Origin of the sequence: Paenibacillus sinensis, from assembly GCF_019904155.1 — a bacterium.
Classification (GTDB): Bacteria; Bacillota; Bacilli; order Paenibacillales; family Paenibacillaceae; genus Paenibacillus_AQ; species Paenibacillus_AQ sinensis.
Genome location: NZ_JAHCMB010000226.1, coordinates 1 through 100,729, shown reverse-complemented (window position 1 = coordinate 100,729; position 100,729 = coordinate 1). Strand labels below are relative to the sequence as shown.

The 100,729-nt window shown below is 54.8% G+C and carries 74 protein-coding genes and 2 riboswitches; of the genes, 51 read left to right on the top strand and 23 right to left on the bottom strand.

The window, feature by feature from the left end; all coding sequences use genetic code 11:
* Nucleotides 1–34: 34 nt before the first annotated feature.
* The 16 genes from KIH86_RS29925 to argH all read left to right on the top strand — a co-directional run bounded on the left by KIH86_RS29925 (nucleotide 35) and on the right by argH (nucleotide 18,594).
* The gene (locus tag KIH86_RS29925; protein WP_456094031.1) at nucleotides 35–202 is read left to right on the top strand and encodes an N-acetylneuraminate synthase family protein; all 168 of its coding nucleotides are present in this window, start codon (nucleotides 35–37) and stop codon (nucleotides 200–202) included.
* A complete protein-coding gene (locus tag KIH86_RS29920) occupies nucleotides 180–560 on the top strand; it encodes an N-acetylneuraminate synthase family protein (RefSeq protein WP_223110765.1) in 381 nt (126 codons plus the stop codon). Before KIH86_RS29925 ends, KIH86_RS29920 begins: the two co-directional genes overlap by 23 nt.
* Nucleotides 523–1,728: an acylneuraminate cytidylyltransferase gene (locus KIH86_RS27275; RefSeq protein ID WP_223081223.1), complete on the top strand. Its 1,206-nt coding sequence runs from the start codon at nucleotides 523–525 to the stop codon at nucleotides 1,726–1,728. Before KIH86_RS29920 ends, KIH86_RS27275 begins: the two co-directional genes overlap by 38 nt.
* Nucleotides 1,729–1,898: 170 nt before the next feature.
* Nucleotides 1,899–2,966 carry a glycosyltransferase family 2 protein gene (locus KIH86_RS27270; protein ID WP_235775630.1) on the top strand — a complete coding sequence of 356 codons (1,068 nt, stop codon included), beginning with the start codon at nucleotides 1,899–1,901 and terminating at the stop codon, nucleotides 2,964–2,966.
* Between the two features lie 386 nt (nucleotides 2,967–3,352).
* A complete protein-coding gene (locus tag KIH86_RS27265) occupies nucleotides 3,353–3,550 on the top strand; it encodes a cold shock domain-containing protein (RefSeq protein WP_038699258.1) in 198 nt (65 codons plus the stop codon).
* 317 nt (nucleotides 3,551–3,867) lie between these two features.
* A complete protein-coding gene (hpf, locus tag KIH86_RS27260; protein WP_223081222.1) occupies nucleotides 3,868–4,419 on the top strand; it encodes a ribosome hibernation-promoting factor, HPF/YfiA family in 552 nt (183 codons plus the stop codon).
* 235 nt (nucleotides 4,420–4,654) lie between these two features.
* A complete protein-coding gene (secA, locus tag KIH86_RS27255; protein WP_223081221.1) occupies nucleotides 4,655–7,162 on the top strand; it encodes a preprotein translocase subunit SecA in 2,508 nt (835 codons plus the stop codon).
* A gap of 104 nt (nucleotides 7,163–7,266) precedes the next feature.
* Nucleotides 7,267–8,380 (top strand): peptide chain release factor 2 gene (prfB, locus tag KIH86_RS27250; protein ID WP_223081220.1). Its coding sequence is split into 2 segments (ribosomal slippage): nucleotides 7,267–7,338 and nucleotides 7,340–8,380, totalling 1,113 coding nucleotides; the frame shifts between segments, so codons are not numbered across the junction.
* A gap of 3 nt (nucleotides 8,381–8,383) precedes the next feature.
* Nucleotides 8,384–9,268, top strand: a complete 885-nt coding sequence (locus KIH86_RS27245) for a YitT family protein (RefSeq protein ID WP_223081219.1) — start codon at nucleotides 8,384–8,386, stop codon at nucleotides 9,266–9,268.
* 354 nt (nucleotides 9,269–9,622) lie between these two features.
* On the top strand, nucleotides 9,623–10,678 hold the full coding sequence (gene argC / locus KIH86_RS27240) for an N-acetyl-gamma-glutamyl-phosphate reductase (RefSeq protein WP_223081218.1): 1,056 nt from the start codon (nucleotides 9,623–9,625) through the stop codon (nucleotides 10,676–10,678).
* Between the two features lie 19 nt (nucleotides 10,679–10,697).
* The gene (gene argJ, locus KIH86_RS27235; RefSeq protein WP_223081217.1) at nucleotides 10,698–11,924 is read left to right on the top strand and encodes a bifunctional glutamate N-acetyltransferase/amino-acid acetyltransferase ArgJ; all 1,227 of its coding nucleotides are present in this window, start codon (nucleotides 10,698–10,700) and stop codon (nucleotides 11,922–11,924) included.
* Between the two features lie 87 nt (nucleotides 11,925–12,011).
* Nucleotides 12,012–12,851, top strand: a complete 840-nt coding sequence (argB, locus tag KIH86_RS27230) for an acetylglutamate kinase (RefSeq protein ID WP_223081216.1) — start codon at nucleotides 12,012–12,014, stop codon at nucleotides 12,849–12,851.
* A 349-nt stretch (nucleotides 12,852–13,200) separates the two neighbouring features.
* Nucleotides 13,201–14,502: an aspartate aminotransferase family protein gene (locus KIH86_RS27225; protein ID WP_235775628.1), complete on the top strand. Its 1,302-nt coding sequence runs from the start codon at nucleotides 13,201–13,203 to the stop codon at nucleotides 14,500–14,502.
* 117 nt (nucleotides 14,503–14,619) lie between these two features.
* Nucleotides 14,620–15,558 (top strand): ornithine carbamoyltransferase, encoded by a 939-nt coding sequence (gene argF / locus KIH86_RS27220; RefSeq protein WP_038699240.1) that lies wholly within the window; start codon nucleotides 14,620–14,622, stop codon nucleotides 15,556–15,558.
* Between the two features lie 116 nt (nucleotides 15,559–15,674).
* The gene (locus tag KIH86_RS27215; protein ID WP_223081215.1) at nucleotides 15,675–16,910 is read left to right on the top strand and encodes an argininosuccinate synthase; all 1,236 of its coding nucleotides are present in this window, start codon (nucleotides 15,675–15,677) and stop codon (nucleotides 16,908–16,910) included.
* A gap of 268 nt (nucleotides 16,911–17,178) precedes the next feature.
* Nucleotides 17,179–18,594 carry an argininosuccinate lyase gene (argH, locus tag KIH86_RS27210; protein ID WP_223081214.1) on the top strand — a complete coding sequence of 472 codons (1,416 nt, stop codon included), beginning with the start codon at nucleotides 17,179–17,181 and terminating at the stop codon, nucleotides 18,592–18,594.
* A gap of 219 nt (nucleotides 18,595–18,813) precedes the next feature.
* Here the strand turns inward: argH and KIH86_RS27205 are convergent, their stop codons facing one another.
* Entirely contained in the window at nucleotides 18,814–19,599 is a 786-nt protein-coding gene (locus KIH86_RS27205) for an alpha/beta hydrolase (protein WP_223081213.1), read from the bottom strand.
* 162 nt (nucleotides 19,600–19,761) lie between these two features.
* On the opposite strand from KIH86_RS27205, the gene KIH86_RS27200 reads away from it, so the two are divergent.
* From KIH86_RS27200 to KIH86_RS27190, 3 genes are read left to right on the top strand one after another with little or no spacing between them, the layout of a single operon-like run.
* Nucleotides 19,762–20,307, top strand: a complete 546-nt coding sequence (locus tag KIH86_RS27200) for a type IV pilus modification PilV family protein (RefSeq protein WP_223081212.1) — start codon at nucleotides 19,762–19,764, stop codon at nucleotides 20,305–20,307.
* Nucleotides 20,291–20,815: a PulJ/GspJ family protein gene (locus tag KIH86_RS27195; protein ID WP_223081211.1), complete on the top strand. Its 525-nt coding sequence runs from the start codon at nucleotides 20,291–20,293 to the stop codon at nucleotides 20,813–20,815. Before KIH86_RS27200 ends, KIH86_RS27195 begins: the two co-directional genes overlap by 17 nt.
* A gap of 12 nt (nucleotides 20,816–20,827) precedes the next feature.
* Nucleotides 20,828–22,693 (top strand): hypothetical protein, encoded by a 1,866-nt coding sequence (locus KIH86_RS27190; protein WP_223081210.1) that lies wholly within the window; start codon nucleotides 20,828–20,830, stop codon nucleotides 22,691–22,693.
* A 98-nt stretch (nucleotides 22,694–22,791) separates the two neighbouring features.
* Here KIH86_RS27190 and KIH86_RS27185 read toward each other — a convergent pair whose 3' ends face one another.
* Nucleotides 22,792–27,294 carry a DUF5057 domain-containing protein gene (locus tag KIH86_RS27185; RefSeq protein ID WP_223081209.1) on the bottom strand — a complete coding sequence of 1,501 codons (4,503 nt, stop codon included), beginning with the start codon at nucleotides 27,292–27,294 and terminating at the stop codon, nucleotides 22,792–22,794.
* A 371-nt stretch (nucleotides 27,295–27,665) separates the two neighbouring features.
* Here KIH86_RS27185 and KIH86_RS27180 point away from each other — a divergent pair, with 371 nt between their 5' ends.
* The 7 genes from KIH86_RS27180 (at nucleotide 27,666) to pilO (ending at nucleotide 35,514) form a co-directional block, all read left to right on the top strand.
* The gene (locus KIH86_RS27180; protein WP_223081208.1) at nucleotides 27,666–29,330 is read left to right on the top strand and encodes a GspE/PulE family protein; all 1,665 of its coding nucleotides are present in this window, start codon (nucleotides 27,666–27,668) and stop codon (nucleotides 29,328–29,330) included.
* A gap of 22 nt (nucleotides 29,331–29,352) precedes the next feature.
* Nucleotides 29,353–30,408: a type IV pilus twitching motility protein PilT gene (locus KIH86_RS27175; protein ID WP_223081585.1), complete on the top strand. Its 1,056-nt coding sequence runs from the start codon at nucleotides 29,353–29,355 to the stop codon at nucleotides 30,406–30,408.
* A complete protein-coding gene (locus KIH86_RS27170) occupies nucleotides 30,395–31,603 on the top strand; it encodes a type II secretion system F family protein (RefSeq protein ID WP_223081207.1) in 1,209 nt (402 codons plus the stop codon). The genes KIH86_RS27175 and KIH86_RS27170 overlap by 14 nt, the downstream gene beginning before the upstream one ends.
* The gene (locus tag KIH86_RS27165; RefSeq protein ID WP_322098673.1) at nucleotides 31,604–32,203 is read left to right on the top strand and encodes a prepilin-type N-terminal cleavage/methylation domain-containing protein; all 600 of its coding nucleotides are present in this window, start codon (nucleotides 31,604–31,606) and stop codon (nucleotides 32,201–32,203) included. It abuts the gene before it with no gap.
* Between the two features lie 249 nt (nucleotides 32,204–32,452).
* Complete coding sequence (locus KIH86_RS27160) at nucleotides 32,453–33,202, top strand: prepilin peptidase (protein WP_223081206.1); 750 nt, start codon at nucleotides 32,453–32,455, stop codon at nucleotides 33,200–33,202.
* Between the two features lie 16 nt (nucleotides 33,203–33,218).
* On the top strand, nucleotides 33,219–34,874 hold the full coding sequence (pilM, locus tag KIH86_RS27155) for a pilus assembly protein PilM (RefSeq protein ID WP_223081205.1): 1,656 nt from the start codon (nucleotides 33,219–33,221) through the stop codon (nucleotides 34,872–34,874).
* A complete protein-coding gene (pilO, locus tag KIH86_RS27150) occupies nucleotides 34,858–35,514 on the top strand; it encodes a type 4a pilus biogenesis protein PilO (RefSeq protein ID WP_223081204.1) in 657 nt (218 codons plus the stop codon). The genes pilM and pilO overlap by 17 nt, the downstream gene beginning before the upstream one ends.
* A 222-nt stretch (nucleotides 35,515–35,736) precedes the next feature.
* Here pilO and KIH86_RS27145 read toward each other — a convergent pair whose 3' ends face one another.
* The 3 genes from KIH86_RS27145 to KIH86_RS27135 form a co-directional block, all read right to left on the bottom strand.
* On the bottom strand, nucleotides 35,737–36,615 hold the full coding sequence (locus KIH86_RS27145; RefSeq protein WP_223081203.1) for a carbohydrate ABC transporter permease: 879 nt from the start codon (nucleotides 36,613–36,615) through the stop codon (nucleotides 35,737–35,739).
* Nucleotides 36,616–36,705: 90 nt separating this feature from the next.
* Nucleotides 36,706–37,590, bottom strand: a complete 885-nt coding sequence (locus KIH86_RS27140; protein WP_223081202.1) for a carbohydrate ABC transporter permease — start codon at nucleotides 37,588–37,590, stop codon at nucleotides 36,706–36,708.
* 86 nt (nucleotides 37,591–37,676) lie between these two features.
* A complete protein-coding gene (locus KIH86_RS27135) occupies nucleotides 37,677–38,981 on the bottom strand; it encodes an ABC transporter substrate-binding protein (RefSeq protein ID WP_223081201.1) in 1,305 nt (434 codons plus the stop codon).
* A 613-nt stretch (nucleotides 38,982–39,594) separates the two neighbouring features.
* On the opposite strand from KIH86_RS27135, the gene KIH86_RS27130 reads away from it, so the two are divergent.
* Nucleotides 39,595–41,478 carry an S-layer homology domain-containing protein gene (locus KIH86_RS27130; protein WP_223081200.1) on the top strand — a complete coding sequence of 628 codons (1,884 nt, stop codon included), beginning with the start codon at nucleotides 39,595–39,597 and terminating at the stop codon, nucleotides 41,476–41,478.
* 42 nt (nucleotides 41,479–41,520) lie between these two features.
* Nucleotides 41,521–44,064 carry a hypothetical protein gene (locus KIH86_RS27125; protein WP_223110764.1) on the top strand — a complete coding sequence of 848 codons (2,544 nt, stop codon included), beginning with the start codon at nucleotides 41,521–41,523 and terminating at the stop codon, nucleotides 44,062–44,064.
* 126 nt (nucleotides 44,065–44,190) lie between these two features.
* On the opposite strand, the gene KIH86_RS27120 is transcribed toward KIH86_RS27125, so the two are convergent.
* Nucleotides 44,191–44,904 (bottom strand): GntR family transcriptional regulator, encoded by a 714-nt coding sequence (locus tag KIH86_RS27120; protein WP_223081198.1) that lies wholly within the window; start codon nucleotides 44,902–44,904, stop codon nucleotides 44,191–44,193.
* A gap of 306 nt (nucleotides 44,905–45,210) precedes the next feature.
* Between KIH86_RS27120 and KIH86_RS27115 the strand changes: the two genes are divergently transcribed.
* The 3 genes from KIH86_RS27115 to KIH86_RS27105 all read left to right on the top strand — a co-directional run bounded on the left by KIH86_RS27115 (nucleotide 45,211) and on the right by KIH86_RS27105 (nucleotide 48,547).
* A complete protein-coding gene (locus KIH86_RS27115) occupies nucleotides 45,211–46,191 on the top strand; it encodes an N-acetylglucosamine kinase (protein WP_223081197.1) in 981 nt (326 codons plus the stop codon).
* The gene (locus KIH86_RS27110; protein WP_223081196.1) at nucleotides 46,188–47,525 is read left to right on the top strand and encodes a 6-phospho-beta-glucosidase; all 1,338 of its coding nucleotides are present in this window, start codon (nucleotides 46,188–46,190) and stop codon (nucleotides 47,523–47,525) included. Before KIH86_RS27115 ends, KIH86_RS27110 begins: the two co-directional genes overlap by 4 nt.
* A 401-nt stretch (nucleotides 47,526–47,926) precedes the next feature.
* The gene (locus tag KIH86_RS27105) at nucleotides 47,927–48,547 is read left to right on the top strand and encodes a DL-endopeptidase inhibitor IseA family protein (RefSeq protein WP_223081195.1); all 621 of its coding nucleotides are present in this window, start codon (nucleotides 47,927–47,929) and stop codon (nucleotides 48,545–48,547) included.
* 22 nt (nucleotides 48,548–48,569) lie between these two features.
* Here the strand turns inward: KIH86_RS27105 and KIH86_RS27100 are convergent, their stop codons facing one another.
* On the bottom strand, nucleotides 48,570–48,989 hold the full coding sequence (locus KIH86_RS27100; RefSeq protein ID WP_223081194.1) for a CBS domain-containing protein: 420 nt from the start codon (nucleotides 48,987–48,989) through the stop codon (nucleotides 48,570–48,572).
* A 171-nt stretch (nucleotides 48,990–49,160) separates the two neighbouring features.
* Entirely contained in the window at nucleotides 49,161–50,588 is a 1,428-nt protein-coding gene (locus KIH86_RS27095) for a VanW family protein (protein WP_223081193.1), read from the bottom strand.
* A gap of 299 nt (nucleotides 50,589–50,887) precedes the next feature.
* Between KIH86_RS27095 and ftsE the strand changes: the two genes are divergently transcribed.
* The 5 genes from ftsE (at nucleotide 50,888) to KIH86_RS27070 (ending at nucleotide 57,138) form a co-directional block, all read left to right on the top strand.
* Nucleotides 50,888–51,574, top strand: a complete 687-nt coding sequence (gene ftsE, locus KIH86_RS27090) for a cell division ATP-binding protein FtsE (protein WP_223081192.1) — start codon at nucleotides 50,888–50,890, stop codon at nucleotides 51,572–51,574.
* Complete coding sequence (gene ftsX, locus KIH86_RS27085; protein ID WP_223081191.1) at nucleotides 51,564–52,478, top strand: permease-like cell division protein FtsX; 915 nt, start codon at nucleotides 51,564–51,566, stop codon at nucleotides 52,476–52,478. The genes ftsE and ftsX overlap by 11 nt, the downstream gene beginning before the upstream one ends.
* Before the next feature lie 47 nt (nucleotides 52,479–52,525).
* Nucleotides 52,526–53,893, top strand: coding sequence for a murein hydrolase activator EnvC family protein (locus KIH86_RS27080; RefSeq protein ID WP_223081190.1), 1,368 nt, complete (start codon nucleotides 52,526–52,528; stop codon nucleotides 53,891–53,893).
* A 116-nt stretch (nucleotides 53,894–54,009) separates the two neighbouring features.
* A complete protein-coding gene (locus KIH86_RS27075; protein ID WP_223081189.1) occupies nucleotides 54,010–55,461 on the top strand; it encodes a S41 family peptidase in 1,452 nt (483 codons plus the stop codon).
* Between the two features lie 237 nt (nucleotides 55,462–55,698).
* Complete coding sequence (locus KIH86_RS27070) at nucleotides 55,699–57,138, top strand: PDZ domain-containing protein (RefSeq protein WP_235775627.1); 1,440 nt, start codon at nucleotides 55,699–55,701, stop codon at nucleotides 57,136–57,138.
* A gap of 391 nt (nucleotides 57,139–57,529) precedes the next feature.
* Here the strand turns inward: KIH86_RS27070 and KIH86_RS27065 are convergent, their stop codons facing one another.
* The gene (locus KIH86_RS27065) at nucleotides 57,530–58,513 is read right to left on the bottom strand and encodes an AraC family transcriptional regulator (RefSeq protein ID WP_235775626.1); all 984 of its coding nucleotides are present in this window, start codon (nucleotides 58,511–58,513) and stop codon (nucleotides 57,530–57,532) included.
* A gap of 174 nt (nucleotides 58,514–58,687) precedes the next feature.
* Between KIH86_RS27065 and KIH86_RS27060 the strand changes: the two genes are divergently transcribed.
* Both KIH86_RS27060 and KIH86_RS27055 read left to right on the top strand, forming a co-directional pair.
* Nucleotides 58,688–60,076: an MFS transporter gene (locus KIH86_RS27060; RefSeq protein WP_223081188.1), complete on the top strand. Its 1,389-nt coding sequence runs from the start codon at nucleotides 58,688–58,690 to the stop codon at nucleotides 60,074–60,076.
* 283 nt (nucleotides 60,077–60,359) lie between these two features.
* Complete coding sequence (locus KIH86_RS27055; protein WP_223081187.1) at nucleotides 60,360–62,618, top strand: CotH kinase family protein; 2,259 nt, start codon at nucleotides 60,360–60,362, stop codon at nucleotides 62,616–62,618.
* A gap of 120 nt (nucleotides 62,619–62,738) precedes the next feature.
* On the opposite strand, the gene KIH86_RS27050 is transcribed toward KIH86_RS27055, so the two are convergent.
* Nucleotides 62,739–63,386 carry a response regulator transcription factor gene (locus tag KIH86_RS27050; protein ID WP_223081186.1) on the bottom strand — a complete coding sequence of 216 codons (648 nt, stop codon included), beginning with the start codon at nucleotides 63,384–63,386 and terminating at the stop codon, nucleotides 62,739–62,741.
* Between the two features lie 36 nt (nucleotides 63,387–63,422).
* Nucleotides 63,423–64,580, bottom strand: coding sequence for a sensor histidine kinase (locus tag KIH86_RS27045; protein ID WP_223081185.1), 1,158 nt, complete (start codon nucleotides 64,578–64,580; stop codon nucleotides 63,423–63,425).
* A 255-nt stretch (nucleotides 64,581–64,835) separates the two neighbouring features.
* On the opposite strand from KIH86_RS27045, the gene KIH86_RS27040 reads away from it, so the two are divergent.
* The 5 genes from KIH86_RS27040 to KIH86_RS27020 all read left to right on the top strand — a co-directional run bounded on the left by KIH86_RS27040 (nucleotide 64,836) and on the right by KIH86_RS27020 (nucleotide 72,620).
* The gene (locus tag KIH86_RS27040; RefSeq protein WP_223081184.1) at nucleotides 64,836–65,771 is read left to right on the top strand and encodes an ABC transporter ATP-binding protein; all 936 of its coding nucleotides are present in this window, start codon (nucleotides 64,836–64,838) and stop codon (nucleotides 65,769–65,771) included.
* A gap of 13 nt (nucleotides 65,772–65,784) precedes the next feature.
* Nucleotides 65,785–66,954, top strand: coding sequence for an ABC transporter permease (locus tag KIH86_RS27035; RefSeq protein WP_223081183.1), 1,170 nt, complete (start codon nucleotides 65,785–65,787; stop codon nucleotides 66,952–66,954).
* Nucleotides 66,947–68,095, top strand: coding sequence for an ABC transporter permease (locus tag KIH86_RS27030; protein WP_223081182.1), 1,149 nt, complete (start codon nucleotides 66,947–66,949; stop codon nucleotides 68,093–68,095). The genes KIH86_RS27035 and KIH86_RS27030 overlap by 8 nt, the downstream gene beginning before the upstream one ends.
* A gap of 416 nt (nucleotides 68,096–68,511) precedes the next feature.
* Nucleotides 68,512–69,339 carry a LuxR C-terminal-related transcriptional regulator gene (locus tag KIH86_RS27025; RefSeq protein ID WP_223081181.1) on the top strand — a complete coding sequence of 276 codons (828 nt, stop codon included), beginning with the start codon at nucleotides 68,512–68,514 and terminating at the stop codon, nucleotides 69,337–69,339.
* A 281-nt stretch (nucleotides 69,340–69,620) separates the two neighbouring features.
* Nucleotides 69,621–72,620 (top strand): efflux RND transporter permease subunit, encoded by a 3,000-nt coding sequence (locus tag KIH86_RS27020; protein WP_223081180.1) that lies wholly within the window; start codon nucleotides 69,621–69,623, stop codon nucleotides 72,618–72,620.
* A 115-nt stretch (nucleotides 72,621–72,735) separates the two neighbouring features.
* Here KIH86_RS27020 and KIH86_RS27015 read toward each other — a convergent pair whose 3' ends face one another.
* Together KIH86_RS27015 and KIH86_RS27010 are read right to left on the bottom strand one after the other, a co-directional pair.
* Nucleotides 72,736–73,545, bottom strand: coding sequence for an alpha/beta fold hydrolase (locus tag KIH86_RS27015; protein WP_223081179.1), 810 nt, complete (start codon nucleotides 73,543–73,545; stop codon nucleotides 72,736–72,738).
* An 18-nt stretch (nucleotides 73,546–73,563) separates the two neighbouring features.
* Nucleotides 73,564–74,058, bottom strand: coding sequence for a DinB family protein (locus tag KIH86_RS27010; protein ID WP_223081178.1), 495 nt, complete (start codon nucleotides 74,056–74,058; stop codon nucleotides 73,564–73,566).
* Nucleotides 74,059–74,203: 145 nt separating this feature from the next.
* On the opposite strand from KIH86_RS27010, the gene KIH86_RS27005 reads away from it, so the two are divergent.
* A complete protein-coding gene (locus KIH86_RS27005) occupies nucleotides 74,204–75,157 on the top strand; it encodes a helix-turn-helix transcriptional regulator (protein WP_223081578.1) in 954 nt (317 codons plus the stop codon).
* 298 nt (nucleotides 75,158–75,455) lie between these two features.
* Here KIH86_RS27005 and gcvPB read toward each other — a convergent pair whose 3' ends face one another.
* The 3 genes from gcvPB to gcvT form a co-directional block, all read right to left on the bottom strand.
* Nucleotides 75,456–76,913 carry an aminomethyl-transferring glycine dehydrogenase subunit GcvPB gene (gene gcvPB, locus KIH86_RS27000; protein WP_223081177.1) on the bottom strand — a complete coding sequence of 486 codons (1,458 nt, stop codon included), beginning with the start codon at nucleotides 76,911–76,913 and terminating at the stop codon, nucleotides 75,456–75,458.
* Nucleotides 76,910–78,262, bottom strand: a complete 1,353-nt coding sequence (gene gcvPA, locus KIH86_RS26995; RefSeq protein WP_223081176.1) for an aminomethyl-transferring glycine dehydrogenase subunit GcvPA — start codon at nucleotides 78,260–78,262, stop codon at nucleotides 76,910–76,912. The genes gcvPB and gcvPA overlap by 4 nt, the downstream gene beginning before the upstream one ends.
* A 181-nt stretch (nucleotides 78,263–78,443) precedes the next feature.
* Entirely contained in the window at nucleotides 78,444–79,547 is a 1,104-nt protein-coding gene (gene gcvT, locus KIH86_RS26990) for a glycine cleavage system aminomethyltransferase GcvT (protein ID WP_223081175.1), read from the bottom strand.
* A 140-nt stretch (nucleotides 79,548–79,687) separates the two neighbouring features.
* Nucleotides 79,688–79,786: riboswitch (glycine riboswitch) on the bottom strand.
* 3 nt (nucleotides 79,787–79,789) lie between these two features.
* Nucleotides 79,790–79,895: riboswitch (glycine riboswitch) on the bottom strand.
* 67 nt (nucleotides 79,896–79,962) lie between these two features.
* On the opposite strand from gcvT, the gene KIH86_RS26985 reads away from it, so the two are divergent.
* Entirely contained in the window at nucleotides 79,963–80,211 is a 249-nt protein-coding gene (locus KIH86_RS26985) for a hypothetical protein (protein WP_223110763.1), read from the top strand.
* Nucleotides 80,208–80,600: a glycine cleavage system protein GcvH gene (gene gcvH, locus KIH86_RS26980; protein WP_223081174.1), complete on the top strand. Its 393-nt coding sequence runs from the start codon at nucleotides 80,208–80,210 to the stop codon at nucleotides 80,598–80,600. The genes KIH86_RS26985 and gcvH overlap by 4 nt, the downstream gene beginning before the upstream one ends.
* A gap of 320 nt (nucleotides 80,601–80,920) precedes the next feature.
* Here gcvH and KIH86_RS26975 read toward each other — a convergent pair whose 3' ends face one another.
* From KIH86_RS26975 to KIH86_RS26965, 3 genes are all read right to left on the bottom strand, one after another.
* A complete protein-coding gene (locus KIH86_RS26975; protein ID WP_223081173.1) occupies nucleotides 80,921–81,559 on the bottom strand; it encodes a hypothetical protein in 639 nt (212 codons plus the stop codon).
* A 213-nt stretch (nucleotides 81,560–81,772) separates the two neighbouring features.
* Entirely contained in the window at nucleotides 81,773–82,621 is an 849-nt protein-coding gene (locus KIH86_RS26970; RefSeq protein WP_223081172.1) for a flagellar motor protein MotB, read from the bottom strand.
* Complete coding sequence (locus tag KIH86_RS26965) at nucleotides 82,618–83,397, bottom strand: flagellar motor protein (protein ID WP_223081171.1); 780 nt, start codon at nucleotides 83,395–83,397, stop codon at nucleotides 82,618–82,620. The genes KIH86_RS26970 and KIH86_RS26965 overlap by 4 nt, the downstream gene beginning before the upstream one ends.
* A gap of 141 nt (nucleotides 83,398–83,538) precedes the next feature.
* On the opposite strand from KIH86_RS26965, the gene uvrB reads away from it, so the two are divergent.
* Both uvrB and uvrA read left to right on the top strand, forming a co-directional pair.
* Nucleotides 83,539–85,530 carry an excinuclease ABC subunit UvrB gene (uvrB, locus tag KIH86_RS26960; RefSeq protein ID WP_223081170.1) on the top strand — a complete coding sequence of 664 codons (1,992 nt, stop codon included), beginning with the start codon at nucleotides 83,539–83,541 and terminating at the stop codon, nucleotides 85,528–85,530.
* Between the two features lie 738 nt (nucleotides 85,531–86,268).
* Entirely contained in the window at nucleotides 86,269–89,142 is a 2,874-nt protein-coding gene (uvrA, locus tag KIH86_RS26955) for an excinuclease ABC subunit UvrA (protein WP_223081169.1), read from the top strand.
* Nucleotides 89,143–89,467: 325 nt separating this feature from the next.
* Here the strand turns inward: uvrA and KIH86_RS26950 are convergent, their stop codons facing one another.
* The 3 genes from KIH86_RS26950 to rfbA form a co-directional block, all read right to left on the bottom strand.
* The gene (locus KIH86_RS26950; RefSeq protein ID WP_223081168.1) at nucleotides 89,468–91,099 is read right to left on the bottom strand and encodes a nitrite/sulfite reductase; all 1,632 of its coding nucleotides are present in this window, start codon (nucleotides 91,097–91,099) and stop codon (nucleotides 89,468–89,470) included.
* A 233-nt stretch (nucleotides 91,100–91,332) separates the two neighbouring features.
* Nucleotides 91,333–91,893 carry a dTDP-4-dehydrorhamnose 3,5-epimerase gene (gene rfbC / locus KIH86_RS26945; protein WP_223081167.1) on the bottom strand — a complete coding sequence of 187 codons (561 nt, stop codon included), beginning with the start codon at nucleotides 91,891–91,893 and terminating at the stop codon, nucleotides 91,333–91,335.
* A 21-nt stretch (nucleotides 91,894–91,914) separates the two neighbouring features.
* On the bottom strand, nucleotides 91,915–92,793 hold the full coding sequence (gene rfbA / locus KIH86_RS26940) for a glucose-1-phosphate thymidylyltransferase RfbA (protein WP_223081166.1): 879 nt from the start codon (nucleotides 92,791–92,793) through the stop codon (nucleotides 91,915–91,917).
* 297 nt (nucleotides 92,794–93,090) lie between these two features.
* Here rfbA and KIH86_RS26935 point away from each other — a divergent pair, with 297 nt between their 5' ends.
* The 3 genes from KIH86_RS26935 to KIH86_RS26925 all read left to right on the top strand — a co-directional run bounded on the left by KIH86_RS26935 (nucleotide 93,091) and on the right by KIH86_RS26925 (nucleotide 98,127).
* A complete protein-coding gene (locus KIH86_RS26935) occupies nucleotides 93,091–95,640 on the top strand; it encodes a U32 family peptidase (RefSeq protein WP_223081165.1) in 2,550 nt (849 codons plus the stop codon).
* Between the two features lie 383 nt (nucleotides 95,641–96,023).
* Nucleotides 96,024–96,923: a UTP--glucose-1-phosphate uridylyltransferase GalU gene (gene galU, locus KIH86_RS26930; protein ID WP_223081164.1), complete on the top strand. Its 900-nt coding sequence runs from the start codon at nucleotides 96,024–96,026 to the stop codon at nucleotides 96,921–96,923.
* A 109-nt stretch (nucleotides 96,924–97,032) separates the two neighbouring features.
* On the top strand, nucleotides 97,033–98,127 hold the full coding sequence (locus KIH86_RS26925; protein ID WP_223081163.1) for a glycerol dehydrogenase: 1,095 nt from the start codon (nucleotides 97,033–97,035) through the stop codon (nucleotides 98,125–98,127).
* Nucleotides 98,128–98,216: 89 nt separating this feature from the next.
* Here the strand turns inward: KIH86_RS26925 and KIH86_RS26920 are convergent, their stop codons facing one another.
* Nucleotides 98,217–100,676: an O-antigen ligase family protein gene (locus KIH86_RS26920; RefSeq protein WP_223081162.1), complete on the bottom strand. Its 2,460-nt coding sequence runs from the start codon at nucleotides 100,674–100,676 to the stop codon at nucleotides 98,217–98,219.
* Nucleotides 100,677–100,729 lie beyond the last annotated feature (53 nt).

Below are 100,729 nucleotides of genomic sequence, written 5' to 3'. Positions count from 1 at the left end.
TTTGGAATTCACTGCAGCTCAACACGAAGAACTGATGTTTGAATGCAACAAACTTGGAGTTGATTACAGTACATCTGTATGGGATCTTACATCAACAAAAGAAATTGCAGCATTAAACCCAAAATTCATTAAAATCCCCTCGGCTAGTAATCTTCAATTTGAGATCCTGCAATATTTGATTGATAATTACAAANAGCGATAACTTAATTATTTACTCTTGCGTTTCAGGTTATCCAGTTCCATTCGAAGATCTTTCATTGCTAGATATAACCTCTCTGAGAGAGAAATATGAGGATCGGGTAAAAGGTATTGGTTTCTCAGGGCATCATCTTGGAATTGCTGCTGATGTGGCTGCGCTTACTTTAGGTGCTCAGTATATAGAAAGACATTTTACGCTGGATCGAACTTGGAAAGGCACAGACCATGCTGCAAGCTTGGAGCCTGAAGGAATGAGAAAGCTGGTTCGAGATGTAAAAAATGTTCAAAAGGCATTGACATATAAAAGAGAGGATATATTGGACATTGAAAAAGTACAGCGGAAAAAGCTCAAACGCAACTAGTGAGGATGTAGTAGCTTTTATTCCAGTCAGAGGAGGAAGTAAGGGCATTCCACTAAAAAATATCAAGTTATTTTGTGGAATGCCTCTCGTTTACTGGACTATAAAGGCTGCAGTTGAAAGTAATACTATCGATAAGGTGTATGTAGCAACTGAAAGTGAAGAAATTATGAGGGTTGTAGATTCATTCCAATTTGAAAAAGTGGAAATATTTTACAGAAGTGCCGAAAGTGCTACAGATGAAGCATCCACAGAGATGGTAATGTTAGAATTTGCCGAGCAAGTTATTTTTAAAGAGATTTTCTTAATCCAGGCTACCTCCCCATTACTAAAAGCTCATAATTTAACAGAGGCATTTGAGCAATATAAGAAACAAAAAGCGGATAGCCTTCTGTCTGTGGTTGTCCAGAAACGCTTTCAATGGAAAGAAGAGGGGGGGAGTTTTGTTCCGGTTAATTATAATCCCCAAGAAAGACCCCGAAGACAAGAATGGGATGGCTACTTGGTGGAAAATGGTTCGTTTTATTTGACAGAACGTTCTAAGTTAATTGAAAGCAAATGTAGAGTGTCGGGAAACATTTCCGCCTACATAATGGATGAGGATAGTTATTTTGAAATTGATGAGCCTTCTGATTGGATAATAATGGAATCCATTTTCAAGAAACAACAAATAATCAATAATGACATATTATCGAACATAAATCTATTAATCTGCGATGTTGACGGTGTTTTGACAGATGCCGGCATGTATTATTCAGAAAATGGCGATGAGCTGAAGAAGTTTAATACTAAGGATGGCAAAGGAATCGAATTGCTCAAAGCCTCAGGCGTTGAAGTTATGATACTCACATCAGAAGATCGAACATTAGTTCAAAGAAGAGCCGAGAAGCTTAAAGTAGATTATTTATATATGGGGATAAAAGATAAGAAGGTATTTTTAGATGCTTTTTTTCAGAACAATAAGAAGTTTAATTATCCAACCACTGCGTATATCGGAGATGATGTTAATGACTTGCAATGTTTAGAAGCAGTGGCATTTTCTTCAACCCCATCCGATGCAGTGCCAGAAGTATTAGCTAAAGTTAATTATATTTGTACAAAAAAAGGTGGTCACGGCTGTGTTCGTGAAATCTGTGACATCTTAATTCGAAAAGAAATTATTAAGAACTAAAACATTGTATTCAAGGGGACTTCTATTTCTGAATAATTCCTCCTGGGACCAATGTAGACAAGATCGTGATATAGAGGTAGAGGACCTTGTTCTCGGTTTCGACTACATCCTTTGTTTCTGATACCATTGGTTCGAATATCAAAGCTATGTCGAATTATTGAGAGGAAATTATGAAAACACTCGCATTGACTATGATTGCCCGGAATGAAGAGGCTGTATTGGGCCGTTGTCTCGAGAGTGCACGAAAATTGGTGGATGAGATCATACTTGTTGATACCGGCTCAACAGACAATACTAAGCAAATTGCCCGCTCTTTTGGAGCGAAGGTCTATGATTGGACGTGGAACCAAAACTTTGCAGACGCAAGAAATGCCGCACTTGAGCATTCATCATGCGACTGGAATCTAGTTCTTGATGCAGATGAATTTTTCCGTAATGATTGCGGAGATGCCCTTCGTCAGTTTATTAATCAGGGAGATCGCATCGGAAGAATCAAACAAGTGAATCAGTTTCTTGATGGTGATAGTAACACAGTATCCTTCTCCCAATGTTTTATATCGAGACTGTTTCCATCCGGGCTGCGGTATGAAGGAAGCATCCATGAACAAGTCATCTCGGATCTGCCCAGAGTCATAGTGCCGATTGAGGTTCAACATGATGGTTATATGAAGCCTAAGTCGGATCGCAATATACCCATTCTACAGTTGGAAATCGAAAGGTATCCGGAAGATTCCTATTATCATTACCAGATTGCTAAGGAGTATCGGGGGATAGATAATCACCTTAAGGCCTATCAGCATTTAAAAAAGGCTTATATGCTATTGACTAAACGTGAGAGCTATGCACCCAATATTATTGTGAATTTGTTATACGAGATCATTGCCATTGAACAATTAGAGGAAGGCTTGCCCATTATTCAAAAGGAACAGAGCTTTTTGCATGATTTTGCCGATTTTCAATTTGTCTGCGGTATTTTTTATATGAAACTGATTTTGAGCAATACGGCAAAGTATATAAATTTGTTCCCTTTAATTGAAGAGTCTTATCTAAAATGTCTGCAAATTGGGGAGACTGACCGCTACGATAACGTTATTGGAACGGGGAGCTTTACTGCGTTGCATAATCTAGGCAGCTTTTACGAGGTTACGGGGAAGTCGGACAAGGCGAAGCATTGTTATCAGGAAGCTGCCGTTTTGGGATATGAACCATCTAAAATGCGACTTCAACAGCTTAAGTAATTTTGGTTCGTTGACCGAACTCGCGTCCGCTTGATTTCGATCCCTTAAGGGACGGATCCAATTTGCTCGTGTACTTTACCAGGGAAGTCGCCATCGTTTAACTTGTTCGATTCGTTCTTCTAGGCCCTTTAGAAAAAATCTTTGGCGCCTGACAGGCACTGTGTTTCACCCCCTTCCATCGCGGGTAATCGTAAGTAACTGCGCTAACACTGATACCTTCACTTATCGGGGGGCATGAAATTGTGGCTGACAAATGAATTGGTGAATTCCATTTTTTTGAAGGTAAACATTTTCTATTCCAATTGACAATGGAGAAGTTACGGTGGTATAGTCAGACTTGTGAGCCAGACTCACGTTCATTTGATAATGAAGGGAATGTTCAAGCAATGGAAGGTAAAGTTAAATGGTTTAACGCAGAAAAAGGCTACGGGTTCATCGAAACTGCAGAAGGCGGCGACGTATTCGTTCACTTCTCCGCGATCCAATCCGAAGGCTTCAAAACGCTGGAAGAAGGACAATCCGTTGAGTTTGACATCGTGGAAGGCGCACGCGGACCACAAGCAGCTAACGTAATCAAATTATAATCATCCGGCTTAGCCGACCTACATATACGGTAGATGGTTAGCAAATTGAGACGACGCTAGCAATAAAGATCCTGGAATTTCCGGGATCTTTTTTTGATGTGATCAGGAAGTGTTCGTCCAAGATTGGGCATCCTGAAGGTGAAGAAAAACAACCGCTAAAGAGGGATTCGGCAACATTTTCAGTAGGATTTCGATTGGAGTTCTTCTTATGTTCACAAGCTGGATCAATTTGCACTTGAAAGCGGATTTACACAATTTTAAACTTTTTACACGGCGCTTACGTTATGGTAAAATGAAGGTGCAAAGGAGGAGTGCCCATGCAATTCAGCATTCGAGGTCAACAAATTGAAGTGACCGACGCTTTGAGAGAGTATGTTGATAAGAAGCTCAGCAGACTTGAGAAGTATTTCGATGCGCCCCCTACCCAGGAAGGTTTCGTAACACTTAGCGTAATACGAGGTCTTCACACGGTGGAAGTCACGATCCCGCTGGCCGGTGTCACGCTTCGCGCGGAGGTCCGCAGCGATGATATGTATGCCTCCATTGATGGTGTAGTGGACAAGCTGGAGCGACAAATCCGTAAGCACAAAACCAAACTCAACCGCAAATTCCGCCAGGAAGGCAGTCTGAAGACGCTCTTTGTGGAAGGTGGTTCGAGCAGCAATGTGGCCGTCGAGGAACAGGATGATGAATTGGAAGTCGTGCGCAACAAGCGGTTCACTCTGAAGCCGATGGATGTGGAAGAAGCCATTCTTCAGATGAATATGGTGGGACATAATTTCTTTGTGTTTTCCAATATCGACACCTCCGAAGTCAGCGTCGTGTATAAACGGAATGACGGCAAATACGGACTGATCGAACAGGGTTAAATGGAGTACGTAAGCTTCTAAAATGAAAAAAATGATCCCGAGCCCTTATTCGCATGAAGCGAATAGGGCTCTTGTGCGTATATATAGTTATGGGGATTTCCGCTTATATTGCGGCATCCCTTACAAACTGTTACAATTTATGAAGCAGCGGAATCGACGGTGTTTTGCGGCCCTTTCAACGTTGGGAGGATACGCTTTAGATTCCACCATCTGTGTTGCATGAAAGGGGTTAACCATGCTAGGACTTGTTAAAAAAATATTCGGCGACATGAATGAACGCGATGTCAAACGTCTAATGAAGACGGTCGAAATTATTAATGGATTGGAGCCGGAAATCGAGGCGCTCTCCGACGAGGCGCTGCAGGCCAAGACCGAAGAGTTCCGGGCCCGTATTGAGAAAGGCGAGACGCTGGAAGAGGTTCTTCCCGAAGCCTTCGCAACGGTGCGTGAAGCATCCAAACGTACGCTTGGAATGCGGCACTTTGATGTGCAGCTGATTGGCGGTATGGCGCTGCATGAAGGCAAGATCGCGGAGATGAAGACTGGTGAAGGTAAGACGCTGGTCGGAACGCTTCCGGTATACCTGAACGCTCTGCTTGGCAAAGGCGTTCACGTCGTTACAGTTAATGATTATCTGGCCCAGCGCGACAGCGCGCAAATGGGACAAATCTATAATTTCCTGGGCATGACGGTTGGAGTTAACCTGAACGGCATGGACCATGCGGATAAACAGTCAGCTTATGCCTGCGACATCACGTACGGCACTAACAATGAATTCGGCTTCGACTACCTGCGCGATAACATGGTGCTGTATAAAGAGCAGATGGTACAGCGTCCGCTCTATTTCTGCATTATTGACGAAGTCGACTCCATTCTGATCGACGAAGCCCGGACACCGCTTATTATTTCCGGACAAGCCGAGAAGTCGACGGAGCTCTATTACGCTGCCGATCGCTTCGTGAAGAAGCTCCAGCCGGAAGAGCACTATACGGTGGATATTAAGGTGAAGTCGGTTGCCCTTACGGAAAAAGGTGTTGCGCTTGCCGAGAAAGCCTTCGGCATCGAGAATCTGTATGACCACAGCCATGTCACACTGAACCATCATATCGTACAAGCCCTGAAGGCGAACGTCATTATGCGCCGCGACGTCGATTACGTCGTTACGGATGAAGAAGTTGTTATCGTCGACGAGTTCACGGGCCGACTCATGGCCGGCCGCCGATACAGTGACGGTCTGCATCAGGCGATTGAAGCTAAGGAAGAAATTCAGGTTCAGAATGAGAGCATGACACTCGCCACCATCACGTTCCAGAACTACTTCCGCATGTACCGCAAGCTGGCCGGCATGACCGGTACGGCGAAGACGGAGGAAGAGGAGTTCAAGAAGATCTACGGTCTGGAAGTTCTCCAGGTCCCGACGAATAAACCGAACTGCCGGGCGGACATGCCTGACATCGTCTATAAGAGCGAGAAAGGCAAGTTCACTGCCGTGGTTGAAGAGATCGTGGAGCGCCACAAGAAGAACCAGCCGGTGCTGGTCGGTACGGTCTCCATCGAGAATTCCGAGCTGGTATCGGAAATGCTGAAGCGCAAAGGCGTGAAGCACCAGGTGCTGAACGCGAAGCATCACGCAGCGGAAGCCGAAATCATTTCTCACGCCGGTCAGCCGGGAACAGTGACCATTGCGACCAACATGGCGGGACGCGGTACCGACATCATCCTCGGTGAAGGCGTGGCCGAGGTTGGCGGCCTGCATATTATCGGTACGGAGCGCCATGAATCGCGCCGGATCGATAACCAGCTGCGCGGACGCGCGGGACGTCAAGGCGACCCGGGTTCCACACAGTTCTATCTGTCGCTGGGCGACGAGCTGATGAAGCGCTTTGGCGCCGACAATGTGCTGAACATGATGGAACGTCTTGGCTTTGAAGAAGATCAGCCGATCGAGAGCCGTATGATTACCCGCGCTGTAGAATCGGCGCAGAAGCGGGTCGAAGGCAATAACTTCGACATCCGTAAAGTCGTCCTGCAGTATGACGACGTCATGAACCAGCAGCGCGAAATTATCTACAAGCAGCGCCGCGAAATTCTGGAGTCCGAGAACATCAAGGACATCGTCCTGGAAATGATCAAGCCGGTAATCGAGCGCGTCGTACTGGCTCATTGCAGCGACGACATTCCCGAGAACTGGGAGCTTCAGGAAGTGGCCGATTATGTCAACAGCAAGCTGCTTGACGAAGGCGTACTGACCCGTGACGATATGTGGGGCAAGGAAACGGAAGAGATTGTGGAATTTATCTTCGAGAAGGTGCTGGAGAAATACTCTGCCCGCGAAGAGCATCTCGGTTCGGAGCTTGTCCGCGAATTCGAGAAGGTTATCGTACTGCGCGCCGTTGACAGCAAGTGGATGGACCATATCGACGCCATGGATCAGCTTCGCCAGGGTATCCATCTTCGTGCTTATGGCGGAACGGACCCGCTCCGCGAATATCAGTTCGAAGGCTTCGAGATGTTCAATGCCATGACGGCAAGCATCCAGGAAGAAGTGGCCACATATATTATGAAGGCTCATATCGAGACCAATCAGCAGCGCCAGTCGGTTGTGGAAGAGAATAAAATCTCCACGAACGGCGAACCTGCCGAGAAGCGTCCCGTAGCCGTGGGCGCCACGGTCGGCCGGAATGATCCTTGTCCTTGCGGCAGCGGCAAGAAATTCAAGAACTGCCACGGACAGAACGCTTAAGTCTTTAGTGACCGGATTGACAAGAACGGCTGGGCCGGGGAGATTCCCGTTAGCGGCTCAGCCGTTTTCTAATGATTATAGTTAAAGAAAGGGTGCAGTGATCAATGATTGATCCAAGTGTGAAGCAGGATCTGCGCGAGATCGGCAAGAAATTAACCAACCTTAGGGGGTCTCTTTGACTTAGACCTCAAGCAGGAAATGATCGCGAACTTTGAGGAGAAAATGGCGGCTCCCGATTTCTGGGATGATAACGAGAAGGCCCAGAGTGTCATTGCCGAGATGAACGCTGTGAAATCCGGCGTGGATGAATATCAGAAGCTGCAGCAGGAATACGATGATGCCGTGCTGATGGCCGAGCTGGCTGACGAGGAAGGCGACGATGAACTCGCTGCCGAGGTAGGCGGCAGTGTCCGCGCTCTAGTGGACAAGCTGGAGGAGTTCGAGCTGCAGCTGCTGCTGAATCAGCCGTACGACAAGCTGAATGCCATTCTGGAGCTGCATCCCGGTGCCGGCGGGACCGAGTCCCAGGACTGGGGCCAAATGCTGCTCCGTATGTACACCCGCTGGGCGGAGAAGCGCGGCTTCAAGGTTGAGGTGCTGGATTATCTCCCTGGAGACGAAGCGGGGATCAAGAGCGTGACGCTGCTGATCAAGGGCTTCAATGCCTACGGCTACCTGAAGGCGGAGAAAGGCGTGCACCGTCTGGTCCGTATTTCCCCGTTTGACGCTTCGGGAAGACGCCATACGTCCTTTGTCTCCTGTGATGTCGTGCCGGAAATTAATGAAGATATCGATATCGAGATCCGTACCGAGGATCTGAAGGTGGACACCTACCGCGCGACGGGCGCCGGCGGTCAGCATATCAACACCACGGACTCGGCGGTCCGGATTACTCACATTCCAACCGGCGTCGTCGTGACTTGCCAGAACGAACGCTCGCAGATCAAGAACCGCGAACGCGCGATGACGATGCTCCGCTCCAAGCTCTATGAGCGCAAGCTCGAAGAGCAGCAGCGCGAACTGGATGAAATCCGCGGCGAGCAGTCCGATATCGCCTGGGGCAGTCAGATTCGCTCGTATGTCTTCCATCCGTACAGCATGGTTAAGGATCACCGGACTTCCGTGGAGACCGGTAACGTCGGGGCGGTTATGGACGGCGATCTGGATGCTTTTATCGACGGCTATCTGCGCGGCCAGATCAAAACTGAGGCTGAATAAGGGATGTCATCAATCAACGCACGAAATAAGCCGCCGCTTATTCCGCTGAACGGACCGGTCCGCCATCTGGTGGATACGGTCCTGATTGTTGTCGGTTCGCTGATTACAGCCCTCGCCTTTAATCTGTTCATGCTGCCCAACCGGATCGCCTCTGGCGGCGTATCGGGGTTGTCCGTACTGGCGCAGGCCTGGTTCGGGGCCGAGCCTGCTTTTACCCAGTGGGCTTTGAACATTCCGCTGTTTTTCCTAGGCGTGTTCATGCTGGGCCGCCAGTACGGACTGCGGTCGCTGCTGGGCAGCTTTGTGCTGCCGCTGTTCATTTACCTGACCAAGGACGGTCCTGTGCCGACGCACAACCCGCTGCTGGCATCCATCTACGGCGGCATCGGAGTGGGCCTGGGTTTGGGCCTGGTTTTTCGGGGCCGGGGCTCGACCGGGGGGCTGTCCATTCTGGCACAGGTGATTCAGAAGCTGACGGGCTTCAGCTTCTCGCTGTCCGTGGTGCTGCTGGACGGAACGGTCATCACATTGGCGGCCTTCGTACTGGGCATGGAGCAGGCGCTGTACGCGCTGATCGGACTGTTTGTCACAGGGAAGGTCATCGATGCGCTTGAGGTCGGCTTCAGCTATACGAAGGTTGCCTATATCATTTCCGATCATACAGAAGCGATCACGGAAGCGATTCTGCATGATCTGGACCGGGGGCTGACGAAGCTGGATGCCAAGGGCGGTTATACGGGAGACAGCCGGACCGTGCTGATGGTAGCCGTCGGCCAGAATGAAACGACCCGGCTGAAGGCCATTGTCCGGTCGGTGGACCCGGGCGCCTTTGTTATTATCAGTGACGCCCATGAAGTGCTGGGCGAAGGATTTAAACGAGAAGCGTAGCTGATCCGTAGAGGAGAAGCTGTGCTTCTTTTTTCGTGAAAAAGGAGAAGGAATAAGCTGCCGCGCGGGCCTATAAACAACGTCGTCAGGCATCAGAACCTTATGGAGCAGAATAGCATAGGGTGCGGAATATCCGTGCATGAACTGATTATGCTTCAAAGGCAGAGCCTGGCTCGGCGAGCAAACTGGGGCCGGAAAACGGCTGAGGGATAATGTTACATAACCTGTTGTATTTATATTAATGAGGACGTATAATAATACATATTTCAATGGACGGCATGCAAAAGCCATCGGCGGATAGGGAACATTATCCGATATAATAGGGAAGAGAAAAACGGCAGGGAGGAACCGGAGATGACGGTGGAAGGCAAGGTGAGAGCAGCGATCGTGGGATCGACTGGCTACGGGGGAGTAGAGCTGATCAGGCTGCTTCAGGGGCATCCGAAGGTGGAGATTACATCGGTGATTTCCTCATCATCGGCAGGGGCGCCGATTGAAGAAGGCTTCCCGCATTTGACTGGCGTGTTCACGCAAAATCTGGACGGTGTAGACGCCAGGGAAATGAAGGAAAGGGCCGACGTCGTATTCACGGCAACTCCATCGGGCGTCAGCGCCAAGCTCGTTCCGGAGCTGCTGGAGGCGGGGCTAAAAGTGGTGGATTTGTCGGGGGATTTCCGGCTGAAGGACGGCGCGGAATACGAACGCTGGTACAAACATCCGGCTCCGCAGGATGAAGTGCTGCAGCAGGCCGTCTACGGACTGTGCGAGGTATTCGGCGACCGCGTGGCCGGCGTTGACTTTATCTCGAACCCGGGGTGCTACCCGACGGCGACGCTGCTTGGTCTGATCCCGGCGCTTCAAGCAGGATGGATCAAGCCGGAGAGCATCATTGTCGATGCCAAATCCGGTGTATCGGGAGCAGGACGCGGAGTCAATCTCGGTGTGCATTACGCGGAAATTAATGAGAATTTTAAAGCTTATAAGGTTAACAAACATCAGCATATCCCGGAAATCGAGCAGACGCTGACGGAGATTGCCGGAGAGCCGGTAATCGTCACCTTCACTACGCATCTGGTTCCGATGACGCGGGGCATTATGGCCACTAGTTATGCAAGCTTGAACGATACGTACAGCGAACAGGATTTCATCGAGTTATACCGCAATTATTATAAGGGTAGATCTTTTGTGCGTGTGCGCAGCGCCGGTATTCTGCCGGCAACCAAAGAGGTCAGCGGCTCCAACTACTGCGATATCGGCTTTGCGGTTGATCCCCGCACCGGACGGGTTACCATTTTCTCGGTAATCGACAATCTGGTAAAGGGTGCGGCGGGGCAGGCGATTCAAAATCTAAATCTTATGATGGGATGGGAGGAAACCCTTGGGCTCGGCTACACGCCAGTGTATCCGTAACGCTAAAGGTAAATCAGACATGAGCGAGAAGCTGTACACCGTCGTCGAAGGCGGAAGCATTACGACACCGGCCGGATTCGTATCCGGAGGTCTGCACTGCGGCTTGAAAAAGACCGACCGCAACGATCTTGCGGCCATTCTATGCGAGGTTCCGGCCACTGCCGCGGCGGTCTATACGACGAACCTGTTCCAGGCGGCGCCGCTTAAAGTGACGCGGGAAAGCCTTGGCAACGGTGTCCTGCGTGCCGTAGTCGTGAACAGCGGCAACGCCAACGCCTGCACAGGCGCACAGGGCGAAGCCGATGCTTATGAGATGCGGGCCGCAGCTGCCAAGCATCTGGGCGTAAGCGAGGATGATGTGGCGGTCGCTTCGACCGGAGTCATCGGCGAGCTGCTGAAGATGGACTGCGTGCGCAGCGGTCTGGCCTCCCTTCCGGAGAAGCTGGACGGCGGAGCACCCGGAGCCGAGGAGTTCTGCCAGGCGATTCTGACGACTGACCTCGTGAAGAAAGAGTGCTGCGTCAAGGTTAATGTCGGCGGCAAAGAGGTTCTGATCGCCGGCGCGGCCAAAGGCTCCGGCATGATCCACCCGAACATGGCGACCATGCTCGGCTTCATGACGACGGACGCCGCCGTCGGCCAGGAAGAACTGCTGACGCTGCTTCGCCAGGCGACAGACACGACGTTCAACATGATTACCGTGGACGGCGACACGAGCACGAATGATATGCTGGTGGCAATGGCGAGCGGCCTGGCTGGCAATGAAGCGCTGGACCGGCAGCATCCGGACTGGGAAGCCTTCGCAGCGGCTTTCACGCATGTGTGCCGCCATCTGGCGCAGGCGATCGCCCGCGACGGAGAAGGTGCGAACCATCTGATTGAGGTCGTGGTGAACGGGGCGGAAGACGTAGCGGCGGCCCGTGCGATTGCCAAGACGGTCGTCGGCTCCAGTCTGGTCAAATCCGCCGTCTTCGGCGCAGATGCGAACTGGGGGCGGATAATCGCCGCCGTCGGCCGTGCGGGAGTTCCGGTGTCGGTGGACCGGGTTGACATCTCGCTGGGCGAGATTGAGGTGTTGTCCCAGTCGAGACCGGTGGCTTTTGACGAGGAGAAGGCTCTTGCTTACCTGCAGGGCGACACCGTTCTGATTACGGTGAACCTGGGAGACGGTGACGGCTCGGCTACAGCTTGGGGCTGCGATCTGACGTACGATTATGTGCGGATCAATGCGGCTTACCGAACCTGATGGATGTCAAATCAACGGCTGCCCTCGTGTTAGTGGCGGGATGGGCGGCTGCACACCTTATACCTATACAGTAAGTAAGGAAGGATAATGACACTCATGACGCAGAACGAGACTTTTGATACAAGTGGCGCGGACAATGGCAATATGTTCGTGATGAAGTGCGGTGGCAGCACGCTGACCGCACTGCCCGATTCGTTCTTTGATGATCTCAGGCAGCTTCAGGAGGACGGCGTGAGGCCGGTGATCGTCCACGGCGGGGGTCCGGCGATATCGGAGAATCTGAAGAAGCTCGGAATTGAGAGCAGCTTCGTTAACGGCCTGCGGGTCACAACCGAAGAGGTGCTCGACGTTGTGGAGATGACGCTGTCGGGCAGCATCAACAAGGCGATTGTCCGGCGAATTCAGAGCAGCGGCGGCAAGGCAATCGGCCTGTCCGGCGTGGACGGCAATCTGATCGAAGCGGTCCCGGTCTCGAACAGCGATGAGGTGGGACTAGTCGGCAATGTGACCGGCGTCAAGGCCGAGATCATTGCCGGCATTCAGTCGCTCGGCTATATCCCCGTTATCGCGCCGCTCGGAATCAACGGCAACGGACAGCGATATAACATTAACGCCGATACGGCGGCGGGGGCGGTCGCTTCCTTCATGCAGTCGCCGCAGATGATTGTGGTGACCGACGTCCCCGGCATTCTGACCACGCTGGAGGATGGAAGCAAGCAGGTGCTGCCTTCCGTGACGGTCGAGGAAATCGGGCGGATGATCGAGACGGGCGAAATCTACGGAGGCATGATCCCCAAGGTGAGGGCGGCCATTGACTGCATTCAGGGCAGCGTCTCCGAGGTGGTCATTGTGGACGGCAAGGAACCGGGTGTGCTCGGCCGGGTGTTGGCCGGTGAGACAATTGGCACACGAATTGTCCGGAAGTGAGGAGTAGCCGGAAGCAAAGCGATTATCCGGAAGTAAGGATATAGTCGGAAGCAAAGAAATTATTTGGGAGCAAGGCTCGAAGGCAGGATTGGGAAGCCTGAGGGCAAGAATGGGAGACTGGGGCGGATGATGCCAGTATTTCATTACTAATAAAGTTTCGGGATAAAGTTTCAGGAGTCCCGGCGGCATCTATGCAGTCTTTTTCCTCAAGGGCGTAAAGCTGTACAAGGGCTGCGACTCTTTAAAGAGCATTGGGTTTTTCGGGCAGATCTTTGGAATGCTAGAGTGAGTATCGTCAAAAAATTCGGCGGCCGCTTAAGGGGCGGCGTGCGGGGGAGAGTGAAGGATCATGAGCAAGCTTACGCATATGGATCAGCCTGATTTCGTGCAGAAGCACATTGCAGACACCGGAACACAGGCAGGCGCTGCCAGTAAGACGGAGGAAGGTGCTAAGACTGCGGGCTCCGGGAAGCTGGAGCATGTGTTTCCATCGTACGGCAGATACGACATCAGTCTGGTCAAAGGCAAAGGCAGCTGGGTGTGGGATGACAAAGGCAATAAATATCTCGATTTCACCTGCGGCCTCGCGGTAACGAGCCTCGGGCATGCGCCGGAGAAGGTCGGCGAGAAGCTGAAGCAGCAGATCGATACGCTGTGGCATGTATCCAATCTGTTCCACATTCCGGGCCAGGACCGCGTTGCGGAGCTCTTGACGGCCAATACTTGCGCCGACCAGGTATTCTTCTGCAACAGTGGTGCGGAATCGAACGAGGCCGCGATCAAGCTGGCCCGCCGCTATCATCAGAAGGTCAAGGGAACAGGACGCTATGAAGTCATTACGTTCCAGCAGTCCTTCCACGGACGCACGCTGGCTACGCTGACGGCTACGGGACAGCAGAAGGTCAAGGACGGCTTCCTGCCGCTGCCGGAAGGCTTCGTGACGGTTCCGCTGCATGATCTTCCGGCCCTTGAAGCGGCCATCGGCGAGCATACAGCCGCCATCATGCTGGAAATGGTGCTGGCCGAAGGCGGCATCCTAGAAGTGCAGCCGGATTTCCTGAACAGCGTTGTCGAGTTGTGCAAACGTCACGGCCTGCTGCTCATCGTCGATGAGGTGCAGACCGGCATGGGCCGCACCGGCAAGCTGTTCGCGCATCAGCACTACGGTATCGAGCCGGACATCTTCACCGTTGCCAAAGGCATCGCCAGCGGCTTCCCGGCCGGCCTCATGCTGGCCAAGGGCTATCTGCGCGAAGCGTTCCCGCCTGGAAGCCATGCTTCGACGTTCGGCGGCACGCCGCTTGCGACGGCGGCGATGAGCGCCACCATCGAGACGATGCTGGAGGATAACCTGCCGCAGCGCGCGGCGGAATCCGGCGAGTACCTGACGGCGCAGCTGAAAGAGAAGCTGGCGGATTGCCCGTTCGTCCTCGACATCCGCGGCAAGGGGCTGCTGATCGGCATCGAATGCAAAGAAGCTGTCGGCGACATTGTGCTGGCTGGACAGAAGCGCGGCCTGCTGTTCGTGACGGCGGGAACGCATGTAATCCGCCTGCTTCCGAACCTGTATGTAAGCCGGGAGGAAATCGACCAGGCTGTGGACATCCTGTCCGATCTCATTCATACTTATGCCAAGGAGCTTCAGGCTTAAAGACGTCTGCATTGACGGACATAACATAACGGCACCCCGCAATTCACAGACTAAGGGTGACCATGGGCTTCCCGGCTCGCCGGGAAGTCTGCTAACGCGACAAGGAGGAACAGATTCATGGTTCAGATTTCGCTCAAAGGGCGGGACCTTCTGGAGCTGGACGACTACACTACGGAAGAAATCCAGTATCTGATCGATCTGGCGATCGAGCTCAAGCGCAAGCAGAAGAGCGGTGAGGTCTATCAGCCGCTGAAAGGCAAGACGATCGGACTTATTTTTGAGAAATCCTCAACCCGTACCCGGGTATCCTTCGAGGTTGGGATGTACCAACTGGGCGGACACGCCCTGTTCCTCAGCCGGAACGACATTCAGCTGGGACGCGGCGAGACGGTTGCCGATACGGCGCAGGTTATGTCGCGGTATCTCGACGGCATCATGATCCGCACCTTCGGCCATGACAAGGTCGAGGATCTGGCGCGCTACGCTTCGGTTCCGGTCATCAATGGACTGAGCGATCTGGCGCATCCATGCCAGGTGCTGGCAGATCTCCAGACAGTATATGAGCATAAGGGCAAGCTGAAAGGGCTGAAAATGGCCTTTGTCGGCGACGGCAACAATATGGCGCATTCCCTGCTGATCGGCGGAGCGAAGGTGGGCATGCATGTCTCCATCGCAGGACCGGAAGGCTATGAGCCGGACGCCGCTGTTGTCGCCAAGGCGCGGGAAATCGCGCAGGAGACGGGTTCCGAAATCGTCATTACCCGCAGTCCGGAGGAAGCGGTCAAGGATGCCGATGTCATCTACACGGATGTATGGGCGAGCATGGGCTTTGAGGAAGAGCAGAAGGCGCGCGAAGCGGCGTTCAAGGACTATCAGGTGAACGGCGAACTGGTCGCGCTTGCGAAGAGCGACTTCATCTTCCTGCACTGCCTTCCGGCTCATCGCGGTGAAGAAGTGACGGAAGACGTGATCGACGGACCGAATTCCTTTATTTTTGACGAGGCGGAGAACCGGCTGCATGCGCAGAAAGCGCTGATGGCCGCCCTGATGGGCTAAAGGTTTAAGACGGCGCTCGTTGGTGCTCGCTTCGCTGCTTCGGGATGACAGGCCATCAGGCCTTCATCCTTTTCGCATGATCAACCCTCTATATCGGAAAGGAAGTTAGCTATCCCATGGCAAAAGAAAAAATCGTGCTCGCCTATTCTGGCGGCCTGGATACCTCGGTCATTCTGAAATGGCTGAAAGAAACGTATGACGCGGAGATTATCGCTTTTACAGCCGATATCGGCCAGAAGGAAGAGCTTGACGGTCTGGAGGAAAAAGCGCTCGCCACAGGCGCGTCGAAAGTTTACATCGACGACCTGCGCGACGAGTTCGCCAAGGACTTCATCTACCCGATGTTCCAGGCCGGCGCCTTGTATGAAGGCCAGTACCTGCTCGGCACGAGTATCGCCCGCCCGCTGATCGCGAAGCGGATGGTCGATATCGCCATCGCCGAAGGCGCAACCGCCATCGCGCACGGCGCGACCGGCAAGGGCAACGACCAGGTGCGCTTCGAGCTCGGCGCGGCCGGGCTGGCTCCGAACATCAAGGTTATCGCGCCTTGGCGTCTGGAAGAATTCCGCAACCAGTTCCCTGGACGCGCGGAAATGATCGCTTATGCCGAAGCGAACGGCATTCCGGTACAGGCTTCGGCGGCGAAGCCGTATTCCATGGACCGCAATCTGCTGCATATCAGCTATGAGAGCGGCGTGCTGGAGGACCCGTGGTTCGACGCCAGCGCTCCGGAGAACAAGGAAATGTTCCTGCTGACGAACGCGCCGGAAGACGCGCCGGACGAAGCGGAGTATCTGGAACTTGAATTTCTGAAAGGTGACTGCGTAGCGCTGAACGGCGAGACGTTGAATCCGCTTCAGGTGATGGAGAAGCTGAACGAGCTGGGCGGCAAGCATGGTATCGGCCGGGTCGACATGGTGGAGAACCGCTTCGTCGGCATGAAGAGCCGCGGCGTATACGAGACGCCGGGCGGCACGATCCTGTTCACCGCTCACCGCAAAATGGAATCCATCACGATGGACCGCGAAGTCATGAACGTGCGCGACAGCCTGATTACGCGTTACAGCACGCTGGTCTACAATGGCTTCTGGTTCGCGCCGGAACGCACAGCGATCCAGGCGCTCGTTACCGAGAGCCAGCAGAACGTAACCGGAACGGTTCGTCTGAAGCTGTACAAAGGCAACATTATCGCTGCGGGCGTCAAGAGCCCGGTCAGCCTGTACAACCCGAACATCGCGACGATGGAAGCCGACCCGACGCAGGCTTACGATCAGGGCGATGCGACCGGATTCATCCGTCTCAACGCGCTGCGCCTGAAGGTATCGGCCGGAGTGGCCGAATCGGCGAAGTAAGCACGCGGTAGTGGCTTGCGGCGGCTTCGTGGTCCGGGTCTTCCGATGAGGGAAGCATCGGCGGCCGGGACCGGAGAGCACGCGGGTTCATTCACCTCGGCGGCGCGATGGCGCTATAATGGCGACATGGCGACGATATGATGGCGGCACAAGGAAATGAAACACACCCGGGACCGGGGACGGCTTTCACGCCTCACGAGCCCGGGTTTTTCCATGAAATACAGGGATGGAATGGACAAGTATTTTTTTTACAAGGAGGAAGACAGCGGTGAGCAAGCTTTGGGGCGGACGTTTTACCAAAGGGACGAACAAGCTGGTGGAGGAATACACGGCTTCCATCGGGTTTGACAAGGCGCTGGCGGAAGAAGACGTGCAGGGCAGTCTGGCCCATGTGACGATGCTGGGCAAATGCGGGATTCTGCCGCAGGAAGACGTGGAGACGATCAAGCAGGGGCTTCAGAAGGTGCTGGAGAAGGTGCGCGCCGGAGAAGTGGAGTTCTCCGTTTCGGATGAAGACATCCATATGAACATCGAGAAGCATCTGATCCAGGAGATCGGGCCGGTTGGTGGCAAGCTGCATACGGGCCGCAGCCGCAACGACCAGGTGGCGACGGATATGCATCTGTATTTGCGGAACCGGGTCGTGGAACTGGTTGATCTGCTGCATAATCTTCAAGAGGCGCTGATCGGGCAGGCGAAGGATAATGTGGAGACGATCGTGCCGGGCTATACGCATCTGCAACGGGCGCAGCCGATTCTGTTCGCGCATCATCTGCTGGCTTATGTATCGATGTTCCGCCGGGACGCGGAGCGGCTGACCGACAGCTACAAGCGCATCAATGTGCTGCCGCTGGGCGCCGGGGCGCTGGCGGGAACGACGTTCCCGATCGACCGGCATTTTGTGGCGGAGCAGCTAGGCTTCGACAGCGTGTACGAGAACAGCCTGGATGCTGTCAGCGACCGCGATTTTATCGTGGAGTTCCTGGCGAGCGCCTCGCTGATCATGACGCATCTGTCGCGCCTGAGCGAGGAGCTGGTGCTGTGGAGCAGCACGGAATTCAGCTTCGTAGAGCTGGACGACGCATTCTGCACCGGCAGCAGCATTATGCCGCAGAAGAAGAATCCCGATGTGCCGGAGCTTGTGCGCGGCAAGACGGGCCGCGTCTACGGCAACCTCATGGGCCTGCTGACCGTGCTGAAATCCCTTCCGCTTGCCTACAACAAAGATATGCAGGAAGACAAGGAAGGCATGTTCGACACCGTGGCGACGCTGACCGGCGCGCTTCAGCTGTTCGCTCCGATGATCGCCACGATGAAGGTGAACAAGGGGCGGATGCGGGAAGCGGTGAACACCGACTTCTCCAACGCCACGGATATTGCGGATTTCCTGGTCGGCAAGGGGTTGCCGTTCCGTCAGGCGCATGAAGTCATCGGCAAAACGGTGCTCTACTGCATCAACGAAGGCAAATTCCTGCTGGATCTGACGCTGGATGAATTCAAGCAGTTCTCGCCGCTCTTCGACGAGCAGATCTATGCCGTGCTTCAGCCGGAGGCGGTGGTGAACGCCCGCAACGTATACGGCGGTACGGCGGCCGTACAGGTGCAGGCTGCGATTACACGGGCAGAAGAAAGCCTGAAGGAAGCGAAGCTGTGGGTGGAGGCGCGCGCGGCGGAAGCCAAGTAGCATAAGCCAATCACGTAAGCCAATCACATAAGTCCGGACCCCGAACATCAGTGAACCCGGATCATGAGTATAAAAAGAACAGCTGCTCCCTTTGCGGAACAGCTGTTTTTGTGTTTTCAGCTTTGCTGTTTTTGGCCTACCGTCGTATTCTGCCTAATGCCGTATCCAGCTTTTGCCGCGTTCTACCCATTGCCGTATTCAGCCAGCCATATGCCTGATTTATTTCAGCGGCAGCCACTTCAGCACATCCTGAATTTTGGCGTCCCAGTAGCCCCATTCATGGCTTCCCGGCCCTTCCTCGTATGTAAGCGAGAGAGATGTCGCCTTGCAGGCTTCGCGAAACCGCTGATTGTCCGCGTACAGGAAATCCTCCGTGCCGCAGCACTGGTACAGCAGCGGCTTCGGTCCGCCTGCGGCATCGACTTTGGTCAACAGCGAGAGCAGATCCTCGTCGGTCCCCGCAATATCTTCGGTTCCGAAAATCATTTCATACTCCTTCGTCTTGACGCTTGGGTCTTCCTCGTTTATATAGTTGTGCGCCATATCGAGCGCTCCAGATAGACTGGCTGCGGCGGCATAAGCGTCCGGTCTCCGCAGCCCCAGCTTCATGGCGCCATATCCGCCCATGGACAGTCCCGCCACGAAATTATCCTCGCGCTTAGGCGACAGCGGGAAGAAGGAACGGGCTAACGCTGGCAGCTCCTCGCTGATGAAGCTCCAGTAGCGGCCGCCCTGGGCCATATCCGTATAGAAGCTGCGGTGCACGTTCGGCATAACTACCGCCAGCCCTATATCGGCGACGTAACGTTCGATGGAGGTGCGGCGAAGCCAGATGGAATCGTCATCAGACAATCCGTGCAGAAGATACAGCGTTGGGTGGAGAACGCTTTCACGTACAGTGTTGCTCATTCCGATTTGAGTCGTGGTCTGCTGGGGCAAAATCACGGTCATGGATGTGCTCAATCCCAGCGTGTCCGAATAAAAGCGGCATTCGATTAGAGCCATAATCAAAATCCTCCCTTCAGTGCAAATCATACCACAAACTTTTGCCGATAAATAAGTAGAATTAGAGATTGTAGACTTCCATATCTGGGATTTATAATAGAAGAAATAGTCCAAAAGACATACAATTGTGAATATGGACATGCTTTCGGGAGGCAGAGAGGGATGCGGTTTGGCCTAAAAGAGGAGAAGGGCTTCACGCTGATAGAAGTGCTGGCGGCGATTGTCATTTTGGCGATCGTGTCTCTTGTGCTGACCTCATATTTTATCAACGCCATGTCCTATTCGAAATCGAACCAGAACAAGACGATTATGGTCAATCTGGCGCGGAACGCGCTTTTTTATATGCAGAAGCAGGACTTTGACGGTGTGAAAAAGATTTACTTGGATCAAGCCGCGAACGGAACAGCGTCAGGGGCCAATGCCATAACGGCAGATACGCCGTCTTCGGGCTTTACAGGTTCTCTGGCGAGTGTGCTGTATCCTACGGTGAACGGCATCGCCTATCAGATCAGGGTCGTGTACCAGCCGGAGATTTGGGATGAACAGTCGCAGCCGTCGTCTCCGGGCTGGACAGCGGACATCGACCAGACCTCATCCCGGGCCTATCTGCTTCCGGTCAAGGTGCAGGTGCGGCGCGAGGACGCGGGCGGTCAGCCTGACTATAACGTTGAGGTGGAGGGATATATCACGGATGAAAGAATTCGTTAAGCGCCTCTCCTCCCGTCAAGAGGGCTTCACCCTGATCGAGCTGATCGCTTCGCTCACGATTTTTGCCATGATTGCGGGTCTGATCTCCGGCGTGACCATGTTCGGCTTCCGCAGCTATCACAAGATTACGGTTCAAAATGAGCTGCGGGACGAAGCCGATCTGATCATGTCCTCAATTATTACGAAGCTGTATACGTACGGACCCGAACGGGTTCAAAATACCGCCGGTGGCATTGAGCTTCAGAGAAGCGACGCCCCGCCGGAGACGATTGTCGTCAGCGGCACCGAGATCGTCATATCGGGCAGCGGCACCGGTTCGGGTTCAGCCTCGCCGATAGCCGTAAATTCCGAGCTTGGGGATTCCGTGATCACCGCCTCCACGGCGGACGGGCGATCCTGTACGGTCGGGGCGCTGTGCGAATCGGGAACCATTCAGATCAAGCTGGTGCTGAAGTATGAGGGAAGCGAAGAGAACAGGCTGGAGCTGGAGAGCCAATTTGGATTTTAGGGGGAGCGGCACATGTCGAGTCGCAGAAGAGCCGGCAGCGGCGGCCGGGTTGCAAGGGTGCTGAGGCTGTGGGAACAGAGGGAACGCTTCGCCTCGCAGCGAGGCTCGGCGCTCGTGCTCGTCATGTTCATTGTCCTGCTGCTTACGATTCTGGGGGTAGGCGTGCTAAGCGCAACCTTAAGCGGGGCGCAGCGGACCGAGACGCGGGAGAATGATGTGCAGAGCCTGCATCTCGCGCAGAAGAAGATTGACGAAGTGATCGCCTATATTACCGCTGATTTGAACCGCCGACTGGAGAGCGGCTCCGAAATTCCGCAAGAAGAGCTGGACGGGCAGATTCACACGTTTCTGGCAGGGCTTCAGAGTAAAACGGCCGATTTTGCATCCAATACGAGCCTTCAGGGCGGCGCCAACGAGATCACTGGCATTACGCTGGACGATTCCGCATCCTCCGGCAGCCAGTATGTCGTCGTGATCCGGGCCAATGCGAACGTGAACGGTGTCTCGCGTACCCTGGAGCAGCGGGTGGAAATTACGACCTTCCCTGACTTCCTCAATTATTCGCTCGGATCGGAAGGAAATGTGATTCTGAACGGGGCTCCGTACACCCAGGGCAACGTATATGCCGGAAATCAGCTTAAGCTCAGTCCCATCGCTCAATACAAGCATGCCGGCGCCGATCTGGCCGAGAACTCGCTCTACCCCTTGATTGACGGTGAAGCGCATGTGCAATCGCTCGATTCGGTGCGGTACTGGAATGGAGCGGATTACAGCACGGTGCCGATCAATGATGAAGACCAGTATAACCGGGTGGACGAGCGGGTGAAGAAGACCTACGAAAACTCGCTTGTTAAGAAAAAGAACACCTTCGTGCAGATCGATGTCGAGGATTCGTTCCTGGACAAGGTGGCCGAGGCATCCGGTTCATCCGGCAACAAAGCGGCTTTGGCGAGTACGTATTACGGAGCCGAAGGCCCTGAAAGCGGGGAGAGCGCACTCAGCCGGGGCAGCCGGCTGGCCCAATCGTTTATTCGGCCGGACGGCTCGGGGGCAATCGGTTCGCAGCCGGTTCCTGTCTTAAGGATGCCGGAGAGATCGGATTTTAACGGATATGCGGATGACAGCTTGACTGAGGATGAATTGGCCGTGAAAAGAGAGCAGCTGTACAATGAAGCTGTGCAGGCCTTCAAATCCCAGCTGGCTCATTTGAACAGCAGCGCGATCTATAACGGCGATCTGAACCTTGACGGCGTAACCTTGAATGAGATCACCGACACCGCCAAGGCCGGCGGCAGCCAGACGGAAGCAACCTCGCATTGGCTGATCGTCAACGGCAATCTGAACATCGATAACTATAGCTCGGCAGCGCCGATTACGGTGCAGGCGAATCTGCTGGTGGTAGGCAACCTGAATATTAAAGGAGATGTCCGGTTCGACTCCACCCTCTACACGCTCGGAAGCACAAATATTGTGAACGCCAGCATCACCGGGAAGGACAACAAGGAGCTTGTTGTGATTTCCAAGGGGGCCGTGCTGGTGAACCGGGTGGATGAATTCAAGGATCAGGATAAAGTTACCGAGCTGCGGGCGTTCTTCTACACCGACAGTACCGCCGAGCTGTACGGCGTCGGTTCCGTCTTCTCGATTGACGGCGGCTTCTTCGCCAAAGGCGATCTTACGATCAATGCGGTCGTGGGCAAAGTATCGGCCGTACCCGGCCAATATGCCTTCAGCTTCGAGAATCAGGATCAAACCGCCCCTGCCGCGTCCCGGTTCCAGGTCCGTTACAACGAGCAGGTCTTCGAGGACCAGAAGGTGGGCCTGCCCCGAGTGAAGATGATCAGCATCCACGCCGGACCGGTTGAACTCAAGCCTTAATCCCTCCATGGAAAAATGCAAACTGCTTTACTATACAAAACGGCCCGCGCTACTCGTTGAAGTAGCGCGGGCCGTTTGCCTTGTGCGAGCATTCTGATTTAGTAGCGGTTCTCTCCAGTATCGTCAGGCTCCGTTACCTTAATCGTGTAGGTGGCGGTCACCGTGTTGCCGCTGGCGGTCTGGTAGGATACCCGAATCTGCTCCGATCCTTTATGAAGTCCCGTAAGCGTGCCGGTCTGCGTCAGAGACACCGCCGGGGAGCTTCCACCGTCTACAATGCTCCACTGCAGTCTGGGCAGGATGCTGTCCGGTACCGGGCCGTAAGGATCGGTATGCAGCAGCGGCAGCAATTCAAGCTTCTCTCCAATGGCGATGACGCCGGAGGTTGGATAGAACTGAAGGTTGGGCTCCTGCAATACTTTCATGGTAAAGACGCTGCTTGTAGTGCCGGCGGCCTTCACCACAATGCCGATGGCGTCCTTCACACCGGCTCCCTTGAACTGTACGGTCGTGCCCGTCGTCGTCAGCGAGGCGACGATTTGGCCCTGCTGGTCCACGAACCCGCCGTATTGAAGGTCGCCGCTGTCCACAAGGCTCCATTCGTACTGCTCTAGGGCAGCTGTAATCGGATCGGGCACTGCGGTCAAAGTGGCGCTGGTGCCGACATATACATTCGGCTCGCCGGATATGGTCAAGCCGTTAAGTCCGATGGTGACCGTCTTGGTTGCCGTCACGCCATCCGGGTTCTGGTCGGTCTTGACGACCACGGTAATCGTATAGCTGCCGGACTGTGCTGCGGTAAAATTAGCGACGGCTGGGTTGGCCTGCGATGCGGTGATTGTGACAGCCTGCCCGGTTGCGTTATTCACGGCCGACCAGATGTATTGGACACCGGTCTCGCGGGTATCCGTGTACTCCGCCGTCAGAGTCAGCGTCTCGTTGACCTTGGCCGAATCTTTCCCTGTAATGGTCAAATTCGGGCTCCGGACGGTAACCGTCGCTGTATCTGACTTCCCGCTTCCATCCGTGGCGGATGCCGTAATGACGGCGGTTCCCGCCTTCTTGCCGTATACGATGCCGTCAGAGCTTACCGTAACGGTGTCGGTGTCGCTTGAACTCCAGTTAAGTGGCTGCTGCGCTTGGCTGACTGGCTCAATGCTCCACGACAGCTTTTGTCGGTCACCGATCAGCAAGGTTGCGTCTTCCACGCTAAGGCTTGTGATTGGATCGATCGCCGTAATGGTCAGTCTCGGGAATTTGATGAAATTCCGCGAGTGGCTGTTTGACGCGGGCGGTGTAACCGGCAGTGGTCCCTTGTAGGGTAGAACGTCGATTAGCGATGATGCCTGGAGCGAAGCCGCAATGACGTTCCCGTGAATCTGTCCATTGGTGAAATGCACCGTTGCTCTTGGCGCCAGCACCGAGCCTCTCAAGTCAACGCCGGAAATATTGACTGCCGTGGCATCCGGGAAGTTATAAATGACATGGCTGCCGTCGGTTACCCCATTGGGAAGAGCGAATACTTTGTTGACCGTTACGGTAGAGCCGGTGATGGTATAGACCATATTTTGACCCGACAGATTATCGACATTCGCCCAGCCGGTCTGGTCAAAGAAGCCGGAGGTCATTTTAAAATTTACAAGTGAATTGGCGCCTGTTCCGGTCCCGTATAAATAAATACCGCCGTACATCAATTTCTGTGTACCATTCGGCGCCGCGCCCGCAAGCTGATCCGAAAGATTTTGATAGTAGGACCGGGCCTGTTCGAAGTCGATGAGCGATCCTTTGGCGTAGGTGCCGCCCACGATATTGCCGCTGTCAACCTTCGTGTAGCTTCCCTGGTGAAGAATGTTGCCATATACGGTTCCGTTATGGAAATCCAGGTCCCCGCCGGTAACGATGGCATAAGGGACGCTGCTGCCCAAGGATTGGTTCACATCCACCCCGCTAGTAGTCGTATTCCCTTCCGCTGCCAGATTGCCTTTAAGCGAGGCAGTTACATTAGCTGTCCCGAATACAAGAGCATTGTAATCTCCCGCGAACCCCAGTGCAGAACCTGAGGATGAAGCGCCCGGGTCGAAAGGCGAATGAAGTTCAACAAAGCTGACCTGTCCATTATCCAGATTGTACACCCCTGCCGCCGTCGCTTTGACCTGAATACTGAATGTAATAGGCTCTGCCGAATCCGGAACATAGGTTTGGACCCCGTCCACTGATTTCAAGCTATAGGTCACGTTGCCGAGCGGTTTGTTCAGCGTATATCCGGCGCCTGTATTCCCCGATGAAGTCATGCCGTCCGGCCAGCCCGATACCGGTTGAAGATTCGGAGGCAGCGTCTCCTGGAAGACGATATCGGAGATGAGCAGAGTGGCGGCATTCTGATCGGCTGTTCCCACCTGATCAAGCGGCACCGCCTTCGGTTTGACCAGGTAAGTGATGGTAAAGGCCTGATCCTTCGGAATTTCGCCGTTCGCATTCACATTGGAAGACAGTGTACGGGACAGATCCAGATTGGCATTTGCTTTTAATATCCGGATGGGAATCAGCTTGGTGTCGGCAAGCGCTCCCTGCTTGTCTCTGGCCGAAATCTCGATCGTCAGGTCTCCGCCTTCCGGCAGCGGATTACTGAAGGTCTGATGGACGGTATGTCCCGATAGAACCGCTGTCTCGGGCATTCCCGTGTTCGTTAAATATTTGCCGCCTGATTGAAAGCGGATTGTCGTATATAGGTCCCGATCGTACAGGTCGGGGTCTTCCACCCGGTAATCAACCGTAATTTCATTCTCATAGGTCGGGATCGTATCGTTCTCCTTCGGCGCGTTAACGGTGATCTCAGGCTTGTGATTGGAGCCGATATAAGCCCGGTACATCGTATTGACGAACAGCTTCTGCTCCCACACCGGGAACTTCTCCGTGCTGGAGGTTCCGAAAATATGCCCCGTCCCGGAGTAAGTCACATTGCCTTTGGAATAAGTGTAGTAATGATTCCAGCTGTCATTCACGTCTCTGCCGCCGCCTGTGATGTTATACCAGGGAATGATCGTCGGATCTTCCAGGTTAAGCGTGTAGTACTGGTTGTGCGTGGTCGCTACAGCCGGCGTGATGATATTGGTTGGCGTATTGCCCGTGTCCAGCGTGCTGAGATAGAAAGGGAACTGGGTGAGCAGACCGTCATTGACGGGCGTTACCGTCTTGGAAGTGTTGGGCGCATTGAGACCCAGATTGGTTAACGGCTCGATCTGACCCGTAATATCCTTGAAATAGCTGACCCAGGAGCTGTCTGACCGGTATACCGTATCATGCGTGAACATCACGCTCTGTTTCGTAACCTGGGTGAAATGCGCAACCGCCTGGGCCGCAAGATCGCTTATCGCTGCTTTCTCGTTATAGACATCCCGGAACCCGAAGATCAGCATGTCGTACACACCGTTCAGTCCGTAGGTTTTGTCAGCATTATATTGGGCGGCCACGTAATTGTTGAATTCGGTGATCGTCTTGACGCTGATGTTCAGCTGATAATCGTCCGTACTCAGGTAGCTCTGGTTCATGTTGTTCGAATCGAGCAGACTGCTTGACCGCTCCCCGCTGCCGGTGGTGGGCAGAATCTGGAGAATGTTGACGACGGTTTTTTTGCCGCGAAAACGGATCGTGCCGCTGTCATAATCCTTGAGCTTGGACGGATTCAGATGGTCTGTGATTTCAAGCTTCCAGTAGAGGAGACCGGACAGCGTGCCCGGCAGCGTATAGGTGATTTCTCCGTTCGGTCCGTCGCTTAAAGCCTTGATCTCCACCACCTGCGATTCCGTCATCTCAACGGCTTTGTCGGTGCTGACATACAGCTTGGCAAGGATCGGATGGGCGCCGAGATCCTCTACATTGGATACCGTGAACTTGAAATCAAGCGTATCTCCAGGCTGGTAAATATGGGTTTGATTGGTGCTGTAATCGACAATGCCGCTTCTGTTCGTTACAGTCAGACGGGGGCGCTGCTGCAGCATGGAGAGATAGGGCGAGCTTCCATCCTTCAAACCTTTGACGAGATTGGCGAGCTCCGCATTGTCCACGAAGAGCACATTCGACTTGGATGATGAGCTGCGGTACTTATTGAACATGTTGTATAAAATGCCCCGCTGGGCAGCTGTCTGCGTATCGAATGGCTGCTTGTTCAAAATGACGCAGAGTCCCTTGTCGATATAATCGTCGACGATTTCCTGCGCCTTCAAGGCCGTAATATCATTCATTACACCCGAGGTGGAATGGGCTGCGGCCCGTACGCTTGTGCTGTCGGTCGGCTTGCTGGCGACCCCGCTCGTGCTGTATGCGCCCTGCCCGATGTAGATCGCGTCGTACTTGCCGTCCAGTTCATCGCGAAGCGCGGCGAAGCGCTTCATGCTCATCGTATTCAGCTTCACATTGGTCATTCCGGAAGTGAGGGAGGACAGTTCGCTTGCACCGCTGTCTGTGATCTCGAGAATGCGGATTTGATACACGTAGTTGTCCGCAACGACGGAAGGAAGCCAATTTTTATATGAGAGGATAACCAGGAGCAGCACAATTAGGACCGAGCCCGTAACGATTCCTTTAGATTTGAGATTTCTCATCCCCATCTCTCCCCGACATTCAGATAAATATGACAATAGACTTATTTAAAGATTAAAGAGTCATTCCGATCATTATAAAGAACATCCATTTGCAACAGAATCTATTCTATGCTCTATATCATTCTAGGATAAATTTCACTGCCAGGCAATGATTTCATAAGTAAAATGTCCCTTAAAAACAAGACTATGGAACTATAGTCCCGAATCTGTTATGTTTTATAGTAAGGAATCAGAGATTTGCGCATACATAGGCTTTCATCGGTATTTCCGCCTTGAAATTGTAGCATTACGTTCGTAATAAAGTTGCTACATTTTGAGATATTTATGTCCGATAAACCATTTATACCACATGGCATGGAGATGATTTGGGGTTGGCGATCGTGAAGAAGAGACTTGGAGACTTGCTGGTAGAGAACGGGATTATCTCGCAGGAGCAGCTTCAGGAAGCGCTGGTCGAGCAGCGAAAAACCAAGCGGAAGTTGGGCGACCTGCTCATTTCGCAAGGCTATATTACCGAGCAGCAGCTGATCGAGGTGCTGGAATTCCAGCTGGGCATTCCGCATGTCAGCCTGTTCAAATATCAGATCGACCCGGCCATTACACAGATCATTCCCGAAAGCCTGGCGAAGCGTTATCAGGTGCTGCCCTTTTTGAAAGAGGGCGGGAAGCTGATGGTGGCTATGGCGGACCCGCTGGATTATTTCGCGATCGAGGATTTGCGGATGAGCACGGGCTTCCGGATCGAGCCGGCCATCTCCACGAGAGATGAGCTGCAGCGCGCCATTGCGCGGCATTACGGCATGCGCGATTCGATGAACCAGATGCTGGTCGAGCTGCCTACGCAGGAAGAGATTGAAGAGACGGAAATTACCGACGAAGATTCGCCAATCGTCCGGCTGGTCAACCAGATGATTCAGCAGGCCGTACAGCTTCGGGCATCGGATATTCATGTAGACCCCGGCGAGAACAATCTTGCCATAAGGTACCGCATCGACGGAACGCTCCGCACCGAGCGGCTCATTCCGAAGCAGATGCAGGGCTTCATTACAGCAAGACTGAAGATTATGGCCCGCCTCAACATCGCGGAACGCCGTCTGCCGCAGGACGGGCGGATCAAGATGCAGTTTGACTATAGAATGGTTGATATTCGCGTGTCCTCCCTGCCGACGATGCATGGGGAGAAAATCGTACTGCGGCTGCTGGACCTCAGCACGGGGGTCAAGTCCGTCGATACGCTCGGATTCAGCGAGAACAACGCCGCCGCCTTCAAGGAGATGATCGGCAGGCCTTACGGCATTCTGCTGATCACGGGGCCGACAGGTAGCGGAAAGACGACGACGCTGTACTCCGCGCTGAACCATCTGAACGAGGAGAGCGTCAATATCATCACCGTTGAGGACCCGGTGGAGTATCAGCTGGAGGGCATCAATCAGGTGCATGTGAATCCGGCGATCGGGCTGACCTTCGCGGCCGGGCTGCGCTCCATACTTCGGCAGGACCCCAACATCGTCATGGTCGGGGAAATCCGCGACACAGAGACGGCGGAAATCGCGGTAAGAGCTTCGCTGACCGGACATCTTGTCCTGTCCACGCTGCATACGAACGATGCTGTGAGCAGCATTACCCGTCTCCGCGACATGGGAGTCGAGCCTTACCTGATCGCCTCGTCGCTGATCGGCGTTGTCGCCCAGCGGCTGGTGCGCAAAATCTGCACCGACTGCCGGGAGACCTACACCCCTTCCACGCAGGAGAGCATTATGCTGGAGCGGTACGGACTGCGGACGGAAGTGCTGCACCGGGGCCGGGGCTGCGGCAGCTGCAACTCGACGGGCTACCGGGGCCGGTTCGCTATCCACGAAGTACTCAAGATCGATGACCGGCTTCGCCAGATGGTTGCGGACTCCGCTTCCGTCGAGGAGCTGCGAACTGCCGCCAGAGAGCGCGGACTTGTTCAATTGATGGAAGACGGGCTGCTTAAGGTTTCGCAAGGATTGACTACACTCCAGGAAGTGCTCCGGGAGACGGTCGCTCATTAAGGAAGGGGGAGAGAAAGTGCCGATACCGACAAGTTCCATTGTGCAGCTGCTGCATATGGCCTACTCCTCCAGAGCGTCGGACCTGCATATTTCCACAGGTTCTCCGCCTGTGCTGCGAATTGACGGGGCGCTTCATAACACGGAAGGCGGAATCGTAGGGCCGGCCGAAGCGGAGCAGATGGCGCTGGACCTGCTTGGACCGGAACGGGAGCAGGAATTCCGCGCAGCGGGCGAGCTCGACTTCTCTTATCCGCTGGAGGGCGGTGTGCGATTCCGCGTCAATGTATACCGCCAGCGGGGAGGCGTCAGCATAGCGGCCCGCAGCATCCCGGCAGAAATTCCGACGCTGGAGAGGCTGGCGCTGCCGCCGGTTCTCTCTTCGCTCGCGCTTAAACCACAGGGACTGATCCTCGTGACGGGACCGACGGGCAGCGGCAAATCCTCGACGCTCGCGGCGATGTTGAACCATATCAACCGCAGCGAGCGGAAGCATATCGTCACGCTGGAGGACCCGATTGAGTTCCTGCACAGCCATGGAACCTGCATTGTTGACCAGCGCGAGGTCGGCAGCGACACCACAAGCTTCGCAAGCGGGCTTCGGGCGGCGCTTCGCCAGGACCCGGATGTCATCCTCGTTGGCGAAATGCGCGATCTGGAGACGATCTCGGCCGCGGTTACGGCTGCGGAGACGGGCCATCTGGTCATGGCGACGCTGCATACCTCCGATGCGCCGCAGACGATCGACCGGATTATCGATGCTTTTCCGGGCCATCAGCAGAATCAGATCCGGCTACAGCTGGCTTCGGTGCTGCTGGCGGTCGTATCCCAGCGGCTGTTCCCCCGGGCTGAAGGCAAGGGGCGGCTGTGCGCGACGGAGATTCTGGTGAACTCGCCTGCGGTCGGCAACCTGATCCGGAGCGAGAAGACGCATCAGATCAAGAATGTTATGCAGACCAGCCGGTCGCTCGGCATGCACACGCTGGATATGAGCATTCGCGAATATTTGGCTCAGGGACTAATTCAGCCGGCGGCGGCCAAGGCTTATTTGGCGGAGGTGAGAGCCGATGCCGCAATTTGAGTACCTGGTCCGGACATCCGGCGGGAGGCAGCTGAAGGGCAAGCTGACCGCGCAGGACAAGCCATCCGCGATGGAGGAGCTTCGCAAGCGCGGACTTACCGTCTTCTCGCTGAATGAGCAGAAGAGTTCCGTTCTGTCGATGGAGATCTATATCGGCAATCCCGTCAAGACGATTCATTTCATCATTTACTGCCGGCAGTTCGCGACTCTGATCCGGGCGGGGGTCTCCATTGTCGACGCGACCCGCATTCTGGCGGAGCAGACGGACAGCAAGCCGCTGGCCAAAGCGCTGCAGGACGTCAATGCCAGCCTGCTGCGCGGGATCGCGTTCTCCCAGGCGGTGCAGGATCACAAGAAAATATTCCCTCCGCTCTTTGTCAGCATGATTCGAGCGGGCGAGGAATCCGGCGATCTGGAGGGGACGCTGGAGCGGCTCGCGATGTATTTCGAGAAGCAGCATACGACGACCGAGAAGATCAAGTCGGCGCTGACCTATCCCATTACCGTAGCCGTCATGGCCGTGGCTTCTGTCATCTATCTCCTGTGGGCGATTGTGCCGCAGTTCGTCACGATGTTCGAATCCATGAACGCCGAGCTTCCGGCTATTACGAAGGTGGTGCTGGCGCTCAGCAAGAGTATACAGGGGCAGTGGTACTTCTGGTTTCTCGGGATCATTCTCATTGTGGCGGCCTTTATGATTGCCAAACGCACGGAGAAAGGGTCCTATGCCCTCGATTACGCCAAACTGAAAATTCCCGTGTTCGGCAAACTGAATCAGAAGGGCTCGATCGCACAGTTCACGCGCACATTCTCCTCGCTGTATGCCAGCTCGGTTCCGATTTTGCAGTCGCTGGTTATCGTCGAGGAAATCGCGGGCAACAAGGTTATCGGCAAATACATCCGCAGCGCAGGCGATTCACTCAGACAGGGCAAGCCGCTGTCCGAGCCGCTGAAGAAGGCGTGGGTCTTCCCGCCGCTCGTCACGCAGATGATCGCTATCGGCGAGGAGACCGGCTCCCTCGACCAGATGCTGTCGAAGGTAGCGGATTTCTACGAGATGGACGTCGAGAACACCGTTGACCGGCTGAAGGCGCTCCTGGAGCCATTATTAATTGCTTTCCTGGCAGGTATTGTGGGTGTTATTGTGGCGGCCATTATGCTGCCGATGTTCAGCTTGTACAGCAATATGGGGTAGATGAGAGATTTTGAGAGGGGTGACGCCGGGCGGAAGAAGCTGTCTTTCGTGCTGACGATAGAGAGAAAATTAGCAATTCTTGTTCCCGGACGTTATCTGCTCATCAAAAACATTTTAGGAGGAAAACAAATGCTGGCGAATGCAATTAAAAAGAGATTGAGCAAGGAAGAGAATCAGAAGGGGTTTACGCTGATTGAGTTGTTGGCGGTTATTGTGATTATTGGTATTATTGCGGTTATTGCAATTCCGTTGATTGGTAATGTAATCTCCAATACAAAATCCGACTCTGATGTAGCTACTGCTCGACAGATTTATGATGCAGCGCGTCTCTATATTACTAGCACTGATGGAGACTTTACTGATCGGACGATTACGGTTAATGATGCTGATGCTAATAATTCTAATGATTTAGTGCATGCAGGATATTTGGACTCAAATCTTGTTTTACCAAGTACAAAAGGAGCAATTACTGGTGGGACTGTTACTTTTAATCCAAGTGGACAATTGAGTGGCCTTTCATTAACGGTCACTGGCATGGATTCGGCCAAAGAATTTGATCCAGCTGAAGTAATAGCTGCCAAACCTGCAAGTACTAAGTAATATACATCTTTGGCTTCTAGGAATCGGACCATTCCGATTCCTTTTTTAAACAACACCCATCTACAGGATGAGAAGCAACGCAGGAAATTTGGAACTGGAGGAGCGACAGCGACCGCCTTTGTGAGCGGATTTCAACCTTGAACTCTACTAAGATAAGAAATCCGCGAACAACAGCGGCCGGAAGTCCAAAGTTCCGAAGTTGCTCTCCCATCCTGGCCTACTCCCTCAGGAACAGGAAACAAACAAGCCATGACTACTATATTTGCCGTTTACATGACGCTGCTCGGACTGATTCTGGGCTCCTTCTATAATGTCGTCGCGCTGCGCGTGCCGGCCGGGGAATCGCTGCTCCATCCGCCGTCGCACTGCACCGGCTGCGGGACGCGCCTGAAGGCGAGGGACCTGATTCCGGTGTTCAGTTGGCTGGTCAGCGGAGGCAAGTGCCGTCACTGCGGCGCGAAGGTATCCCCGCTGTATCCGCTGGGCGAGCTGGCGACCGGACTGCTGTTCTTATGGTCCTATCTGGAATTCGGCCTGACCGTTCAGGGTATAACGGCGCTCGTGCTGTCCAGTCTGGCCGTCATCGTAACGGTGGCGGATCTGAAATATATGCTGATCCCGGATAAGGTGCTGCTCTTTTTTCTGCCGGTGCTGGCTGTGCTTACGCTGCTGCACTCGGAAGGGCCGGTCTGGCTTCATCTGCTGGGCGCGGTTGTCGGAGCGGCGCTGATTCTCCCCTTCGCCTGGTTCGGCGGAATGGGCATGGGTGATTTCAAGCTGTTCGCGCTGCTGGGGCTGGTGACCGGAGTTCCGGGCGTGCTGCTTGCTTTCTTCGCCGCCTGTCTGCTCGGTACGCTGGCAGGCGGATCGCTTCAACTGCTCGGAATCGTGAAGCGCGGACAGCCGGTTCCGTTCGGTCCATGGCTGGCAGCCGGTGCGCTGATCGCGTTCGGTTACGGCTCACAGATTATCGGCGGGTATCTCTCGCTAATCCGTTAGGAGGATTATGGCGCATATGCTGGGATTTATGTACCCTGCGGCCGGTCTTGCGATTGAGCAGACGGGAATCCGCTTCATCAGCTTAAAGAACAGAAAGACATGGGAAGTCCGCAAGAAGCGGTATCTCCCATTACCACCGGGCTTGATCGTGGAGAACCAGGTGGCGGATAGCGCCGCGCTGCTGGAACGGGTCAGGCAGTGGGTGAAATCGGAGGGACTTCGGGGCAGCAGGGTTGCCCTGTCGATCCCGCCTTCACAGATCATTATCCGGAAAATGAGCATTCCGAGCGCCAACCCCAAGCAGGTCGAGCAGCTGGTGAAGCTGGAGGTCGAGACAGGACTTCATTTGCCTTTTGAGAACCCTGTGTATGATTATGTCACGACCGATGTGGATGAAGAGAACAGCCATCTTCTGGTGTTCGCGGCGCCCCGTAAGCCGATCCAGGATTATATCGATGTGTTGGAAGGCGCAGGACTGCGGATCAGCAGTGTGGAAATTGCGGCAACGGCACTTGCCCGAAGCCTGACGCTTGGGCAGCAGGTGGTGTTCGAGGAGACTATGCTGATCAATATGGAGCATGCGGTGCTGGATGTCTATATGTTCCGCAGCGGCAATCCGGTGTTCATCCGGACGATTAATCAGGTTGATCTGAATGGCGGCTACACGTCTGAAACGTCTGAAGCGTCTGAATCCGAACCTGAAATCGATCCGGCATTTGCTGAAGAGGCCGCAGCGGCGTCCGAAGTTTCCGGGGATGCGCTGTCTCCCGGGCAGATGGTGGAGATTACCGCAGAAATCTCGCGCATGCTGAACTTCTATCAATACAGCCTGCATGACGGAAGCACCCGGATCAGGAATGTGCTGATTGCGGGCTCCCGGAACATCCGCCGCCAGCTCTATGAGGAACTGAAACAGTCGCTGACCGAGCTGGAGATTTCAATGATTGGTCTTGACCATCTGTCCGACGGCGCTGTGACCGATCCGGAGCTTAACGATTACCGGGTGGCTGCGGGCGCAGCGCTGCGGGGCAGCGGGCCCTTGAATATTAATCTGCTCCCCCGGGAGGACCGGGAAGCGGCTCTGTTCCCCTATTTAGCCACGGCTCTGGCCGGGCTATGGCTGGTGGGGGCGATCTTGACCGGCACTTTTTATGCGATGGACAAGGGGAGCATATCGGACAATGCGCAGCAGATACAGGGCGCACAGGACCGCTCGATCATGCTCCAGTCCGAGCTGTCGAAGCTGAACGGGACCTCCGGACCGCTGAACCGGGAAGCGGCGATCAAGGAAATTCTGAAGTACAAGATGAACATTGTGTCCGTACTGAAGGAACTGGCCGACGGACTGCCGGCGGGAAGCGCGCTGCGCACCGTCAACTATACGTACCGGACATCCATCGATGTAAGCGTCAGGGTTTCGAGCATGGAGGAAGCCTCTGTGTATCTGGCGAAATTGCGGAGCATGTCCTTTACAGTGGACGCTGCCATCCAGAAGCTGACGGAAGGCGATACGGCAGCCGGGACTTCCGGGACCGCTTCGTCATCCGCCGGGGTCTATACTGCGGTGTACCGGGTGAACATGGCGAAGGCGCCCGCCGCAGGCAATACGGGAGCGGATTCGGGCAGCAGCGCAGAGAGCGGAAAGGGGAATGGCAGTGGAACAGATCAATAAATACCGGTCGCCGATTATTCTGGGAATGCTGATTCTTTTTTTGCTGCTGTTGGCCTTCTACATGCTCGGCATACAGCCCGCCAACCGGAAGATTGACGACCAGGAGACGGAGCTTAGTCAACTGAACGACCAGAACGCGCTTCTGGAGAGGAAGATCGATGAACGCAAGAGCGATGCTTCCAGGGATGCGGAGCAGGCGGAGCTTCTCGCGCAGCTTCCCCGAGGCGATAACAGCGAGCAGCTGATTCTGGATCTGCGGGCGATCGGGACCCTCACCGGCACTCAGCTCAAGGATGTCAGCTTCACGGTTGGCGACAAAAATCCGATTCAGGAGATGACGGCTTCCAGCACTGCCGCTTTCCCGACAGTCAAACAGCTCAATATGACAGCCGTGGTGGAAGGCGACTATACCGGCATATACAACTGGATGCAGGCGCTCCAAAGTCTGCCCCGGATTGTCAACGTCGACTCCTTCTCCTTTCAGCGGCCGGCAGACAGCGGCGGCGCCCAGAAGCTCCCGGGCGTTATCACGGCCAACATCTCATTCACAGCCTATTTCGAAGAGGCTGATAATTCGGCGGACAGCTCCAAATCGTTAGCGGGGCAGGATTCCGGACAGACAGCTTTTGCAGGTCAATAACCCTCGCCGCCCCTTGGCGGCACTTGAATTCCGGTCCCCGTGGACCGGGATTTTTTTGTCCTTCCTCGGAGAGAAGCGTTATCGCCTGGGCATCCGGAGGGCATTGATCAGTGTTCGGCATTATGCCAAACAGGGGAGACTTATTGAAGCTGGCGGGCTATTGGCTGCATCCTTTTTTTATGAAACAGTTACGTTCCACTTGGTGAATAGGGCGGCAGTCCGCTATTTCAATGCGCCCTCGGTCAGACCCGCGACGATGAAACGATGAAAGAAGATGTAGACCACAATCATCGGGAGGGTAATCAGCGCCAGCGCCGAGAACAACAGCTTGTAATCAGTCATGTAGCGGCTGGAAAAAGCCAGCAGACCGACCGGGATCGTCTTCAGCGCGTCCTGTTGGATGTAGAGCATCGCCAGCAGCAGCTCGTTCCAGGCATTCAGCGCCGAAAAAATACCCACCGTGGCCATGCTCGGAATCAGCAGCGGAACGATGATCTTCCGGTACATCAGGAAGTCGCCGCAGCCGTCCATCCGGGCGGCCTCCATCAATTCCCTTGGCACCGAATCCAGATAAGCTTTCAGCAGGAACACGGCGAGTGGAAGACCGGTTCCAATATACGGCACGATCAGTCCCAGATACGTATCCTTTAGACTCAGCCGCTCGAAAATATAGCTCTGCGCAATAAAAAAGGACTGGAGCGGCATAAACAACCCAAGGAGAAACAGCGTCATCAGAAGGCCGCTTCCCCGAAAGCGCAGCTTGCTGAAGGCGAATGCCGCCAGGCTGGCGAACAGCAGGATGCAGACAACTGTAGCCGAAGTGACAATCACACTGTTCTTGGCATAGGTGCTCATATTGCCGATATTCCATGCCTCCGACCAATTGCTGAACCGGATTTGCTCCGGCAGGCCGAAGGGGGACGAGAAGATATCCCGATTTTCCCGGAAGGAGGAGAGAACGAGCCAGATAATCGGATAGAAATAAATACATGATATCGCGATCATGAGCAGGTAATACAAAATGCCGGATAGCTTCCTGCGGCGGGCCGCTTTTTCACCGCTATGGACGGTTTTATTGACATTCAGCGCAGTTGTCGTCATGCAACAGCACCTCACTTTCTAAGATAAAAGAGTTAAAAGCTGTGCGCCTGTCATGGGGCTATTGGATGCGGATACCGCCAGACGTTTATCTTAATATTCCAGCACATCGGAGTCCTTCTTGGTCAGCTTGCCGGCAACGAGGCCGATAATGGCGATGACAAGCGTCATGATGACGGCCAGCGCGGAGCCATAGCCGATGCTCATATGGGTGAAGACGACTTTGACGAGATAGGTCGTGACAATTTCCGTTGAATTATAGGGCCCGCCATTCGTCATAACGTAGAACAAATCGAAGGATTGAAATCCGGTAAGCACACACAGCATGATGCCGGTCTCCACCAGATTGCGGATCATCGGCACTTTGATTTTGAAGAAAATTTTCCATTCGGTTGCCCCGTCGAGATAGGCCGATTCATAAATCTCTTTGGAAATCCGCTGAATGCCTGAATAAAAAATAGTCATATAAAAACCCGCATACACCCAACCGGAGACGATGCAGATGGCATAAAGCGCCGTATCGGGATTTCCCAGCCAGACGCGGGTCCAGCTTTCCAGACCAATCTTCGCCAGAAAAGAGTTAATCAATCCGAAGTCGGAGTTGTACACGAATTTCCATAAATAAGACACGACAATCATTGGCAGCATCATAGGTGTGAAGATGGCAAGCCGGAAAAAACCGCTGCCCTTGCGTCCCATCGTAATCAATCCGGCAAGGCCGAGTCCGACCAGCACTTCAACAAATACAGTAGCGGCGATATAAATAAGGGTATGTCCGTAAGAGCGGAGGTAAATCCGGTCCTGAAATGCCCGGGCATAGTTGTCGAGGCCGATGAAATGCATGGCGCCGATGCCGTTCCAATCAAAGAAGCTGAAGGCGAAGGTCATGATGATGGGTACAAGCACAGTAAACGCGAACAACAGGATGGCCGGAGAGACGAACAGGTAGGGGGAGAGCTTATTGCTATGGCCGGACATCGGTCCACCTCCAGGGAATGAATGAAGGAGCCGCCGCGCCAGGGTGGACTTGGCGGCCCTAATCTTTTATACAGCAATGGTTGGCTTCAATTATTTTTGAGCGGAGCAATGGTGGTTTCCAGTTCGGCCAGCGCATCTTCAGGCGATTTTGCTCCCCCGATAACCTCGGAGGTAGCCGTATTCAGCGCATTTGCCACCTCGATGGAGTATCCGGTGTCGGGCGGCGACACAAGTACAGGCGCATTCTCCATCAAATCGTTCAGGCTGAGCGAAAGCTCGGGAGTTGAGTCTCTGTCGATGCCGTCTTTGGTGATCGGAACGGCGCCGGCGGCGGAAAGTTTCTTGGATGATTCGGCGGAACTGTAGAGCTTCATGAACTCGATAGCTTCGTTGATAAGTTTGGAATTTTTGTTGACGACCATCCCGTTAAGCACGCCGATGATGCTGTTTTGGTTGCCTTTGCCATCTGTGAAGGATGGAGTATTGAAATAGCCAAGCTCCAGGTCAGGCGCTTCATCGATTGCGGTTGGGACAATCCAGCTTCCGATGGGGTGCATGGCGCTTTTGCCATTCAGGAATAACATATCCGCTTCGCTGTCTCCCAAGGCGTTGACATTGTCGTTGATGTATCCTTTATTCCACAGCTCTTGAACATAGCCGTATGCTTTGACGAAATCAGGTGAATTGAACGGCTGCTTCAACTGCAATGCCTCGCTGTAAGCGTCCTCGCCAACGACCCGTGAGAGAATATGCCCAACCCAGTTGCCGGCTGTCCATAAATCCGAGTTGCCAATCATGATCGGTGTAATGCCGGCCTGTTTGATTTTCTCGCACACCTCAAGGAACTGATCCCAGGTTGTCGGCGGTTCAAGGCCAAGATCACTGAAGATTTTCTTATTATAAAAAATCACGTTGGTTACATCGCCCGCCGTCGGAATCATATAGGTCTTGCCGTCGAAGATCATTCCGTTGAAGCTGCCATCCGCGAACATGTCCTTCAGTCCGGAGCTTTGAAGCTGTTCGGTAATATCTGCGGCGTAGCCATCGTTCACCCGCGTTTGCAGCCGCTGTCCGGCCCATTCGAAGTACAAATCGGGAGCATTTTTGCCGCTTAGCAGATTGGGAAGGCCGATCGTTTGATAAGTGTCGTCATCCTGATAATTGAATTCCACTTTGATGCCCTCATGTTGGCTCTCGAATTCCTTGCCGATCTCTTCCCAAACTTTAATCAACGCCTCGCCAGGAGACCCCATTGCAATACGAAGGGTTTGCGTTTTCTTGCTGTCGCCGCTGCTGTTGCCCGCGCTGTCATCTTTGGCGGCGGAGCCGGAACATCCCGCTATGGCCGCAGTCAAGGCAACGGCAATCAGTCCACTCATCCACTTCTTCATTCAATAACCACTCCTTTGGATCAAATCGGTTTATAGGGTGAAAATCACATACCGCTAATACATGGAGTTTCGATAACTTCTTCTCGATTACGAGCCGCTGAAATCCCAACCCTGGCGTTGTTCCCTCTTTGACGATGTAAATATAGCTAACACGAAAGGAGGGTATCTGCGGTTTTTCAATCAGACTGCTTGTGATTTGTAGTAACAATATAATTTGTATTATTGATGATAGCACCCCGTATGTCAATCTATTTTTCGTGACATTTTTCAAGTTGATCGTAGATTTTCAGCTAAGGAAATTCGTTTGAATCCAATCCAATTATCCTATAAATAGCGGTAAAAATCGAAGGAAGGCAAAGGATTTGGGATATTTTTCAAATGTAATCTTCTATAAAGAATCACTCGTTGGTTCTGGAATATAGCTATTGACAACTTATTATGATTAAAAATAGAATGTGTGTAAATGTTACTACAATAACATCGAAAACATTACATGGGGGTGACAAGAAGTCGTACAAGCTTAATACACAACAAGGTTGAATTATCGGAATGGAAGAGCAGGTAAGGCTGTATTGCTTGAGAAAAAAGACCGGAATGATAAGGAGGAGCGCATATGAGTTTCAAATGGAAACAGGCATTTGCCGCGATTGCCTTAACGTCAACGATGGCATTTGCTTACGCTGCCGATGTATCCGCAGAGACAACAGAAACGATTCCCGCCTGGGCTTCGGAGGAGATTGAATCCTGGAAAAACCTTGGACTGCTGAAGGGGGATCAGGTAGGCCGGATTCTACCGAATGACGGGATCAAGAAAACGGAGTTTGTCGCATTGATCAATCGTATTTTTAACTTCAACGAGATAAGCGGGCAGACCTTCGATGATGTGCCGTCTGCGGCTTGGTATGCCCCTGAAATCGGTAAGGCCGTGGCGGCGGGCGCTATTATCGGCAGTGGCGACGGCAAGATTAACCCGCTCGAAACTTTAACCCGGGAACAAGCCGCGCTCATTCTCAGCCGAGTGTTTCAGGTAACGGCAACTGAACCGGTCAGCGCTTCGTTCTCCGACGACTCTTCCATTTCCGTTTGGGCTAAAGAGGCCATATACGCTATGAAGGAAGCGGGTTATGTCGCCGGAACGCCTTCGGGTGCTTTTCTGCCGCAGAAATCTCTCACTCGTGCCGAAGCGGTAAAAATGATCAATAACGCCATGGGCGCACTCGTATCCGACGGCGCCAATCACGCCAATATGGCTGGAGGCAACTTGATTGTCAACACGGCGGGCGCCACGTTGTCGAATTTGAATCTCACCGGCAGTTTGTACATTACACCGGGGGTAGGAGAAGGGGATCTCAATCTCGTCAATGCCCGGATCGGCGGCGTCGTATACGTCAACGGCGGCGGCACACACAGCATTACACTGACCGACAGCGCCGTTAATCACATGCAGATCAATAAACCGAAGGCTCCCGTAAGGGTTGTGTTTAAAGGATCTGCGTCTGCGAATGCCATAGATGTTTCATCCGAGAGCGTGATTGTCAATGAGTCGGGGAATGCCATCGGCAGTCTTCGTTTATTGACGAATGGCGGAAAAGCTGTTTCGCTGTACGGGAATGTGAAGCAACTGAATATGAACGGCAAATCCAGCTTCACGCTTGAGAGCGGCCGAGTCGATGGGCTTAACGTGTCCAAGGAGGCCGGGGGATCGAAAATCCAGTTGGCCAAGGATACGACCGTGGGGTCGATCATTTTCGATGCCGCCACAACGGTAACGGGAACAGGCAAAATCCAAACGGCGATCATCAACTCACCGGGTGTCTCCCTCCCTTCCATGCCGGACAAGCTGATTATGAACGTCGATACCGTAATCATCAATGGACAAACGATAGACCGCCTCGGCAACGTGGTGACATCATCGTCAACGGGTACGGGAGGAACAGCCGTAACGGACCCTTCCACCGGAGAACCGGTAACTGAAAATCCGGTGACCGAAGAACCTGAACCTCAAAATCCGGTAACTGAAGAGCCTGAGCCCGAAAAGCCTGTAACAGAGGAACCCGTCAAGGATAAAGCTACCGAGCTTTACAGCTATGCGGGCGCGCTTGGCTCCTTCGCATCCACGGGAGCGGAAGGCACCGTTAAGCAGTATCTCACCTTCCTGCAGGACCCTTCTTACAACCCTTCAATCGCCAATTCGGATGTTGATATGCCTGATCTGGTGAACGCCATCACCTTGGTTAACTATCAGTTTACGGTCAAGCCATCCCTGTTCGCCTCCTTGCGTGGAGTCAATACCTCCGTCCTCAATGACGCCCGCACGTATTTGTGGATCGGGACGAATAATGGCGTAACCCGTATTCAGCTTTCGACAAATGAAATGAAGTCGTACACGACCGCAGACCGGCAATTGACGGATGACAAGGTGCTGCTGCTCATTTCGGACGGAGGCACGGGCGTATTTGCCATTACGGCAACCGGTGTATCCCATATTTATCAGTAAGGATTGCGCAAGAAGTCCGAATCAGGAAAGGGGATATATATGATGAAGAAACACGGCAAGCTGATAACAGGCGCTATGATGGCCGCTATGCTGTTCGTACTGCCGACAGCACCTGCCTGGGCGGCTAAGCTGCCTGGCGCCCAATACTCTGCTGTTCAACTCAAGGCCGTACAGACCAAGGAAGTGACGTATTACAAGACAGGGTCCGCCTCCATCCCGAGCAGCATCGAGTGGACTACGGATACCAGCGTCTTGAAATTTCTGCCGCTCTCGGTGCTCGGTGATGTTACAAGCGTGGTTCTGGACGAAGACGGAGTCTATTGGATTGGGACAGAGAACGGGCTGCAACGGGTCGATTTCAGTGCGGAGGACACCAAGGATATTGTGCAGTATATGGCGGGTCCAAGGTATCTCTATGGTGGAGATGACAACGTGACTGCTCTTGCCAGCGATGGCGAGGGAGGCATCTGGGCGCGCACGGCAAGCGGTGTGACCCATATTGCCATGCCGGAAAAAACGCTGCATGAGAAATCGTTTGTCTATGAGGATTTGGTACAGTCGATTCTTGACCGGCGCGGCATGGTCCACGACACCAACTTCACCTTTACCGAAACGGATAGCTCGTTTGATGCGGTGAACTACAATTCTCCGACGGGGAAGTTCACTTCGACCCCTTCAACGAGCGATAACGACGGCCTGTGGACAACGATGTATGCCATGGGTGAAGTGTTCCGGTACAAAGCCTTGCAGGAAGAATACGGCGCAAGCCCGGCAGCGGATCAGGTGGCAGAAATCGCCGAAGCGAAAGCGGCGGCGCTCAGAGCAACCAAGGCCGTCCTGCTGCTTGACTATGTGTCCGGCCGCGGCAATGGCTTTCCGGCCCGTTCTTATATGCTGACCAGCGAAGCCGGGGCGGCCACCGTGGGCAACTCGGTGTACGGCTACCAGTCACAGAACGGCTTTTGGTTCCAAAATTTCGTTGGACCGGGCATGGTCAATCCCAATGGCATTATTCCGAGTATGCAGCGTGATGACGGCGTAGAGCCGATCGGTTATTCAATGGTCCGGGTGACCAAGGATGCGGAGAGCAAGAAGGGTTCCACACTGTTCCCGAGCGGCGGAACGGATGTAATGAACTACAACGGGCTTGGACTCAGCCAAGAAGCGATCGATGAGCTTAACAAGACACGGCCTGAAGGACAAAAGCTGGGAACGGACATCAAGACCAAAGTGGCGACATCGGTAACCGGTGCGGTATATCAGGTGCTGCCCGTTATCACGGCGGCTACGAACAACAAAGATGCGAAGGAAGACAAGACGACAGGGGAAAGCAATAAGCCTTTGTTCCAGCTGACAGCTCCTGTGTATGAGCAGATACCGGAATTCTTTAACGATTTGTTCCCGGCCAGCGCAATTGTGAACGGCCACATCGACATGAATCAGATTGTGTACAAGGCAGATACCTCGTCGGATGAAGTAGACGGCCATTACGCCATGTTCTATACGGCTTACAAGTATTTGATAGGCGACAGCACAGATCCCGAGCTGCTGGAGCTGAAGTCTCTGATCGAAGAGACGACTCACCGTATGACGGAGCTGATACTCAAAGATGACCACTACTACATCGAAGATGCCACAGGCAAATCGACGCAGTGGTCCAGATGGTTCTCCAAATATTTCAATGACAGCTTGGGCACGATGGAGCAGCAGGTTTCATGGCAGTCCAATGTCGGCGTAGATGAGAACGGCGACGATGCCCTGTCCTACGGCTATGAAGACGGTCCGCTTAATGCGCTGGAAGTGATGTCCGCGCTCAAGGTCGCCAGCTATATTACCGCCAAGAGCTATCCGGCCGATTCGGTAAAATACGATTTGGCGTATGAACAAGCTTACAATGGAAGCTATAGCAAGGACGAGCCTTACGTGAACGGAAAAGGTTATATGGATATGGCCAAGGAATATATTGAGCGGAGGCTGGTACGTCAGGCGACCAATGCTTATGACGACAACGATAATCAAGTGGTAACGGAAGCCAATGTGGGCGACAGCACCAATACCAATGCGACGCTGCATAATGACTGGACCCAATATATTAATTACTCGGATGAAGAGTTAGGCTGGTTCCCGGTGTTTGTGCTGATTACACTGGAAGAGGACGAGAGCAAGCACGCCCAGATTGTCGAAGCTTACGATCAATGGTATTCCAACGAAGTCAGGGAAGAGAATCCGTTCTACACCTTCCTGTATCAACTGGCGCATCCGGACAAGACGGATGTCGATTTGGAGTCGGCGGTCCGGTTCCTGTACCGGTTCCCCGAATATCAGATCCAGTTCCCGGTTCAGTGGAATCGGCAGGACGTATTCTATATCGAGCCTGGCGACCGTGATGATTACAAGCAGACCAATTACGCTCTTGCCCCTGATGAGAGACGCATTATTAAAAATAACTCAAATCCGTTCGAGAGCGACAATCAGACCACAGGCGCGAACCCAAGCTATAATTACAAGTCGGGCAACATAGAAGCCGGCTCGGTCTTCACACTGCCATATTGGATGGGCCGGTATTTCGAGATTATCAAAGAATAAGCGAAGAGAGGAGGATATTCATCCTCCTCTCCGCTATCATGAGCCGGGGGCATGCATTCGGCACGCCCCCTCTTTTTTAAGCTCCGAAGTTGATCGGCGAAACTACGCCTCGACTATCGTCCCTTTTTAGAAATGCCGTTCAATCGTATAACTTGGAAAATCTCCGCGGAATACGCCGAAGCTGTATTCAAGCGGGGTGTTGTCCGTCAAATAAGTGAAGGTCTTGACCTGAAGGCAAGGAGAGCCCTCCTTGACGCCGAGCAGCTTACTCGCCGTCTTGTCCGCAAGAACCGGCTTCAACTGCTCCACGGACCGATGGGCTTTCAAATTGTACCGGGTCTCCAGAAAGGCGAACAAAGAGCCGTCGGTATATTCGCTGGCCAGACCGGGAGCGAGATTCCACGGGATATAGGTGGTCTCATAGAGAAGCGGCTCGTTGTCGGCGTATCGCACCCGCAGCAGCTCATTAATTGGAGCCTTTAGCGGGACCTGCAAAAATTCGTTCAACGGTATTTCGGCAGGGATTACTTTGGATTCAATCACTTTGCCAGTGGGTTCTTTGCCGCTCATCAGCACGTCCTCCGCAAAGCTTCGTGTCTGCACCAGGTGAAGCTCCTTGCGTTTAACGAACGTGCCCTTTCCTTGATGTCGCTCCAGAATATCTTGAACCTCAAGCTCGCTGAGCGCGAGGCGGATCGTTGTGCGGCTGGCGGAGAAAATTTTGCAGAGATCGGCTTCGGTCGGAAGCTTCTCACCGACTGCGTAAACGCCGGATTGAATCTGTTTTAGCAATTGTTCTTTAATATTAAAATATAGGGAATTAGTTGTTCTTTTTGTCATTACAAAGTTCCTCCGTTACCGAATTTGTTATATTATATCATGGAAAAAGAACCGGATAAACCGGGTTTGACAGAGGAGTAAACAAAAAAATTACGGTTTGTATTTCCAAAAAATACAACTATAACTTGAGGAAAGCCTATATACTATCCTAAATAGTTGGTTTACTGTTATATTTTATGGGTAATATGGCCCTTTCAGCAAGGTCGACCGGATTTGGGAGTTTATTGCGACAAAGTTTATGGTATCCGTGACAATGGATGAGTCAGGAAGAAACGATAGGGAGCTTTGTTAACAGGAGTTGAAACCATGTATATTGCAGGTGTGGACGGCGGAGGGAGCAAGACGCTCGTCATCGTTGCCGATGAGCAAGGAACCGTTCTGGGGTCCGGCCGGTCGGGCTGCGGCAATCATCAAATGATTGGAGCCGCCGCCGCGGTGGCCAATATTAGAAGTGCGCTGATGGACGCCCTTGTGCAAGCCGGCATTGCCGAGGATGATTTGGATGTTGTGCAATTCGGCCTTGCGGGCGCGGACCGTCCTGTTGATCTGGAGAAGCTCTCTCCGGAAATTGACCGGCAGTTGTCTTTGCGCAAATGGAATGTGGTCTGCGATACGATGGAGGGATTGCGTATCGGAAGCCCGGATAATGTCGGTGTTGTGCTGGTGTGCGGAAGCAGTACCAACGCGGCAGGCCGCAACCGGCAAGGAACCGTTATCCAGGTCGGAGGGTTCGATCTTCTGTTCGGCGACCGGGCGGGCGGTTATTATTTGGCCGCACAGGCATTGGGCAGAGCGGTTCGCTCCTGGGAGGGAAGAGAGCCTTATAGCATCCTGGTGGAACGAATCCCCCTGGCGCTCGGTTTTGGGAGCTTCGAAGCTATGTTCAACCAGTTTCTCGACGAAGACAGGCAGACAGCGCCGCTTGAGCTGTCGCTGATTGTTCATGAGGCGTCCGAGTCCGGCGACTGGCTATCCCGCGAGCTTCTCGTGGAGATGGGAAGAGAGCTTGGGCTGTCGGCGGCGACCGTTATCCGTAAACTTGGCGGATTCAAGGGCGAAGTAGTGCCGATAGTCTTAACGGGCAGCATTCTCCAGTCGGGCAGAAATTCACTGCTGCTGGAGGCATTAAGCAAGGAAGTAAAGGCGGAGGCCCCGACTAGTACGCTTGTTATTCCTGAAATGGCTCCCGTATTCGGGGCGGTAATGCTGGCAATGGACCATGTTGATATCCCGGTAACGGAGCAAATGATCCGGAATTTCGAGAGATACGGAGGAGATCGCAAATGAAGAAGAGACAATTGAAAATAGCCGTAATCGGAGGAGGGTCTTCCTATACGCCGGAGCTTATCGACGGTTTGATACGTTATCATGATGTGTTTCCGGTCGCCGACCTGTATCTGGTGGACATTGAAGCAGGGGCTGAGAAACTGAAGGTTGTGGGCGATCTTGCCCAGCGGATGATCGATGCAAGCGGCAAGCCGATCAAGCTGCATTTGACGCTGGACCGCCGGGAGGCGATCCGCGGCGCTGATTTTGTAACGACCCAGATTCGTGTCGGAATGCTGGATGCGCGCTCAAGAGACGAGAAGATTCCGCTCGCCCATCATTTGATTGGCCAGGAAACGACCGGAGCCGGCGGCTTCGCCAAAGCGCTGCGCACGATCCCCGTCATTCTGGACATTTGCAAGGATATCGAGGAACTGGCTCCGGATGCGTTCATGATTAATTTTACCAATCCGGCCGGACTGGTTACCGAGGCCGTCTCCAAGTACTCTCGCGTGAAATCCGTCGGGCTCTGCAATCTGCCCATCAGCACCAAGATGCAAATTGCTGAACTCTACGGTGTGCCGCAGACGGAAATGTACATTGAGATCGTTGGAATCAATCATTTGCACTGGACCACCCGGGTTATGATCGACGGAAAGGAAATGACCGGCGATTTTCTCGACAAGCTATCCGGCGCCAAAGGAATATCCATGGCTAACATCCCCGATTTGGAATGGGATGCGGAATTTATTCAATCGCTGGGCGCATTGCCCTGCGCCTACCATCGTTATTATTATATGAAGGAAGAGATGCTGCGCGAAATCACGGAGCATTATGAAGCTACAGGCAAGACCCGGGCGGATGAAGTGAAGGAAGTGGAGGCAGAGCTATTCGAACTATACAAGCAGCCGGCGCTGACTTCGAAGCCGCCTCAATTGGAGAAACGCGGAGGGGCCTATTATTCCGAAGCGGCTGTGCAATTGATGAAATCCATCTATAACGATACCGGCGATATTCAGACTGTCAACGTGCGCAACCAGGGCATTATCCCTTGTCTTCCCGACGATGTGGCTATTGAGGTTAACTGTGTCATCAAGTCCGACGGTCCGCATGCCTTGTCGCTCAGCCATCCGCTGCCTCCGCAGATTAGAGGATTGCTGCAAGTGGTGAAGGCCTACGAAGAGCTTACCGTAGAGGCGGCTGTCCACGGGGATTATGCCGCCGCTTTGCAGGCGCTGACCATTCATCCCTTGGTGGGCGATGAACAGACAGCCAAGGCGCTGTTGAATGATCTTCTGGAGCAGAACGCCGGCTTCTTGCCGCAATTCCAGGTTCGAAGCAGCCAGACTTTGTGACAGCCTCTTGTGACAGCCTCATATTCAGTTGACTCGCGGCGCATCCGCTGGCATTGAAGCCAGCTGTCATCATAGATGATTACAAATGAATCGGCCGTCATGGACCTGATCTTCGGGTCCATGACGGCCGGTTGTTTAATCCTCCAGAATAATAGATTATTGTACGCAATCACAAACGCTGCAAAATTGTTTTTCACCAGCATGAAAGATGCCTTTGTGTTCGCGTTTCTACTATTCTTTACCCGATTTGGCGATTGTAATGACATTGACTGTTTCTTAGTTGGGTTCTATACAGAAGATAGAAGCGTTTTCACCCGGGCATCCGGCGGGTATTGATAGTTTGTGGGCTGTTTTATCGAAAGGCTTGTTACATCACTCATACTGCGAGGAGGAACGTACTAATGAACAACACCAAATGGCTGCCGGGATTGCTGGCCCTCACCCTTGGATTAACGCCGGCGGCGGGAGGCGCATTTGCGGCATCGGCGACTACGGGAGCGACAGGCACAATATCCGCCAATGCGACCGCGGCCGCGACTGCGACGGGTGCGGCGATCAATCCGTCAATGATCAACAATCTGACGCCGGCCACAATCATTCCGCTTATCGTCAAAGCGCGGGAAATTTATTTCTATACCAGCCGGGGCGGCTCGCTGGCCAGGCTGGAGACTTTTAATTATAAAGAAATGGAATACCGTTATATCTCCGCGGACATTGGAACGAAGCAGAAGCTGATGCATTACGTAAAACAGGCGTATACGCACAATGCTGCCGCGTACTACGCCCAGACGCAATTTTACGAGAAGAACGGAAGGATGTCGCAGGTCAACGGCGATCTCGGCAATCTGCTGCTGTTCGAGGACGCCAAAGCCCGAATGGTATCGAAGGATGCCTTGACTGCGGTTTTTGAGTTGACGGTGCCGTATCCCGATAATGTGCAGGATGCGGAGAAGGTCACCGTTAAGCTGAAGAAGGTAAACGGGTATTGGAGAATCGATATGTCCCCGGATACCTTGTTCTAAGAAAGGGGGGAGAAAGCGGGAATTAGCCCAGAAGGGCTCTCAGATCGGCGGGGTTGACGGTGCCGGCCAGCTTGCCGTTTCGGGTGATGATGATGGAGTCATTCTGCTGCGCGGGATGGCGCTCCAGCAGCCGGGCCAGAATCTCGGACGGATCGGACTCGATGTCTGCCGTAAGCAGATGAGTCTGCGCTTGTTCAAGTGCGGATTCGCGGTAGAACGAATCGGCTCCGCTCCGGCCGGTTGCCCGCAGAAAGAACGGCTCGCTCATCAAGAGGCCGACAGGGCGGTCGCTCTCGTCGCAAATGACAAGGCATTTGGACCGGGGATGCTCGAACATCAAACGGATGGCCTCGCGGCATGTCTGCTGCTCCCGAAGCACAGGTGCCGGTCTGAGCAGGGTTGTAACTCCGCGTGGGAGGGAGACGGCTTGGGCGATTGTCATGCTGGTTCATCCTTTCATTAAATAGTGAATTGAAATGCCTGGATCACCCAACAAGTATAGCCTCTCATTGTAAAATCCGCCCGCCCCGTCCGTAAACGCCGCTTTAAATCTTCCGAAACCCAGGAACGCCGGCAGGAGGCAGGCATTCCTTCCAGAAACGGCATCCGCCCCTCATTCGCTGCTCCGGATACCGTCCTCCACCAGCGGACGCTCGCTGTTCTGCGCACCGGAAGAGTCAGCTCCTCCCGGACCTACGGCGACGAGGGCCTGCTTCGGTTGATAGGTATCCCGGGACACCCGGATGCGCTCCACCGCTTCGCCTCCTACGAATTTGGTCTGGTAGGTCTCAACGATATAGCCGGCCCGGCCCTTCCGCAGCGTCCGCGACGCACCGGGAGGGAGAGAAGAGTCGGTCACCGTCCGGCGGCCCGGAGCCAGAATCTCCACGGTTCGCGATTCCACCGAATACGACACATTGGATGGAAAGGTCCCGAACAGCTTGACGGTAAGCGAGCGCCCGCTGACGGCGGCCCTGATGAGCAGATAATGTCCGGTTGTGTTGCGGAACCGGAAGTTAATGGACCCGCGCGAGAACGTGGCGTCCTGGCCCTTGGGCAAATAGTTGACCGGGAGGGAATGGTTGCGGCGCTCCACAATTTCCATGCCCGTGCGCAGCGCCGCATTGTACAGCGTGCTGGACACCTGGCAGATGCCACCCCCGACGCCCGGCTGGAGCGTGCCGTTCACGATCACGGGCGCTTCCCGGAAGCCGTACTCGTTCTCCGCCTTCTCGATCGCCTTGTCATAGTCAAAGACGGCGCCGGGCGGAAGAAGCGTATCGTTCACCGCCTTGGCGGCCGATTCCACGTTGTAGCTTCGTCCCGGTCCGCTTGCACCGAGCGAAGTGCTGAACTCCATAATTTTTCGCGCGACTCCCTGTTCCTTCAGCGACTGCAGCGTCACGTCCGGCTGTACCGTGCGCAGCGGCAGCTCTGCGGTTAGTCCGGTAGTTTTCAGCGCATCCAGCTGAGTGAAATCCTTTGGAATGACGGCCCGGAGTGTAAGCCCGGCATGGGTCCAATCGATCCGGAGCGAAGTCCGGCCCGGTGTATATACAATCTGGTCATACTCCGTAATCCGGCGGGTGGCGTCAACCGGGTCACCGAACGTTGAGCTCTCCCAGTCCGCATTCAGCCTGCTCCTCAGCGCCGTGTCCGTCCATGCGGCCGTCAGCGCCCAGTTTTTTTCAAACGAATAACGGGCTTTGGCGCGCTCCCATATCCCGCCTTCCGACAACCGGTCCAATTCATTCAGAAACGACTTCGCCTGATACGTGACTCCTGCCTCTTTCAACGTGAGCTTCAATCCCTTCGTATCGCCGACCCGCAGAGTGAGCGGAATCGCCCCCAGCCCGGCGAGCTTTTGGTCAAGCTCCGTCCACGCAGCCGCGATGTTCTTTCCCCCGATGTCCCACCCGGCGAGCAGGGTCCCTTTAGGGACGGTCGACTGCCCCGCATACAGCGCCACTCCTCCGTAGGCCAGCGCAACCGCTAGAAGAAGACCGCCCGCAATTATAAGAACGGCATGCACTTTTCTCATCGACATCCCCCTTGCCTCTGTACAAAAAAAGGATGATCCAATCCGCACTCCGCCGCGGCAAGCTCTCCATAAGGGTTACACATTTGTTCCGTTCTGCCGATAAAGGGTAGTGAAAGGCGGATCAACCCTCTACAAGCATATGCGCCCCTCCATAAACTCCTTCATAAAACTTTCGGGTACTCAAGCAGTTACGGATTTGTTACAATAGATACGTTGCGGAATTATTGCTGTTTATGGAAATCCGCTGGAAATATTGTCGCAGGTCGCGGCGGATAATGTCAGAACCGGGAAGTGATCAGATGATCGAAATGCAGGATATATGGAAGACGTACCCTAACGGGACTCACGCCCTTCAAGGAGTATCGGTCAAAATCGACCGCAACGAGTTCGTATATATCGTCGGTCCGTCCGGAGCGGGCAAATCGACGTTCATGAAATTGATCTATAGAGAGGAAACGCCGACCAAGGGGCAAATCTCCGTGGGCGGATTCAATATCGGCAAGCTGAAGCCGCGCAAAATCCCTTATGTCCGCCGCAACATCGGCGTCGTGTTTCAGGATTTCCGGCTGCTGCCGAAGCTGACGGCCTTCGAGAACGTCGCCTTCGCGATGGAGGTTATCGAAGCGCCGAAGAAGCAGATCAAGAAGCGGGTCAATGAGGTGCTCGACCTCGTGGGACTGCGCAGCAAAGCAAATCGTGAGCCTTCCCAGCTCTCAGGCGGGGAGCAGCAGCGCATCGCCATCGCCCGGGCAATAGTGAATAATCCGTCGGTTATCGTGGCGGACGAGCCTACGGGCAACCTGGACCCCGAGACGTCCTGGGGGATCATGCAGCTGCTGGACGAAATCAATTTTCGCGGCACGACGATCGTGATGGCGACCCATAACCGCGATATTGTCAACAAGATGCGCAAGCGGGTGCTGGCCATCGAGCACGGGCAGATTGTCAGAGACCAGCTGAGAGGGGAATACGGGTATGAGTTTTAAAACCTTCTTGCGTCATGTGCGGGAAGGCTTCAGGAACGTATTCCGCAACGGGTGGATGTCGGTGGCATCCATCACCTCCATTGTGGTTTCGCTGCTTGTGCTGGGTGTCTTCATCCTTCTTGTGCTTAATGTCAATTCACTCGCGGACAAGGCGGACAGCCAGGTCCAGATCACCGTACACCTGACGCTGGAGACGAATCAGGCGCTCCGCGACACACTGCAGAACGAAATCGGCAGCATGCCCGAGGTCAGCAAGATCGAGTTCATCTCCAAGGAGCAGGGGCTGGAGAATCTGCGCAAGGATTTGGGGCCTGATGCCGACAGCATTCTGGAGGGCTTCGACAAAGATAACAACCCGCTGAACGATGCTTTCCAGGTGGAGGTTGTGGAGCCGACGACCGTGCCTTTTGTGGCGAAGAAGATCGAGGCGCTCAACGACACCCACCCCGAGAAGCCGATCTATAAAGTGAAGTACGGACAAGGCGCCATCGAGACCCTGTTCAAAGTTACGAAAACCATCCGCAACATCGGATTCGTGTTCGTGGCGGGACTGGCCATCATGTCCATGTTCCTTATTTCCAATACGATTCGGGTCACTATTCTGGCCCGCCGCAAGGAAATCGGCATTATGAAGCTCGTCGGGGCTACCAATGCTTTTATCAGGTGGCCGTTCTTCGTGGAAGGCGCGCTGATCGGACTTATTGGTTCAGTAATTACCGTAGGCATTCTCTATGCCGGATACTCTGGCTTAAGCTCATCGATTGTGGGCGACCCGCTGATGGGCGGGAGCCTTATTCCTTTCCAGAATATCTGGGTGCTGCTGAGCGGACTGATTGTCGGTCTCGGCGTGCTGATCGGTATTTGGGGAAGCGTCGTATCCATCCGCAAGTCGCTGAAGGTTTAGGAATCATTTGAAATGATATTTTTGAATAAAAGGACGGGGAACGCGAGTTGAAAAAAATAGCCGCCGGATTAGCCGTACTGCTGTTGTCCGCTGTTATGTTCCAGCCCTCTGAAGGTTATGCCAGCAAAACAAGCGTCACCGAAATCGACAAGCAGCTGAAGGCGCTGCAGCAGAGTGCCAAAGACGCCAAAGCCCAGCAGGAAAAAGCGGCTGCCCAGGGCCAGGAGGCCCAGCACTACAAGAACAAGACCACACAGAATCTGCAGGTTGTGCTCGGCCAGATCGAGCTGGTGAAGGGTGAAATGACCCAGATCTCCACCAAGATCGACAATACCGAGAAATCGCTGAAGACGACAGCGGCCGAGCTGGACGCTGCTCAGGAACGGGTCGAATCCCGCCAGAAGCTGATCGAGTCCCGGGTGCGTCTTATGTATACGGACGGTTCGGTGTCCTATCTGGATGTACTGCTCTCTTCGACAAGCTTCTCCGACTTTCTGACCCGCGCCGACTCGCTGAAGACGATCGTGGATCAGGACCAGGATCTGCTGGAGCAGCATAAGCGGGACGAAGCGACTGTGACGGCCAAGAAGAAAGAGCTGGAAGGGCAGTATGCGCTGGCCAAGCAGCTGTATACCGACCTGGAATCCCAGCGCAGCGTCCTGAAGGACAAGGAAGCCGAGAAGCAGGAGCTGATCGCTTATTACGATAAGGCGATCGACGATGCCGAGGATATCTCTCAGGAGCAGAACGCCAAGCTCGTCCAGCTCGCAAGCCAGCGTGCGGCGCTTGAAGAGCAGAAGGACAAGATCAAGGCAGAGGAGGCGGCCCGCAGAGCGGCAGCAGCCAAAGCGGCCGCAGCCAAACGCGCGGCGGAAGAGGCCGCCCGTAAGGAAGCCGCGGCCAAGGAGGCCGCAGCCAAGGCAGCTGCCGCTAAGTCGGCGGAAGCGCAGACGGTGGCCAGTTCCTCCGATGATGAAGCGGAGCATGGCGGAGACGACAACAGCAGCACTTACGCGAGCGGCAGCGGCCCGCTGCTGCTGCCCGTCGGCCAGGCGCGGATTTCGTCGCCTTACGGCTACCGGATTCATCCGGTGACGGGCGAGCGCAAGCTGCATACCGGCGTCGACTTCGCCGTGCCGCAGGGCACGAATATCCACGCGGCGGAAGCCGGTACGGTTATCGTGGCCGAATGGTGGAGCGGCTATGGCTACACAGTGGTAATCGATCATGGCGGCGGCATGTGGACGTTGTACGGACATATCCGCGAAGGCGGCATCAAGGTCAGCGTGGGCGACCGCGTGGAACGCGGCCAGACCATTGCGGAATCAGGCGCGACCGGACGGGTGACGGGTCCGCATCTGCACTTTGAGGTGCGGATCGACGGAACACCGGTCGACCCGATGGACTATCTGTAATTTGACGGCCCCATAAATATTATGGGGCCGTGCGGCATATACTGGAAGTCATACCGATCTCTGCGGGATTTACCTACAGACCGGCGGGATGGACAAGAAGGGACGGTGAAGGCTTCATGTTAAAGAAGAGTACGGCGGCTATTATGATTGTTGCCGCCCTCCTGTGCGGCAGCCTGCTGACGCTTGCGGCGACCGGCACGATCTTTACGGGACAAGCCATCGGAGAAAGCGCGGCGCCGGCAGCGGCGGCCGACGGGCTGAAGCAGAGCGAAGCGAACAAGCTGGGCACAGCACTCACCCTGATCGAAGGCAATTATTACAAGGATGTGGACCGCAGCAAGCTGATCGACGGAGCCGTGAACGGCATGATGGAGGCGCTTGGCGATCCGTATTCCAACTATATGGCCAAGGAGACGGCCCAGCAGTTTGAAGAGAGCATTGAAGGCTCCTTCAGCGGCATCGGCGCCGAGGTCGCCTCGGATAACGGCAAGGTAGTCGTTGTGTCGCCGATTAAGGGCTCGCCTGCGGAGAAGGCCGGCATTCAGGCGAAGGACATTATCGTCTCGGTGAACGGGGAAACCCTTCAGGGACTGGACCTGAACGACGCGGTCGCCAAGATCCGCGGGCCGAAGGGCAGCACGGCAACGCTCGTTATTCAGCGGTCCGGCTCGTCGCAGCCGATGACCTTCAATATCAAGCGGGACGACGTCAAGCTGGAGACGGTGTACTCCAAGCTGGAGAGCGGAGGCGTCGGCGTTATCGAGATTACGCAGTTCTCGATGAACACGGCGGACCGCTTCAAGGAAGAGCTGTCCAAGCTGGAGAAGCAGGGCATGAAGGGACTCGTGATCGACGTCCGCAACGATCCCGGCGGCGTGCTGCCGGTCGTGATTGAAATCGCCGAGCAGTTCGTGCCGAAGGGCAAGACGATCGTTCAGGTGGAGAACAAGGCGGGAGCGCGCGACCTGACGGACTCCAAGGGCAGCGGCAAGGATTATCCGGTCGTTGTGCTCATGAACAAGGGCAGTGCCAGCGCTTCGGAGATTCTCGCGGGCGCCCTCCAGCAGTCGGCGGGAGCGAAGCTGATCGGCGAGAACTCCTTCGGCAAGGGTACGGTGCAGACGAGCTTCGAGAAGCAGCTCGGCGACGGCAGCCTGCTGAAGATCACAATCGCCAAGTGGCTGACGCCGAACGGCAGCTGGATTCACGGCAAAGGCATCAAACCGGATATCGCCGTGGCGCAGTCGGATTATTTCTCGGTGTCGCCGATTAACAAGAGCGTGACGCTGCAATACAACAACAACAGCTCCGATGTGAAGAGCGCGCAGGTCATGCTGTCGGGACTCGGCTACAAGCCGGGCCGCAAGGACGGATATTTCGACGCCGCGACCAAGGAAGCGGTCAAGAAATTCCAGAGCGCGTCGAAGCTGACGGTTACCGGCTCCATTGACGCCAAGACGGCGGAAGCGCTGGAGACCGCTCTGATCAAGGCGATTCAGAACCCGGTCAATGACAATCAGCGGAACCGGGGCATTGAAGAGATCCGCAAGGAGATATCAGCGAAATAACGTTCAGGCCGCAGCAAGCCTGCGGCTTATAAGACGGCCACCCTTCTACAGGCAGAAGGGCGGCCGTCTTTTTTACGCGGGAGGAAGGACATAGCAGTTCGCCCGGTGAATTGCTAGAGGGGAGAGAGTGGAAGAAAGCGCCTATTTTTTTCTGACCGGGAGGCCTGTCTTTGTTCTCCGGATTCCTTTAGAATAGATGAAGAACCCGCACTTCAAGGTGCGGCAGCCCAAAGGAGCGTGACGATCGGTTTGAATGATCTGCTGGATCTGCTGGCAAGCTTGGGAAATGCCGCGTTGCATCTGCTGACGCAGCCCTTTTATTATATCGCCGTGTTATTTATGTTTCTGTACTACCGCAGACAGACGCTGCAGGAGCGCAGCCTCATTCATGTGAAGCTGCATGCGACGGGCAGGGAGGTATGGCGCGCGCTATGGAGCGGCCTCGTTCTGGGCCTTGTTGTGTCGGCCGCTGCTATTGCACTCGGGGTCTCGGTATCCTTTCCGGGAGTTCTCTGCATTTGGGTGGTAAGCCTGCTGCTGCTCCTGATTCGGGTGCGGTATTTCTGCTTCGTATATACGATCGGACTTCTCGGGGTCCTTCAATACATACTTTCCTGGCTGCCGGATTTCCGTCCTGCCGGATTTTGGGGCGAGACCATCATGGCGGTCAGAGAGCTGGATATTCCCGCCCTGCTCGTGCTGGCAGGCATCCTGCATCTGGCGGAAGCGCTTCTGGCCAGATGGCAGGGCCAGAGGCTGGCGACGCCGCTCTTTCTGGACGGCAAGCGCGGCCGGGTTGTGGGCGGCTACCGCCTGGAAGCGTTCTGGCCGCTTCCGCTGTTCCTGCTGATTCCGGCCGGAGGCGATGCCGCTGCGCTGCCTTGGCACAGCCTGCTGGGCGGCGGCCTCGGCGTCATATCGCTGCCCGTGGTCATCGGGTTCAGCGAGTGGACCACGAGCATGCTGCCGGGCCGCAAGAGCGCCCGCGTCTCGGGACGGCTGCTGCTGTATGCCGCCGTCCTGACCGGTCTCGCGCTGCTCGCGGACTGGTGGAGCCCGCTCACGCTCCCGGCGGCGCTCGCCGCTCTGCTATTGCACGAAGGGCTGGTCTGGTACGGCGCTCTGGAGGAGCGCCGGGGCAGTCCCTTCTTCGTGCACCCGGATGCCGGCCTCATGGTGATGGCCGTGCTGCCGGGCAGTCCCGCGCATGAGCTGGGCATCCTGCCCGGCGAGGTGCTGCTCAAGGTCAACGGCCAGGCGTTGACCGGAGAGGCGCAGCAGCTGCATGAGGCGCTGCGCCGGAGTCCCGCGTTCTGCAAGCTGGAGGTGCAGAACGCGGCGGGCGAGAGCAAATATTTGCAGCGCGCCATTTATGATGGCGAGCATCATCTGCTGGGCGTCATTCTGGCTCCCCAGCCGGATGAGGACACGACCGTGCCGGAGAAGCCGGCAGGGCTCATCGGCATCGCGGGCCTGAAGACAGGCGCGCGCCGGAAGCGGCAGGGGGCGGAAGAGCTTCCGCCCCGGATACACTCGGCGGCACGGACGCTGGAGCCCGTGCAGGCTCCTTCGGCCGAGCCAGGACTGGGGCTCGAGGCAGAGCGGCTTGCTGCGGGCGACCGCCAAGGCCCGGCACCCGGAACGGGGAGCCATGAGTCGCGAAGGGCTGAAGGCTAAGGGCTGCCAAGCGGCAAGAGCGGCAGGCCGGAGCCATTGGCCAGTCACTAGCTGAGTCACTAGCCGCCCGGAGTCGCTATCCGTGCCGCCTCAGGCTCATCCTTAGCCGCAAGCAGCGGCTTCATTCTCAGAACCAATCCTCAGATTAAATTGGCCAACGTACTGGCTCCGATACTAGCTCCGATACGATCACAAGCAAGCCCTGATTTCCGTATCAACTTACGGAAATCAGGGCTTTTTGCCGCGCAGACAGGGCCGTGCCTCAACATAAACGTCTCAAGCAGCCCCGTGAATTGCACCGGTCTCCCGTAGCACGGATGCATGGATTGCATGGATGCAGCAGGGAATGCCAGTGTGGAAGCAGTGAGGAGTAACATGTGCGTTTCCCCGCTTAAGAATCCATCAGGTTTGTTACAGGATACTGCCTTTGCCTGATCTCCCGAACATCTCTGAGGGGAGGCAGGCCGAACATCCGCCGGTATTCACGGTTAAACTGAGTCGGGCTTTCATAGCCGACCTCCCGTGCCGCGCCCGTGGCATCCATCGATTCGCTCAGCATCAAGCGCCGGGCCTCTTGCAGGCGAATGCTCTTCTGGTATTGGAGCGGTCCCAGTGTCGTGATCTCCTTGAATTTGTGGTGAAGTCCCGAGATGCTCATATTGCTCATCTTAGCCAATTCGGCAACTGTGAACGGGCTGGCGTAATTGTCCCTGATCCACGCGATTGCTTTCCCGATCCCTTCTGCCTGCTGGTTAAAGAAGATCTGCTGTTGAAAAAGATGACCGCTGCCTCCTGTCAGAAGATGATAAATCATTTCACGTTTAATCAGATTTCCCAGGAACGCAGCGCCCTGCCGCTGGTCGAGCAGCTTCATCAAACGGATGAATGAGTCGAGCAGAGGAGAGTCGCTCTTGCCGACAAATGCCGCTTTATGCGCCTGGGTTTGCCTGGGCTTGTCATCGATTCCGGCCTCCATGATTACCGAGGCGATCTCCTGCATGGACAGGTCAATGCGAAGACCGATGTAAGGGGAATCTGCTGTGGCGTTAACGGTCTGCCCGGATGCGGGCATATCGATCAACGAGGTCACATAATCCCCCGCGTGATAATTGATAATATCCTGGCCCAGATAGAGCTTCTTGCTTCCTTGCAGAATGAGGCAAAAAGAAGGGGTTAATACGCCATGTCTCAGCATGGTCGGACTGCTGCGCTTAATAATCGAAAGAAAAGGCAGTATCGTCGAATTATGGCCTTCTCTAATTTCCTTTTTTATTACCATGTTGAGCAAATCACCCAGCTTCTCCTGATCCGCCAGATCCGTCCCGGCATCTTCGCTTCCGGCGGGTCTCCCTCTGTTCTCCAGCAATGCTTCCACCCGCTCTCATTAGCCTCCAGGCTTTATATCCGGATCATAACATGCGCAATGATTGCTGATAAACCTATTTTGCAGCTTCAGGCAATAATCCGGCAGAAATGGCCTACTTCGCACAGGGTATGGCAGAGATAATAGGACTTGAGTCTTTGAGTCATATCAGAAAGGAAGATGAAGATGCAGTCCTCCAAATCGATCATGTTAACCATCATTGTCGCTTGTCAGCTTATGGTTGTGCTGGATTCGTCCGTTATGGTTACCGCGCTGCCTGAAATCGGCCGGACCCTTCATTTGACGACCGCCAACCTGACCTGGGTGCAGAACGCCTATATTTTAGCCTATGGAGGCTTTATGCTGCTGGGTGCCCGGGCGGGGGATATCTTGGGCAGAAGAAGGATATTCCGTGCAGGAATTGCGTTATTTACGTTTGCTTCTCTGCTCGCGGGAATGGCGCAATCCGCCGGATTTCTTCTGGGAGCAAGAGCTCTGCAAGGACTGGCGGCAGCGATGGCGACACCGTCCACCCTGGCCCTGCTGTCTGTGAGCTTCGTAGAGACGAAAGAACGGTCACGAGCCATCGCCATATACAGCGCGGTATCCGGGGGAGGCGGCAGCGTCGGCCTGATTCTGGGCGGAATGCTGACCGAGTGGATTTCCTGGCGGGTTGGAATGTTCATTAACGTTCCCATAGGGATTGCCCTTTTAATCATCATCCCGAAATATTTGCAGGAGACACAGAAGAGAACGGGGCACTTCGATTTGCTCGGGGCGGTAATGTCCGTTGTCGGCATGACATCTTTGGTGTTTGGATTTGTTCAGGCCGCCGCCGTCGGATGGCATCATACGGTCACTTTGGCGCCTTTGGCAGCAGGCATCGTCTTGATGGCAGGGTTCGTTGCGGTGGAAGCCCGGGCGAAAGAGCCGATCATACCGCTTCGTCTATTTAGCAGCCGTGAGCGGTCCGGGGCTTATCTGGGAAGATTTTTGTTCATATGCGGCAACTTCTCGTTGTTCTTCTTTATCCCGCAATTCCTGCAGAACGTTCTGGGTTTCAGCTCCTTTGAATCCGGCCTTGCCTTTGTACCTTTCACGGGTGTGCAGTTCGGGATGATGTATGTGATGCCATGGCTGGTGTCCAGATTCGGAAGTGTAAAAGTACTCATGACCGGGCTGGTCATCGCCATTCTCGGTACAATATGGTGCAGCCAACTTTCAACCGGAACTTCATTCTTCCCGAATATGTTCCTTCCGTTAATCCTGATGGGCATCGGTGCGGGAATGGTATTTCAGCCGCTTACCGTCATTGGCTTAACAGACGTAGATCCGGGCGACTCTGGTGCGGCTTCCGGTTTAATCAATGTCGCGCATCAAATCGGGGCTTCCATGGGATTGGCTGTTCTGAGCACGGTTTTTGAATCTGTTTACCGATCCTCATCACCCTCTGCAGAGCAATTCGCCCATGCCGCTTCGGTTGCTGTAACCGGTTCGGCAGTCTTTTTGACATCGACGCTGCTTGTAACTCTACTCTTGCTGTTTCGGCCTGCCTGGAAGCTGCGGAGCGAATAGCCAGTCCTCAAGCGTGAGGTTGCGTTAATCAGTCATGCCTGATGTCCATTGTTTGTTGCGAAAAAAGGGCGCCTCACCGGTGTTCGGAATGCCCTGCGGTGAAGCATGAATTCATATCATTGCTGCGATTTATCCGATAATACGAAGGCTTTTTTCAGATGAATAAATACTCTATCAGCATATGCTCAGGCTATCTTCAGTTTGGGAGTTTACAATTCCAGCGAGGAGTTCGATGTGAAATTTTACATCAGCAACTCAATTCATTTCAGAAGGAGTTGTCATTTTGAAGTACGCAGGTCTACTCAAAAAAGTGCTGGCCCTATCCTGTTCGTTGACGCTGATTGCAGGAGTCATAGGGTATGCCGGCGCTGCCCCTTCCACCGCTTATGCTGCTGAGCAAGGTGTTGCCAAGGAATATGAAACCCTGTTCACCAAAGACAAGATCATTGATGTTAAAGTGACTATTAGTGATGATGACTGGCAGAGTATTCTCGCAAATCCGCTGGAAAAAGAGTATAAGAGTGTTACAGTTGATGTTGACGGTCATGTGTTGACAAATGTCGGGTTCTCAACCAAAGGGAATTTGACACTTAAAGCTGTGGCTAGTATGACCGACTCCGACCGGTACAGCTTCCGCCTCAAGTTTAATAAATATGATAAATCCCAAACGCTGCTGGGGCTGGACAAAATGGTGCTGAACAACAGTTATTCGGACCCTTCGTTCCTGCGCGAATATTTACATTATGAAGCCCTGCGCGCGATCGGAGCCGATGTGCCTGAAACGGTATTCACCAATCTGTATATTAACGGGGAGTTATATGGATTCTATATCGGCGTTGAGTCCGTAGATGACAGTTATCTGGAACGCAACTTCGGTGAAAATGCGACAAAGGGCGTATTGTACGACACTGACGAGGGCAGTTATCTGCAATATGACGAGAATAGCGATTATGATACAATCACCAAGGAAACGGGCAAGTCGGACAACAAAGCTTCCCTCAAAAATTTTATTAAAGTATTGAACGAAATGCCTGCTGGCCAAAAAGGCGATATCGAATCCGTGCTCGATGTGGATTCCGCATTAAAATATATTGCCGCCAACGCCGTATTGGGAAACTACGACAGTTATAACGGAGATAAAGGCCATAACTATTTGCTCTACGGGAATACAGCCGGCAAATATACGGTGATTCCTTGGGATATGAATATGTCCTTTAACGGTTACAGTACCGGGGGCGGAAGCACGGTGACCGATGCCGTCTATAACGAAGGGGAAACAGGCAGTACGATAGCTGATAACACCGACGCTGTTACTGCTTCTGTTGATAATCCGACATTGGGTATGAGTATTGAAAAACTTCCGTTAATCAACAATTTATTAAAAGTCCCCGAGTACAAAGCAAAATACGTAGAATATGTAACTCAATTGGTTCATTATCTGGAAGGTATTCAGGATCGGGTCAGTACACTGTCCACTTTAATCAGACCCTATGTAGAGGCCGATCCTACCAAGTTCTATACGATGGAGCAGTTCGAGAGCAATATTACTTATTCGGCAACAGAATCCGGCACAGGCGGAACGACGGGCGGAGGCGCCCCGGGTACAACACCACCCGATGGCACTGCTCCTGGAGGCGGCACTGCACCTCCGGACGGAACCGCTCCCGGCGACGGCACGACTACACCTCCTGAACCGCCTAGCGGTGGTATACCCGGTCAAGAAGGCGGAGCCGACAATGGACAAGGCATGGGAACAATGGCCGCCGGGTCTATGATGACTTTTGCGCTGAACCGGTTGGTTAATCTGCAAGGCCAGCTGGGTCTTCCCCTGACTGCTTTGCCAGAAAACCCTGCCGATACGACAGATCCAGGCAATGTAACAGAACCGGGCAATACGACGGAACCTACCAACCCGACTCCGGAAGATTCTTCTTCAACTGACCCGGATGACAACTCCAGCTCGGTTTCGGACGGCTCAAACGGATCAACCGATTCATCATCGGATACGTCAACTGATTCATCATCCGCTTCTGATGGTTCATCGACCAGTTCATCCGGGACAAGTACATCGAGCAGCACCTCAACCGATTCAACATCAGGCCAAACTAACAATTCTGCTGCAACAAAGCCTGGCACTGTCAGTTCTTCTACTACCGCTGCCAAAAAGGCGGGTGAAATCACTGTCCTCATCAACGGAACGGAAGTGTCGTTCAAGGATCAGCTGCCTGTCATGAAGAATGGACGTGTGCTCGTGCCGGTAAATGCAGTATTAACGGCGATGGGGGCCAGCGTTTCCTGGAATTCATCCAGCAAGCAAGTTACAGTAAATCAAGGCAGCACGACAATTACCTTGACAATTGGCAGCAATAAAGCCTATGTAAACGGTACTGCTTATACTCTGGACGTACCTGTCCAGCTTATTTCAAACCGGACCATGGTCCCTGTCCGGTTTGTTGCAGAGATTCTGAATATGAGTGTGGCATGGGATAAGGCTACCTCAACGGTAACCATTACCCCTGCTGGCACGGTTTCGGCGTCATAGAACACGGACTGTAACAGAGCCGTATGGCAACAGCAATCATCTTTAGTTATCCTGAGTATACGAAGAGGCGGTCTCTCACGAGGCCGCCTCTTCCGTATGTTCCTAATCCGATAACCCGCCTCAACGCCCGTTCTTCAAATAAAAAATAGCAATCTGCGTCCGGTCCCGCAGCCCCAGCTTGCTCAAGATTTCGGTTATGTAGTTCTTGACCGTTCCTTCGCTCAGAAACAGGGAGGCGGCAATTTCTTTGTTGGTGTGCCCTTCCGCGATCAGCGACACGACAGACTGCTCCATCTGCGTCAAGCCGTAGGATTCCAGCGGGCGGGCGGCAGGCGCGGGGGGCGCCGGCGGCTGCAGCAGGCCGGTCAGCTTGCGCGCGATGTCGGGATGGATCAGCATGCTGCCGGCATGTACCGTCTTGATTCCTTGGATGATCCGGTCCGGGGGAATATTCTTGAGCAGATAGCCGCTGGCTCCGCCTCTCAGCGCTTCGATGATATATTCGTCATCGTCGAAGGTGGTCAGCATCAGCACCGAGGTCTGGGGGAATTGCGCGCGGATCTGCCGGGTTCCCTCTACGCCGTCCACGCCGGGCATCCGAATGTCCATCAGCACTACATCCGCTTCCGTTCCGCTGCCAAGCAGCTTCAGCGCTTCGCCTCCGTCGCCGGCTGTTCCGGTGACCTCCAGCTCCCCGTCAAGGCCCAGCAGCACCTTCAGGCTCTCCCGGATGAACGAATCGTCATCCACAATCATGACTTTAATCAAGCAAGCCACACTCCTTTATGTAGAACTCCTATAGCATTACATCACTTCATTCTGCTTATAGACCGGAATCCGCGTGATGACGGTGAACGGATAGGCCGCCACGATTTCGAGACTGCCGCCGATAAGGCGGGTACGCTCGTCCATGCCCTGGAGTCCCATTCCGCCGTTTGGCCGGGAATCGAAGGGGGCTTCGTTCTCCGGTACGCTGCCGTTATTCCACGCTTCCAGGACGACTTCATTCTCCCGGTAAAAAAGCCGGATGCCGACCTCGGTTGCATGTCCGTGCCGCAGACCGTTCGTTATGGCTTCCTTTGCATTTTTGTACAGGACGACCTGCTGGCTCGGATAGAGCGGATACGGCGTACCCTCCACATCGTAAGAGGTGCGGATGCCGGTGTCTCGTCCCGTTACTTCGAGCAGGAGGTCCAGGGCATATGCGCCTTCAAGGCGGGGCTCCCGGCCGATGCGCCTTACTGCGTTCCGCAGTTCGTCCATGGCCTCCGCCAGCTGGTCGCGCACCTGGTACATCATCGACAGGCCTGCCTCCGGGGCGGACGGAAAGGTATGCAGCGCGGCTTCCATCATCATTTTGACCCGGATCAGCCGGTGTCCGATATCGTCGTGAATTTGCCGGCCGATGCGCACCCGCTCTTCGGACTGGGCGGCGGTTTCGACCTGGGCAGTGAACTGGAGCAGCCGGCTGCGCGCTTCATCCAGCTCGAAATGCTTCCTGCGCAGCTCGTCGTAGAGCATCATCATCTCCTCCTGCCCCCGGCTGGCGGCAGCGAGCTGCAGGCACAGCAGCGCAGAAGTCAGGAAGCCCAGGTTGATCCAGGCGCGTTCCAGCGGATCGGCATGCAGGAATACTGCGTTTAAGGCGGCCAGATGAGCGGCGCCAAGCAGCAGATACAGCGGCCGGAAGCGCATGCGGGAGTATACGAGCAGCGAGGACAGGGAAGGGAACACCATCAGGCTGCCGTAGCGGCTGCACAGCCAGACGGAATACAGCATTTCCGCTGCGGCTGCTGCCGGGACGAAGCGTTCCGGCAGCTTGCTCCCCATTGTTGCGATAAGCAGAAGGATCAGCAAATGCAGCGTGAATAGCCCGTAGTCGGTGTAGTCACCGATATACATGAAGAGAAAAGCGGGCACGGCGATCAGGCCGTACCGGAGAAAGCTAAGAGGTTTGTTCAAATCTCCCACCCTTTTTGAACGACAAGAATGAATAAGCCGCCCGCTTCATCAAGTCTTCTCCTTCAAACGCACAGCGTTTACCGAACGAGCAGGCTAGTGAGCCATGGCTTGCTGCTCTTTATAGCATACCATGACCCGGCCTTTTGCGAAGAGATGACTTAAGTCACCTCCCCTTCATGACCTTCCGTACCTTCGCGGCAGAACGCGGCGTCGTACAATACAGACATGAAGTATATGAGATGGGAGAGTTGAACAATGGCACTTGCAGAATTGACCGATGTGGTGAAACGATATGACAGCAAGCTGACGGTAGATCATGTGAACCTGAGCATTCAGGAAGGAGAAATATTCGGGCTTCTCGGACCGAATGGTGCGGGCAAGAGCACCACGATCAGCATGCTCTGCGGCCTGCTGAAGCTGGATGGAGGCAGCATTTCCGTCGATGGAGTTTCGGTGAATAAACAGCCGCTTGAGGTGAAGAAGAGAATCGGGCTGGTCCCGCAGGACTTGGCTCTGTATGAGAATATGACGGCGGAGGAGAACGCCATGTTCTTCGGCAAGCTGTATGGCCTTCGCGGCAGACTGCTGAAAGAGCGTGTCTACGAGGCGCTGGCCTTCACCGGTCTGTCGGACCGGGCGAAGGAGAAACCGTCCACTTTCTCCGGAGGGATGAAGCGGCGCCTGAACATCGCCTGCGCCATCATGCACCATCCCAAGCTGATCATCATGGATGAGCCGACCGTCGGAATTGATCCCCAGTCGCGGAATCATATTCTGGAATCGGTCAAGACGTTGAACAAGATGGGATCGACCGTCATCTACACAAGCCATTACATGGAAGAAGTCGAGGCGATCTGCGATCGGGTGGCGATTATGGATAAAGGCCATATTATCGCCTGCGGAACGGAGGGGGAGCTTAGAGAACGGGTATCCCATGAGGAGAAAATCGTCATCAGGGCCGGCAATATCACACCCGAACTGCTCGGTGAGCTTGGGCGGCATCCCCGTATCACCCGGGTGGAGAGGGAGGACGATAAGGTCAGCCTGTTCCTGCCCTCCTCGCAAAGCGAGCTGCAGGATATTCTGTATATTTTCGCCAAGCACGAGGGCGTGATTCAATCGCTGCAGATCGAAGAACCTGACCTTGAGACGCTGTTCCTCAGCCTGACGGGCCGGACGCTGCGGGATTAGGAGGAGAAGAAGAATGTCAAATATATGGACGATTGCCAAGTTCGAGCTTCAGCGGCAGTTCCGCTACCGGGGGATGGTTATCAATCAGTTTCTGCTGCCGATCGTCTTGATCTTCCTGCTCGGAACGGCGCTGTCGGGCGTGGTCGGACAGGGGAAGGACATCACGATTGATCCGGTGCATGTCGCCATTGTCGACGCCGCCGGGTCCCAGGCCGCGCAGTCACAGCTTGTATCTGAACTGCTGAAAGCGCCGGAAGCGGCGAAGGTGATTATTCCCGAGACTGTGAAGACCCGTTCGGAGGCGGAAGAGGCGGTGCGTGCGGGCAAATACGGATACGCCGTTGTGGTGCCGGCCGGATTCGATCAGTTGGTGAAGAACGGGAAGAGTGCCAAGCTCGAGTACATCCTTGGTAAAGACCCGACCGACAACATGGTAGCGGGTACCGTGTTCGACAACTTTCTGGGCGCTATCAATTACTCACAGGCGGCGACCCTTACATTAGGGCCGACAGCCGTTACGGCTGCGGCGGCAGACGGCGGAGCGGAGTCCGCGGTCGTCGGAAAATTGAATGATAAGGGGCAGTCATATACCGCCTCGCAATATTACGCAGCCTCAATGCTGATCATGTTCCTGCTGACCTGCGGACAGACACTGATCAGCAGCTTATATAGCGAGAAGGACAACCATACGCTGTTCAGACTGAATTCCATGCCGTTGAAGGGCGGCGAACTGTTCATGGGCAAAATGCTGGGCATGGGTCTTATCTCGGTGGTGCAGAGCGCGGTGATCATTATCGCGACCCATTATTTGTTCGGCGTCTATTGGGGCAACCGTCCGCTCGCGCTGGCGCTGGTCTGCCTGCTCGTCATCTTGATTTCTCTAATGCTGTCGGTGGTTATTGCGATGACGGCTTCCAATGCGGCGACGGCCCGGAACATCTCCATGATCCTGACGGTGCTGATGACATTCATCAGCGGCGGCATGACCCAGCTTCCGGATTCCTGGTTGAATACGGGCGGCGCTTTTTCCGTCAATCATTGGGGCATGAAGGGAATTCTGAGAATGATGCTGGAGTCTCCCTGGACGCAAATATCGGGCAGCATCGGCATGCTGGCGGCTATAAGTGGTGGGCTTCTGTGCATTGCTTTCATCTCTTATCGAAAGGTGGGTTATCATGCGTAACATTTGGACGATAGCTGCAAATCTGGTGAGACGGATGGTCGGCCAGCGCAGAGGTCTGATGACATATCTGATTATTCCATGCATTATTATTTCCGTAATTATCTCCCTGACCGGCAATGACGGCTTCAACAAGGATGCGGTGCTGTACAGCAATCTCGACACCGGACCTGCGGGCGCTCATGTCATTGCGGAGCTGGAGAAGACCGGGGATTATAACTTCGTGAAGCAGAACGACGGGCAGGAGGTCAAGCAAGGGGTTATCGACGAAAAGGGGCAGGCGGGCCTCATCATTCCGGCTGATTATACGGCGAAGCTGCTTGCCGGCGGGCAGTCCCAGATTCAGATTTATGAGCTCAAGGCATCCGAAACCTCCGTTACGCTGAAAATGAAAGCCTCGGAGCTGGGGGACCGCCTCCGCGGACTCGCCTCCGCCGCAAGCCAGGCTTCGGGCGGCACGGCGGAAGCCCGCCTGGCGTCGGTGCTTGAGCAGGCCGGCAAGCATCAGGTTGGCAGCGTCCGTACTGACTACAATCTGTATCCGCGCACCGGAATGGATACGGTGACCGGGTTTATGCTGATGTTTCTCATGGCGATGGTTACCAGCTCCGTGTCCTTCATCATGGATGACCGCAAGCAACGGACCATGATGCGCATGTACAGCGCTCCGGTCCGCTCCTATGAAATTGCGATCGGCAATTTCCTGGGCAGCCTCGCGGTCGGTATCATCCAGGTCGCAGCGGTGCTTGCAGTTGCCCGCTTCGGACTGGGGTACAATTTCGGCGTGCCGATGCCGATCTATTTCCTGGCCCTTGCCGGATTCATGCTGGTGTCCATGGGACTCGCCAGCACAGCGGCCGGACTGATCCGCAACCCGAACAACACGGGCATGCTCAACGCGCTGATTCTGACGCCGACCTGCATGCTGGGCGGCTGCTTCTGGCCGATCTCGATCATGCCCGATTACATGCAGAAAGCCGCGAATTTCGTTCCCCAGAAATGGGCGATTGAAGCTGCCGAGCTGGCCGCGACGGGCAGCGGCTGGAGCGAGTTGTGGCTGCCCTTCGCCGTGCTCGGTCTGATGGCTGCCATTCTGCTGGCCATCGGCTCGGCCATCCTGCGGCCCAGCGAGGCGGCGATTTGACGGCGCAGGAGACCTAGGCGGTTACAGGTTCCCGGTCGTGAGCAGATGCGTAGCTTTAATCTTTCAGCTGTTCTGCAGCTTATGCAGTGCGGTAACGGAGGTGGAGGGGCTGTCTTTCCAGGACAGCCCCTCCACCTCCTTTGTCGCCCTAGGCGGCATACACGACGGCTCAGCCCGCGGAGTATTTAATGATTTTGGCGGACGGTTGAAACATCATTGAAAAGTAAAAAGGGGGATGTTATATTTTCGATTAGGAAATGTTGAAATTTGACTTCTATGTCGTTTTTTTTGCGGCATTATTTAGATGAAAAATGTCAGGAAGGCTCGGGATTTGGCTTCGCCAAATTCACGGCTGCCATAACTTTGTCCGATTCAGGGGATACAGTTATTCCGGAGAATAGATGAGGGATACATAGATGAGCGCTGGGACCTGGAGCAGCAAGCAGGAGTACTGGTACACGGTAGAAGCAATGACGGAAGAGGAGAGATGCTCGTTCGGGCATACGGAGACGGGAGAGCCGCCTCCTGGCAGTCTGCACCGGCTTGCGGATGCGCTGTGCAGCCCGTTCAAGCTGCCTCCTGACAGGATAATCGAAACGCTGCGGGATGAAATCGGCAGAATCGCTTCGTTTATCCCGATTCCTTTTGCCGCTTTTTTGACGGATGAGCACGGGTTCATTCTGGATGTGATTTCGCATTCCCTGCCGTTTCGGAGCTCGGGTCTAGAGGTTGGAAGCAACCTGGCCAAAGGCAGCTGCGGGCTAAATGCCGTATCTCTCTCCATGGAGAAGAACGGGATCGGAGTCGTCCGGGGTGATGAACATACGCTGCCGATCTTCCGGACCTGGAACTGTGTGAGCGCTCCGCTGGAATGGAACGGGGACACCCGCGGGTACATCGATCTGTCATTTGAGAGCAATTGCCGTGTCGAATTCGCCATTCCTTTCGTCAAGCTGCTGTCGCTGAATGCGGCCTCCCGCCTTATGCAAGAGGAACGTATTTTGCACGAACGCCGTAAGGAGGATTTGGAGCCGCTGTTTGAGGCGTTCCGGCTGTCTCCCGGGGAGAGGGAAATCGCCCAAGCCTGGATGGCCCGCAAAAGCGCAATGTATATCGCTGGTGAACTTGGGATCGCCGAAGAGACTGTCCTAAATATGGTCCGCAGCATTTACACGAAAATGAATGTAGGCGACCGTGGGCAGTTCATGAGCAAGCTGGCGCCGCAGACAAGCGCATACAGATAACCGCAATTGAACCGCCGGAAGGGCGGTTTTTGCACAATGAGGTCAGTCGGCAGGTTCCGGCTGGCCTTGCTTTTTGCTCGTTTTTGCAGTCGATTATCCTGGGGCTGGTCTTAGGCAGGGGGAAAGCTCCGTCTGGAGGCTGAGTGCCAAACCATGCGCAGGGCCGTTTTTCCAGTCAGCAAAAGACACTAAACTGAATCCGTAAAGAAGCGAATCGTACACAAGATATTCAGACAGATCAGCTTCGCAAAATACCGGGGAGTGGAAGGAGCAATCAGTACATGGAAAGGTTAACTAAATGGGCTTTTGGCAATAAGGCGGCCGCAGGGCTGCTGATCGTCATGGCGCTCGTCGTGGGAGTGATGAGTTACACTTCACTGCCAATGGAATTTATGCCGGAGGCGGATAATCCGCAGGTGACGATTACGACGCTTGCACCGGGGCAGAACGCCCAGTCTATGGAGGAGAATGTAACGAAGCCCATCGAGGCCGCTGTCAATTCGGTAAAAGGCAAAACGGAAATGACGTCTTCATCCGGAGACGGCTTTCAGCAGGTTAATATTAACTTTGATTCCAAGACAAATATGAAGGATGCTACGCAGGAGGTGCAGAAGGCGATAGATGCCCTGCAGTTCCCGCAGGGTGTGATGCGGCCCTTCGTGCTGCAGTTGAACACCTCCATGATTCCGGTATCCGAAATCACGCTGTCCTTTAAGGACGGAATCAACGAGGATACGCTGAAGAAGGCGGAGACGGTCATTATCCCCGAGCTTCAGAAGATCGAGGGAGTCTCCAACGTCTCGTTGTACGGCAAAACCTCGCCGCAGGTGTCGGTGAAGATTGATCCGGCACGCATGGCGGCCAAGGGAATCAGCATTGCCCAGGTAACGGGCCTTCTGCAGGGCCGCAGCGTCTCGGCTACCATCGGGGAACAGACGATCGGCGGACAGACAGGAAACGTGGGCGTCGTCTCCCAAATTAACAGCGTCGATACGCTGAAGGCTCTGCCTGTCGCGGCAGGAGTGAAGCTTGCCGATATCGCATCGGTGCAGGTAAGTGCCGATCAGGAGAGCGTCAGCCGCTCGAACGGCAAGGATGTGCTGTTCGCGATCGTCATGAAGGAAGCGAACGCCAACGCGGTCGATGTCGGGAATAAGGTTGAGGATACCGTCGACAAGATCAACAAAGATGTGGAAGGCGCGACGGCGGAAGTGGTATTCAGCACGGCGGGCATGGTCGTCGATTCCGTCAACAGCATGATGCGCGAGGTGCTGCTCGGAGCGCTGTTCGCCACAATTGTCATCCTGATCTTCCTGCGCAACTTCCGCGCGACGCTGGTTACGATCATTTCCATTCCGTTGTCGCTGGCCGTTACGCTGTATCTTCTTGATATTTCCGGCATTACGCTGAACATCATCACGCTTGGCGGTGTGGCCGTGGCGGTCGGACGTCTCGTGGACGACAGCATCGTGGTTATCGAGAACATCTACCGAAGACTACAAAAAGAGCCGTTCTCCATCGAGATGATGATCTCCGCAACGAAGGAAGTGGCAGGCGCGATTACGGCTTCCACCATCGCAACGGTGGCGGTGTTCCTGCCGATGGGTCTGCTTCGGGGTAGTCTGCAGGCGTTCCTGCTGCCCTTCGCCCTGACGGTTACCTATTCGCTGCTGACCTCGCTGGTCGTGGCCTTGACCGTTGTTCCACTGCTCAGCTCCCGGCTGCTGCGAAATACGTCCATGAAGGAGCATGAGCCTTCAAGATGGTTCAGCCGATTCCTGGAATGGAACCTGAACCGCAAGTGGGTGTCGCTGTCCATCGGACTTATCGTGCTGATCGGCTCGATCGCCGCCTATGTGAACATGCCGAAAGGCGCGCTGGACGCGTCCGACGCCAGCCTCATTTCGGTTGAATTGAAATATCCGAACGACACCCCGGTCTCCGAGGTGGTTGCGCAGGGCAAGAAGCTGGAGCAGGTACTGATTAAGCAGTCTCAGGCCGAGACCGTGCTGATGCAGTCGGGGAACAGCTCCGACGCCGCCAAATGGGGCAATGTCAGCTCGGTGACGGTGGTTAATTTCACAGTGGCGATGAAGAAGAATGCGGACTCCGAAGCCTTCGTCAACACGGTTCGGGGACTTCAAAGCTCCTATCCCGGGGCTACGCTTGCCGCCAACGCGCAGAGCCTGATTGGTTCAAGCTCGACGAACGAATATATTGATATCACCGGCGATGATCTGTCCAAGATCACAGCGGTGGCGGATCAGGTCATGACCAAGGTCAAAACCATCGACGGCGTCCGCAAAATATCCAGCAATATGGAGGATACGAAGCCGGTCTTCTCCTTCCGCGTCGATCCGGCCCAGGCCAACGCGCAAGAAATTGCCATGCAGCTGTCCGCCGTGCTGAATCCCGTTCCGCTCGGCCAGATGGAGCTGAACGGATCTCCAACATCGGTCGTCATGGCGCCGATTGCACAGCCTGCCTCACAGCAGGATCTGGAGAAGCTGACCATCATGACTTCGGAAGGGCCGAAGGCTCTGTCTTCCCTGGCGAAGCTGGAAGTCAAGGATGAGCCGGCCATGTTGTACCACAAGGAAGGCAAACCTTATGTGCGGATTACGGCTGATGTCGATCCGAAGAAGGTATCCGAGATCGGCGCTTCTATCAAGAAGGAGACGGACGCCATCACGCTGCCTACCGGCGTGAACCTCTATGCGGGCGGCGCCTCCACCGACCAGTCGGGCGACTTCAAGGATATCGGCATGACCGCCCTGATCTCCATTGGCCTCGTCTATCTGATCATGGTGCTTACCTTCAAGACGCTGCGTGCTCCGCTTGCCATTATGTTCTCGCTGCCGCTCGCAGCTATCGGCGCCGTGGTCGGCCTGCTGATCTCGGGCGTTACGCCGGACTTCACCGCTCTGTTCGGCGCGTTGATGCTGATCGGCATCGTGGTCACGAATGCGATCGTGCTGATCGACCGCGTCAAGCATAACGAGGCGCATATGACGATCCGGGAAGCGCTGCTGGAAGCAGCCGGAACGCGGATGCGGCCGATTCTGATGACGGCCATCGCCACGATCTGCGCCATGCTGCCGCTCTTGTTCGGCCATTCCGAGCAGGGCAGCATCGTCTCCCAGAGCCTCGCGATCGTCGTGGTCGGCGGTCTAACCGCCGCCACCGTGCTGACGCTGATCGTCGTTCCGGCGATCTACGAGCTGTTCTACTTCCGCAGCTCGGCCCGCCAGCGCAAACAGGCGTTGAAACAGGCGGCATAATAGAATCCGGTGCAGTCAGAACCGGCGTAACCAGAACCGGTACAACCTGAACCGATGCAACTAGAACCGGCACAATGTTAAAGCCCGGTCCCTTCAAGGGGCCGGGCTTTAACATTTAGTCCGTCGTTCCGAGCGATTGCAGGAAGCGGGTTATTTCCTCGATATATCGGGCCGGATTATCGAAATGGATGGAATGGCCGGCCTCGATATGGACCAGCTTCGTGTTCGGTCTTCTCGCGGCCATTTCCTCCGCCATTTCGGAGCTTAGGCAGGGACTGGCTGTTCCGTGGAGCAGCAGGGCGGGGCAGTCCGTCGCCAGCCAGTCCTTCCAGTGATCGCCGTTCAGATGACTCTGGGACTTCACCATGTCTTCCGGGATAAACGGCAATCCCCAGCCGTCTTCATACTCTCTCATGGAGTAGGCAAATGCCGGTCCGAGCCGGCCCAGCGCCTCCACCAGCGCCGCCCGGGTCGGCATCCGCTGCGGCCAGCTCAACACAAAGCTTAAATCGTCATTCACCGATGCGCCGATATCTTCAACGATCAGCGCCTTCACTAACTCGGGGCGGCGGGCGGCCATCCGGTAGGCGACGACGCCGCCGAGCGAGTGGCCGAGCAGGGTGGCCCGATCAAGTCTCAGATGCTTCAGCAGTGCCAGAAGATCGTCAACATACCGGTCATTCTCGTAGCTGGCCGGCTGCTCCGATTCGCCGTGGCCGCGCTGGTCGAGGGCGATGACACGATACTGTCCCGCGAGCGAAGAAGCGAGCCCCCGGGCGAACAGGCCCTCATTCATATGGCCATGCAGCGCGACCAGCGGCTCGCCGCTTCCGCCGAAATCGAGGTAGGACAGCACGGTGTCCGGACGCTTCAGGTATTTTCGGGTATACACCATTCCGGGAGCCGCCGCCTGATGCTCATTCATGTGGAAACCTCCTTCGGTTCAATACAGATGGGACATGTTCACCTCATAGCCCAGTTCCTTCATATAATTAAACAGCTGGGCCCGGTGGTGCTGGGCATGGGTGACAATCTCAATGAGCCATTTGGCCTGCGCCGTGCCATGCTCCAGATAGAAGGGTTTCGTCGTCTTGTACAGAAAATCCTCGTCGCTCAAGCTTTCCATGTACGCCTTCAGGTCAGCCAGACCCTTGCTCATCCATGCGGAGAGAGGCTCGGCAGTGCGCTCCCGATCGATCTCCGCTTCGACCTTTTGGATATCCTCATGAGGGTGCTCCTGAAGAATCAGCAGATCGACATCAGGAATGGCGACCAGATGCTGCGCCAGCTCCAGCAGCGTCCGCATATTGTCCCGGGGGCGGTATTCCCAGTCTTCCGGCTTAACGAGATGGAGCAAGGCTCCGGTGGTTCTTGCGATCAGTTCCAGTTCTTCGAACAGCAGCTTCTTCATTTCCGTGACGGCTTGCGAATCCTGCATGTTTGCTCACACCTTCCTAGTTTATTGTTCTTCCTGATTCCCATTGTAGCGTATAATAGTGACAATAACTGTCATGGTTAAAAAGATATCGTCCACAATGAAAGGAGCACATTCCGATTTGCCGAATCCAGCCGGAGAAGACCGTATATCCAAATCCAAACGCCTGCTCGAGCTTATGCTGACCGTCAACCGGAAGAAGAAGTTCACCGTCAGGGAGCTGGCATGGGAATTCGGGGTTTCACATCGGACCATTTTGCGGGATCTTCAGGAGCTTGGCGAGCTTGGCGTTCCCCTGTATTCGGAGGTCGGACCCCATGGAGGATACCAGGTGCTGAACGAGCGGATACTTCCGCCGATCGCATTCCGGGAGGAGGAGGCGGTCGCGCTGTTCTTCGCCAGCCACGCCCTGCGGCATTATTCCAATCTCCCCTTCGAGGGGGAAGCTCAAACCGCACTGGAGAAATTCTATCATTATATGTCGGGGGAAGTGCGCGACCGGATCGACGAGATGAAGAACCGGGTCGACTTTGTCATCCCGGAGCGAACGGTAGGGGCGCCTCATCTGCAGGCGCTGCTGGATGCTTCAGTTCTCCAGCGGGTTATCCGCGTTGGTTACCGGACGGCGGGCGGCGTGTCAGAGCGTGACATCCAGCCGATCGGCATTTATGCCAGCAGCGGACTGTGGTACTGCCCGGCCTACTGTTTCCTTCGGGGCGGTGTCCGGCTGTTCCGGTGCGACCGGATCGCCAGCGTAAGCGATGAAGCGCCGAACCGGCAGGCCCTGGATTTAAGCCAGGTTCATCTGGGCAACTGGGAGGCTGCTTTTCCGGAAACGGAGGAATATATCCCCTGTCGTGTGACGCTGACTGAGGAGGGCGTCCGGGTATGCCAGGCGGAGCTGGGACGGCGGACGCTGATCCAGATTAGGGAAGACGGATCGGGAGTCATCGACGGCACCATTCCGGTAAGCGAGCTTCCGTATTTCGCCACTCTGTTCATCGGGCTCGGGAACGATGCCGAGGTGCTGGAACCGCCTGAGATGATCGAGCTGATGAAGAAGAAGCTGCAGGAGCTGCTGGAGAAGTATTCGGCCATGTGAGCATCTCGTCGCATGTAGCAGTATCGAGGGTACGAAGAGGGCGGGCTAAAATTAGCTTATGTATTCAAAAAAATAGGCGGCCGCCATGATGTCATTCATGTCCTTGGCGGCCGCCGATATTTGGTTCTGGATGTGTGAGATATGGACCCGCATTTGCATCATTCGATGTCAGACGCTTGATTGGTTAAGAAATCGTTCCATGTTGATGGCAAATGTATGGTTGTAGAGCCTATTGACCGCTCATTCTTCCGCTGCATAGTTCTACACTGCATGCTCTAATAGCAGCTATACGGCTCCATTAGCTGCAGGCGCAGTTCAGCACCGGCTTACGGGCAGCCTGCGTTTCATCCAGCCGGCTGATTTCCGTTGTATGCGGCGCGTTCACCACGATTTCCGGCGTCTCCTCGGCTTCGCGGACGATCTGGATCATCGTATCGATGAAGCCGTCTAGCGTCTCCTTGCTCTCCGTCTCGGTCGGCTCGATCATGAGACATTCCTCAACCGTAAGCGGGAAGTAGACGGTCGGCGGATGGTAGCCGAAATCGAGCAGGCGTTTGGCGACATCTAAGGTGCGGACGCCGTACTGCTTCAGATTTTTGCCGGACAGAACGAATTCATGCTTGCAGATGCCCGGATAAGGAACCTCGAAATAAGTTGCTAGCCGGCTCAGCATGTAATTGGCGTTCAGCACGGCATTCTCCGACACCTCGCGCAGACCGTCCGGCCCGTAGGTCCGGATGTAGGTGTACGCGCGGACCAGGATGCCGAAGTTGCCGTAATACGCCTTCACCCGTCCGATCGATTGCGGACCGCTGTCCTTCAATGAGAAGCTGCCGTCCTTGTTCTTCGCCACCGTCGGCGAGGGGAGGAACGGAATCAGCTTCGCCTTCACGCCGACCGGACCCGCTCCGGGACCGCCGCCGCCGTGCGGCGTGCTCATCGTCTTGTGAAGATTCAAATGCACGACGTCGAAGCCCATGTCGCCGGGGCGCGTAATGCCCATGATGGCGTTCGAATTGGCTCCGTCGTAGTAGAGCAGGCCGCCGGCTTCATGAACGATCTCGGCGATCTCCACGATCTGGGTCTCGAACAGGCCGAGCGTGCTCGGGTTCGTCAGCATGAGCGCTGCGGTGTCTGAACCGACCGCCGCTTTTAAGGCGTCCAGATCGACCATGCCCTGCGGCGTCGAAGGAATCGTAACCGTGGTGAGACCGGCGGCCGATGCGCTCGCCGGATTCGTGCCGTGGGAGGAGTCCGGGACGATGACCTTCGTCCGTTCCTCGCCGCGGGCTTCGTGGTAGGCCTTGATCATCATCAGGCCGGTCCACTCGCCGTGGGCGCCAGCCGCCGGCTGAAGCGACACGGCGTCCATGCCGGTCAGGGCGGCGAGGTCGCTTTGCAGCGTATGCAGCAGCTCCAGAGCGCCCTGAATGCTCTCTTCCGGCTGGTACGGATGAATCTTGGCGAAGCCGGAGAAGCGGGCGACATCCTCATTGATCTTCGGATTGTATTTCATCGTGCAGGAGCCGAGCGGGTAGAAGCCGTTATCCACGCCGAAGTTGCGGCGGGAGAGGGCGGTGTAATGACGGATGACATCCACCTCGGACACCTCCGGCAGGGCCGCAGGCTCTTCCCGCAGCAGACCGGCTGGAAGCAGGTCCTCCAGCTTCTCTTCCGGCACATCGCATTCCGGCAGAGAATAGGCCGAACGGCCAGGGCGGCTCAGTTCAAAGATCAGGCTCTGTTCCGGTTTCATAAGCAGCCCTCCAATACGCTTGCGAATTCGTCGATCTCGCTCTTGCTTCGTTTCTCGGTTACGGCGACCAGCATGCAGCCGGACAGCTCGGGATATTCCAGGCCCAGATCATACCCGCCAAGGAAGCCCTCTGAGAGCAGCTTCCGGTTGACTTCCTGCACATCGGTTCCTTCCGGCAGCTTCAGCACGAACTCATTGAAGTAAGGTGAAGCGAAGGCCAGCGATGCGCCGGCAATGGCGCCCAGTCTCGCGGCGGCATAATGGCTCTTGCGGATGTTCAGTCCGCCGACATCCTTCATGCCCTCTTTGCCCATAACGGACAAATACACGGAAGCGCACAGCGCGAGCAGCGCCTGGTTGGAGCAAATGTTCGACGTCGCCTTCTCGCGGCGGATATGCTGCTCGCGGGCTTGCAGCGTCAGCACGAATCCGCGCTTGCCGCTGCGGTCGACCGTCTGGCCGACGATCCGGCCAGGGATGCGGCGCATCAGCGGCTCGGCGACCGCGAAGTAGCCGCAGGTCGGCCCGCCCAGCGAGGCGTTGATGCCGAGCGGCTGCGCGTCGCCGACGACAATGTCGGCGCCCAGCTTGCCCGGCGTCTCCAGCACGCCGAGGGCGAGCGGATTGGCGCTGACGACGAGCAGCGCCTTGGCGTCATGCGCGAGCTTCGCCATCGCGCCAAGATCCTCGATGCATCCGAAGAAATTCGGATACTGGGCAAGAACGGCGGCTGTGTCGCCGTCAACCGCCTGCGCCAGCAGGGCGAGGTCGGTTACGCCGTCCTCGCAGCCGACCAGCACGACCTCAAGGCCGAGTCCGGCCGCGGAGGTCGCCAGCACCTGCCGCGCTTCGGGATGAACCGCGCGGGAGACCACGATCTTCTTCCGCTTCGTATGCGCGGAAGCCAGCACCGCCGCTTCGGCTAGAGCCGTCGCGCCGTCGTACATGCTGGCGTTGGCGACCTTCATGCCGGTCAGCTCGCAGATGTAGGACTGAAATTCAAAGATGGCCTGAAGCTCGCCCTGGCTGATTTCGGGCTGATACGGCGTGTAAGCCGTATAAAATTCCGAACGGGAAATGACATGGTTGATGACAACGGGAACATGATGGTCATAGAGGCCGGCTCCCAGAAAGCTCGTGTGGCTGTCAAAATCGGCGTTCTTGTCCGCCAGCCGTTTCATATGCCGCAGCAGGGTGTATTCGTCCAGCGCCTCCGACATTGGCAGGCGGCCCTTGTAGCGCACCGCTTCGGGAATATCGGCGAACAGCTCTTCAACGGACTGAATCCCGATCTCCGCCAGCATTTCGCTGCGGTCCTGCTCGGTCATCGGCAGATAACGATGCTTCATGTTTCGGATTCACTCCTTGGCTAAATGAGATGGTTGACGCATGGTTAGGCTTATCATGTGGTCAGGCTTATCGTGACCGGACTTGCGCGGGCGGCGCGTCTCCGTGTCCCGTGTCCGGCGTATTCCGGGGGTTAGGCACGGCTGCTGACTTTCGGCGTGTTGATTCTACAGGTGAATTTCCTTAGTGCTCCCGTTTGTAAAAAGGAGCCTTCACGACAATGGCCTTCAGCCGCTTGCCGCGAATTTCGACTTCCAGCTCCGCGCCGATTTCGCTATACTTCGCTTCGACCAGCGCAAGTCCCAGGTTCCGCTTCAGCGTCGGGGACTGTGTGCCAGTCGTGATCTCGCCGATTTGGCGACCGTCCGCATAGACGGGATAGTGTGTGCGCGGAATGCCGCGGTCGATCATTTCGATGCCGACCAGCCGGCGCGGAACGCCTTGGTCCTTCTGGGCCTTCAGCGCGTCACGGCCGATGAAATCGCCTTTATCCAGCTTCACGAAGAAGCCGATACCCGCCTCCAGAGGCGAAATGTCCTGCGACAGCTCCTGCCCGTACAGCGGCAGCTTCGCCTCGAAGCGAAGCGTATCCCGCGCCCCCAGTCCCGCCGGGGTGAGACCGTGCGCGCTGCCGGCTTCCAGCAGCCGGTTCCAGAGCTGCACGGCCGCCCATGTCGGCGCATAGATTTCGAAGCCGTCCTCGCCGGTGTAGCCGGTGCGCGACAGCAGCACCTCAGTGCCGCAGACGGACGCTTTTTCCACAAAATGAAACGGCTTCAGCTCAGCCAGCGGGAGGTTTGTCACCTCGCTCAAAATCTGCTGGGCATGCGGTCCCTGTACCGCCAGAAGCAGCGTCTCCTCGGAGACATCCTTCAGCTCCACACCGCTCGCCGGCAGGTGATCCTCCAGCCACTGGTAGTCCTTGCCGATATTCGAAGCGTTGACAACCAGCATGTAGCGTCCCTCTCCGAGCCGATAGACGAGCAGATCGTCCACCGTTCCGCCGTTCGGATAGCAGAGCAGGGAATATTGGGCCTGACCGTCGCTCAGCTTGCGGACATCGTTGGTAGTCATAAGCTGCAGGAAATCCTCGGCCCCGTTTCCGGTGACCATAAATTCGCCCATATGCGAAACGTCGAACAGACCGGCGCGGGTGCGTACCGCCTCATGCTCCTTCTGGATGCCCGTGAATTGCACCGGCAGCTCCCAGCCGCCGAAATCAATGCTTCTGGAATCCGGGAAGGCCGCGTACAGGTCGTAAAAAGGCGTTCTTTTCAAAGTCTCCAAAGGCCGTGCCTCCTATCGAATTTTTGCTTGTCTTATCATTCCAAAATGAAGGGCTCGCGATGCCGTAATCCCCTTTTGAAGCGCAAAAAAGACAGATCAAAGACGAATGCATACAGCCGCAGTGCTGTTCTTCGTCTTCGCTCTGTCCCTTGTACCTGAGAGTTACCCCGCAATTCTGTGTCAAAAGCGGGTTTCCCCGTTGGTGACCGTCCGCCGTAAGCGTCCGGTGCTCTCCAGAGATGCGTCCGGCAAAGGTCCTTTTGCCTGAGAGATTCACCGCCGGGGCCTCCCCGGGGCTTACTCCTTCGGCGCCATTCCATCCGGAACGGTCTCTCCCTACACCATCATCCGCTATTACGTATGTGATTCTTCTCACTCCATTAATACTTGAAACGGGGAACGGTGTCAACAGGAAATGGCCAGAAACGCCGAACGAAATTTATTTGCTGTTAGATATATTGACACTGGATACGGGCATAACTTAGTCTATAGCTATCCAAAATTCATTATCGCTTATCGAGTCATTCCCAAAATGAATTATTCAGGCGATGTTCGCCAAATGCCATTTTCATGCTCGGACGGTGCCCTTGAAAATGGCATTCGCGTATCATCTCCAAACTTCCAATTCCCACAAAAAACGAAAAGAGGCGGCAACCGAAAATGAGTGAAATTCTGGACAACCTCCGGTACAGTGAAGAGCATGAATGGGCGCAGCAGGGGGAAGGGCGCATCGTGCGCATCGGCATTACCGACCATGCCCAGCATCTGCTGGGAGATATCGTATTTATCGAATTTCCGGAGATCGGAACGGCGGTTACGGCGGGCGAAAGCGTAGGCAGCATCGAATCGGTCAAGACGGTATCCGAATTATATTCGCCGGTGTCGGGAACGGTTACGCGGGTCAATGAAGCGCTGGAGGACAGCCCGGAGCTGCTGAACGAGCAGCCTTACGGGGACGGCTGGATTTACGAAGTGGAAGTGGACGGGGACTATGCCGAGGCAACCGCAGGACTCCTGGCTGCGGCGGCATACCGCGAATTGGTCGGGGACTAAGTAAACGGCCGGAGTATATTTTTGATAAAAATGGCAGGCTCCTTCGGGTAATTGCCTCTTCGCATGGATCGCATGCGGATGGACAAGGGGTCATCTTCGTGATGTCAGCTGAGATGTGAAAGGTCGCGGAGATTCGTGATGTCAGCTGAGATGCGAAAGGTCTGTGGAGATTCGTGATGTCAGCTGAGATACGAAAGGTCTGTGGAGATTCGTGATGTCTGCCGAGATGCGAAGGGTCTGTGGAGATTCATGATGCTGCCGGAATTTGCGGGATCGGTTGAAATCCACGATGTCAGCCTAATCAGCTGCTCCCAAGTCGGCTATTGGACGGGAAATCCGGCGATTCCGGGGTAGATCTCGGGGGCCAGCCGCCAGAAGACCGGGAACAGCCAAAGAGAGGCAGTCGCGAAAAGAGCCCAGATGCCCAGCAGTTTCATGCCTTTGCAGATTCTGCTGCCCGGGCGAATGACGAGAAGGATGTAGACGGCGGCGGAGTAGAAAGGGAAGAGCGCGGCTGTAATCATGGCGAGAGCCAGCTTGAACGTGATCTCGCCCTGTGAGATGGGAATCATGGCATCCGGGTTATTGACGGGATTGGCCCAGTATATGATAACGAGCAGCGGCAGCCAGGCTGCCAGCACATGAACGGTAAAGGCCGGGATACGATCGCCGCTGTTCAGCGCCGCTGCAAGCCGCCAATAACCGCACCAGACCAGCGCATATACGAAGCCGAAGGCCAGCAGCCACATCCGCATTTCCGTTATGACGCTTCCAGTCGGCAGGCCTGGCGGCAGTTCCCAGAACAAACGGGGCGAACTCCACAGCAGGAACGATCCGAAGGTCAACAGGAACAATACGAAGACGACCTGGAAGATGAGAGCGATCCAGGGCAGAATGGCGATATTCAGAAGAAAGTTCCACAGCTTGGAGCTGGATAGCGGGCGGAATGGGGAAGACATGGTTTTTTATCAGCTCCTTTCCTTTTCAATTTCCGTATTCTGCAAGTTTTCCTGCTATCATGCATTGTGAGCCATGAGAAAAAGACGGATTTCAAAGCGTAGTCCAATTTGGTACTACCTGGAATCCGTCTTTCATTTTTTGCGGGTATTTCGGTTCGTCGGAGGTCTACTTTGGCAGAATCCGGCCGATACTATCAGTATGTATGTACCTGTCTATTCACCCTGCAGCTGGCGCAGCACAATGATCTCTACGCGCCGGTTCTTCTGGCGGCCACTGGCGGTGCTGTTGTCGGCCGCCGGCCGCGTATCGGCATAGCCCGCATACTGGAACCGGCTGGCGCTGAGGCCTTCTTTTTCAAGGAAAAAGCGGAGCACAGACTGGGCGCGTTCCCCTGACAGCTGCCAGTTGTCCCGGTATGGCGAGGAGGACAGCACCGGCGTATTGTCGGTGTGGCCCTCAATGCTGATCACCGCCGAGATGTTCCGGAACAGCCCGGACAGCTGGTGCAGCGCGGGCAGCGAGTCAGGCTTCAGATCGGCTCTGCCTACATCGAACAGAAAGCGGTCGCTGAGCGTGATGGTGATGCCCTGAGGCTTGTCCGCTACGAAGATCTGATCGCCGAGGTTATTGTCCGCTACATATTGGGTAATGACGTTCATCAACTGGGCCAGCTTGGCCTCCTGCTGGCGGAAGGCCAGCTCGCGCTGCGAGGGGGAAGCCGTAGCTTCCGGCGCGGCGGATGGTGATGACCCATTCTTGCTTCCTTCCGGGGTAGCGGAAGGATGGGATGATGACAGGGCTTTGGAGCCTTGTCCGTTGTCTGTTCCCTTTTGGCCATCAAGCAGTCCGTTACCACCGTTCAGCAGTCCGCTCCCGGTCTGGAATGAGCGCTGGAGCGAGGAAATGACGTTCCCGTATTTTTCCTGATCAAGGCTGCTCATCGCAAAGAGAATCACGAAGAAAATCAGCAGAAGCGTGATCAAATCAGCGTATGTAATCATCCAGCGGTTCTGGCCATCCCGTCCCTCCCGTTCCCGGGAGCCGCCTCTTCGCTGTCTCATAGCCGCGCCTCCGCAGGCGTCCGGTCTGGAGTTTCGCGATTCAGGAAGGTAGAGAGCTTCTTGCGGACGAGATTGGGGTGATCGCCGTTCTGCACCGACAGGATGCCGACGAGCAGCATTTCCATCTCTTGCAGCCGCAGCTGCCCGCGCGCTCTAATCTTGGAGGCAATGGGAAGGAACAGGAGATTGGCGCTGGCGACCCCGTACAAGGTGGCTGTGAAGGCCACGGCGATCGAGGGGCCGAGGTGCGAAGGATCAGTCAGGTTCCCTAGCACACGTATAAGCCCCATGACGGTGCCGATGATTCCCATGGTCGGCGCATAGCCGCCCGCGGCTTCGAACAGCTTGGCATGGTTCTCATACTTATGCTCCTCCGAGTCCATCTCGAACTCCAGGATCTGCCGGACCTGTTCGGGATCGGTGCCGTCGACGATTAGCCGCAGCCCTTCACTGGTAAAAGGGTCGGGGTGGCTGTCCGCCCGTGGCTCCAGAGCCAGCATACCGTTACGGCGGGAAAGGGTCGCCATTTCGACCATTTCCTCTACCAGCTCCTCGAGGCGGTCCGGGCTGCGTCTGAAAGCCATACCAAGCGCCGCCGGGATGCCGCGAAGTGTCCGGGCGGGAAAGCTGATCATAACGGCCGCGACGGTTCCTCCGATGACGATCAGAGCGGCGTTCCATTGCAGAAGGCCGGTAATCCTTCCGCCTTCCCAAAAAAAGCCGCCGACCAGTGCGGCGATTCCGGCCAGAATGCCGATGATAGAGGTGAGATCCATGAAAGTTTCTCCTTTATAATTAGGTTTGCATGATATACGGAAGCCATGTATAATTGACGGGAACAAACATTCTTATATTGCTGATATGATCCAGCATTTGACGCTTTCATATATTTTAGACGATTAGGGGGAGACGGGCAAATGAATGATATTGTCGTCAGTACAAAGACCTTCAATCTGGAGTCCGAGTACTCACCCCAGGGCGACCAGCCCCGCGCCATTGCCGAGCTGGTGGAAGGGCTGAAGCAGGGCAAGAAGCATCAGACGCTGTTGGGCGCCACGGGGACAGGCAAGACGTTCACCATTGCGCAGATGATCGCCAAAGTGAACAGACCGACGCTGGTCATCGCGCACAACAAGACGCTGGCCGCGCAGCTGGCGAGCGAGTTCAAGGAGTTTTTTCCGCAGAACTCGGTCGATTATTTCGTCAGCTACTATGATTACTATCAGCCGGAGGCTTACATCCCTTCTTCGGATACTTATATAGAGAAGGATTCCAGCATCAATGAAGAGATCGACAAGCTGCGCCACTCTGCGACAAGCTCGCTGTTCGAGCGGAGGGACGTCATCATTGTAGCGAGCGTTTCCTGCATTTACGGCCTCGGATCGCCGCAGGAATACGGCAGCCTGTTGCTCTCTCTCCGGGTCGGCATGGAGAAGCCGCGGAACCAGATTCTGAGCCGGCTGGTCGATATCCAGTACCAGCGGAATGATCTCAATTTTGTCCGCGGCACCTTCCGGGTGCGCGGCGATGTTATCGAGATTTTCCCCGCTTCCCAGGGCGAGCACGCGATCCGCGTGGAGCTGTTCGGCGACGAGATCGAGCGGATCACCGAGATCGACGTGCTGACCGGCGAACTGATCGGCGAACGCGAGCATGTCGCCATCTTCCCGGCGTCCCACTTCGTTACGCAGGAAGAGACGATGCGCGTGGCGCTTAAGCATATCGAGCGCGAGCTGGAGGAGCGGCTGGAGGCGCTGCGTGGGGCAGGGAAGCTGCTGGAAGCCCAGCGGCTGGAGCAGCGGACCCGGTATGACATCGAGATGATGAATGAGGTCGGCTTCTGCTCCGGCATCGAGAACTATTCCGGACCGCTGACCTTTCGCGAACGCGGCGCGACGCCATACACGCTGATGGATTATTTCCCGGATGATATGCTGATCGTTATCGACGAGTCGCATGTCACGCTGCCGCAGATCCGGGCGATGTACAACGGTGACCAGGCGCGGAAGACCGTGCTGGTCGAGCATGGCTTCCGCCTGCCGTCGGCGCTTGATAACCGCCCGCTAAGGTTTGAGGAGTTCGAGGACAAGGTGAAGCAGATCGTCTATGTATCCGCGACACCGGGACCGTACGAACTGGAGCATTGCAATACGATGGTCCAGCAGATTATCCGGCCGACGGGTCTATTGGACCCGATTATCGAGGTTCGTCCCACAGAGGGACAGATCGACGATCTCATCGGCGAAATCCGCGAGCGCATCGACCGTGACGAACGCGTTCTGGTTACGACGCTTACGAAGAAGATGGCGGAGGATCTTACCGATTACCTTAAAGATATCGGCATCAAGGTCCGTTATCTTCACTCTGACATCAAGACGCTGGAGCGGATTGCAATACTACGCGATCTGCGCCTCGGTACGTTCCATGTCCTCGTCGGTATTAACTTGCTGAGAGAGGGTCTTGACCTGCCGGAGGTGTCGCTCGTTACGATTCTGGATGCCGACAAGGAGGGTTTCCTTCGTTCCGAACGCTCGCTGATCCAGACGATCGGCCGGGCGGCGCGGAACTCCGAAGGCAAGGTCATCATGTACGGCGACAACATTACCGAATCGATGGATAAGGCGATCACCGAAACCCAGCGCCGCCGCTCCATCCAGACCGCTTACAATGAAGAGCATGGCATCACGCCGCAGACGATCCACAAGAAGGTGCGCGACGTCATTGAGGCAACGAAGGTAGCCGAGTCCAAGGCCGACTATCTGACTGGCGCTTCCGGCAAGATGAACAAGAAGGAGCGCCAGACCCTGATGCAGCGCCTGGAGGCTGAAATGAAGGACGCCGCCAAGAACCTCCAGTTCGAACGCGCTGCCGAGCTTCGCGACGCGCTGCTGGAGCTGCGCGCCGAATAATAACGCTGACGACATCACGATAGATTCCCTGCAAGGTATGAACGGCGCTGTTATCAGGCCGTTCTTCGTGCTTTTGTCCCGACGTAGAGCGCATCCCGAAGGGACAGCGGGTCAGAGCAGAGAGTGGCAGAAAGCGCGCCGCCAGTGAGACGTCCAGCGCATCCCGGGAGGGACAGCGGGCAGAGCAGAGAGTGACAGAAAACGCGCCGCCAGTGAGACGTCCAGCGCATCCCGAAGGGAAAGCGGGTCACACCAGGAAGTAGCAGAAAACGCGCCGCTAGTGAGACGTCCAGCGCATCCCGAAGGGACAGCGGGTCACAGCAGGAAGTGCCAGAAAACGCGCCACCAGTGAGACGTCCAGCGCATCCCGAAGGGACAGCGGGTCAGAGCAGGGAGTGGCAGAAAGCGCGCCACCAGTGAGACGTCCAGCGCATCCCGGGAGGGACAGCGGGTCACAGCAGAGAGTGGCAGAAAGCGCGCCACCAGTGAGACGTCCAGCGCATCCCGAAGGGACAGCGGGTCACAGCAGGAAGCAGCTCTAACGCGTCGATCTCGCGAGCGCCGGCGTTCGAGCGGTCCCGCAGGGATAAGCGGCTTATTCATACACGCAACTAAACAGCGCCACCCTTTCGCACCCCGCCATAAAATTTGCGGGTGTCCAGAGGGCGGAGCCCTTGGGGCCCTCCCGCCGGGAGGGTTTGGGAGGGTGAGCCACAAATACAGAGGAGAGATGTACCGTTGGCGAACGAGAATATTGTAATCAAGGGCGCGAGAGCCCATAATCTCAAGAACATCGACGTTACGATACCCCGCGACCGCTTTGTCGTGCTGACCGGGCTGAGCGGTTCCGGCAAATCGTCGCTGGCGTTTGACACGATTTACGCGGAAGGCCAACGCCGGTACGTGGAGTCGCTGTCGGCTTATGCCCGGCAGTTCCTGGGCCAGATGGAGAAGCCTGATGTTGATTCGATCGATGGTCTGTCTCCGGCCATTTCTATCGACCAGAAGACGACGAGCCGCAATCCCCGGTCTACCGTCGGTACGGTAACGGAGATTTATGACTATCTGCGGCTGCTGTTCGCCCGGATCGGCCATCCGCACTGCCCGGACCACGGCATTGAGATCACGTCACAGACTGTAGAGCAAATGGTGGACCGGATCATGCAGTATCCCGAGAAGACGCGGCTGCAGATCCTGGCGCCGGTTATATCCGGACGCAAGGGTGAGCACAAGGGTCTTTTCACCGATATCTCGAAGCAGGGCTTTGTCCGCGTCCGTGTGGACGGCGAACTGCGCGACTTGTCCGAAGAGATTGAGCTGGAGAAGAACAAGAAGCACACGATTGAAGTCGTGGTCGACCGGATCGTCATTAAAGAGGATATCGAGTCCCGCTTAACAGACTCCATCGAGACGGCACTGAAGCTGTCCGGCGGCAAAATACTGGTCGATATTATCGGACAGGAAGAGCTGCTGTTCAGCTCCAATTTCGCCTGCCCGATCTGCGGCTTCAGCATGGAAGAGCTGGCACCCCGAATGTTCTCGTTCAACAGCCCATTCGGCGCCTGCCCGGAATGCGACGGACTCGGTGCCCAGATGATCGTCGATCCGGATCTGTTGATACCGGATATGGGTAAGTCGATCGAAGACGGGGCTTTCCTGGCCTGGACCGGAAGCACCTCCAACTATTATCCTCAGTTCCTGAAATCGGTGTGCCAGCATTTTCATATTCCGCAGGATGTAGCGGTAGGCGAGTTGACCGCTGAACAAATGGACAAGCTGCTCCACGGAACCGGCAGTGAACGCATTCGTTTCAAGTATGAGAACGACTTCGGCCAGAGCAAGGAAGCCATGGTTCCTTTTGAGGGGATCATCCCCAATCTGGAACGGCGATACCGCGAAACGGCATCGGAGGGCATTCGGGAATTTATCGAAGGCTTTATGAGCGCCAAGCCCTGCCCGACTTGCAAAGGCAAGCGCCTGAAGCGGGAAATTCTGGCGGTGACAGTCGGAGACAAGAATATTGCCGATGTAACGGACCTGTCGATCGGCGACGGTCAGAAGTTCTTTGGCGAGCTAAGCCTGAGTGAGAAGGAAGCGGCAATCGCCAATCTGATTCTCAAAGAAATCAGCAGTCGTCTCGGCTTCCTGGTCAATGTCGGTCTCAATTACTTGACCCTTAGCCGTTCGGCCGGGTCTCTGTCGGGCGGTGAGGCGCAGCGCATCCGGCTTGCTACGCAGATCGGCTCGAGTCTGATGGGCGTTCTCTATATTTTGGACGAGCCGAGCATCGGTCTGCATCAGCGCGATAACGACCGGCTGATTTCAACGCTGGCCCATATGCGGGATCTCGGCAACACTCTGATTGTCGTCGAGCATGACGAGGATACAATGCTGGCCTGCGATTATATCATCGATATCGGCCCGGGAGCGGGTATTCACGGCGGCCAGGTGATCGCTCAAGGGACACCGCAGGAGATTATGAACGATCCGAACTCGCTGACCGGCGAATATCTTAGCGGGCGCAAGTTTATCCCGGTTCCCCTTAAACGGCGCGTTACGGACGGACGCTGGCTGGAGATCCGTGGAGCCAGGGAGAACAACCTGAAGAACGTCAATGTCAAAATTCCGCTTGGTGTCTTCACGGCGGTAACCGGTGTTTCAGGCTCCGGCAAATCGTCGCTCGTCAACGAGATTCTATACAAGAGCCTGGCGAGAGAACTGAACAGAGCGGTTAAGGTGCGTCCCGGACTCCACAAGGAAATCCGCGGTCTGGATCACCTGGACAAAGTCATCGATATCGACCAGTCTCCGATCGGCCGGACTCCGCGCTCCAACCCGGCTACCTATACCGGCGTATTCGACGATATCCGTGACCTGTTCGCCAAGACGAATGAAGCGAAGATCCGGGGCTTCCAGAAAGGCCGTTTCAGCTTCAACGTCAAGGGCGGGCGCTGCGAAGCGTGCCGGGGCGACGGTATTATCAAGATCGAGATGCACTTCCTGCCCGATGTCTACGTACCATGCGAGGTGTGCAAAGGCAAACGCTACAACCGGGAGACGTTGGAAGTGAAATATAAAGGCAAGAGCATTGCCGATGTGCTGGAAATGACAGTGGAGGACGGGACGGAGTTCTTCCAGAACATTCCGAAGATTCACCGCAAGCTTCAAACCTTGCTGGATGTGGGTCTGGGGTATATCAAGCTTGGCCAACCGGGAACGACGCTTTCCGGCGGCGAGGCGCAGCGCGTCAAGCTCGCTTCGGAGCTGTACCGCAGAAGCACGGGCAAGACGCTGTACATTCTGGACGAGCCGACAACCGGTCTGCATGTAGATGACATCGGCCGCCTGCTTGAAGTGCTGCACCGGCTGGTGGAATCCGGTGAATCCGTTCTGGTCATCGAGCATAATCTCGATGTGATCAAGACAGCGGATTACCTGATTGATATGGGCCCGGAAGGCGGCAGCGGCGGAGGAACGGTGATCGCGACCGGTACACCGGAGCAGATTATCGAGGTTCCGGAATCATATACCGGTAAATATCTGAAGCCGGTGCTGCTTCGGGATACGGATCGGACGGAAGCCCTGGATCTTCAGACAGCCGAGGCGAAGTAAGCGGCCGGTCAACCGGGTCGCCAAGGAATATTCGCCTAGCACTCGGGCAATCGCTAGCCTAGTCGCCAGGGCGTGTCCTTGCTAAACGTTTGGGTTACTGGCTAACCGGGTCGCCAAGAGCCTCCTCTTAGTAGCCGGGCTACCGCTAACCGAGTCACCAGGGTGCCATAGCCTTGAAGTGCCGGGTGGATAAACCCATCCAGCTCAGTCACTCCAAACCCAAATAGGTCAGCCAGAAGTTTCTGGCTGACCTAGCAATACGAATAGCTTCAATCCCGGATTATGCTCTCGGGATTGAAGCTATTTTTGCAGTAATTTTTGCTCTTTATGCCCGAACGGCAAGAATCTCGTTCAGCTTCTCCTGGAATACCGGAACGCCAACCCGCTCGGTAAAGCCATGGAAGCCTTCGTCTGCCTGCCGCTCAGTCTTGTAGAACAGCAGCAGCTGTTCCAGCACACCTGCTATCTCAGCGGCCGGTACTCGGCCTTTTAGCGGCAGCGCGAATTTGGCCGCCGGTCCGGCATCTCCGCCACCCAGCGTTCCTCCAATGGCAAGGTCAAACGCCTCCGCCATACCCTCTGGCGTCTTGACCAGCGCGCCCTGCAGACCGATATCCGCAATCTGCTTCTGACCGCAGGCATTGGGGCAGCCGATCACGTGCAGCCGGACTTTCTCGCCGAGTTCGAGGTGTTCATCCAGGTACTCAGCGATGGAGACGGCCTGCTGCTTCGTTTCAACCAGGGCCAGATTGCAAAATTCATTGCCGGTGCAGGCGACGGTCCGGCTGATGAACGGCTTCGCAGAAGGGGACAGGCGTTGAAGCAGCGGAGCTGTCAGCAGTTCTTCCACCTTATCGTCCGGTACACCGCTCAAAATCGCGTTCTGAGACATGGTGGTACGGACCGTGCCATCGCCAAAAGCATCGGCAAGCTCCGCAAGCCCGGTCAGCTCATCCGCGCTGAGGCGTCCGACCGGCACATTCAAGCCGACATAGTTCAGGCCGGGCTGCGGCTGTGGGTGCACGCCATCGAAAAAAGCAGCCTGCCAGCCGGCAGTCTTATCCTCGCCGCGGGAAGGCAGCTCTCCGATCAGCTCGATCAGCTTATCCTTGAATTTCTCGGCTCCCCAATCGGCGATGAGAAATTTCAGCCGGGCATGATTCCGCTTCTCGCGGTAGCCGAAATCGCGGAAGATCGTGGCGACGCCTTCAGCTACCCGCAGAACCTTGTCCGGCGCGACAAAAATATCAAGCTTCTGCGCCAAATGGGGTTTTGCCGACAGCCCGCCGCCCACCATGACGTGGAAGCCGACGACTTCCTGACCATCAATCACCTTGACCGCCGGAGTGAAGGCCAAATCATTAATCTCCGCATGGGCGTTGTTGTATGGATTGGCGGAGATGGACATTTTCAGCTTGCGCGGAAGATTCGAGAAATCGCGGTTCAGCACGAAGAAGCTGTTCACTTCGTCAACCAGCGCTTTGGTGTCCAGCAGCTCGTCTTTATCGATTCCGGCCAGCGGGTTGCCGACAATGGTGCGCGGGCAATCACCGCAAGCTTCAAAAGAATATAATCCGACCGCTTCCAGCCGTTTGAAAATATCAGGGAAATTCTCGACCGTCAGCCAGTGGAACTGGACAGCCTGCCGCGTCGTAATATCGGCCAGCCCCCTGCCGTACAGTCGCGAAATCTCCGCCAGGGTCCGGGCCTGATCGGAGGTCATGATACCGGTATTGATGCGGACCCGCATCATGAAATGGCCGGTCTTCGGCTTCTGCTGATACACGCCAGCCCATTTGAACAGGTCCAGGTCATCCGCCGGAATCGAGTCAAAACCCTGATGCGCGTAGCGTTCAATAATGGCGCGGATCATGTCCAGACCGTCCTTTTGCAGCTTGACCTTCTCAAATGCCGACAGCTTGTCGCTGTCTTCTTTCCAAAATGCTTCATATGCCATAGCAAACTCTCCTTTTTCTCGGTCAAATCCGACGGCTCTGCTGTGTTATTGTTGATCGTACCAGACGGAACCGTATGCGTATGTGAGGTAAGGTATATTTGCTATAAGGGTTGCTGATAGGTTGTAAAACCTCTGCTAATAGATCGCCATAAAAAGAATAAAGACCTCCGGGCCGCATCGAGCGGAACGAAGGTCTTCTGGCTTCTTGGCTGTGCTATTTTTCAAAAAAACAACTAGCCGTTATATACAAAGTTAAGCTTGGCATCCTTCAGCAGTGGAGCCTTCTCGTCCTTCGCGGACAGCACAGGGACTACATCGATCGGCCACTCAATACCGATGTCGGGATCATTCCACAGAATGCCGCCGTCGCAATCGGGCGCGTACAGCTCGTCGCATTTGTACTGAACCTCCACATCCTCCGTCAGCGTCATAAATCCATGGGCGAAGCCTTTAGGAATGAGCAGCTGTTTCTTGTTCTCAGCGGAGAGTTCCAGACCGAACCATTTACCGTAACTAGGGCTGCCCTGACGGATATCCACGGCCACATCAAAAATGCTGCCGCGCGTACACCGTACCAGTTTGCTCTGTGCTTTAGGGTTCAGTTGGAAATGCAGGCCGCGAAGCGTGCCTTTTACCGCCGAATAAGACTGATTATCCTGCACAAAATCCTGGTCAATGCCATGCTCGAGAAATTTGGATTTGGTGTACGTCTCCATAAACCATCCGCGATGGTCGCCAAATACGGCGGGTTCGACGATCAGAACGCCCTCGAGATTAGTTTTCGTCACTTTCATCTTGGTTCACTCTTTTCGCAATTAATAGATGATCTTCCCTTTGGCTACCTTGATCAAGTACTGGCCGTATCCGGTCTTGCCCAGCTTCTCCCCGCAGCTCAGGAGCTGCGTCTCCGTGATCCATCCGTTAATATATGCAATCTCCTCGGGAGCTGCGATTTTGATGCCCTGGTGATCCTCGATCGTCCGTACAAAATTCGTGGCGTCCACGAGACTTTGATGCGTTCCGGTATCGAGCCAGGTGTAGCCGCGACCCAACAGTTCCACATCAAGCTCGCCCATGCGCAGATATTCCTCATTGATAGACGTAATTTCAAGCTCTCCACGAGCCGATGGTCGCACGTTCTTCGCGATAGAGATGACCCGGTTATCATAAAAATACAGCCCCGTAACCGCGTAGTTCGATTTCGGGTGAGCCGGCTTCTCCTCGATGCTGAGGACTTTGCCGTCCTCGGCGAACTCCACGACACCAAACCGTTCAGGGTCCTGAACATGATAGCCGAAGATGGTGGCGCCGTTCGGTTTCTCGGAAGATTTCTTCAAAATTTGGCGCATACCGGCGCCGTAGTAAATATTGTCTCCCAGCACCATGGCGACTGAGTCGTTCCCGATGAATTCCTCACCCAGAATAAAAGCCTGAGCAAGGCCGTCCGGACTCGGCTGCACCTTGTACTGAAAAGTGACGCCGAACTGAGAACCGTCTCCAAGCAGACTCTCAAATCTTGGTGTATCTTCCGGAGTGGAGATAATCAGGATTTCCCGAATTCCCGCCAGCATAAGGGTGGATAAGGGATAGTAAATCATCGGCTTGTCGTAAATCGGCAGCAGTTGTTTGCTTGTGACCATCGTCAAAGGATAAAGACGGGTGCCGCTTCCGCCTGCAAGAATAATACCTTTCATTTTAAAGTCAGCTCTCCCTGCTAGGATATATAAATGAATTCAGATAGTTCCATTTTACGCAAAAGATCGGCTGGCTGTCCAACCAAGTTTTCTCCTTTTTGTATCGGTTTCGAGTAAGACCCAAAAAAAGTAAAGTTTACTTGGGATGCCCAAGTGGCTTATATAGCAAGCGAGTGTGATATTTGCTATAATAGATAAGTTATAGAAGTCGTTGTTTCCTTTAGTTTTTAGACGGATTTGGATTGGACAGAGCTTGATATTGAAGATCCGCTTGCAGGGCGGTTTGGGAGGATATAAATGATAGAGCAAGAGCGGGAAATCCGCAGAGAAGACGTCGAGCTGCTCGCTCCCGCGGGCGACTGGGACTGTATGCGCGCCGCCGTGGCGAACGGAGCTGATGCCGTGTACTTTGGGGTGGAGAAGTTCAACGCCCGGGCGAGAGCGAATAATTTCCGGATGGACGAGCTGCCGGAGATTATGGGATTTTTGCATAGTTACGGAGTCAAAGGATTTCTGACCTTTAATATTCTGGTATTTGAAAATGAGCTTCAGGATGCCAAGGAGCTTATCGACGCTTGCATTGACGCCGGTGTGGACGCGGTTATTGTGCAGGATCTCGGGCTAGTGAAGCTGATCCGCGAAATATCGCCGGATTTTCCGATTCACGGATCAACTCAGATGACAATTACCTCGCCGGAAGCAGTCGAGTTTACGAAGCCCTTTGATATGGAGCGGGTCGTCCTGGGCCGTGAGAACAATTTGAAGCAAATCCGGGCGATCGGCGATCAGGCCCGACTACCGATGGAGGTGTTCGTGCACGGTGCGCTGTGCGTCTCTTATTCGGGTCAGTGTCTGACTTCGGAAATGTGGGGCGGACGTTCCGCTAACCGCGGCGAATGTGCTCAGGCCTGCCGGCTGCCATATGATCTGGTAGTTGACGGTGAGGTGAAGCCGATGGGTGACGTCGCCTATCTGCTGTCGCCGAAAGACCTGGCGGCCATCGACCTGATTCCGGAATTGATCGAAGCGGGCGTCACTTCCTTCAAGATAGAAGGAAGACTGAAGAGTCCGGAGTATGTAGCCAATGTGGTGGGCAAATATCGCAAGGCGATTGACCGGCATTTTGACGGCGTATGGTCCGCTCCTTCGGCTGAAGAAATGCGGGAGCTGCAGCAGAGCTTCTCGCGTGGATTGACGCATGGATTCCTGGAAGGGACGAACAACAAGAAACTTATTGACGGGACTTTCCCCAAGAGCCGTGGCGTGTATGTAGGTACGGTAGAGCAGATTCTGCGCGATGGCGTGGTCTGCAAGATCGAGGCGCCGATCAAACGCGGCGATGGCATCGTCTTCGATGCGGGCGATCCCACCAAGAAAGAGGAAGGCGGTCGCATCTACGACCTTCGCCGCAAAGGCGTCAAGCTGGAAGGGGAAGCGGAGGAAGGCTGGATCGTCGATATCATTCCGGGACGCAGTGATGTCGCCCTGAATCGCCTCCATGTCGGCGACCGGGTTTGGAAGACGAATGACCCGGCACTGGACAAGAGTCTGCGCCAAACCTTTGAGACCGAGAAGCCCTACCGGGTATTCCCGGTCCAGGTGAAGGCATCGGGCCGGGCCGGCGAGCCGCTCGCGACCTGGTGGACCGACGTCCAGAAGGGCGTCACGGTCCGCGTCGATTCCGAGCTGCTGCTGGAGACGGCGAACAAGCGCCCGATGGACGCCGCGCTGCTGGAAGAGCAGTTCGGCCGACTGGGCGGGACGCTCTTCCAGCTGGAGGCACTGGACGCCGAGCTGGAAGGCGGAGTCATTGTGCCGATGCGCGAGCTGAACGGCATCCGCCGCCGTGCGGTGGAGCTGCTTGCGGGCGAGCGCCCGAAGCCGCCCGTCTACGTGAAACGGGCGGCAGAGGTGTACGGCGACGCGGCTGAGCGCGGCGCCAGTTCAGCCGCACCGCTTGGCGCGGGCGGCACGGGCCTGCGCGGTGGAGCGCAGCTCACCGCGCTGTGCCGCAGCCTCCCGCAGGTGGAGGCTGCGCTGAAGGCCGGCGTAGGCTTCATCTACGCCGACTTCGAATTCATCAAGCAGTTCCCGGCAGCGGTGCAGGCCGTTCGGGCGGCGGGCGCGAAGATCGCGCTGGCTACCCCGCGCATCCATATGCCCGGCGAGAACGGCTATCATGCCAACATTTTGCGGCTTCAGCCCGATGCGGTGCTGGTCCGCAACACTGGCGCGCTGTATTATTATCTGCGCCGCCGCCGGGAAGAGCCGGACGCCGTGCATCCGCAGCTGATCGGCGACTTCTCGCTGAATATTGCAAATCATAAGGCCGTGGATTTGTTCCTGGAAGCGGGCTGTGATCTCGTTACGCCATCCTATGACCTTAACATCCAGCAGATGGTCGACATGCTGGAGCGCAGCCGTACATCGAAGGTGGAGGTGGTGATCCACCAGCATCTCCCGATGTTCCATACGGAGCACTGCGTGTACTGCACCTTCATGAGCGAAGGCACGGACTTTACGAACTGCGGCCGTCCGTGCGAGAGCCATCGGGCTTCCCTGCAGGACCGGATCGGCATGTCCCACCCTGTACGCGTTGACGAGGGGTGCCGGAACACCGTCTACAATGCCATTGAACAGTCCGGCGCCGAATATTTGAGCAACTTCCGCGAGCTTGGCGTATCCACCTTCCGGGTAGAGTTCCTGGAAGAAAGTCCTGAACAGGTAGAAGAGGTTATCGACTTGTACAGCCGGGCGCTGCGCGGTGAAATCTCCGGCACGAAGGTCTGGAAGACGCTGAAAGCGACGAACCAGCTCGGAGTTACCCGGGGGCAGTTGGTGAAATAGGAAACTAAAGAAACCGTTAGAAGCCGTTTCAGAGGCAGTGGTCTTGCTGCTTGGAACGGCTTTTTTTCATTAAAATGAATGAAGACTGTATCGGATCAGGGGGGAAGGCATAATCTGTGTTGAGGGGGGGCGAGTAGAGCATCGTGACCGGATAGGGAGTTAGCTTCTTCCTGCTGGTCATTGCTGCTGTGCTTTCAGAAGTTTTGGGGGGCCTTGGTTCGGCACTTAAGCTTCTGGCATCGCTGCTAGGCTCCATTAAGACTCGGACCACTACAATCTGACAATCCACTGTGTAAGCTGATATAATAGGTCTAAGATTGCCAAGCGAGAGAATTTTAGTCCAGTGCAGATACATATTATTGTTCAGCTAAAGGAGTTCGATCATGGCCAAAATTCGCAAAGCGATTATACCGGCTGCGGGTCTAGGTACCCGCTTTCTGCCGGCTACCAAAGCAATGCCGAAGGAAATGCTTCCCATCGTGGATAAACCAACTATTCAGTACATCGTGGAGGAAGCAGTTGCTTCCGGTATCGAGGATATCATTATCGTAACCGGTAAAGGGAAGCGGGCGATTGAGGACCACTTCGACAACTCGTTTGAACTGGAGTTCAATCTGGCGGAGAAGCAGAAATGGGAGCTCTTAAATTCGGTCCGCAAGTCGTCAGAGATGGCAGACATTCACTATATCCGGCAAAAAGAGCCCAAAGGCCTCGGACACGCGATCTGGTGTGCGCGCAAATTCATCGGCGATGAGCCGTTCGCTGTCCTTCTCGGCGACGATATCGTCGAATCGGATAAGCCTTGTCTCAAGCAAATGATGGAGGTCTTTGATGAGTATAAATCCTCGATCGTCGGCGTACAGCCGGTGCCTTGGGAAGAGGTATACCGCTACGGCGTTGTTGACGGTACACAGCTTGCCGAACGGGTATATCGTGCCAACCGGCTTGTGGAGAAGCCCAAGCGGGAAGAAGCTCCATCCAATCTCGCGATTCTCGGCCGGTATATTTTGACGCCGCGGATTTTCGACCTGTTGGGTGAGCAGCAGGCTGGTGTCGGAGGAGAGATTCAGCTCACGGACGCCATCTCCAAGCTGAGCGAGGCGGAACGGATTTTGGCCTATCACTTTGAAGGCGACCGTCATGATGTTGGAGAGAAACTGGGCTTCATTCAAACCACGATCCATTATGCGCTTCAGTATGAAGAGTTGAAAGAGGATCTTCTGGTTTATCTTAAAGACGTTATTGAACAGGAAGAGCGGAAGAAGTCAGACAAGACCCCTTAATTTTTTAGCTTACCACCATGAGAAGGCAGCCTGGGAAGTGTCCCGGACTGCCTTTTTGATTGGACAATCCATACATATGATCATACGATTCTGTAAGGAGTGAATACTGATGAGTAGAAGCATCATGTCGCCAGCGAAATACATACAGGGGAAAGGCGAATTCCACCATCTTTACCGTTATTGCGGCGAGGCGGGGGGCACTAAAGCTTACGTTATCGCCGATGCCTTTGTTGTATCGAATTACGAGAAGAACATCATTTCGGGTTTCCTGGAAAATGATTTTCCTTACCGGCTGCATCCGTTTACCGGCGAGTGTAGTCAGCGCGAAGTTCAAGCAATAGCAGAAACGGTGCGGGGGATTGGATCGGATATAATCGTCGGTATCGGCGGTGGCAAAACACTGGATGTCGCCAAAGCTGTTGGTTATTATGCCGGGCTTCCGCTCATCGTTGTGCCAACCGTCGCTTCAACGGATGCTCCTTGCAGTGCGATTTCCGTCCTGTACACGGATGACGGGCGGATGGACCGCTATCTGGAGCTGCGGACCAATCCAAACCTCGTCGTCGTTGATACCGAGTTGGTGGCCAAAGCGCCGGTACGCCTGCTTGTTGCCGGTATGGGCGACGCGTTATCGACCTTCTATGAAGCAAGAGCCTGCCGGAGAGCAGCCGAGGCTCAGAAGAGGGACACAAGCGCAATTGCGGCTTACGCTTTGGCACAGGCCTGCCGTGATACGTTGCTCTCCTATGGCCTGCAGGCCAAGCTGGATTCCGAGAACGGCGTTCTGTCCGAAGCCGTGGAGAATATCATTGAGGCAAATATCTATCTCAGCGGCATCGGCTTCGAAAGCGGGGGATTGGCTGCCGCGCATGCGATTCATAACGCAATGACAGGTTTGGAAGAGACGCGTCCGATCCTGCATGGCGAGAAGGTTGCCTTCGGAACACTGGCCCAGCTTGTGCTTGAGAAGGCGGACACCGCTGAAATTCAGGAAACGATTGCCTTCTGTCAGAGCATTGGACTTCCGACGACTCTGAAGCAGCTGCACTTGGATAGAGCCGATTTGAGCCGTTTGCGTCTTGTGGCTGAAGGAAGCTGCGCTGAAACTGAGCCTATGCATAACATGCCCTTTCAAGTGAAACCGGAGGATGTTCTGGAGGCGCTGCTGGAAGCCGACCGTTTGGGAACGGTGATTACAGATTGATTCGATTTACTATAAACAGCACAGAAAGAGCGCCGCATTTTTCGCAGGCGCTCTTTTCTATGACTTAATTTTATTCAAGTTACATTAACTTAGTATTGCGTCGCCGCAATCTCGTCAATTTTTGCTTTTTCCGAGGCATCAGCTTGAATCAGCTTATCGTACACAGCCTGATCCTGCTGTCCTTGTTTTTGCATGGCGGCAAGATAATTCCGAGCGACTTCCTTATTGGTCGCATCCGAGAAGTCTTCTGTAAGTCCTTGCTTGAAAGTGGCAGCTGCTTCCGCTGTCTTGCCTGTCATGAGCTGCATTTTTCCAGCGTTCAACGCGATCAGCGGCGTTACCGAGAATGGTCTGCCCTGGAGCTGACCGGGAGGCAGAGTCTTCAAAAATGCAACTCCATCCACGACATGCTCATAGGCGGCAAGCCCGGTCTGGAAATACTGCTGCTCCTTGGCCGTATCCTTTTGCTGATAGGCTGCGTTGCCCAAATCAAAGGAACGGGTAATCAGCGGCTCATACCACTCGATATCCCAGATGTATTTGTCCGCATTATCCCGGTATACAGCGTAGGAGTCTTCACTTTTACCCTGAAGATCATACAGTGCGATTAGCTGCTGCAGCATTTGCTTATTGTTAGGTTCGTCCTTCAAGCCGCGCTGCAACACAGAGAGGGATTCCGCAGCAAATTGCTCATTCTTCGTCTGCTTGTACACCTGGTTATCCAGGGAAGCCAGCAAAATAACCGATTCGGGATGCCCCGGCCGATTCTTCAGAGCATTTGCCAGAGGAGTCTTAATCTCTTCATAGGATGTGCTGATCTGTGCAACAGCCTTGGCCTCAGAAGCTGAGTTAGCAGAGCTGATGTTGCGAATCGACACAAAGAACACAGCAATCGCTGCGACACATACTACGGTTAAGTATCCAAACCGTAATCCGCTTGCGGTCCATTTATTAGAGAGAGGCTTACGGTCCATCGCTTCAGCCATTCCCGCAAGTCCGATAAACACAAGCAATCCCATGAATGCGTAGCTCATATTGAAGTCCAGTACACTATGCAGCAGAATGGACAGCGCAATAATCAGATAGAAGAATCCATTGTTGAAATCATCCCGATCCTTATTCCGAATGTATCCCTTGATGTATTTGTAGAATACGAACAATATGAATCCCATAAATACGATGAAGCCTAAAATTCCAACTTCAATCAAATATTGAAGGAAAAAGTTATGCGCCTGACGGCTGGTATAAGGGTTGTTCTGGTACTTCTCATACAGGGCAGCCCAGCCGCCGCCGCCTGCACCCAGTATTGGGTAATCTTTTGCTACCTTAACCGCATCCTTATAGAAGGTGAAGCGTTCCAGTACGCTATGCTGTTGGAAGTTGATATTTTCGAGACGAGTCTCGATATTGGCAGGCAAAATGCTGCGAACGCTGGTGCCGATCAGCAGGAACGCGGCAACTACCACCAGCACGGTTGCCCCGATCGGCAGCCACAGATTGGAGAGCTTGCGTGTCCCCCAGCCTTCGAGTCGTTTCTCTAGCCAAGGAGCGGCGAAGCGCTGCACAGCCCAGCATATACCCGCTGTTATAGCAGAGGCAACTAGCAGCCAAGCCCAACCCTCAACCGCCGCAGATGCATCGGGAACTGCCGCGAGGCGCTCGCCTGTAGAGGTAACTTTGTTTATAACAGCCAGCGACGCGGCAGCAGCTACAATAAGATGAATAATCCATAGAATTTGCCGAGACGGCTTTTGGAAGAGCAGCAGCAGAACGAATACCACCGGCAGCATAACCAGACCGCCCCGGGATAGCGTCAGGAGCAGTGATACAATAATCGGAACAAGCATAAAGCCGTGAGTCACAGTACCGTACCATTTTTTTGCCCGGATTAAGGCGAATACGGCCACGAACAGGAAAGCCATCAGGAATGCGGCGTATGTATTAGCATATTGAAATATTGAAGTCAGGCGCAGACCGTTCGAGTCCGTCATCACCGCGTCCAGATATTTGCCTGCTTTGACCGTGTTGGAGAACCAGCCAACCACTCCGCCGGCCACGTTCCAGGCACCCAGCCAGTTTAACAGACCAAACCAGACTATCAGGTAAGCCACTGTCAATATGGCGGTTTGTATGATACCATTAACTTGTTTTTGTCGAAGGAGGTAGAGGCTTACAATAAATAGTGCAGCGTACATACACTGGATTAGGAGCATATTGACCGCCATATAGTGAGAAGCGGCAACAAAGAGCGACAGGAAGTACGTCAGCGGAAGCAGAAGCACAGCAAGCGCGAGAAGGTCCCGCTGATCCTCCAACTTGAATCTTTTGTAGTAGATAGCGGCCCACACAATGACCATGAGACTGCCAATAATGGCCGATATATAGAGAGGTTTCTCGAAATCGACCTGCTGACCGTTAAATAATCCCACTTGAAATGGAGCCCATATCAAAAATAGAATAAAACCAATAACCAACACCCATAGCGAGTCAGGTATCTTTTCGGCATTTCTCGACTGAGCCGCCTTTTTACCGTATACTGGATTCGACACTTTGTAATCTCCTTTTCCTGTAAGTTACGACAATATTCTAGCATACCGCTGAT

Excerpts from the sequence above, each read along its gene's own strand:
- KIH86_RS26935 (WP_223081165.1), top strand. The coding sequence starts at position 93,091 with ATGATAGAGCAAGAGCGGGAAATCCGCAGAGAAGACGTCGAGCTGCTC.
- KIH86_RS27135 (WP_223081201.1), bottom strand. The coding sequence starts at position 38,981 with ATGAAGAAGTGGATGAGTGGACTGATTGCCGTTGCCTTGACTGCGGCC.
- gcvPA (WP_223081176.1), bottom strand. The coding sequence starts at position 78,262 with ATGAAGCATCGTTATCTGCCGATGACCGAGCAGGACCGCAGCGAAATG.
- hpf (WP_223081222.1), top strand. The coding sequence starts at position 3,868 with ATGCAATTCAGCATTCGAGGTCAACAAATTGAAGTGACCGACGCTTTG.
- KIH86_RS27120 (WP_223081198.1), bottom strand. The coding sequence starts at position 44,904 with ATGACAAAAAGAACAACTAATTCCCTATATTTTAATATTAAAGAACAA.
- KIH86_RS27100 (WP_223081194.1), bottom strand. The coding sequence starts at position 48,989 with ATGACAATCGCCCAAGCCGTCTCCCTCCCACGCGGAGTTACAACCCTG.
- KIH86_RS27165 (WP_322098673.1), top strand. The coding sequence starts at position 31,604 with ATGAGAGATTTTGAGAGGGGTGACGCCGGGCGGAAGAAGCTGTCTTTC.
- argC (WP_223081218.1), top strand. The coding sequence starts at position 9,623 with ATGACGGTGGAAGGCAAGGTGAGAGCAGCGATCGTGGGATCGACTGGC.
- KIH86_RS27020 (WP_223081180.1), top strand. The coding sequence starts at position 69,621 with ATGGAAAGGTTAACTAAATGGGCTTTTGGCAATAAGGCGGCCGCAGGG.
- KIH86_RS27010 (WP_223081178.1), bottom strand. The coding sequence starts at position 74,058 with ATGCAGGATTCGCAAGCCGTCACGGAAATGAAGAAGCTGCTGTTCGAA.
- galU (WP_223081164.1), top strand. The coding sequence starts at position 96,024 with ATGGCCAAAATTCGCAAAGCGATTATACCGGCTGCGGGTCTAGGTACC.
- KIH86_RS27245 (WP_223081219.1), top strand. The coding sequence starts at position 8,384 with ATGTCATCAATCAACGCACGAAATAAGCCGCCGCTTATTCCGCTGAAC.
- KIH86_RS27125 (WP_223110764.1), top strand. The coding sequence starts at position 41,521 with ATGAAGAAACACGGCAAGCTGATAACAGGCGCTATGATGGCCGCTATG.
- KIH86_RS27060 (WP_223081188.1), top strand. The coding sequence starts at position 58,688 with ATGCAGTCCTCCAAATCGATCATGTTAACCATCATTGTCGCTTGTCAG.
- KIH86_RS27075 (WP_223081189.1), top strand. The coding sequence starts at position 54,010 with ATGTTAAAGAAGAGTACGGCGGCTATTATGATTGTTGCCGCCCTCCTG.
- KIH86_RS26975 (WP_223081173.1), bottom strand. The coding sequence starts at position 81,559 with ATGTCTTCCCCATTCCGCCCGCTATCCAGCTCCAAGCTGTGGAACTTT.
- uvrB (WP_223081170.1), top strand. The coding sequence starts at position 83,539 with ATGAATGATATTGTCGTCAGTACAAAGACCTTCAATCTGGAGTCCGAG.
- KIH86_RS27225 (WP_235775628.1), top strand. The coding sequence starts at position 13,201 with ATGAGCAAGCTTACGCATATGGATCAGCCTGATTTCGTGCAGAAGCAC.
- KIH86_RS27205 (WP_223081213.1), bottom strand. The coding sequence starts at position 19,599 with ATGGCTCTAATCGAATGCCGCTTTTATTCGGACACGCTGGGATTGAGC.
- KIH86_RS27110 (WP_223081196.1), top strand. The coding sequence starts at position 46,188 with ATGAAGAAGAGACAATTGAAAATAGCCGTAATCGGAGGAGGGTCTTCC.
- rfbA (WP_223081166.1), bottom strand. The coding sequence starts at position 92,793 with ATGAAAGGTATTATTCTTGCAGGCGGAAGCGGCACCCGTCTTTATCCT.
- gcvH (WP_223081174.1), top strand. The coding sequence starts at position 80,208 with ATGAGTGAAATTCTGGACAACCTCCGGTACAGTGAAGAGCATGAATGG.
- KIH86_RS27115 (WP_223081197.1), top strand. The coding sequence starts at position 45,211 with ATGTATATTGCAGGTGTGGACGGCGGAGGGAGCAAGACGCTCGTCATC.
- KIH86_RS26985 (WP_223110763.1), top strand. The coding sequence starts at position 79,963 with ATGGCCAGAAACGCCGAACGAAATTTATTTGCTGTTAGATATATTGAC.
- KIH86_RS27215 (WP_223081215.1), top strand. The coding sequence starts at position 15,675 with ATGGCAAAAGAAAAAATCGTGCTCGCCTATTCTGGCGGCCTGGATACC.
- KIH86_RS27185 (WP_223081209.1), bottom strand. The coding sequence starts at position 27,294 with ATGAGAAATCTCAAATCTAAAGGAATCGTTACGGGCTCGGTCCTAATT.
- KIH86_RS27025 (WP_223081181.1), top strand. The coding sequence starts at position 68,512 with ATGAGCGCTGGGACCTGGAGCAGCAAGCAGGAGTACTGGTACACGGTA.
- KIH86_RS27035 (WP_223081183.1), top strand. The coding sequence starts at position 65,785 with ATGTCAAATATATGGACGATTGCCAAGTTCGAGCTTCAGCGGCAGTTC.
- pilM (WP_223081205.1), top strand. The coding sequence starts at position 33,219 with ATGCTGGGATTTATGTACCCTGCGGCCGGTCTTGCGATTGAGCAGACG.
- KIH86_RS27265 (WP_038699258.1), top strand. The coding sequence starts at position 3,353 with ATGGAAGGTAAAGTTAAATGGTTTAACGCAGAAAAAGGCTACGGGTTC.
- KIH86_RS26965 (WP_223081171.1), bottom strand. The coding sequence starts at position 83,397 with ATGGATCTCACCTCTATCATCGGCATTCTGGCCGGAATCGCCGCACTG.
- KIH86_RS26970 (WP_223081172.1), bottom strand. The coding sequence starts at position 82,621 with ATGAGACAGCGAAGAGGCGGCTCCCGGGAACGGGAGGGACGGGATGGC.
- KIH86_RS27145 (WP_223081203.1), bottom strand. The coding sequence starts at position 36,615 with ATGACGACAACTGCGCTGAATGTCAATAAAACCGTCCATAGCGGTGAA.
- KIH86_RS27200 (WP_223081212.1), top strand. The coding sequence starts at position 19,762 with ATGCGGTTTGGCCTAAAAGAGGAGAAGGGCTTCACGCTGATAGAAGTG.
- ftsE (WP_223081192.1), top strand. The coding sequence starts at position 50,888 with ATGATCGAAATGCAGGATATATGGAAGACGTACCCTAACGGGACTCAC.
- KIH86_RS27095 (WP_223081193.1), bottom strand. The coding sequence starts at position 50,588 with ATGAGAAAAGTGCATGCCGTTCTTATAATTGCGGGCGGTCTTCTTCTA.
- KIH86_RS27015 (WP_223081179.1), bottom strand. The coding sequence starts at position 73,545 with ATGAATGAGCATCAGGCGGCGGCTCCCGGAATGGTGTATACCCGAAAA.
- KIH86_RS27105 (WP_223081195.1), top strand. The coding sequence starts at position 47,927 with ATGAACAACACCAAATGGCTGCCGGGATTGCTGGCCCTCACCCTTGGA.
- argB (WP_223081216.1), top strand. The coding sequence starts at position 12,012 with ATGACACTCATGACGCAGAACGAGACTTTTGATACAAGTGGCGCGGAC.
- KIH86_RS27160 (WP_223081206.1), top strand. The coding sequence starts at position 32,453 with ATGACTACTATATTTGCCGTTTACATGACGCTGCTCGGACTGATTCTG.
- ftsX (WP_223081191.1), top strand. The coding sequence starts at position 51,564 with ATGAGTTTTAAAACCTTCTTGCGTCATGTGCGGGAAGGCTTCAGGAAC.
- secA (WP_223081221.1), top strand. The coding sequence starts at position 4,655 with ATGCTAGGACTTGTTAAAAAAATATTCGGCGACATGAATGAACGCGAT.
- KIH86_RS27195 (WP_223081211.1), top strand. The coding sequence starts at position 20,291 with ATGAAAGAATTCGTTAAGCGCCTCTCCTCCCGTCAAGAGGGCTTCACC.
- KIH86_RS27030 (WP_223081182.1), top strand. The coding sequence starts at position 66,947 with ATGCGTAACATTTGGACGATAGCTGCAAATCTGGTGAGACGGATGGTC.
- gcvPB (WP_223081177.1), bottom strand. The coding sequence starts at position 76,913 with ATGAAACCGGAACAGAGCCTGATCTTTGAACTGAGCCGCCCTGGCCGT.
- KIH86_RS26950 (WP_223081168.1), bottom strand. The coding sequence starts at position 91,099 with ATGGCATATGAAGCATTTTGGAAAGAAGACAGCGACAAGCTGTCGGCA.
- rfbC (WP_223081167.1), bottom strand. The coding sequence starts at position 91,893 with ATGAAAGTGACGAAAACTAATCTCGAGGGCGTTCTGATCGTCGAACCC.
- KIH86_RS27190 (WP_223081210.1), top strand. The coding sequence starts at position 20,828 with ATGTCGAGTCGCAGAAGAGCCGGCAGCGGCGGCCGGGTTGCAAGGGTG.
- KIH86_RS27140 (WP_223081202.1), bottom strand. The coding sequence starts at position 37,590 with ATGTCCGGCCATAGCAATAAGCTCTCCCCCTACCTGTTCGTCTCTCCG.
- KIH86_RS27170 (WP_223081207.1), top strand. The coding sequence starts at position 30,395 with ATGCCGCAATTTGAGTACCTGGTCCGGACATCCGGCGGGAGGCAGCTG.
- KIH86_RS26925 (WP_223081163.1), top strand. The coding sequence starts at position 97,033 with ATGAGTAGAAGCATCATGTCGCCAGCGAAATACATACAGGGGAAAGGC.
- KIH86_RS27130 (WP_223081200.1), top strand. The coding sequence starts at position 39,595 with ATGAGTTTCAAATGGAAACAGGCATTTGCCGCGATTGCCTTAACGTCA.
- argJ (WP_223081217.1), top strand. The coding sequence starts at position 10,698 with ATGAGCGAGAAGCTGTACACCGTCGTCGAAGGCGGAAGCATTACGACA.
- KIH86_RS27040 (WP_223081184.1), top strand. The coding sequence starts at position 64,836 with ATGGCACTTGCAGAATTGACCGATGTGGTGAAACGATATGACAGCAAG.
- KIH86_RS27270 (WP_235775630.1), top strand. The coding sequence starts at position 1,899 with ATGAAAACACTCGCATTGACTATGATTGCCCGGAATGAAGAGGCTGTA.
- argF (WP_038699240.1), top strand. The coding sequence starts at position 14,620 with ATGGTTCAGATTTCGCTCAAAGGGCGGGACCTTCTGGAGCTGGACGAC.